Consider the following 115,343-nt stretch of genomic DNA (forward strand, 5'->3'; position numbering starts at 1 on the left):
TTGAGGTTTTTTTATGTCATAATTTTAAACGTGAGGAACTTAAATTGAATCAAGTGAAATAGTTGTGGGATCTTAAGAATGTATTAGTATAAAGGATATTTACATTTTTAGAAATATTGTTGTCCGCTAAAACCTAAAAAACATCAAAAGAGTTTTTATAGCCTAATCTTATGCTAATGCTGTTTTGAAATTATTGTGGTCATTTCAATGCAGAATTGGTATTAGTTAACCACCAACTTATAATATATAAAACCGAAGGTATCAGAAAAATATAAAGAGTATTCATAAAATGTACATCAGGATTTGGATTAATAGCAATAAGTAAGAAAAAAACAATAAAACTAATCAATGAAACAAATCCTCCTAAACCTTCTCTCCATAAAGCGAAAATGAGTCCTGCTAGACCAATGCCCCAAAATATAAATGTGATAATCATTAATGTATCAAATGAATTTGAAGCAGCGACGCCATGTTTTTTGTAGCTCTCCAGGGTTTCACCAATGCCTATCAATAAAGTTATGGTAACAATTATTGTTCCGATAATACGAGCCATCCATCGGATAATGCTGATTAAGGTTCTGTTTTTCATTTGTTTTATAATTTACACAAAACTAGTTTACATAACTAAATATATAAATGACCATCATCAATGCACATAAATGGTGTAAAATAGGGCTTGCTGATTTATCTTAAAACAGATTTTAAGAATTTGATTATTAAAAGATTATAATCAATTTTTGTTATAATTTTATTGTGTAAATACATTGTTTTTGGTGTCTTTCTATCATAAAACTTTGCACTTATGATTAATTACACACCTGCAAGTCAACTTACATTGTCCGGATTTGTTCATCCCTTTGATCAAAAATTATCTCCAGAAAACCGCTGGGTAAAGTTAGCTCAAATTATTCCTTGGGATGCTTTAGCCGCAGTCTATTCTTCAACATTAAGCAGTAACTCAGGCAGGCAAAGCGTTAATGTCCGTATGGTCATAGCAGCTCTTATTGTAAAACACAAGTTAGGTTTAGATGATAGAGGTACCGTGGCTATGATACGTGAGAATATCTATTTACAATACCTCTGTGGACTTATAAGTTTTCAAACCCAGGTGCCATTTCATCCTACTGTTTTCGTGGATATCCGTAAGCGTATGGGGGCAGCACGTTTTGACTCTTGGAATGCACTTATTATAGAGAAAGCAGATCAACTCAAACCTAAAAATAAGAAAACAATATCGCATCCGAAACAAGACAACGACTCAGCAGACCATGTATTGTCATCTCATAAAGGGACTTTAAAAATTGATGCCACAGTCGAAAATCACAAAATAGCCTATCCCACCGATGCAGGGCTGCTTAATGATGCTAGAAAACAAAGTGAGCGACTTATTGATGTGTTATACAAAAAAGCTGATACCGTTAAAAAGCCACGAGATTACCGGAGGATAGCAAGATCAGAGTTCTTAGTGTTTTCCAAAAAAAAAAAGAAACCAAAAAAGAAATTCGCAAGTTTATCCGCAAACAATTAGCCTACCTGAAACGTAACATCGCATACATTGAAACTTTATTCGATACCATAGAAATCCAAAGAACAAAACAGCAGTCTTTAGGACTATTCTCAGAGATAGAAACCGCTTATCCGAGTCTTTTTCCATTATCATGGCAAGATCAAAAACTATACTGGGTTCTCCAGAACATCTACCTCCAACAACGGTATATGTATGACAACAAAACCCCTAGGAAGACCGCCCAAGGAAAATCTTAATGCTTATCATAAAAGCAAACGAAAGAAAGAACGAAACCAAAGAAACTTGATAGAAGGCAAATTTGGACAAGCTAAAAATACTTAAGGATTAAGCAATATTAAAGCAAAAAGAGCAGACACCTCAGAGAGTTGGATTGGAGCCATATTCTTTATCATAAATCTCTTACCATTATCAAAAATAGCAGCTAAATATGCTATTTTTTGTGCCTTTTTGAAAATATGTTATCAGAAAATAAAAAGCATTTATAAAAACTCATTAAACCACATCTCATTTTTTAAACATCAGAGTTTTATCGTTACCAATAGACAAACTAAACGAGTTTTATTAAGTTAATGTTTTTGAAAATCAGCAAGCCCTAAAGTACTTATAAAACAACCTATCTAAATGGTAGTTACTCGACCATACATGGAGACTCATTTCTTTAAGGAATAAATGAAGTAATCAAGTTATATTTGAGGTTTATCTAAAGGATTTTTTCCATATACAATCCAAAGGAATATAAAATAATAGTGACTGATAATTCAGGATTTTATTTTATAAATAACATAGGGAGGGGGGGCAGAATATATATTTCTACCAAACATACCTCCATACAAGCCTGAGCTAAACCTATGCGAACAAATAAGACACTACATTAAAAATCGATTCAAAAAATCAAAGATTCGAATCAATGAAAAGTTTAAAAGATTGGCTACTCAAAATGGTCTATGAACTGAAACCTGAAAACAATTAAATTTTTAACTAAAAATCATCAATTTTTAAATGCCTTTAATACGTCATTTAATAACTAATCTAGTGTAAGGTGTTTTTAAAGATTAAATTATATAATTCATCAATAGAAAGAAAATTGTGTCATTATTATACTTTTCATCATATAAAATTAATGGTTCTTAAAAACCTTAATACCTGCTTTTACTTCAATATCTAGATGATTTTTCTTTGGTGTCAATGGACAAGAAAACATTTCATTATAAGCACAATAAGGATTGTATGTATTGTTGAAATTTAAGATAATTGTGCCATCTAGCTGTTCATCAGTTACTTTTAAATCCATATAGCGCCCAGCTCCATATGATTCATTTCCAGAAGTATTATCGGTAAAAGCCAAATATAAATCATCTTTATATTTTTCATCTTCCAATTCATCTTGACTTTTATAAACGGTCAACTCAAAATCTTTTCCTTTTAAACTGAATTTTAAAACGCCATATTCTTTATACATTGCTTTTCTATCCGTATTGGTGGCCATTTCAAAAGTTGGAGCATTTTCTGTTTTTATCAATTTTGCAGCTACGATAAAAGTGTCATCAACCGGAAAAAAATCCAATCCTTTAAAATTTTTTAAATCTTTCTTTTTTAAAGGTGATTTTGATGCATCTTTATAATTTGCATTTAATCTTTGTTGATATTCAGTTTTACCTAGTAATGGTCGTTTATCTCCAGAATTGCAAGAAATTAATAAAAAAAAGAAAAAATATTTTAAGAAAAACTTCATATTATTAAATTTTACTCAAAAATACAACATTCAGTTATTTTATGTAGATTTATCAAATCGATAGAAGCAGAAAAATATTAAAATTGTGTTGTCATATAGATTTAAAAAACCGTGGAAAAACTTTAAAAGTAAGGAGATACAGGTGGTTCAATAGTTGCCATATATTATAAAATTAGTAGAACAAGTCCAACTGATAAGTCGGACTTGTTGTTTTCGTGATACTCTCAGTGAATTATTGAATTGTCGAGTTAAAGGTATACTGAACGTTATTCAGTATCTTAAAAATAAACACAAATGAAAAACATATTTAGAAATTACATCCTTACTTTTAAAGACCTTTCTAAAGAAGTTTGGTGGCTTGCACTTATTACCCTAATTAATAGAGCAGGAACTATGGTGATTCCGTTTTTGTCATTATACCTGAATAAAAATCTAAATTTTTCGATACCTGATATTGGCTGGATTATGTCTTTCTTCGGATTAGGGTCTGTGGTAGGAACTTGGATTGGAGGAAAATTAACCGACAAAATTGGCTATTATAAGGTTATGTTAGTTAGCTTAGTTTTAACAGGAATTTTCTTTGTTCTGTTGCAATATGTTATTACTTTTCAAGGGTTTTGTGCGGGTATATTTTTAGTCATGTTAGTTGCAGATTCTTTTAGACCTGCCATGTTTGTGGCTTTAAGTGCGTATAGCAAACCAGAAAATAAAACACGTTCTGTGACCTTAATTCGTTTGGCAATTAATTTAGGATTTTCTACCGGACCAGCAGTGGGTGGATTAATTATTGCAGGAATTGGCTACCAAGGTTTGTTTTGGATTGATGGTGTAACATGTGCTTTGGCAGCTGTTTTATTATTGCAAGTTTTACATCCTAAGAAAGCAAAAACACAAGACGAAATAAAAGTAGAAAACCCTATTTCAGCATATAAAGACAAACCTTTTTGGATTTTTTTTATCGCTATGTTTATCTTTGGTTTTGTCTTTTTACAATATTTTTCTACGATGCCTTTGTATTATAAAGACGCTCATTTTTTATCAGAATTAGAGATTGGTTTATTGATGGGTTTTAACGGTTTTTTCATTTTCGTGTTTGAAATGCCCTTCATTAAATGGCTAGAGAATCCTAAGAATTCGAAAATAAAACTAGTGGCAATAGGCTTATTCTTAGTGGCAATAAGCTTTATAGTTTTAAATATGTCTTCTTGGATTGGTATTTTATTAGTAGGGATGTTATTGATGACGGTTGGAGAAATGATTGCTTTTCCTTTTTCGAATGCGTTTGCTGTAGAGCGTGCAAAAAAAGGAAATCAAGGAGAATATATGGCCTTATACTCAATTGCCTTTTCGTTAGCACATATTTTTAGTCATAACATAGGGATGCAACTAATTGATAAATTTGGGTTTGAATTTACGTGGAATGCCATCACAATTTTTGCGTTGATCGGAGTTGCTATATTACTTTTATTGATAAAGCTTCTTAAAAAAGAACAAGCCCTACAAGCCCTATAAAAAATGAGGTTTTTATAGAGTCATGTATATAAAAGTACCATAGGCTATTAGTAAAAAAGCGCCCGCTTTCCAGTTAAGATTATATTTTTTCGGCATTAAAACAAGAGGCAAAATAAGGAATGAAATTCCTAACATCCAATAAATATCATTCGTTAATAATCTTGAATCTAACAAAGAAATTGGAGTGATGATAGATGTGATGCCAATAACCGCTAAAATATTAAAAATATTAGAACCTATTAAATTCCCTAAAGATATTGCTTTTTCTTTTTTGATGATTGCAATGATAGAAGCTGCCAATTCTGGCACACTAGTTCCTATAGAAACCACCGTAACCCCAATAACACGCTGTCCAACTCCAAATTCGGTAGCCAAAGAGGTAGCACCGTTTATCAACAATTCTGAGCCTCCGTAAAGCCCACATCCTCCAATAACAAAAAAGAAAATAGTTTTAGGAACGCTTAACGGAACTGCACCCTCTTCTAATTCCTCTTCATTTTTATTTTTTTGAAAACGTAAAAGGTAAATTAAGAATATAATTAAAAAAGAGAATAAAATAAAGCCTTCATATTGCACCACTACACGGTCATTTGCTAAAAATATAAAAAGTAATGCAGAAGCAATCATCATTACAGGCCAATCAATTTTATAGAATGTTTTTTCAACTTCCATACCGCCTAAAATCAATGTAATTCCCAGTACCAATCCTAAATTTGCAACATTAGAACCAATGACGTTTCCAAGTGCTAAATCTGATGCGCCATTTAAAGCGGCATTAATACTTACAATAAGTTCAGGAGCCGATGTGGCAAAAGATACCACTGTCATCCCGATGACAACTTTAGAAATATTTAATTTTAAAGAAATCGCCACTGCCGATTTTAGCAACCAGTTTCCACCTAAAATCAATAAAATTAAACCACCTATTATCAGTAAAAAATTCATTTATTTCATTTTTTGCAAAGATACATGTTTAGGACTTTATCGAGAAGACTAATAAATGAAAAGCTTAAAAATAGACTTATGAATAATCAATTTTACATTACTTTTTTAAATCAGTACAATAAAGCCCTTTAAAACCTATCAAATTATTACTTATAAAGCTGTTTGACTAATAGAATATCACTGTCTTACTAGTATTTCAATTACAAATTAAAATTATATTTACATTATTAGTTACACATATAAAATCAATCTAAAAAATTTTTGTAAAAATATTTGGTACCAAGGACTTCAACCTATTACATTTAAAATATCGTTCAAAAATTGAACTGTTTTTACTAACTTTTATACCAAATATGATGATTATTATTGTGCTTAAATTTATTGAAACTCTTTCAGAATCTATTTTAAATATTTTTTTCTAACTTACATTCAAAACTATACTCATAAAAATGATTAAGATGTTTATTTTTGTTTAAATTTGAACAATAAGATTCTTACAATGAAAAAGCAATTTTTTAAAAAACTTGCAAAATTTAATAAATTAATTTTACCTTCTTTTACTAAGAGAGAATTAGATCTATCAAAAGCTTCTAAGTTTCAATTAGCAATTATAGGCTGGAGAGTTTTTGTAACTATGAATTCACTTGATTAAAACCACATTATTATGAATGATGAACATGTTAAACTATTTACAGAATCAAATATTATTATTAGTGGTTTAAAAAACTTGCTTGAAAACGAGAATATTTCATACCTTATTAAAGACAAATTCGAATCTGCCAGACTGGGAGGTTTTGGAGAACAGGCTGCTTCCGTAGAAATCCATGTATTAAAAAAAGATTTGAAGGAGGCCAAAAAAATTTTAGCGGCTTACAAAGAAAAAATTTCTTTATAAAAATAAACAAAAATCTTTCTAATTTAAAAAAATGCGATTATATTTGCACCCGCTTAATGGCCATGTGGCGCAACTGAATAGCGCACTTGATTACGGCTCAAGAGGTTATAGGTTTGAATCCTATCATGGTCACTTGAAAACCAGTACTTTACATCTATTTTGTAAAGACTGGTTTTTTTATTTGCAGAATATTTTCACACTTCTTAAGAGTTAAGCTCTGTTTATCCCACCCATTCAATAGGTAAAATATTTATTTCTTTACCCTTTGTAGTATGGTCGGTTTCTGTTCTTGAAAGTTTAGGTATTACAAAATCTGAAAATTTAATAATTATTTCTAAAGCCTTTTCAGGGTTTTCACTTGCTACTTCATTTAGCCATTTAGATAAATTAGGTAACTCATTACTTACTAGCATTTTAAATGCTTGTCGTATTTCGGTGGTTGATTTGTTTGGTATTCCTTTTCTACTTGACTTTTTGCCAAGTTCTCAAAGCAGAACGAATTTGTAAGATTGCCAATTATTATGATGCACACTCAAACCGCCGTTTTACCCCTTATCCTTAGCAATGGATCAGTCAACAAGGCATATAGCGTTGGCCTATCGGCACGGCTTATCTAAGTTATTGTAGGTAGTTACTTTATCCTTTCTTTAAATAATTCATATCTATCTAATGGTGCTAAATCGTTTTTTGTTAAAATTTTACTATTCATAGTTTCTTTATATTTTTCAATTATTTGCACATAATTTTTGTGAGATAAATATTTGGCAGTAATGGTTTCGAGAATCAGAGAACTAATCCAAACTATATTTTGTAATGATTTATGAAATTTTTCAGCATCTTCATCTGGGATACTTGAAAATATAAAAGTGTCAGCATTTTCATAATTTGCTCTTATTCTTAAACGATAAAGACAGTCATAAATTGAAGTTGGTGGTGTGTTTCCAATGATTGTTTTTTTCTGTTGTGGTGAAATTCGTTTCTTATTATTTTCCTTTTTCCATTCGCTGTATTTTCTTTCCAATTCTTTTTTTCTTGTAGTTTTTAAAAATTTAGAAAAATTGTCAATTGGATTTTCTTTCGCCTTGTTTGATAATTGGTGGTTATTTGTAAAATCAGAGTTTTTATTAATAAATAAATTATCATCAGGATTCTTTTCACACAATAAACTCCAAGGTGAAGGAAACAAATCTTTTCGTTTGTCAAGTTCTTGAGAAAAGTGTTTTAAAGTCGTTCTGTGCTTTGGATTAACTTCTTGTTTTTGGCTTATTAAATATGATCTTATTTGTAAGTAACAAGAGTAATAAGTATAAACTTGTGCCCAATGAAGAGAAAATCCTGCAAATTCAGTTGTTAATGTTAACTGATTCATTTGAAATTCAGTATACCAAGCATTTCTCAAAATTTTGGAAATCTTTTTTAAATCTAAATCTTTTTTTGTTTGAATTTTTTCAAATGCTCTATTCCCTGTTATTTGGTTAAGGAATGAATCTATTTCCTCAACATTATTTTCAGCACATTCAGAAATTGACTTTAAATAACTGAAATATGTGTCAAATGCGACTTGTTCTTTGTCGTCAAAACGATTAATAAATTGATTTGTATTGAGCATTTTTTTAATTACCTACAACAATCATATATCCTCATTGCTGTTATATCGCATATCGTTATAATTGTCACTATTTTTCTTTTTAAAATCTTTGCAGATCGTTGTAAAAATAGTAAAATCAATTTGATTTTTCCGCTGAATTTAAAAAGCCCGAAAAATACAGAAAACAGCTATTTACGAGTTTTAAATACTAGCAATCGTTTAAAAAGGTGTTTTCTAATGATAGAATACCCCAAGTAGAATGAATTTGTAAGATTGTGAATTATTAAGAGCCACACTCAAACGGTCCGTTTTCCCATATCTTTAGAAATGGATAAAGCAACAAGAGGCATATAGCGTTAGCCTATCGGCACGCTATATGCTTAGTTACTGGCAATTGGTTTTAATGTTGATAATTCAACTGGGTTTTTAATATCTGAAAGTTTCCTCGAATATCTTCTACCATTTAAGAAACGACCTATAAAAGTTCCTCTAACAAGATAATGATAGCTGCTAAAGCAAATGATTCCGGTGCTCACCGTAACGATTATAAATTTGACAGGGCTGGGTAATGCCCAATCAGCTATTAAAGCAGGAATAAATGCTGTTAAACCAAGGTGTATAAGGTAGACCCAGTAAGAGGAGTCTGATATATAGCGCATCAAAGATGAATGCTGACTTCCATAACGGATGAATAATCCGGTAATACCAAATATAAATGCCCAAGCCATAAATGCTTTTAGTAATACCTTTTCTACAATTTCTGGATCTTCATAATATACAAAAAAGTACAAACAGTATAAACCAAAACCAAAGATGGTCGTTGCCCAATCTAGCTTCATCAATGAATCTAATAAATGCTTAGATTTAAACAATACCCAGCCTACCATATAAAAGGTAAAATAGAAGAAAAAGATATTTAAATCGGGTAAGAAATCCGATTGATTCGTTTTGGCATCTCCTCTAATTGTAAGAACGGCAAATGTCATGCATGAAAATATTAAAATCCGCAGCACTGGTTTTTGTATCACCCAGCTAAAGGCCTTTGAAATCATGGCTGAAATTGTTGGGAGCTTTTTAAAGAGAAATCCCAATGCAACAGATACACACGTAATTATGATTAAATGGTATAGGAACCAAAGGTGGAATGTACGTTCGGGAATGAAAGTCGAAAAAGAAGAAAACTTGGCTAGAGCATCAGCCAAAGGTGCTTCATTTCCTGCAAATGTAGATTTTGAATAGGTCCAGCAAAAAACGAGAATAGGCCTAAGGAGCATCACAAACACCAAAAATGGAAGAAGAAGTCGAGCGACTCTATTTTTGATCATTTTTAATGGTGCTCTCTCATAAAATAACATAGAACCAAAAAAACCTGCAATCACGAAAAACAATTGCATTCTATATGTATGGATGAAACTAAAAATAAAATCATTAGAGGCATGCATGGCATTTACATCTTTTAATCCCCAACCATCAGTATTGTCCCATGTCACATAGTTAAGTGCGGAATGCAAGACGATTCCCAAAATCATCATGATGGCTCTCAAAGAATCAAGTGCATGTATTCTTTCAGTTTTACTAGGTTGTACTTTCATGTAATTATTTTATGTTCGTATTATTTTTTTTTGACTTTTTACGAACCCTCATGGACATACATGATCTGTTGCGTATTTAAGACGGGAAATATAATAAATAATAACCGACCAAGAAAGTAAGTCTGTGAGGATTTTTGCTGGTAGACAAGAAACTAGCAATAAATCATGCCATTGATGACTTGATTCTAGCTTTGAATTTAAAGTAAAGCAAAAATAAAATGATGATTTTTTTCTTTATTCTAATTTAAAACATCAAGCATAAACATAGCTAACGTTTATTTTTTTAATGATTAATAAAGGAAAAAAAGGCGTTTTATTTCGGTAAATGCAAGTTGCAGATGGTATTACTTTTTTTAGGCGCCTTTAGTGTTTATAAATACAACATAATATATGCAGTACTTTTTGAGCGAATTACCGATAAAGGAAAGAGTAAAAGGTGGGCATTAATAGCGGTTTCAAATAAACGTTTAAAACAATTTTTTGCGATTGTGAAATCTGGAATTCCATATAATGCGAACCGTGTTTCGGTTCTGAAAATAGGAAAATAATAGCTTATTGAATTGGAAATAAATCGACCAAAGAAGATGTGCTCTACTTCAACAATACCAGCATACTATTGATTAAATTTAATCAAGAAAAAGTTTGTTTTTTTACTCAAAAAAACATCATAAATAGTAAAACTCCAGCCTTTCCTCAGTCGCACTTCCTTTAAAAACCCAAACGATCGTTTTGCTCCCTATTCTTAGCAATGGATAAGGCAACAAGGCATATAGCGTTAGTCTATCGGCATACCATATGCTTAGTTATTGTAGCCGGTTATTTTATTCTCGAATATTCATAAAGTAAGAAAAAGTATTATTTAATTTTTTAGAAGGTTTTTTAGCAACATATTCTACTAAATTGGATGAATAATTGCCAACTACAGCTGAAATTCCACTTAAATAGGCGGTTGCCATAGGTGACAAATCTTGTTGTATGCCTATTGATGCACCTACGACTCCAGTTCCAAAAGGAATTGCTTGGTTCAAAAATTTATTTAAATTTTTTAGAAATTCACTTTGGTAATTTGATAGTAAAGGTTCAATTTCTTTGCTGATATAATTATCAACTTCCTTTATAAAATCATAATCAAATTCAGTTTCTTTTAGAAAGGAAATTGCCCGTAACAAATTACGCCTTAATTTTATACATATGTGAAATGAGTTTTCTCTGGTTATAATCAATTCCTTAACGGAAATATCAGAAAGAACTTCGTCGGGCAAAATTATTTGAGATATTTTGTGTAATAGATATTGTAACTTATCTATTTCTTTCCCGTATTGAGTTTTGAATTTATTATTAACTTCTTTTTCTGAGTTTGCTTTGGCAATTTCGTTTTTATAGCATATCCTTTAGCAATATGATTATCTATAAAAATTGGTGTTAAATTGAATTCGGTACAAACAGCCAAACATTTGTCAATCCTTGCAGTAATTGAATAGCGTTGATGGTCTAAAGTGAATTTCTTGTTTTCTTCTTCATCAAAAAAATTGACAATAGATGGAATATCAGGATAGATTTTAATTCCTGTTGGACTAATAAAACCTCCTCTAAATAGACCAGTCTCTCTTGTAAAATCTTCTTGTCTCTTTCATAAAGGTAGAAATGAATTTAAAAGTTCAGGGTTTGCGGTGTCAAAGTCGTACGCTAGACGCAAAGGAAGCCAGTTTTGGTTATAAAATTTTCTTAATCTCAAATCAATTACCCTTATAATCCCTTTGCTTATTGGATAGTCAAATTTATCTAATAACTCCTCCTCTTGATATTCAAAATTTTTTGCCGTTGTAAAGAATTCCATATTCATTGCCGGTAATTGTTACGTTGCCGTAATTGATTGTCGACACCTCTGAAGATATCAAAACATTATTTTCGATTGGTTCTAAAAAATAGATGGTATCAAAAATTAGTAACAACCTTTTTAGATATGATTCCGATACAGGTTCGTGATTTATGATAAGACCTTCTAATTTTTTATCCATTTATTAATTTTAAATATCCGATTAATTGCGGTACAACAGGTTGTATTGAGAACAAAAGTCCTTGTTATATCGTATTATTTCCGGCTAATAGGAACTTTTGTTCTTCTTTATTATTTTAGTTTAAAGTTAATAAAATAGTGTCTAACGGACTCGTAATATCCAATAAATCTTTCTTGGTAAAATGCATACAAATCATTATGGTTTCTGGTTTTGAATGCCCTAAAAGAAAGTATCTGTCAATAGCGTATTAAACCATTAAAAAAGAGAAAGGTAAATTTTTTCCACAAAGATATCTCTGTGGTTCAACACAAAAAAGACCTTTCTGAGATGTCAAAAATAACATTGTTTTCACAAATAATCTCTCAATTAGAGACTCTAGATTTCACAAATTGGTTAAAAACCATCAAAGCGATAAGCATCAAAAAGGTTTAATAATTGGTCTCACTTAGTTTTAATGCTCTTTTATCAATTTTAGAACAGCCAATTTTACTTGAGATAAGCAGCTGACTGCACTCTGTAACGGGTAATCTCAATCATTTAGGGATGCTTAAAGCACCTTCAAATCCCATATTAAGTTATCGCAACAAAACCCGTAAAATGGTCGAATTTGATGTACCTAAAATTTATTTAGGACAGGATTGACGTTTTAATTATTATTTGTTCTTTTTTCATATTTAAAGTTGTACCTTAAAAAAATACTTTCCAACACAAATCATTTTTCAACATTTCATTAACGTTCTAAAACAAAACGACTTTTGGGGCATCACTAAAACAATACATTATGAGAAATAGTAAAATTATCATTTCATTACTCATGCTAACAATTGTATTTAATCATTGTGCAAAACTAGAAAATCTAGTTGATCCAGATACAGAATCGTTAGACAGTTTTATCGTTCCTGCTAACTTTGATTGGAAGACTACGCAAACCTTGAATGTTTCTGTGGTTTTACCAAATAATGGAAATATTCAACCATTGATTATAAGTAATAGTTCAGGGTCAAAAATATTTTTTAAGGGATACCCAGATGACGGATCTAGAACGTTAAATACTATAATAACGATTCCCTCATACATTAGTGAACTGAGATTAATGTACAACGGTACGAATGAAGCAACTATAGATTTAGTAAGTAACTCTTCGTTGTCTTATAACTTCAATACAGGAAGTAAATTAGGAAACAAAAGTGATTTTTCTCCAATTACTCTTGGTTCAATTGCGAACTTTGCCATCTTTGCAAGTGCAGGAGCGGCATCAAGTGCAGGGGTTTCAGTGATTACAGGAAATGTAGGAGCAAATGTCGGGGCCATATCGGGTTTTGGCTTTCCTTCAGTTTTAAATGGGATTATTGAGAATGCCAATATTGTTACTACGCAAGCAGTCTCAGATTTAAATGATCTTGTTGTTCAAATAGTCAATACAGTAACTACAAATTCAAACCACTCGGCAGTTTTCGGCTCTGAAACACTAACTCCAGGTGTTTATGCGATAGGAGCTGCGGCATCTATAGCAGGTACGCTTACCTTAGATGCAGAAGGAGATAGGAATGCTCAATTTATTTTTAAAATCGGAGGTGCATTTACAACCGCTGCAAATGCAAAAGTATTGCTGATAAATGGCGCTTCACCGGATAATGTATTTTGGCTTGCTACAGGCGCATGTGCTATGGCGGCTTCAACTAGCATTAGTGGGAATGTAATTGCTAATCCTGGAGCGGTTTCTATGGGTGATAATGGCAAATTAAACGGTAGACTACTCTCTGTTACGGGTGCTGTTAGCATGCTTAATGGCAGTGCTTTAATTCCATATCCTTCGTATAGCGGAACCTTAGCTTTTGAAGATTTATGGCCTTCAACTGGAGATTATGACTTTAATGATTTAGTGGTTGATTATGATTTTAATATTATCAAGAACAATCAGGAGTTTGTACAGAGTATAAACGCTTCCTTCAAAATTCAAGCATTCGGAGCTGCTGCGCACAATGGATTTGGATTTACATTGCCAACAGTGAATCCCAACGATGTGGTTTCTGTTAGTGGGTATGATGTATTAAATAATGCTGTTTTTAATATTGGGAGCAACGGACTCGAGAATGGTCAAAGTAAATCTACGATCATTGTTTTTGATGATACTTACAGAGTGATGCCCACATCAACAGGAGGTACTGGTGCGAACACACAATTAGCTTACGGCTATAACGAACCTGTAACTATTGTTGTCAATATTATTTTAGCCGATAACGCTATTACATTTAGAGAATTAGACATTAATTCTTTTAATCCATTTATGATAGTGGGCACTTCAGTAAATGGAGGGTCTGGCTCAAGAGTTAAGGAAGTGCATCTGGCTAATTTCGAACCTTCAGATTTGTTTGACAGTAGTCTTTTTGGACAGTCTTCGGACGATTCTTCTCCGGTTGACGGACGGTACTTTTTAACCGCTGATAATCTGCCGTCAGCGATCAATATTGCTGAAAACTTCGATTGGGTATTTGAGTATCAAGACATTACTGAAGCTTATCTGTTGTTTAAGGATTGGGCAGAAAGCAGTGGAAACATACATAACGATTGGTACTTAGAGGGTGAAACCTACAGAGATATCAACTTGATTTATCCAAATCCTGCTGGTAATTAAAACAGGCATATTGTAAGTAACCACTGCTAATTTTAAATTCTTTTTTAAAATGTAAGAATAGATGCTGTACTGTATTTTCCTCCTTTTAGACTTTCTATAAAATAGACTTTTGGCTTATAGGGATTGGAATAATTTTTAATGAATGGACAAGCACTTTCGGTTATTGTCGCCATGTTTTCTTTTTCATCATTTTCTGTTTTCAGAAAAACCCTTATCTTGTTGAAAATTATTTTTATGAAAGCTATAGTATGCAATAAATTCGGAACTCCAAATACTTTACAGTTTCAAGAAATAGAAAGTCCATCACCTAAAAAAGATGAAATTTTAATTGCTGTAAAAGCATGTAGTGTAAATTTTCCTGATACTTTAATTATTCAAGGTAAATATCAATTTAGACCCGAATTCCCTTTTTCACCTGGAAGTGATGTTGCCGGCATTGTAGAAAAAATAGGTGAGGACGTACAACAATTTAAAGTGGGCGATAAGGTGGTTGGTTTTATCTCGTTTGGAGGTTTTGCAGAAAAAGCAATTGTAAAGGCAAAAGATTGTTTTCCGAAACCTAAAGGCATGTCTATGGTAAACGCATCTGCTTTTTTATTGGCATACGGAACTTCTTATCATGCTTTAAAGGATAGAGCGAATTTACAAAAAGGAGAAACTATTTTAATTTTAGGAGCTTCAGGAGGTGTTGGTTTAACCGCTTTGGAGTTGGCAAAATTAATGGGAGCAAAAGTAATTGCTGCAGCATCTACTAAAGAAAAATTAGATTTGTGTACACAATTCGGAGCAGATGAAGTCATCAATTATACCGAAGAAAGTTTAAAGGATAAAGTAAAGGAATTAACCAATGGCAGCGGGGTAGATGTTATTTACGATCCTGTTGGTGGGCATTTTTCTGAATTGGCGCTAAGAGCCATTGCTTGGAAAGGAAGACATTTAGTGATTGGATTTGCGAACGGCGAAATTCCTAAAATTCCTATTAATTTAACCTTGTTAAAAGGGGCAAGTATTGTGGGTGTTTTTTGGGGAGCATTTGCTCAAAAAGAACCTAAAAAGAGTTTAGAGAACATACATCAGCTATTAACCTGGTTTACAAAAGGATATTTAAAACCACATATTAACAAAACGTATGCGCTAAAAGAGGCACCAAAAGCGCTAGAAGATATGATACAAAGAAAAGTAAAAGGAAAAATTGTAATTGATATGGACTTGTAATTACTTAAAATTCCAGTTGTTGTAATTGCTTGAAGTTTCTAATTTATGTTCCAAATCATCTGGTAAATCATGAAAAAAGTCGATACCTGTTTTCTCTTCTAATGCATCAATAGAAACTACAAATTTTTGCAGTGGTTTTTCACTTTGTTCATGCGGCATCAAAAAAGCAATTGCTTTTACTTCTCGTTGAGAATACACTAATAAAAGTTTATAAAAATAGTTCGGTACAGAGACTTTTTCTGAACCAATAGTCTTTAAATTATCTTCTAAAATACCTCCAGTAATTACATATAATTTACCGTATTTCTTTGCCCAACTTCTTGTTTTCTGCTCTAATTTATTCCAAATACCAGCATTAAAGGCTTGTTTTTGGGGCGAAATATTAGAAGTGTAAAAAGTTTCATGATAGCTTTTTTTCGATAATCTTCTATCACCTGCCGGACATAAATGTCCGCGATCATAGCCCGATTTTTTATAGTTCCTCCAGTCCGCAGAAGTTGTTTTTACTTTTGGGTCTTCAATAAAATAAGGGCGCTCTCTATGGGTGTAAACAATATCTTTTTTATCCAAAGAATACGCAACCCATTCTGCTTGTTCGTGTTTTTCTGAATACGATAAACTATAACCATCATGCAAAACAATTGCGCCCGTTGTTGATGTTGGTAAATAATTAAACTCACTGATTTTATCTTCGGATATGGTATTTAAAGAATTAGAAATAGCATCATTCGTTTTGTTTTGATACAAAGAAAAAGACAACACAAGCACCAATATAATCGCAGAGATAATTCTTTTATTCATTTATTTCTTTAGAATAATTTCTTCAAAATTTTCGGTTTTTTCTGTATGCAAGAATAAATTTTTTGCTTCTTTTGGTGGCACAGTTAATTTTCTCTTTGTTAAATCTATCCAAGCCCCATAAACTTTTATGACTGCAGATAATTTTCCTGCTTCATTAAAAACTTCGTGGGTTATTTTCCAGCGCTCGCTGTTTGCAGAAAGTCCTGATAATTTTATGTTTACCGTTATATTTTCTCCCAAATGAATTTCTTTTCTAAAAGAGGTTTCTTCGGTAAATAAAATAGGACCAAGATTATGTTTGGTAAACTCGTTAATAGAGAAATTTTGTGCGGCAAAATAACGCACTCTAACTTCAGCAGCATATTCATTATATGCGGTATGGCGCATGTGTCTGTTTGGGTCAAAATCAGACCATTTTGTAGGAAATGTAACGTTGTAACTCATGGTGTAAAATTAAAAAAACCTGATACATTGTAAAGATATACCAGGCTTTGATGTTTAATTATGCTAATCTTCTAATTTTTTATAATTTTAGATGGTGCTCTTAACTTTAATTCACTTAAAACATTTAGCGCTTCTGAAACATACATATCTTTCGATAAATTTTTGTGCCAAGCGATTCTTTTGTCTTCTAAATCTTTATTATTTTTAAAAATAGATTGCTCATATTGAGGAGATACAAACGTTAAATTTGATTTGTAATCGAACACTGATTTAAATTTTTCAGCCTCTTTTTCTCTTGCCTCACTATCCTTTAAAAACTTTTTGTAGTTTAAAGAATAGGAAGTTTCATCTTGGTTTTTCTTTAACCATTTTGCATATTCATTCACCAGTTTAAAGTTTGTATCTTCTGCAATTCTTTCTTTACTCTTATATACAACATCATTAAAATTGGCGTATGAATTTGTTTGAGAATACTTGGCTTGTGGTACTTTATCCCATTCTAAAGCGCCTTCTAAATCACGTTCACCAAATTTCATATAGCTATATCTGCTTGGCATTGCAATATCGGAATACACGCCTTCTTTTTGAGTAGAACCACCGTTTACTCTATAAAATTTTTGAATGGTCATTTTTAAATATCCTAAATCTTCTTTATAATTTGGATAAAATTGATTGATCGGTAAAATATTCTGCACTGTTCCTTTTCCGTAAGTTTGGTTTCCTCCTAAAATTACTGCTCTTTTATAATCTTGCATTGCCGCAGCAAAAATTTCTGAAGCAGAAGCAGAAAATTCGTTTACTAAAACAACCACAGATCCTTCCCATTGAATTTGAGGATCAATATCACTTTTAACAATAGGGTTTTCTCCACGATATTTTACCTGTACAATCGGCCCTTGATTGATAAATAACCCTGATATTTCAATAGCTGTTTTTAAAGAACCACCTCCGTTATTTCTTAAATCTACAATTAAGCCAACAACACCTTCACTTTTTAATCGTTCGATTTCTTTTTCCATGTCCTTGGCAGAATCTCTATAATTATTATCTTTAAAATCGATATAAAAGCTTGGTAAATCTATAATTGCATATTTTTTACCATTCTTTTTAACAATACTAGATTTTACAAAAGTTTCATCTAATTGAACTACGTCTCTAATAATGGATATGATTTTTGTAGAACCATCTAATTTTTTCTTTACTGTTAATCTAACTTCAGTGCCTTTTTTTCCTTTTATAAATTTAATAGCATCCGATAAACGCATTCCTACGATATCTAAAGGTTCTTCATCGCCTTGCGCCACTCTTAAAATAATATCTCCAGGTTCTAATTCTCCTTGTTTAGATGCAGGGCCTCCAGCAACCAAATCAGAAACCTGAGTGTAAATTCCTTTTTCTTGCAAACGTGCGCCAATTCCTTCTACTTTTCCAGACATGGTTTGGTCAAAATTCTCTTTTTTTGTAGGATCCATGTACGTTGTATGTGGATCAAAAGCCCCTACAACAGAATTTAAGAAGGTAGAAAACCAATCATCATTTTCTAGTCTTTGTATTCTCATGTACAATTCATCCATGTTTTCTAAAACTTCTTTTCTTGCGGATACTTCAAGCGTTTCAAAAGATTCTATTGCATAGTTTTTGTCATCTTTAAGCTTTTCTTCTTGCAAATCAATTTGGTTTTGTATTCTGCCTAGTGTTTGTAATTTTAGTTGCTTTCTCCAGTAATCAATTAATTCATTATCGTTTTTCGCAAAAGGTACTTTCGTGTAGTCTAAATCTATGATTTCATTTTTATTAAACTGAAAGGGCTTTGCTAGTAAATCTGTATAATAAGATTTTGCATTTTTTGTTTTATCTAAAAAACGATTATAGACTAATTGGTAAAAAGAGATATCATCTTGCAACAGTTGGTTATCAATTTGATATTTATATTGTGAAAACTCTTTTAAATCTTCTTGCGTAAAATATCTTTTACTTGGGTCTAAACTATTAATAAAAGAATCGTAAACCAATTCAGAAAAATCATCATTTAGGTCTTTTGTAACAAAATGACCTCTCGTTAAAATGTTTTTTAAAACATATATTAAAACTCTATCTTTTTCGGCATCAGAATCTGAACTGCTATTTTGGTCTTGCGTATGGATAGAGAAACTAGTTAGCAATAAAAGGATTGCTAATAAAGTAGTACTAAATTTAGATGTCGTTTTCATAAATCTATTGTCGTTAATTTTATTTTTCAATGTACTAATTATCTAAAATTGTGCCATAATTACAGGCTTACAAGGTTACAAAAAATTAGTCTTTTTTATTCTTTAGGAAATGTTAAAAAGAAAATCATATAAATTAAATTATATTTGCTCTTACAGTAAAGATTCAATTTATACTTAAACCCTAAATTAATTTATGCAAGAAAGACCTTTAATTTTAGTAACCAATGATGATGGTATTACTGCTCCCGGAATTAGAGCACTTATTAAAATAATGAATAAAATTGGCGAAGTTGTGGTAGTGGCTCCCGATAGTCCACAGAGTGGAATGGGACATGCTATTACTGTTGATAATGTTCTGACTTGCAATCCGATAACGATTGATGATGGTCCTCAATTAGAATATACTTGTTCTGGAACGCCAGCAGATTGTATAAAAATGGCGATTAGCGAAATTTTAAATAAAAAACCAGATTTATGTGTTTCAGGGATTAACCATGGTGCAAATTCATCGATTAATGTTATTTATTCAGGAACTATGAGCGCAGCGATTGAAGCTGGTATAGAAGGAATTCCGGCAATTGGTTTCTCTTTATTAGATTATAAATGGCATGCAGATTTTAAGCCCGCTGAAGAGATTATAAAAAACATCACCTTAAATACGTTACTAAATGGTTTGCCAGACGGTATTGTGTTAAACGTAAACATTCCTAATTTAAAAAAGAATGAAATAAAAGGGAATAAAATTTGTAGACAAGCCATAGGTGTTTGGAAAGAAATTTTTGATAAGCGTAAAAGTCCGTTTGGCAAAGAATATTATTGGCTTTCTGGCGAATTTGTAAATAGAGATAAAGGGCAAGACACAGACGTATATGCTTTAGAAAACGGATATGTTTCTATAGTACCGGTTCAGTTTGATTTAACAGCACATCACATGATTCAAAAACTAAATTCTTGGGAACTGTAAAAAAAGATATTTTAATAGGCATTTTAACCTCCTTATTTGCAACTGCGGCAGGTTGTTTTTTATATGTAGAGTATTTTTCGAAATTCAACTTTAATGAAACGCTGCAAATGATTGAAGACGGCGATTTGTATGGTAAAATTTTATCAATTGCTGCAATTCCTAATTTATTTGTATTCTTTGTCTTTATTAAAAAGAAGCAAGATAATAGGGCTAAAGGTGTTTTATTAACCACCATTATCATTGCTTTAACCACCTTAATTTTAAAGTTTGTCTAATGAAATATTATATTATTGCAGGTGAAGCTTCTGGAGATTTACATGGTTCTAATTTAATGAAAGCCTTGTACCAAGAAGATGCAGGTGCAAGTATTCGTTTTTGGGGTGGAGACTTAATGCAAAAAGCTGGCGGAACCCTTGTAAGTCATTATAAGGACAGAGCCTTTATGGGCTTTTTTGAGGTTTTAAGAAACCTGAATAAGGTGTTGGTATTTATTAAATTTTGTAAAAAAGATATTGAGCAGTTTCAGCCTGATGTCATTATTTTTATAGACAATTCGGGCTTTAATTTACGCATTGCAAAATGGGCAAAACAAGCAGGATTTAAAACTAATTATTATATTTCTCCTCAAGTTTGGGCTAGCAGAGCAAGCAGAATAAAAGGGATTCAAAGAGATATTGATAAAATGTTTGTAATTCTCCCTTTTGAAAAAGAGTTTTATAAAAAATATGATTACGAAGTAACGTTTGTAGGGCATCCTTTAATAGATGGTATTGCTCATAGAAAGCAGGTAAGCGAACACAAATTTAGAGAAGAGCATCAATTAGGAAATTTACCTATAATAGCCTTATTGCCAGGAAGTAGAAAACAAGAAATTATAAAAATGTTGTCTGTTATGTTGTCTTTGGTTGATGATTTTTCAGACTATAAATTTGTAATCGCAGGAGCGCCAAGTCAAGATTTTTCTTTTTATAAACGTATTATTGGTGATCGAAAAGTGAGTTTTATTGATAACAAAACCTACGATTTATTGTCCGTTTCAACAGCAGCTTTGGTAACTTCTGGAACGGCAACTTTAGAAACAGCTTTGTTTAAAGTACCACAAGTAGTTTGTTATAAAGCAGGCGCAATTTCTTATCAAATAGCAAAGAGAATTATTACTTTAAAATTTATTTCTTTGGTTAATTTAATCATGGGTAAAGAAGTAGTTACAGAATTAATTCAGCAAGATTTTACAAAAACAAAATTAAAAAAAGAACTTCTAAAAATTTTAGAGGACGAACACCGTCAGAAGTTATTTTTAGAGTATTATGAGTTAGAGAAAAAGTTAGGCGGAAAAGGAGCATCTCAGAAAACAGCAAAGTTGATTGTAGACAGTTTATAAGTAAAAGTACTATGAAAAAGATTTTAATTTTATTAATAACCTCTTTGATTTTTGGTGCGTGTGGAGCATCAAAAAATGCTACAAAAAAAAATACGAAAACAGATAAAATTGTTTCAAACGCTTTAAAATACAAAGGTGTAAAATATAAGTATGGTGGAACGACCAAAAGAGGAATGGATTGTTCTGGAGTTGTTTATGTTGCTTTTGGAAAAGAGAATGTGCAATTGCCTAGAATTTCTAAGGATATGGCAAAAAGAGGAAAAAAGATCTCTTTAAGAAGAGCAAAAAAAGGAGATTTGTTATTCTTTAAAATTTCTAGAAGGAAAAAAAGAATCAATCATGTGGGCTTGGTTACTTCGGTTAAAAACGGACAAGTAATGTTTATTCATGCTACCAGTTCTAGAGGCGTGATTGTGTCTTCCATGTCCGAAAAATATTGGAAAAACTCTTTCGTAAAAGCCACAAGAGTGCTCTAAACTTTTTTTAGAAATAAAGTTGTAACTTTATTTCGCTATGAAAAGGTTAATTAATTATGTACCCATCCACTTTTTACTCTTCCTAATTTTAGGAATTTCTACGCAATTCTACACGAATTTTTGGCAATTTGGTTTCGTACAATTATTTCTTTTGTTGCTATTATTTTTGGGGTTGTTTTTTTTAATTCCGAATAAAATTGTTAGAACATTATGTTCTTTTTTAGTGTTCTTTCTGATAGGAGTTTCTGCTGTTTTTATCAATAATAAGGAGAATTATAAAAATTATTATAGCAGCTATTTGAATAGCAATGCTCAAGTCACCTTAAAAGTAACTAAAATTTTAAAATCAGGAATGTATGCGCATAAGTATGAAGCCGATGTTATTCAGGTTGATACTTTAAAAACAAAAGGTACAATCTTGTTAAATATCTTTAAAGATAGCTTTTCTAGCACTTTAAAAGTGGATGAAATTTTGGTTACGAAAGCATTATTCACAGAATTAAATCCACCTTTAAATCCGCATCAATTTAATTACAAATTGTATTTAGCCAAACAAGGCATTTATCAACAATTATTTTTAGAAAAAAGCGATTATATAAGCTTAGGTTTTAAGGGTTTGTCTTTGGTTGGTTTTTCTGCCAAATTTAGAGACTTAGTCCAAGAAGCACTTTCAAAGTATCACTTTAAACCTGATGAATTAGCGGTTATAAATGCACTATTATTAGGGCAGAGACAAGATATTTCTAAAGACTTAATAGCACAATATTCCAATGCAGGAGCCATTCATATTTTAGCGGTTTCAGGCTTACATGTCGGAATTATTTTACTAATTCTATCTGCACTCTTGAAACCCATAGAAAGATTTAAAAATGGAAAATTTTTAAAATCACTTCTTATAATCTGTATTCTTTGGATGTTTGCTTTTGTGGCAGGTCTTTCGGCATCCGTGGTAAGAGCTGTTACTATGTTTACTTTTTTGGCTATTGGAAATGCTTTTCAAAGAAAAAAAGTGACTGAATTTTCTTTGATTTCTTCCATGTTCTTTCTTTTGTTGGTAAAACCTTTATTTCTATTTGATGTTGGTTTTCAATTGAGTTATCTCGCTGTGTTTGGAATTATTTGGATACAACCAAAACTGTATAAAATATATACACCTACTTACAAAATCGAGCATAAAATATGGCAATTAATAACCGTTTCAATAGCTGCGCAAATAGGAGTTTTACCGTTGAGTTTGTATTATTTTCATCAGTTTCCGGGGTTGTTTATGCTTTCTAATTTAATTATAATTCCATGTTTAGGCGCAATTTTAATTGGCGGAATTCTTCTTATTTTTATGGCATTATTGGGGGTTCTTCCACAATTTTTGGCTTCGATTTATGGTTTTATTATTTCGCTAATGAACAGTTTTGTTAGTTGGATTTCTCAACAAGAATATTTTTTATTCAAAGATATTTCATTGTCATTTTTAATGATGATTGCTACTTATGTACTACTTATTTTGGGGATTCGATTTTTAATAAAAACAGCACCAAAAAAAGCAATTTATTTTTTAGTTTCAGTGTTGTTTTTTCAAAGTGTTATACTGTTTGAAAAGTATCAAAAGAACACTAAAATAGAATTGATTGTTTTTCATAAAACTAGAAAGTCGGCATTAGGTTTAAGGAATGGCGGTATGGTGAATATCTATCATACTATAGATTCTTTAGAAGTAAAAAAAATAAATATGATTCAGGGTTATACCGTTGGTGAAAATATAAAACCCATCTTTAGAAACCAATTTTCAGATGTTTTTCACTTTAAAAATAAGGATGTTTTAGTCATTGATAGTTTGGGTGTTTATAAAGTAAAAGGTTTAAAAAAACCATTTATTATAATACGGAATTCTCCTAAACTAAATATGGAACGCTTGATAAAAACAATGAATCCAAGCCATATTATTGCAGACGGTTCTAATTATAAAAGCGATGTAAAAAGATGGAAAAGTAGTGCTAAAAAATTAAAAATCCCTTTTCACGATACAGGCGAAAAGGGCGCTTTTAAATATTAAGTGTTTAAATATTAACCTTTAAACTTGGGTTCAAAAGCTTTATAATAAGCACCTAATGTTTCTTTAGTTTTTAGTTCAATATGTTTATTTGTAACAAATAATTTAAGAAAAAATTCTAATTGTTGTGGGTTGTGAAAGCCTCTTATTGGAGCTATAAAATCGCCCGTTTCATTTAAAAAAGCAATGGTTGGATACGCATTTACGCCCATATAATCTGCAAACTCATGAGCACTATTTCTGCTGTTTGCTTTGGATGCGTCGTAATTAGGGTTTCCAAAATTAGTATCTTTATAATTTATTGCTTCATTGCCTTCTCCATTAAATTTAACTGCATAATAATGTTCATTTACATAAGCCGCTACATCCTTATTTTTAAATGTTTTTTTGTCTAATAATTTGCAAGGTCCACACCAGTTTGTATAAATATCAATCATTATTTTTTTAGGATTTTCTTTCTGAAGTTCCAATGCTTTGTTTAAGGAAATCCAGTTAATTTCTTGTGCTTTTATGCTGATGCTAAAAAAAACAAAAGCTATGAATGTTAAAATTATTTTTTTCATGCTATATGATTTACAAATTATATGCCAAATTATAAAATTATCGAATGCCATGCATTAATTTTTTGATCAAAGGATTTAAAATCAAAAAAATAAGACCAACTCCTGCCGGAATTACCGTAAAAATTAAAAAGAAGAAAGACATGGAGTATTCTTCTACTATGGCATCAATAGAGCTACCTACCAAACCAGCTATTAGATTGCCGAGAAAGTTTACTAAATACCAAACTCCAAACATCATTCCTATTTTTTTAGGAGGAACCAATTTAGAAACATAAGATAAGCCAACAGGAGATACACATAACTCTCCCATAGTGTGGAATAAATAGGCTAAAACCAACCAAATTAAACTTACCGAAGCAGTTTTTGCTCCTTGTGGAATTCCGCTAGAACCATACGCCAAAGCGCCAAAACCAATCCCTAATAGAATCATTCCAATTCCGAATTTTATAGCAGCCGAAGGATTGAATTTGCTTTCCCACCATTTAGAAAATAAAGGTGCTAAAAAGATGATAAAAAGTGAGTTTAATATTAAAAACCAAGACGCTTCAATTTCTGCGGAATCTTTAGGGATAATTACAGAAAGTTTCCAGATGACCAATCCCCAAATACTTAAAAAACTGATTCCTAAAATACTATTTGATAAAGATATGATCTTAAAAGTCTGACGGAATAATTTTATTAAAACCCAAGAAATAATTAGCAAAGGCACTGTAGATACTAGAATATCTACTATTTTAAAAATAAAAGCAGCATTTCCAGACAATGTTCTTTGTGTATAATCTCTTGCAAAAATATTCATAGAACCACTAGCTTGTTCAAAAGCAGCCCAAAAGAAAACGGTAAAAAAAGCTAAAAGACCTACAACAATATAACGATCTCTTTGAATGTTTGGTGAAACTTCTTTTTCCGCAGTATCTAAAGTATCGACTGTTTTTGCTAGAACTTCTTTTTTATTAGGAGTGACGCCAACGTTTTCAAAGATTTCTCTACCAAACCAAAATTGCATAGTTCCTAAAAACATAAAAATTCCCGCTAACCCAAATCCCCAAGAATAACTTAAGTTACTAGCCAAAAAACCACAAAGTAATACCCCTAAAAAACCACCGGCATTTACACCCATATAGAAAATAGTATATGCCCCATCTTTGCGTTCTGGGTATTTGTCATACAAACCACTTACGATAGAAGTTACATTAGGTTTAAATAATCCGTTTCCGATTATTAGAAAAGTAATACCCATATACAAGGTGAATTCTGTTTCCATAGCCATGGAAGCATGCCCCAATGTCATCGCAAATGCGCCTAAAGCCACGGCTTTTTGGTATCCGAGTAATTTATCAGCAATAATACCACCAAGCAAAGGTGTTAAATAGACCGAACTTGTGTAAATTGTTAATAAACCGATGGCTCTTTCACGAGTCCATTCCCAGCCACCATCAGAAAAAGAAGCGGTTAAAAATAGCACAAAAATGGCACGCATTCCATAATAGGAAAAGCGTTCCCACATTTCGGTAAAGAACAGCACAAATAATGCGGGTTTATGGTTTAATAAACTAAATTCTTTTGATGTTGTTGCACTCATATAAATAAGTTTTTGAAAACAGAAAACCTCATAAAATTTGGTTTATGAGGTTTTGTGAATAATTATTTTAATGAACGGTGCCCATTAATTTTTTCATGAGTGGAGAGAATACTAACACGATGACTCCGGCTCCTATGGCATATAACGCTATTAAATGAAAGCCATCTGTATACACGGCCAACGTATCCATGCCGCCTACGTTTGCGTCTGTACTTTCAACAGCTAATTGTTTAGAGATAAAGCCTACAATTTGAAAAGCAAATGCAGAAGATAAAAACCAAACACCCATCATAAAAGCAACTATATTTTTTGGCGACAGATCGGTTATTTTTGATAAACCAACCGGAGACATGAATAGTTCACCAACGGAAATGATAAAGTACATTACTAATAAATAAGCAAATGGAACCATTCCGTTTTCGTCAGCACTAGCGCCACTAATAGACAGTATATAGAAACTTGCACCCGCTAAAAGAAGTCCTAAACCAAATTTATATGGAGTTCTTGGATTTAATTTATTTTTAGACAAATATCCCCAAAGTAAAGAAATTGGGATGGCCAAAATTATAATAAACATCGAGTTTAAAGCATTTGTTTGACTGGCTGACATAATTCCTTCTAAAGCAACATTTCTAGAGGCGAATAAAGTAATAACACTTCCTGATAATTCATGAAAACCCCAAAATAAGGTCATAAAAAATGTAATTAATACGGCCATAATCAACTTTTTACGAGCCACAGCCTCTAAACTATACATTATATAGCCTAAATAGGCTAGAACCGCGATGCCAATAAATTTAAAAATACCACTTACGTAATTTGCCTGCCATGAAGAAAGCAAATAAGCAATTACAGGAACAAATAATACAGAAATAATAGGAATTAATGTTTTTTGCGGAATTCCGATTATTTTCTTCTCATAGATTTCTTGGTTTGGGGGCATTCCTTTATCACCAAAGACATTTTTCTTAATACCACTCCAAAAGAAAATTAAACCAGCCATCATTCCTATTCCGGCTAAACCAAAACCATAGTGCCAACCATATTCTGCTGCCAACCATCCGCATAAAAGAGGTGCAACAAAGCCACCGATATTAATTCCCATATAGAAAATGGTAAAACCAGAATCTTTTCTAACATCTCCTTCTTTATACAAGGCACCCACAAAAGTGGATATATTAGGTTTAAAAAAACCATTACCCACAACAATGAGCGCTAGTGCTAGAAAGAAAGCAAGATCATTTTCAATGGCTAAAACAAAATGACCAATAGCCATTAAAATTCCTCCTAAAAATATCGAACTACGCATTCCTAATATTTTATCAGAAATTTGCCCCCCTATCACAGTAGAAGCATATACTAAAGAACCATACGAGGCATATACTACAGCAGTTGCTGCATCACGTTCTGCAATAGCTTTAAATATTTCATTAACCATGTAAAGCGTTAACAGCGCTCTCATTCCATAGAAACTAAAACGCTCCCATAATTCTGCAAAGAATAAATAAAATAACCCTTTTGGGTGTCCAAATAGTTGTGGGTCTTCTGCAGTTGTTGTAACTCCTTTGTCTAACATGATTATCCTTTTATTTTAGTTGATTATTTTGATGTATTAATTAAATGCTCTTCTATAAAATTAGTCATTTTGGTATATAGATTTAAGCGTGTATTTTTTCCTTTGTAAATACCGTGTGTACGATCTGGTACAATAAACATGTCAAACTGTTTGTTGGCTTCAATTAAAGCATTAATCATTCTGTAACTATTTTGTACATGCACATTATCATCACCAGTTCCATGGACCAATAAGTAGTTCCCTTCTAATTTATCAGCATAATTTATAGGCGAATTATCATCATAACCACTTGCATTTTCTTGAGGGGTTTGCATATACCGCTCTGTGTAAACAGAATCGTAAAAACGCCAAGAAGTAACAGGGGCTACAGCAATGGCAGTGCTAAAAATATCACTTCCTTTTAAAAGGCAATTAGTACTCATAAAACCGCCATAAGACCAACCCCAAATACCAATATTATTTTTGTCGACATAAGGACGTTCTGCTAATTTTTTTGCTGCGGCAATTTGATCTTCTACTTCATATTTACCTAATTCTTTTTGTGTGACTTTCTTAAAATCGGCACCTTTTAATCCAGTTCCACGTCCGTCAATACATACCACAATGATGCCCTTTTGAGCTAACATATTGTGCCAGTAATCATTAGAGGCATTCCATTTGTTACCAACTTGTTGCGATCCTGGACCTGAATATTGAAACATAAACATGGGGTATTTTTTATTTTCATCAAAATCAAGAGGTTTTAGCATCCACATATTTAAATCGTTCCCATTGATGTTGATGGTAGAAAACTCTTTAGGACTCATTTTATACGTTGATAATTCTTCTTTTAAGTTCGTATTATCTTTTATAACTTTTAACATTTTACCTTTTGCCGAGTATAAAGAATAAATTGGCGGAATTTCTGATGAAGAAAATGTGTTGATAAAGTAGTTAAGATTTTTGCTGAAAGCAGCACTATTTTGACCGTCTTTGTTGCTTAATAACTTTTTATTTTTACCTTTTAAATTGATGGCATAAACACCTCGGTTGATAGAACCATTTTCTACAGATTGATAGTAAATAGTTTTCTTTTTTTCGTTAAAACCATAATAGTTGGTTACTTCCCAATTTCCTTTTGTAATTTGATTAATGATCTCTCCATTAAAATCATAATGATAAATATGATTAAAACCATCCTTTTCGCTGGTCCAAATAAAGGAATTATCCGCTAAAAAGGTAAGATTATCGGTAATATCTATATAGGCTTTTGTTGTTTCGTTTAATAATAAAGATGCGTTGCTTTTTAATGCATTTACTTTGTGTAATTTTAGATCGTTTTGATGACGATTTAGGGTAGTTGCCACTAAAACAGTATCATTGTTAGACCATTGTATTCTAGGAATGTACTCATAATCGCCTAAAGTTATCTTTTGACTCGTATTAGAAGCTACATGATACATGTGAAGGGTAACATCAGCATTTTTTTCGCCAGCTTTTGGATATTTGAACACCTGCTGCTTAGGGTATAGTTGATTGCCAACAATATCCATAGAAAAAGTGGGTACATCCGTTTCGTCAAAACGTAAGAAGGCTAAATATTTACTGTCTTTGCTCCACTCAAAAGCGCGTACAAAACCAAATTCTTCTTCATAAACCCAATCTGTAATTCCGTTTATAATATGATTTATTTTTCCATCTTTTGTAATTTGTGTAGTTGTATTGCCAGAAAAATCTTTGATGTAAATGTTATTTTCTTTTGCGAATGCAACTTTTTTATTGTCTGGTGAGAATATAGGTTCTTGAATGTCTTTTCCTATTAAAGTAAGCTGTTTCGAGGCAATGTCAAAGGCATAAAATGTACCGCTAAAAGAACGTCTATAAATTTTCTTAAAATCAGTTCCTAAAATAATTTTAGTTTCATCATTGTTAAAGCTGTAAGACGAAAATGAGTTTAAATCTTGTAAATTTTCACTATTTACAATCGTTGCAACTTTTTCTAGGGTGGCATAACTGTATTTATCTACTGTGGTAGCTCCAGTTTTTTGATCTCTATTTAAAAGCGAATAGAAATCGCCATTCATAGAATTTAAAGCATTCATTCTTTCCGGAGAAAAAGTGCCATTCCAAATTTTTTCAAGAGTAATTTCTTTGGTTTTGGAAGTTGTGTTATTCAATGTTTGGGCAGTAATTTCTTGACCAATGGTAAAAAGAAATATGGTTGCAAGAATGATCTTGTTTTTCATTTGAGAATTGTTTTAAAAAAAGTTCTCCAAGATTACGAAATTATTGTCAAAAAGGAGCAATTTGGCATAAACTTTTAAATGTAGCTGCTAAAATTTAAGAATTATATCCATTTGGGTTTATCATGCTAGGTGTTTAAATTCAATTATTTTTAGATTCGTTGAAATTAAAAAAGAATTCTCATCGCCCTTAGTACCGTCAGTTTTCTTTATAAAAAGTAATCTGAAAAGGAACGATTTATAGGCTTATTTTGAGTTTAAAATGGAATTATTCTAAGGCTCATCATTTTTGACAAAAAAAATCTCGATACCTTTTTGAGGTTACCGAGATCTTCTTCTATGAAATTGAATTGTTATTTCTTTTCTTCTTCGTTATTGGTTTTTACATCATCTGCACCAATTATTAGTGGAGTTTTTCCGTCTGTAATAATTGTTTTTGCATTCGCAGATCTAGCCAATTCTCTAAATGCTTCAATTGCCTTTAATTTTAAAATTCCTGGAGTTAAGCCTTCTGCAATAATTAGTTGCGCATCTCTTTCTCCTTTTGCATTAATAATTTTTCTTTCTGCCTCTAATTTCTCTTGGTCTAAAACGAACTTTAATCGCATTGCATCTTGTTCAGCTTGTAATTTTCTTTCTATAGAACTTGCTAAACCTCTTGGTAATTGAATTCTTTTCATTAAAACAGCAATTAAATCGATACCATCCGCTTGATTTTCAATATTACTTTTCATCTTTTTTAAGATTTCACTCTCAATATTTGCTCTCATACCAGAATGCATGTCTTTTGCATAAAACTTGGCACAAACATCGGAAGCCGCAGATCTAAAAACACTAGTAATTACAGATTCATAATTCTGACCTAAGTTCTGCAAAATATTAGCCACTTTATTGCCTTCTAATCTGTATAGAATAGATATTTCAGAATTTACACTTAAACCTTCCTTACTTGGTAAACTAAGGACTAGTTTTATATTACTTGTTTTTGTAGATTCTTTTAAAACTTTACTTATTAGAGGATTGTAAAGGACAGTTCCTTGCGTTTGAACTTCGCTAGATAACTTTCCTAAAGTTTGTTTAATTCCTACCTCACCGGGTCTTACAACTGCACAACTAGAAAGTAAAAACATTCCTAAAATTGCTGCTAAACTTAAATTTTTCATATTTTATCTGGAGTTTAATTATTTTAATTCCTCAAAGGTAATTTATTGAATTCTTAAAAAAATGATATTATTATTAAATAATATTATGACAAGTATTAAATTATTTTATCATATATGTAATTTTTTTTGTTTTTTTTATATAAATTTTAATATTAATTTAAGAAGAAGTAAAATATTATTTATTAAAATCTTAGTGTAGAATTTCATTGGTTAGGATGTCAATACGTAAAATCAACCTTATAAATAAAGCTAATTTTTTATAGATTACTATATCTTTGTGTTTTACAGCAAATACATACGATAGATGTCTAAAATTATCTCCGGTTTTTCAAAGTTTACCAAAGAGGAAAAAATAAATTGGTTGGCAGAAAATTATTTTACCAATAATTTAAATGTAATCGAAATTATAAAGCAATATTGGAATGATGATAAAAAATTACAGCAACTTCACGATGATTTTATAGAGAATACGATTACCAATTTTTACATGCCTTTTGGCGTTGCGCCTAACTTTATGGTGAATCATAGAACTTATGCAATCCCCATGGTTATTGAAGAGAGTTCTGTGGTTGCTGCAGCCTCTTTAGTTGGTAAATTTTGGAGCACAAGAGGTGGTTTTAAAACCACCGTTCTTGGTACCACAAAAATTGGTCAAGTCCATTTTATATTTGCTGGTGATAAAGGAGCTTTAGAAGCTTATTTTAATCAAAATAAAACCGAATTATTTGCGGCAACTGCTTCCATTACAAAGAATATGGAAAAACGTGGCGGCGGAATTTTAGATATTAAATTAGTTGATAAGACCGATAAACTAGCAAACTATTATCAGTTGCATATAACTTTTGAAACAAAAGATTCAATGGGTGCAAACTTTATCAATTCTTGTTTAGAAGCAATTGCAAAAAAGTTTGAAAGAGAAGATATCGAAATTATTATGAGCATCTTGTCTAATTATGTTCCGGATTGTTTGGTTAGAGCAGAGGTGAGTTGTAAAATTGAAGATTTAGGAGGAGAAAATCCGCAGAAGTTTGCAGAGAAATTTTATCAAGCCGTAAAAATTGCAGAAATAGAACCCTACAGAGCCGTTACACATAATAAGGGAATTATGAACGGAATTGACGCTGTTGTATTGGCAACAGGCAACGATTTTAGAGCTATTGAAGCGGGTGCACATGCCTATGCGGCGCGTTCTGGAACTTACTCAAGTTTGTCGCATTGCTCTATTGACGATGGTATTTTTAAATTTTGGATAGAAATTCCTTTAGCTTTAGGAACGGTTGGCGGATTAACTGCTTTACATCCGATGGCAAAAATCTCTTTACAAATGTTGCAAAAACCATCCGCTAGCATGTTAATGCAAATTATGGCAGCGGCTGGCTTGGCGCAGAATTTCGCAGCTTTAAGAGCGCTGACGACCAAAGGAATTCAGCATGGACACATGAAAATGCATTTGCAAAACATTTTAAATCAGTTTGATGCCACTGAAGAAGAAAAAGAAATCGTTACCCTTTATTTTGATAAAAGAACAGTCATGCATTCAGCGGTTGTAGAGAAAATAAATAGTTTACGAACGCCAACAGTAAATTGGGTAGATTTTTTAAATTTTGATGCTATGAAAGCAAAACTATCTTCTTTAGATAAGAATTCTAAACCAATTTTTGGCAGCATGAATGCACAACAAATGATAGAACATTTAAGTGCAGTAACACAAATAGCCAACGGAATCTGGAATGTTGATGTTTATGTTTCTGATGAAAAAACAGCACGAAGAAAACCGTTTTTAAATACTGAAAATGAATTACAAACAGGTTTTAAAGCTTCTTTTTTATCGGATGAATCAAATGCACTTAAATTTAGTTCGATTCCTTTAGCAATCGAAGATTTAATCAATCAGTTAGAATTGTTTTTAAAAGTATTTACAGCCGATAAAAATAGAACGATAGTACATCCATTTTTTGGGGAGCTAAATTTTGAGGAATGGAAGAAATTTCAAGTAAAACATTTTACACATCATTTTAAGCAATTTGGTTTGGTTGATGTTACTCAATAGAAATCTCCTTTAGACTTGATGGTTAGATGTTTTGACTAAAGCCAATTTGAATGTTTATAATTACATCCTGCTAAAGCAGAATGCAAGTCAAAAAAATATAATTTAAGAATTCAATAGAAATGGGTTACAAACCATTTTCTATGTATCATTTGAAACAAATCATAAATTTATGCCATTTATAAAAGTCTACATACATATAGTTTGGAGTACAAAAAATAGATTTGCATTTTTGGAAACAAAGGAGCTTAGGCAAAAAGTTTGGAATCACATGAAACAGAATGCTATTAAAAAAGGAATTTTTATGGATTATGTAAATGGATATTCAGATCATTGCCATTGTTTGGTTTCTTTGGGATCTAATCAAACTATAGAAAAGGTAGTGCAATTGATTAAAGGAGAATCATCTTTTTGGATTAATCAACAGAAATTAACAAAAGTAAAATTTCAATGGCAATCAGAATATTTTGCGGTTTCAGTTTCAGAATCTATGGTTGATAAAGTTCGGAATTATATTAAGAATCAAGAAAATCATCATAGTAAAAAGACTTTTGGAGAAGAATACGAAGAGTTTATTTCTAAATATAATTTTGAAAAGCTTGATGGATAAATGGTTTGGCTAAAGCCAATTTGAATATTTATAATTACATCCTGCTAAAGCAGGATGCAATTCAAAAAGATAGAATCAAAAAAATCAATAGAAATGGGTTTGAACCCATTTTTTAAATGATAAATGTTTTGTTTAATTTCAATAGAAATGGGTTTTAACTCATTTTTTAAATAATAAATTGGTTGTTTAATTTCAATAGAAATGAGTTTTAACTCATTTTATAAATATTGAGAATAAAAAATTGGCTTTAGCCAAAACTTTAAAGAACCCATTTTATTTAAAAATTTAATAGAAATGGATTTCAATCAATTTTTTGATGGATACATGGTTTGGCTAAAGCCAATTTGAATGTTTATAATTACATCCTGCTAAAGCAGGATGCAATTCAAAAAAATAGAATTAAAAATTTAATAGAAATGGGGTTTATAATTATATCCTGTTGAAGTAGGATGAAATTCAAAAAAAAATCAATAGAAATGGGTTTCAAACCATTTTTTAAATAATAAATTGGTTGTTTAATTTCAATAGAAATGAGTTTTAACTCATTTTATAAATATTGAGAATAAAAAATTGGCTTTAGCCAAAACTTTAAAGAACCCATTTTATTTAAAAATTTAATAGAAATGGATTTCAATCAATTTTTTGATGGATACATGGTTTGGCTAAAGTCAATTTGAATGTTCATAATTACATCCTGCTAAAGCAGGATGCAATTCAAAAAGATAGAATCAAAAAAATCAATAGAAATGGGTTTCAAACCATTTTTTAAATAATAAATTGGTTGTTTAATTTCAATAGAAATGGGTTTGAATCCATTTTATTTAAAAATTTAATAGAAATGGATTTCAATCAATTTTTTTGATGGATACATGGTTTGGCTAAAGCCAATTTGAATGTTTATAATTACATCCTGCTAAAGCAGGATGCAATTCAAAAAGATAGAATTAAAAATTTCAATAGAAATGGGTTTCAAACCATTTTTTAAATGATAAATGTTTTGTTTAATTTCAATAGAAATGGGTTTTAACCCATTTTATAAATATTGAGAATAAAAAATTGGCTTTAGCCAAAACTTTAAAGCACCCCAATACAATAGGATTAAACTAAGAAATAAAATAACAATATTGAAAAACTATTATTCAAACGGAAAATTATTATTAACAGGAGAATATCTTGTTTTAGATGGCGCAAAATCTTTGGCTATCCCAACAAAATTTGGACAAGATTTAATTGTTGAAAACATACAAGAACCACAACTAATTTGGGGAAGTTTTACAGATACAGGAGAATGTTGGTTTGAGGCTGTTTTTGATTTGCCAAAATTACGCTTGGTAAATTGTTCTTTCAATTCTGATAAAGAAGGAAGTGCAGAAATGATTGGAGAAACATTGTTAGAGATTTTGATGGAAGCTAAAAATTTAAACCCTAATTTTTTAACTACTAAAAATGGGTTTTTAGTAAAAACAAGATTAACATTTCCAAGGAATTGGGGCTTAGGAAGTTCATCAACTTTAATAAATTCTATAGCCTCTTGGGCAAAAATAGATGCGTTTAAATTACTTTGGAACTCCTTTAAAGGAAGTGGTTATGATATTGCTTGCGCACAAAATGATGTGCCAATTTTTTATCAAATAAAAAATCAAAAACCTATGATGAAGCAAGTTGAGTTTAATCCGAATTTTAAGGAGAATTTATTTTTTGTGTTTCTGAATCAAAAGCAAGATTCTAAAGAAGGCATTGCGAAATTTAGAGAAAGCAATCAAAATTTTTCGAAGGAAATAGCAAGAATATCAGAAATATCAGACGAGTTTGTAAACTCAAAATCAATCATAAATTTTAATCAGTTGATTCTTGAACACGAACAAATTATTAGTTCGATCATCAAATTAAAACCAGTGAAAGAAAAATTATTTTCTGATTATACTTTAGGCGAAATAAAAAGTCTCGGAGCTTGGGGAGGTGATTTCGTAATGGTCACTGGAAACCAAGAAACACCAGAATATTTTAAAAAGAAAGGATTTGAAACCGTTTTAAAATATTCAGAAATAATTTTATAATGATATACAAGACCTCACAGGTTTTCAAAACTTGTGAGGTCTGAAAAACAAAATATGACTAAAATAATTATAATAGGAGGAGGAGCAGCAGGATATTTTACAGCAATAAACGCAAAAGAAAAGAACCAAGATTTGGAGGTTATAATTCTTGAAAAAGGCAAAGATGTTTTGCAAAAAGTAAAGATTTCTGGAGGTGGTCGGTGTAATGTTACACATGCTTGTTTTGAGCCTAAAGAATTGGTGAAATTTTATCCTAGAGGAGAAAAGGAATTGTTAGGACCTTTTCATCAGTTTATGACTGGTGATACTTTTGAGTGGTTTGATGATCGAGGAGTTCCGTTAAAAATTGAAAGTGATAATCGTGTTTTTCCAGAGGCAAACACAAGTCAAGCTATTATAGATTGCTTCCAAAATGCTGTTAATACTTTAGGAATAAAAGTGTTAACAAACTGTGGTGTGAATTCCATTTATCAACAAGAAAATAAATGGGTTATCAACACAAAAGAACAGGTTTTTGAAGCTGATAAAGTTGTGGTTGCTGCCGGCAGCTCTAAAAGAGTTTGGGAATTATGCGAGACGCTAGATCATTCAATAATTGAACCAGTTCCTTCATTATTTACCTTTAATATAAATGACAAACGATTGGTAGATTTGTTAGGGATTTCTGTGCCAAATGCAACCGTTAAGATTACAAATACAAAACTAGAAGCGTCAGGACCGTTGTTAATTACTCATTGGGGACTGAGCGGACCTGCAGTGTTAAAATTGTCGGCTTTTGGAGCAAGAATTTTAGCAGAAAAGAAATATCAATATAATGTAGAGGTAAATTGGTTATCAAGATCTACAGATAAGGTATTGAATGTTTTACTGAATTTAAAAAAGAAAGAACCTCGAAAAACAGTGATTTTAAAATCACCTTTTACGGAAATTTCAAAGCGTTTGTGGGAACGGTTTGTGTTGTTTTCAGATATTTCTAAAACTCAAAATTGGGCGGATTTGAATAATGTTCAATTAGAAAAATTGGCAAATCAACTCACTAAAGGAGTATACAATGCCAACGGAAGAACTACTTTTAAAGAAGAGTTTGTAACGGCTGGAGGCGTTGATTTAAAGGAAATTAACTTTAAAAATTTTGAAAGTAAAAAACATAAAAATCTCTTTTTTGTGGGTGAAGTGTTAAATATTGATGCGGTAACTGGCGGATTTAATTTTCAGAATGCATGGACAGGTGGTTATATTTGTGCGAAAGCTTTGGCAGAATAATAAAAAGAAGCATATTATTCTTAACGAAGAATGAGGAGCAATCTTAACTATTAAAATTTTTATATTAGTATCGAAAATATAATTTTACGGGTAAAAAGTTCTCGATACAATTTCGAAAAAAATCGAAATCACTCGAACTGACAAACTAATAACGAATAACCAAAAACCATTATTATGGCATTAACAGAGTCAAACGAATTTAAAATAGGCACAAAAGCACTCGATTTTAATTTAGTAAATGCAATTGACGATACATTATATTCTTTAGATCAATTAAAGGGAGAAAAAGGAACGGTTATGATGTTTATTTGTAATCATTGTCCGTTTGTAATTCATGTAAATGATGAATTAGTAAAAATGGCCAATGAGTATCAGCAAAAAGGGATCAATTTTATTGCAATAAGTTCTAATGAGATTGAAAATTATCCGCAGGATGCACCAAAATTTATGAAAGAAGTTGCGACAAAATTAAACTATCCTTTTCCTTATTTGTTTGATGAAACACAAGAAGTAGCTAAAAATTATGATGCGGCTTGTACTCCAGATTTTTATGTTTTTGATGCCAATTTAAAATCCGTTTATCACGGACAACTAGATGATTCTAGACCTGGAAACGGAAAACTAGTCACAGGAATCGATTTGCGAAAATCTTTGGATAATTTATTAAATAATAATCCTGTATTAGAAAATCAAAAGCCAAGTGTTGGTTGCGGTATTAAGTGGAAAAAATAGATGGTTGTTCGGTTATTTCAATGCAGAATTGGTGTTAGATTAACGTTAATGACTTTTCAATAATTTTTATAATTATTAGAGTTGGTTTCTATGGCTAGAATCAAACTAAACTATCCGATTTCGCCTCTATGCGGTTTTAAAGCATCTCTAAAAATTTTCATGTCGGCTTCATCTACAGTAATAAAGGCAGCCACTAACATGGGGTTTTTCTCTTGAATATCAATTTCATGAAAATTTAAGTTTTCAATGGTTGCAAAATCTTTTAAATGAATGGTGTGATGTTTTGCGGTTTCTTTAGCATCAGGGCCTCTAAAGTCCCATAATAATTTTATTTTTCTGGACATTTTTATGTTTTATGTTGGATGAAAATAAATAAATTTCCACGTTCAAAAGTAATGTTTATTTGGTTTTTTGTCGCTTTATTTCTTGTTCCAATTCTTTCTCCAAAGGTTAAACTTTCTTTGTTTAATTCATATTCTAATCCTTTTGTGAAAATATTTATGGCATTTGGGAACGGCACTAAAGAAATAATCTGATCTTTACAATTTGTAATTTCTGTGCTTTTATCAGCCAAAAAATAAGAACTATGGTTGTCAAAAAAGGTGAGTTCTAATTTGTTTTTCCATTGAATTGCGGAATGTAAATTACCTAAAAAATGATCTTGTTCTTTTCCGCTTGCTCCAAAAACATCAATACTGATGTAGCCTTTGTCAAAGAGAATTTGTAAAGCTTTGTCAAAATCTGTAAAATTTTGATTTGGTGTATGAATCACTTCAATATTTTTTAGAATTTCTTGTGAGGAATCTAAATCACCACAAACAAAATTTGGAATAATATTATTTTCCTCTAAAAAGTGATAGGCGCCATCTGTTGCGCAAATAATATCGTATTTCGAAACATCTGGAAGTTCTGTTGGAGGTTCTCCGTTGAGTAATAAGAAAACTTTTTTGTCTTTCATTTTTGCAAAAATACAAACAAAAAGCATCATTTCTAAGTTTAGAATTGATGCTTTTATAAACTATAAAAAATAGGTGGACTATTTTTTTATCCCGATTAATATCATACTGAAAAGTTTTCCTAAAAGAAAAATCACCATTCCAAAAGTTGGAGATAGAAGACTCACCTTAAGTCCGCCAGCCATCATTTCTGAAGAAATTTTTCCACTATCGGCAGAAATGATTTCTAACGCTCCTAAAAGACCGATTACAAAACCTAAAACTCCAAACACAAAAGAAAATAAAGCTAATGCGTTTATGAGTTTGTGTGTTTTTTCTAAATTGTCTTTTAAGCCTTTTACAAATAAAATTACAATAACAATTAATAAGATTAATAACGGAACCATAAATAGGGGTCCACCTTCTAAAATAAAATTCATACTATATGTTTTTAAGATTATGTTGCTAAAGTATTTATTATTGAGATTGCAAAATTATTTTAGCGACCAAATACCAATTTTGATCTGGTTTTAACAAATATCGTATTTTTAAGGCATTCCTTATAAAAACTGTTGAAACCCTTGTCAAATTGGTATTTCGTCTATTTTATCGTTGAATACATTAAAAAAATAGTTTATTTGTAAGATGAACAAAGCCGTTTTAAAAATTTTAAAGAAACTTCCTTTTCACTTTCTTTTTTGGACAGTGGTTTGGTTTTTCTTTTCTAGTTTTTTTAGTGTAGGCTCTACAAACGAAAATTTTATATTTTGGTTTTCTACCATTTTAAGTGCCATTGCAATCGTTGCTTCGTATGTTTTTGGATACTATTTAATTCCTGTTTTTTTAATCACTAAAAAGTATAAACGGTTTATTTTATATTCGTTTTATGCAGGCGTTTTTATTGTTTGTGCTGTGTTAATGACGGTTGTTTTTGGGTTTGTATTTTTTTATCATTTAGAGTTTCAAAGAATGCCCGCTTTAACTAAAAATTCGGCTGTTATATTGGTTTGTGTGTTATTGATTATTGCGCTAACAAGCGCATTTAAAATTTTAAAAGACACATATAAATCTTTGGATGAAAAGAAAACGTTAGAGAATAAGGTTCTACAAACACAATTGCAATTAAAAGAACAAGAATTAAAGTTTTTAAAAATGCAAATTCATCCTCATTTTTTGTTTAATACATTAAACACACTGTACGGATTCGCGTTGAAAAAATCAGAAAAAGCACCAGAGATGATTTTAAAATTATCAAACTTGTTAGATTATATTTTATATCAAGTTGATAAGCCATTAGTGCTTTTACAAGATGAAATTAATCATATTGAAGATTATGTTTCTTTAGAGAAATCTAGGTTTCAAGAAAGTTTACAAATTACTTTTTATAAAAATCTAATTCCTGAAAACCTTGAAATTGCACCCATGCTATTATTACCTTTTGTAGAAAACGCATTTAAACATGGAATACAAATTGATGGAGTTGTACATGTAAAAATGAATTTAAAATTGGACGAAAATAATTTGAATTTTACCATTGAAAACTCCGCTAAAAACAAAGAGAGTCCTAAAAAAGGAATCGGATTAGAAAACATTAAAAAAAGGTTGGAAATGTTGTATTCAAAAAAATATTTTTTAGAAATTTTACAAGAAGAAAATTTGTTTAAAGTCCATTTAAAAATCCCCATAAAAAATGAGGAGTAAACTAAAATGTGTTGTTGTTGATGATGAACCAATGGCAAGAGAAATCATAGAAACCTATATTACCAAAACTCCTAATTTAGAAGTTTTAGCAAGTTGTAAAGATGCTGCAGAGGCTATTTTGTTTGCCCAAGAAAATGAGGTTGATTTGTTTTTTTTGGATATAAATATGCCAGAGATTTCAGGTTTGAGTTTCGCGAAAATCATCAAAAATAAATCACAAATTATTTTTACAACGGCTTATAGAGAGTATGCAATTGAAGGATTTAATTTAAATGTGGTCGATTATTTGTTAAAACCCATTTCATTTGATCGGTTTTTACAAGCGGTTCAAAAGGTTTCTCAATCAGAAATTGCAAAGAATAATAACGATTTTATGTTTGTTAGATCAGACAGAAAAATGGTAAAAATCGATTTTAAATCCATTTTATATATTGAAAGTTTAAGCGACTATCTGAAGATTTTTACGACTGATAAAATCATTGTAATTAGAGAAACCATTACTAGTTTAGAAGAAAAACTACCTTCAAAAAAGTTTATCAGAATTCATCGATCTTTTATCGTTTCGTTCAAAAACATTAGTTCTTACACAAATGAGTTTATAGAAATTAATCAAAAAGCATTGCCAATCAGCAGAAGTTATAAAGAATCCGTTTTACAAAAATTAGCAAAAGTGTAGGGTAAACCTTATTTTTGTTTTAAAATTTTTAAACCTTGAATACAGATCAGTTTTTAGTAAAATCACAATTAGAATCTATAGATTCAGCTAGTTTTACATGGCAAACTCCGAGTAATATCGCACTTGTAAAATATTGGGGAAAGAGCAATCCTCAAATTCCAAAAAACGCTTCTATCAGTTTTACTTTAAATAATTGTCATACAATTACTACCATAGATTTTATTAGAAAAGAAAAATCTAAAAATGTTACTTTCAAGATGTTTTTTGAAGGCGAACAAAAGGACGAATTCAAACCTAAAATTGCAGAATTTTTTAAGAGAGTGCAGCGATATTGTCCTTATATTTTTGATTATGAAATGACCATCAATTCAGAAAATTCTTTTCCGCATTCAAGCGGAATTGCTTCTTCGGCAAGTGGTTTAAGTGCCATTGCCATGTGTTTAATGAGTTTAGAAAAAGAATTGTCTTCAGAAATTTCTACGGAATTCATGGATAAAAAAGCGTCTTTTTTAGCAAGATTAGGTTCAGGAAGTGCTAGTAGAAGCATTCAAGGGCCTTTGGTCGTTTGGGGAAAACATCTTGAAATTGAAGGAAGTTCAGATTTATTTGGAGTACAATTTCCATATAAAGTACATTCAGTTTTTGAGAACTATCAAGATGTAATTTTGCTTGTAGATAAAGGTGAAAAACAAGTTTCAAGTACCCTTGGTCATAATTTAATGATCGATCATCCGTATGCAGAAAATCGTTTTAAGCAAGCGAATGAAAACTTAGGCAAAATGTCTAAAATTCTACAAGAAGGCGACATGAAAAATTTCATCAATTTAGTGGAAAGTGAGGCATTAACTTTACATGCCATGATGATGACTAGCGATCCTTATTTTATTTTGATGAAGCCTAACACGTTAGAAATTATCAATAAAATTTGGGAATACCGTCAAGAAAATAAGAGCAATATTTGTTTTACTTTAGATGCTGGTGCAAATGTACATGTGTTGTTCCCAGAAAATGAGAAGGAAGCCATTCATCAATTTATAAAGCAAGAGTTGTCTTTATATTGTGATAATAATCAGTATATTAGCGACCGAGTTGGTTTGGGAGCAAAAATACTCTCAAACTAACAAATTAAAAAAAGTATGAAAAAATCAGCTTTTCTTCTTATTGCGGTTGCTTTTTTAACCATTTCATCTACAAAACAAAAGGTTGTTTGGCTAGACAAAGATTTAAAAGAAACCAAACAATCTGAAGCTCTTTATTACAGGAATGTTTCTAATTTAAAAGGCGAAGTCACTTTTTATTTTAAGAGTAGAAATGTATATAGAAAAGTTTTTTATGCTTCTCAGAAGCTATCAGGTAATTTCTATGAGTACTATGCTTCTGGAGAATTAAAAGAAGTGGGTACATACGAAAACGGTGTTCGAGAGGGCAATTGGAAGTTGTATTATAAAAACGGAAAGATTAGACAAAAAGGGAGGTATTCAAATGGCGAAAAAGTAGGTGTTTGGAAAACTTTTTATAAAAATAATTAATAAATACGTATTCAGTTATTATTCGTATTTTTGTGTCATAAATGTAAAAAAATGAAAGGACCACTTTTTTATGCTAAAATTTTGCTTTTTGGTGAATATGGAATTATTAAAGACTCAAAAGGTTTAGCAATTCCGTTTAATGCTTACAGAGGGGCTTTAAAAACTTCCAATAATTTAGAAGGAAAACAAAAAGAATCCAACGAAAATCTGCATAAATTTTACAATTATATTTCAGCATTAAAATCAGATTTAATCTCTTTTGATTTAGCTAGTTTTAATTCAGATTTAGAGAAAGGAATGTACTTTGATTCTTCAATTCCGCAAGGGTATGGAGTGGGTAGTTCTGGAGCTTTAGTAGCTTCTATTTATGATGAATATGCCAACGATAAAATTACAGTTCTAGAAAATTTAACAAGAGATAAATTGTTGAAACTAAAAGCAATTTTTTCTTTAATGGAGTCTTTTTTCCATGGTAAAAGTTCGGGTTTAGATCCTTTAAACAGTTATTTAAGTTTACCAATTTTAATCAATTCTAAAGAAAATATAGAAGCAGCGGGAATTCCGTCTCAAAAAGAAGGAAAAGGAGCTGTGTTCTTATTAGATTCAGAACAAATTGGTGAAACAGAACCTATGGTGAACATTTTTATGAATAAAATGAAGAATGAAGGTTTTAGAAATATGTTGAGTGGGGAGTTTTCGAAACATACAGATGCATGTATCGAAAATTTTTTACAAGGTGATGCTACTTCTTTGTTTAAAAATGTAAAGAGTCTAAGCAAGGTGGTTTTAAAGAATTTTAAACCAATGATTCCTGATGCTTTTCATAAAGTTTGGGAAAAAGGTTTAAGAACAAACGATTACTATTTAAAGCTTTGTGGGTCAGGTGGTGGAGGTTATATCTTAGGATTCACCGAAGACTACGAAAAAGCTCAAAAAAGTTTGAAAGACTATAAATTAGAATTAGTTTATAGATTCTAAAACAACCTTTACTTAATGAATATCTCTAAAGCGAAAACTTTTTTTTATAAAATATTTAGCTTGTTATCGGTCGTTAGAGGATATAATATTTTGGTGCTCATTGTAGCACAATATTTAGCATCTATTTTTATATTTTCTCCAGAAAAGTCAATAAGCCACGTTGTTTTTGACATTCATTTATTTTATATTGTATTCGCTTCTGTTTGTGTTGTCGCTGCCGGTTATATCATCAATAATTTTTATGATGATAAAGTAGATAAAATTAATAGACCTTTAAAAACAGGTTTAGATAATTTTGTGAAACAAGAAACAAAGTTTAGGCTTTATTTTTTTCTAAATTTTTTGGGTTTTGTATTTGGTTTTTTTGTTTCATGGCGTGCTGCATTGTTTTTTGCCGTGTATATCTTTGGCATTTGGTTTTATTCTCATAAACTTAAGAAGTATCCTTTTACCGGGTTGTTCTCAGCAACTATTTTAACACTGATGCCTTTTTTTGTTATTTTTATCTACTATAAAAACTTCTCTGAAATCATTTTTATTCATGCTATTTTCTTGTTTTTGGTGATTATGGTGAGAGAATTAATTAAAGATTTACAAAACATGAAAGGAGCAATTGCCAATAATTATGCTACTTTTCCGGTAGTTTATGGCGAAATAAAAACAAAGAAATTATCTATTTTATTATTAGCTTTAACTTTAGTTCCGGCTGTTTATTTATTCAGTTATCCAGAATTAAGCGATATGAAATACTATTTTTATTTGGCTCTGGTCATACTTGTATTCGTAGCTTTTTATCTTTGGAAATCAACTGAAAGAAATCAATATCGATTTTTGCACAACGTTTTAAAGTTACTTCTTTTAATTGGTGTTTTTAGTTTGGTTTTTATTGATACTTCTCTTATATTAGAAAAAGTAATTGATAGATTGAATTAATTTTCAATTTAAGTACCTTTGCAAAAATTTTAATAATGAATTCAAAAAATAACTCGTCGCGAAGACGACAAGAAGGTAAAAAAAGTACACCTCTAAGCAGAAAACCAGCAAACAAAAAATCTGTAAAAAAGGAATTTAAAAAAATTACACCCACAAAGCCCTCTGATGTAACATCAGGAATCCGTCTAAACAAATACATTGCCAATTCAGGTGTCTGCTCAAGAAGAGAAGCAGATACGTATATAGAGCATGGTAGTGTTGAGGTAAACGGAAAATTAGTCACAGAAATGGGGTACAAAGTGCAGCCCGATGATGTTGTTCGTTTTGACGGAACTTCTATTTCTCCAGAGCAAAAGAAATACGTTCTTTTAAATAAACCTAAAAACTACATCACCACTATGGATGATGATCGTGGAAGAAAAACAGTGATGGAGTTGATTGCAAATTCGACTAAAGAAAGAATTTACCCTGTTGGTAGGTTAGATAGAAATACAACTGGATTATTATTGTTTACAAATGATGGTGATTTAGCAAAAAAACTAACACACCCGAAACATAATGTACGTAAACTATATCATGCCTCATTAGATAAAAAATTAGATTTAAAAGATTTAGAAAAACTTCGAGGAGAAGTGATTATTGAAGGAAGAAAAGTTTTTATTGATGCGGTTTCTTATGTTAATAACGAACCTAAATCTGAAGTGGGTATCGAAATTCATTCAGGAAGAAATAGAATTGTGCGTAAAATATTCGAAAGTTTAGGATATAAAGTAAACAAGCTAGATCGGGTAGTTTTTGCGGAGTTAACCAAAAAAAATCTACCAAGAGGAAGATGGAGAGAATTAACGAATCTCGAGGTTACCAATTTGAAAATGATGAAATAAGAATAGAATCCAGCTTTTTAGCTGGATTTTTTGATTCCTTAAATTTGTGTATCTTGAGGCAATAAAACGATGAAAATGTTAGACAAAGAATTTAGTGCTATTCAGCATTATATTAGTTTAAAAGACAAAGAGAATACAAGCGTTTCAAAAGGTAATGTTGCTTGGCATTTAGATCATTCCTTAAAAGTGATTAATAGCGTGTGCACTACTTTTAAAGCTTCAAAAGAATCGGAATATAAAAGGCAATTTAATGCTACACGTCTCCTTATATTTGCCTTGGGTTTTTTCCCTAGAGGTAAAGTAAAAGCTCCTAAACAGGTTACGCCACCAACAATAATTGAAAAAAAAGATCTAAAAAATCAGTTAAACGAAGCTATTAAAAATATAGAAGTGATTAAAAATCTTCATCCACATCAAAATTTTGTGCATCCTATTTTTAAACAATTAGATAGAAACCAAACCTTAAAGTTCTTAAAATTGCACACTACACATCACCTAAAAATTATTAAGGATATATTAAATTAAAGTTGTGAGTTTTATCATATTCATTATTTTGTTAGTTTTTTAAAACGGAATGCAGGGTGTCTGAAACTTGTTTTTGAAAATAGTTTCAGATGGCAGCTTTTAAATGTATAAAATAAAAAGAACAGCGTTTGACCCCTTAAAAATCATCAACCGTCTCCCTATAACTGTTTTAAAATTTGGTAATTTGAGCATTGGAGAAAAGTTTTTCCCAAAATTTATGTTCTTAATCGAATCCCTTTATGAGTCATTTGTGTAAGCAATTTTTAATTATTTTATTTTTAAGTTCAATTGGTTGTAAATTTTACAGCCAAACCCAGCCTATATTTAAAAAAATAGATCAGTCTCAAGGACTTTCAAGTTCTAAAATTACGGGTATTGTAAAAGAGAAAAATGGTTTTATTTGGATAAGTACACAAAACGGATTGAATAGATACGACGGTTTTAGTATCAAGGTTTATAATCAGCAAAACAGTACTATACAATCGAATGATATTTCAAGTCTTTATTTAGATCTAAAAAATAGAATTTGGTTAACGACTTATGGAAGTGGTTTAAATCTGTATGATAAAAAAAACGATCAGTTTATCTCCTTTAAAAATTCGCCAGAAGATTCTACGACTATAATTTCTAACAGAGTCAGTGCTATTCTAGAAGATTCACAAGGTCTTTTTTGGGTAGGAACTGAAAAAGGTTTAAGCTTATTTGATTACAAGTCGAATAAATTCTATTCCTACAGGGATACCCAGCAACTAAATATCATGAGTATTTGGGCAGATAAAAAGGGAAATCTGTGGCTTGGTACATTTGCCAATGGTCTTGTTTTTTTTAATACTAAAACCCGGAAAGTTGAAAGTTTACATGCAAAAAGCAATAAAATAACCAACTCCATTAACGCAATTACCCCGTTAAATTCCGATAAAATTTTATTGGGAACTTCAGGAAGTGGATTACTTGTTTTTGATCTAAAAACCCATCAATTAGCTAACTTTATGGATGATAATTTATCATTCATGAACAAAGTTAAAATTGTTCGTTCTATCAAAAAAGATCGGAAAGATCATTTATGGATTGGTACTGATGGTTATGGTTTGTTTGAAGTGCAATATCCAAATAGTAAAAAGCCCATTGTACATAATTATATGAATAACCCACAACTACCATTTTCGCTTTCAGGCAATGCGGTATATGTTATTTGTGAGGATGCTGATGAGAATATTTGGATAGGAACTGCTTGGAATGCCATTAGTGTTTTAGATACTAAAAATCAAACAGAAATCATGTTAAGTGATATTGATGGGTTAAACCTAAATCCGGTTTTGGCTATTTTTCAAAATGATTCTAACATTTATTTAGGGTTAGACGGCAATGGGTTTAATGTTTTTAATAAGAAAAATAAACAAGTAGATTTTTACGATTATGACAAAATTAAAGCAAAATATATTCAGAAAATTACCCAAACAAGAGATAAAAATATTTGGTTAGGAACTTTTGGTAATGGATTACTAAAATTCAATCCGAAGAATAAAAAGATAATCAAGTATAGTAATATTTATAAGGATACAACATCATTAAGTTTTAATGATGTAAGAGATATTGTGGAAGATGAAAAAGGTAATTTGTGGATTGCAACTTGGGGTGGTGGCTTAAATTATTTTGATACAAAAAAAGAAAAATTTACAAGATTTAAGATCTCTAATAACAACATAATTTCAATTTTAAAAGACCAAGAGAAGATTTGGATTACTTCTTATGGTGGCGGTTTAAGTTTGTTTGATGTGAAAACAAAAGAAGTAAAAAACTTTCGTTATCAAGAAAACGATTCCACCACAATTAGCAGTAATAATCTTTTTTCTATGCTTAAAGATAGTCGGGGCTATTTATGGATTGGTACTTCTGGAGCAGGAGTGAATAGAATACATATTGAAACGAATAAAGTTGAGCGGTTTCAAGATTTTGAGAATATCAAATACAAAACCATCACCTCTATTATTGAAGATGATGAGCACAATATATGGTTTGGTAGTAAACAAGGAATTGTAAAGTACAGTTATTCCAATAAAATCTTTACAACTTTTAACGAGTTATCAGGAGATTTTCATATCAATTCTGCCTTTAAAGATCAACAGGGTTTTCTGTATTTTGGTGGTATTGATGGTGTCGTAAAATTTGATCCGAAAACCATCAGTAATACTAATTTACAGCCATCAGTAAAGATTCGAAATTTCAAAATATTTAATAGAGACGTTGGTATTGGAGAAGATGAAATTTTAAAGAAAAATATTGAGCTTACCAAAGAAATTACACTAGAGCATTTTCACAATGTGCTCACATTCGAATTTTCTGCCCTTAAATTTCCTATTGCTAAGAACTGCGAATACGCCATAAAAATGGAGAATTTTGATGATGATTGGAGAAATATTGGAAAAGACAGAACGGCTACTTATACAAATTTATCACCCGGAAATTATATTTTTAAAGTAAAAAGTAGAGAAAATGGAGCTACTTGGTCAACCGATTATACGTCAATAAAATTAAAAATTTTAAAACCATATTGGCTCACTTGGTGGGCTTTTGGTTTTTATTTTATGGTATTTTTAGTGATGTTGCATTTCATTAGAAAATATATAATGGCTTGGGGCGCATTAAAATCTAGTTTCGAACTAGAGAAACTTAGGCATGAAAAAGACAATGAGTTATACAATTCTAAACAGCAATTTTTTACGAACATTTCTCATGAAATAAGAACTCCTTTAACGCTTATTTTAAGTTCTATCAATCGGCTGTTTGATGCTGATAAAAAGGATAACAAACAAATGAAGGCAGCGCATACCATTAGACGAAATAGCAATCTATTACTAAGATTAGTGAACGAGCTTTTGGATGTTCGGAAATTAGAGACAAATGACATTCATTTACAGGTTTCTAAAAATGAATTTGTCTCTTTTGCGAAAGAAATTTTTGGGTCGTTCGTAGATATTGCTTCAGATAGAACTATTGAGTATAATTTTAAAACAGAACAAACCGCCTTATTTATCTGGTTTGATAAGAATCAACTCGAAAAAGTGATTTTTAATTTATTATCAAATGCTTTTAAATTTACCAATAATCAGGGCAAGATTGAATTTGAAATAGTGGCTACTGATAAAGAAGTTGTTTTTTATGTCCATGATAATGGAATTGGTTTGTCTTCAGAGGAACAAAAAAAAATATTTCAAAGATTTTACCAAGTGAAATACACGCACACTGAAAAAAATAAAGGTTTTGGTTTAGGATTATCTATTGTAAAGGATATTGTAAAATTGCATAAGGGAGCAATAAATGTGAGCAGTGAATATAAAAAAGGAAGTTCTTTTGAAGTCAAATTATTAAAAGGGAATGATCATTTTAGAGATAGTACAGCATCGATTTCTGAAGATTTACAGGAAAATAATACAATGGATGCCTTACAAAAGAAGATTTCAAATAGAAAAAAAACATTAGGAACTATTTTAATTGCAGAAGACAACCTTGATATACAAGATTCGCTAAAGGAAATATTAGAACAAGAAAACTATCATATTTTACAGGCTTTTGATGGTGTTCAGGCCTTAAAAATAGCCTCTACATCCTTGCCAGATTTAATTATTAGTGATGTAATGATGCCAAATATGGATGGTTTTGAGTTGGCAAAAAAAATAAAAAGTAGTGGAATTACAAGTCATATTCCAATAATTATTTTAACAGCAAAAACAGCTTCAAAAGATAAGGCAGAAGGTTACGAAACTGGCGCTGATGCCTATATTGAAAAACCTTATGACGAAGATATTTTAAAAAGCAGAATTAAAAATATTTTAAAGAACAGAAAATTATTAAAGCAAAAATTTTTGGGTTCTGATTTATTGAATCCTAAAGAAATAGCCATCAATTCTAAAGACCAACTATTTTTGGAAAATTTATACAAAATCTTGGAAGAAAATTTGCAAGCTAATAATTTGAAATCCCAGGTCATTGCTCAGCAATTAAACATGAGTTATTCTTCTTTATATAAAAAAATTAAGTCCTTAACCGGTCTCACTTATATGGAATTTATAAGAGATTATAGATTATCTATCGCGAAGCAACTGATCTCAGAAATGGGGTATTCAGTCTCTGAAGCCTGCTACAAAGTTGGCTATTCAGATAGAAAATATTTTAGTAAATTATTCAAAAATAAGTTCAAAGAGAATCCTTCTTACTATTTAAAATCAAGATAAAAACAAGCATACCTCAAGAGTATTACCCCATTTCTATGTTATTTGTATCGGTTTTATGAGTTCTTAATACTCATTTACCGATTTTGACCCCTCTCATTATTTATAAATTCATCTTACTTGCACTGGTGTAAACGCACTGAGAAATCATGCTGTTCATCAATCAGTCAATTAATCTAAAATTAAATTTAAGTATGATGATTTTCCTTAAGAAAGAGCCAACATTCTATATCACAAAAAAATGGATGTTTCTAATGCTATTTTGTTGGGTTCCTCTGGTTTTATTTTCACAACAATTAAAAGTTAGTGGAACGATAAAAGATGCTAAAACCAATGATGTATTGCCAGGTGTTAGTATTGTAATAAAAGGAACCACCACAGGAACTTCCTCTGGTATGGATGGAGATTATAGTATCCAGGCAAAAATAAACGATATTTTAATTTTTTCTTACTTAGGATATGAAGCTAAGGAAGTAAAAATAACTACTCAAAATTTAAATATTAGCTTAGAGGAGTCTGCACAGAGTTTGGATGAAATTGTTTTAATTGGATATGGTTCCTCAAAGAAAAAAGATTTAACAGGCGCCGTAACGACAGTTACAGAAAAAGACTTTCAACAAGGCTTTGTAACCAATGCAGAGCAATTGATTGCCAATAAGATTCCAGGTGTTCAAATTACGCCTGTAAGCGGTCAACCAGGTGCAGGGAGTTCTTTTTTAATTCGAGGAGGAGCCTCTTTAGGTGCTTCAAATAATCCTTTGTTTGTGATCGATGGCAACCCAATAGGATTGGCAGATGGACCCGGAATTTTGAGTGCTTTAAATCCAGAAGACATTGCTTCATTTAGTGTTTTAAAAGATGCCGCTGCGGCAGCAATTTATGGTTCAAGAGGTTCTAATGGTGTTATTTTAATTACGACTAAAAAAGGAAGAAGTAATGAATTAAAGTTTTCGCTTTCTACAAAAGCCTCTATTTCTCAAAATTTTTTAACACAGTCCGTATTGTCAGGTGATCAGTTTAGAGAAGTTGCACAAAGAGCAGAAGCAGTCTCGGGCACAAACATATTAAATAATCTAGGTAATGAAAATACAGATTGGCAAGACGAAATTTTTCAAAATGCATTAACCACCGAGGCTTCAATGAGTGTTTCTGGCGGAATTAAAAATTTACCTTATCGATTGTCTTTAGGATATTTAGATCAAGAAGGAACCTTAAGAACGGGTAATTTTCAAAGAACCACGGCTACGCTCAATGTAAATCCTGTTTTGTTTGATGGTCATTTAAAAGTAAATGTAAATGTAAAAGCAATATTACAAGACCAAAGAATAGCAGATCAAGGAGCTATTTTTACAGCCACAACTTTTGATCCAACGCAACCCGTATTGGACCCAAACTCACCTTTTGGTGGTTATTGGCAATACACAGAGTTTGCTTCTAACCCGGCAGTTTTAAGACACTACAATCCTGTATCGATGTTAGAGCAAGTTGAAAATAAAAACAAGAACCTAAGAAGTATCGGAAATATTCAGTTAGATTATAAACTTCACTTTTTTCCTGATTTAAAAGTGAATTTAAATACGGGCTATGATATTGCAGAAAGTAGTTGGAGTTATTTTACACCCGCAGATTATTTTCCTGCGAATATTTCTAACGGGAACAATTCTTCTGGAGACCCTGGTTCTAAAACCGAAAATGTATTTTTAGAGGCTACTTTAAACTATGCTAAAGAAATAAAAAGTATAAAAAGTAGGGTTGAAGCTTTAGCGGGATATTCTTATAACGATTTTAAAACAACCAACTATTTTTATCCAAGTTTTGATGTTGATGGAGTTTTACAACCAGGTTCAGAACCAAATTTCGATTTTGATATTCCGCAAAACACGCTAATATCTTACTTCGGAAGGTTAATTTATGCGCTTCATGACAAATATATTCTAACAGGAACGATAAGAACAGATGGTTCTTCACGTTTTTCACAAAACAACAGATGGGGTGTTTTTCCATCGGTTTCAGGAGCTTGGAAAATTAGTGATGAGAAATTTTTAGAGAATTCAAAGACCATTTCTAACTTAAAGTTAAGATTAGGTTATGGAATTACAGGCCAGCAAGAAGGCATTGGAAATTACGGTTACATTCCTATTTATAATTTGGGTGAAGCTTTTATTCAATATCCCATTGGTAATGGTTTTGTGCAAGGAGTCAACCCGACAGCGACAGATAGAAATAGAAAATGGGAACAATCTACCACCTATAATATTGGTTTGGATTGGGGACTTTTTAACAACAGAGTTTCAGGCAGTTTTGAGGTGTATTTAAGAGAAACGGAGGATTTACTAAACAATGTTTCTATTCCTTCTGGTACAGATTTCGCTAATAATATCACTAAAAATATTGGGAGTTTAGAAAACAGAGGTTTCGAGTTAAAAATTGATGCAAATCCTATTCAATCGAAAGATTTTAATTGGTATTTAGGCTTTAATTATGGCTATAATGAAAACAAAATTACAAGTCTCTCAGAAGATAATGATAGTTCCGTAGGACTTTTTAATGGGAGTATTTTGGTAAATACGGTTGGTTTTCAGAGAAATACATTTTATCTGTATCGACAGGTTTATGATGCCAATGGCAATCCGATAGAAGATCAAATGGTAGATATCAATCAAGACGGAACCATCAATGAACAAGATAGATATCGAAGTGAAAGTTCTGTGCCCAGACATAACCTTGGTTTTAACACAAGCTTTAATTATAAAAAAGTATCGTTGAATATGGCTTTTCACGCCAATTTAGGACATTATATTTTCTTCAGGCCGAATGATAATTTAGCCTCTATTTATGATGGTATTTTTAGAGGAAACGTTCACACAGATTATTTTGACACACAATTTACGCAGAATGGTAATGCAAATCAAGGGTTTAGTGATCATTACTTGCAAAATGCATCCTTCCTTAAAATGGATAATATTAGCTTGAATTATGATTTAGGGAACATTCTAAATTCAGAGAAAAACTCCAATTTAGCTTTATCTGCCTCTGTGCAAAATGTATTTATACTCACTGATTTTGAAGGTGGTGATCCTGAATCTCCATTCAATTTTGGGTCTAATTTCGGTGGTAATTATACAGCACCAAGAACTTTTTCGCTAGCGCTTAATTTTAATTTTTAATCCATAAAAAATGAAAACAATACAGTATTTTAAAAAACCTTTAATAACGTTGCTAATTCTTATTGTATTCACTTCTTGTACAGAAGATTTAGACCGTTTTCCTACAAATGCATTAACCAACGAAAAACAGTTTAGTACTGTTGATGGTTATAAACAAGCAATGGTTTCTGCATACATTCAGTTTGCAGGCGCTAACAATTTTTTCTATCGAGATTTTTTCGAACTCCAAGAAGTAACTACAGATGAAATCGTAAACACTTGGGGAGATCATCAGGAAACAACTTTAAGCTGGTCTTCAGAACACGATCAATCTACCGGGGTTTATCAAAGCGGATTGTATCTAATTACGTTGTGCAACAATTTTATTATTGAATCAGAAGCATCTTTAGTGGCTAGTAGAGGTTTCAATCAAACAGAACAGCAAGAGGTAGAAATTTTTAAAAGTGAAGTTCGGTTTATAAGAGCTTATGCCTATTGGATGCTCATGGATTTATTTGGCAATCCGACCTTTGCAACGGAAGAAACCTTAAGAAACGGAGAGGTTCCTGGTCAAATAATGAGGGCTGATCTTTTCAATTTTATCGAATCAGAATTAAAAGAAATTGAACCTTTAATGATGGATGCCAGAGCAAATGAGTACGGTAGAGCAGACAAAGCTGCTGTTTGGTCTTTGCTAGCAAGATTATATATAAATGCAGAAACCTATACTGATTCTCAAAAATATTCAGAAGCAATTGCATACAGTAAAAAAGTGATTGATGCAGGGTATTCATTAGAGCAAAATCACCAATGGTTAATGCTGGGAGACAACGATCAAAACACGAATGAATTTATTTACACCTTTAATTATGATAACGAAAAGGTAAGAACCTGGGGAGGAACCAATACTTATTCACTGGGTGCCGCAGGAGTTACTGCCTCTGTAAACGGAATGAGTTCTAGTTGGAACCTGTATAGAGTTACACCTTCAATTCCTGCATTATTTCCTACAAATGATCCAAGTATTGATCATAGAGCGGTTTTTTGGACAGAGAATGACGAGTCTAGTAGAACCTTAGAAATTGAGTCTTTACCCAATTCTTTAAACGGGTATTCTCTTTATAAATATAGAAATGTACATAGAGACGGATCTCCTATTAGTCAAGAAAATACGTTTAATAATTTAAGTGACATTGATTTTCCGGTATTTAGATTGGCAGAAATGTATTTGATTTATGCAGAAGCTGTTTTAAGAGGTGGTTCTGGAGGCGATAGTGCTTCCGCTTTAGCATATATCAACAAAATTAGAGGAAGAGCTTATGACAACAATCCAAGTAGCAGCGCCGGTAATATCACTTTAAATGAAATGGATTTAGATTTTATTTTAGACGAAAGAGCAAGAGAACTCATGTGGGAAGGTTTTAGGAGAACAGATTTAATTCGATATAAAAGATTTACAACCTCAGATTATTTGTGGGCTTGGAAAGGTGGTGTAAAAAGTGGCGCTGCTGTAAATGCTAAATTTAGATTATTTCCAATACCAATTACTGATTTGTTGGCAAACCCTAAGTTAGAACAAAATCCAGGATATTAAAATTTTATCATATTATGAAAACACTTAAAAAAATATCGTTACTCTTTGTCTTTATGGCTGTTTTATTCGGTTGTACAGAGGGAGAAAGTCAACTATTTATTGCGGATTTAAGTTCGGATGAAATCGCATTTCAAAACACCTTTGCAGCAACCTATTTATTATCCGAAGAAACGAAAGATAATATTGCAGATCGATTTATTTGGAATGAAGTAACTACAATTACCAATAATAATTATGAATTGGAAGCTTCGGCATTTTCAGATTTCCTCACATACACCTCAATCGGAAGAACAAATACGAACAACCATATTGTTTTAGTGGGGCAATTATTGGATTTGGCAGGACAACTAAATCTAGATAATGATCCAACAACAACGTATACTAATGGAGACCCAAACAATAGCGGTGTCGTTTATTTTAGAATCAGGGCTTCCATTGGAAATGGTGGAGCAGGTTCGGAAGAAATTGTATCAGAAATACAGCCTATAAATATTAGCATCTTAGAACAAGTGCTTGATTCAGGTGAATGTAATTCTATATACGTTTTAGGCGATGCAACGAGTGATATTGGATGGAATTTTCCAGGAGCAGAAGTTACTTGTAATCAAGATATATTGCAGGTAAAGCTAAAACTTGACAGCGGTTTTATGAACTTTTTCACCATACCTGGTGACTGGGATTCAGTTCTTGACTATAATTATTTTGAAAATGATGGTTATGCAATAGATGCCAATTTTGAAAATACGGGTAATAGTTTCAAATTTATTGGAACTCCAGGTATCTATACCATAACGATAGACCAAATAGCAAAAACAATAGATTTAATGGAATCTAGCGCTCTTTGGGCAGTTGGCGGCGCAGTTCCTGGAGGTTGGGGTTTCAATGCGGATACGGTAGAATTTATTGAAAATACTCCGAATATTTGGTCGGCTTCTATCACTTTATCCAACGATATTTTTAGATTTTTTGATACGTTTAATACTTGGGATACAAATAATAATATGACTTATTATGAAGAGGAAGGCTATACAATTGACAGCAATTTCGAAAATGATGGAACAGGTGATGGTAATTTTAATTTTGTTGGAACCCCAGGTACTTATACACTTACCATAAACGCCATTGATAAAACAATAACTTTAAATTAATTTCTTATGAAAAAATGTACTATAAAATTTTTAAGCTTTTTTTTAACGATACTCTCTTTTACTTCTTGCAGTCAAAATAATGAAGAAATTTTAGTCGAAGAAGAAATCATAATAATTCCTGATAATTTATATCCTTCAGAAGATGTTACAATCGCGAATCACAGCGATTGGACAAAAACGCATTATCCTAAAAGGATTGCAGAATTTAAAGCGAATGCTTTGAATTTTAATGAGATTGTTTTTATTGGCAACAGTATTACCGAACAAGGAGAAGATTGGGCGCAGAAAGTCAATAATCCGAAGGCAAGAAATAGAGGTATTGCAGGAGATACTTCCGATGGGATTATTGTAAGATTAAATGAAATCACTTTTTACAAACCAGAAAAATTATTCCTTTTAATCGGTATTAATGATTTATTTCATAATCCTAATGCTGGTCAAAAAATTCATGAAAATATTCTACATATTATCGATGAAATACACAATAAAAGTCCGGATACAGAAATTTTTGTACATACGGTTTTGCCAACAACAACAGATAATTTAATACCTAAAATAACGAGTTTAAATGCTCTTTTAGAGAATTCAGCATCCTTAAAATCATACACATTCATTAATCTTCATCAACGTTTTGTGCTTCTAAACGGCAAAATGAACATGGAATATTCTACGGATGGCGTTCATCTAAATGAAAAAGGATATGCAATATGGTCGGAAATAATTAAGAATATTATTTAAAGATCTATATATTTTATTTGAATCAGTGTACTAAAAGGGAGATCTAAAAGAATCCCTATTTCAAAAAAAACGTAAACACAAATTACTAAAAACCATACATCATGAAAACAAAATTACTTTTTATTGCATTATTTATCTCAACTTTTTTGAGCGCACAATCTATTGAATTTACATCCGCAGAGCTAACCACCGCAGAAATCGGAAGCACAATAACTATTAATTATAAATATACGATAGCCAATGATGGGAATATTTATTGTGCTATCAATTTGTATAACGATTGGACTTGGGCCGCTAATGTTGTAGATGGTTCTTTAAGTCCTGCTCCCGCAGGAACAGATATGACAGGGTCCTTTTCATTCTCCATTCCAGAGGGCACCACACCAGCAGCAGATTTAACAAGTCCGTTTAACTATAAAATGGCAATTGAGTTAAGTGATAGTGCTTGGACTTGGTTAGCAGGTGCATACCCAGCAGCGGAAATTAATATAGTTCCACAAGGCGCATTGAGTGTAGATTCATTTACAGAGATGCTAGATAAAATAAGTGTATATCCAAATCCGTCAAGCAATATGCTGCACATTAAAGGGATGCAGAATCTGGAAAGTTCAAGGATTAGAATTACAAATTTGTTAGGCAAAGAATTATATACATCAAATTTAAATAACAGTAAAATTGATATTTCAAATTTCAATGCTGGAATTTATATTTTAACGATTCAATCAGAAAAAAAATCTAAAAGTATAAAATTTGTGAAGCAATAAATGTTCTCTTAAATAAAGTTTACGAATGAAATTAAAATGTATATCTTTCTTCTTCTTAGTGGCTACTTTGCATGCTCAGAAACCCATCTTGCCAGATTTTCATGCAGATCCATCCATTCATGTTTGGGATCATCGGTATTGGATTTATCCATCAACAGATGAGCCCGGAAGTAAGGATTGGACTGAAATGAAAAAATGGCATACATATTCTTCTAAAGATTTAGTACATTGGAAGCATGAAGGTGAAATTTTCAATTTAGAGGAAGTTTCTTGGGCTAAAAACTCGGCATTTGCTCCTGATGCTATGAAGTGGAAAGGTATATATTATTTCTTTTTTCCTGCGGAATTTCAAATTGGAGTAGCTATTAGTACAAAACCTAATGGTCTTTTTAAAGATGCTTTGGGTAAACCTCTAATCGGTACAGAAGAAGTAAAAGGTGTTTTGTCTTTTGATCCTCATATTTTTATTGATGATGATAACACGCCCTATTTATTTTATGGCGGTGGTAATGGAGTCGCAGTAGCAAAATTAAAAGACAATTTAACAGAAATTGATGGTGAAATTAAAAAACTAGATTTAAAAAATTATCATGAAGGAATTTGGGTGCATAAAAAAAATAATATTTATTATTTTACGTATCCAACCATGATTACCAGAAACGGAAAAGACAAACAGTTGTTAGTGTATTCAACAGCGCCAACACCTTTAGGACCTTTTACATACAAAGGTGCGTTTTTTGATAATGACTCAAGGAATTCTCATCATTCTATCATAAAAATAAAAGAAAAGTGGTATTTATTTTATCACATACAAGGTCCGAGCCCTTATGAAAGAAGAGTATGTGCAGACTATTTAGAGTATGATGAAAATGGAGATATTAAAGAAGTAAAAATGACTAAAACAGGAATAAAAGCACTTCGTTAAATGAAAATAAAATATTGTATTCTGTTAGTTTATATGTTTAATTACATGTTTTTACATGCACAAAAATCTACCTATGTAGATGAGAATGGCGTTTTTAAATATATTAAAACAAACAAAGAAGTCAGATTATTCGGTGTCAATTACACTTTGCCTTTTGCACACGGTTTTAGAGCAATAAATTATCTAGATAAGAATCATAAAGAAGCCATTGATAAAGATGTTTATCACATGGCAAGGTTAGGTTTGGATGGTTATAGAGTGCATATTTGGGATATGGAAATTACCGATAGTATTGGTAACTTAATAAAAACACCTCAACTGGATTTACTAGATTATTTGTTTTCAAAATTAAAAGAGAGAGGCATAAAATCCATTGTAACTCCTTTTAAAGTTGGCGGAAATGGGTATCCTGAAAAAGATTTCCTGACTGAAGGTTTTAGTTCTAAATTAGGAAAATGGCAAACCTATGCTGGAGATATTATTCTTGATAAGCAAGAACGCTATTTTACACAATTATTGAATCACGTAAATCCGTATACAAACATTGCTTACAAGAATGATCCTGATATTATCGCGCTAGAAATTAATAATGAACCACAGCACGATAACGGTAAAGTAGCTACAGCCTACATCAATACAATGGTAAAAGTGGTCCGAAAAGCTGGATTTCAAAATCCTATTTTTTATAATGTGTCAGAACGGTCGGAATTTGTAGATGATTATTTAAAAGCTGATATTCAGGGGTGTACTTTTCAATGGTATCCTACAGGTTTGGTGCATAACAGCTTGTTAAAAGGCAATTATTTGCCAAATGTGGATGAATATAAAATTCCGTTTCAAGAGAAAAAGGCCTTTGAAAATAAAGCAAGAATTATTTATGAATTTGATTCAGGAGACACCAATTCGTCTGTTATTTTTCCTGCAATGGCAAGAAGTTTCAGGGAAGCAAAATTTCAATTTGCAACACAATTTGCCTATGAACCCATAGAATTAGCATTTGCAAATACCGAATATCAGACGCATTATTTAAATTTGGCATATACGCCTTCAAAAGCGATTTCTTTAAAAATTGCGGGTGAAGTTTTTCGCGAAATTACGAATGGGAAAAGTTTTGGTAGATATCCAAAAAATAACACATTTTTAAATACAAAATTAGCGTATGAAACGGATGTAGCAGTTTATAATTCAGAAAGCAAATTTTTCTATACAAATACAACAAATGCGAATCCAAAGAACAGCATAAAATTGACTCAAATTGCGGGAATTGGAAATTCAGAAATTGTTAAGTATTCAGGAAATGGCGCTTATTTTTTAGATAAAATAGAAAAAGGAATTTGGCGGTTAGAAGTTTTGCCGGATGTACTTTGGGTAAAAGATCCTTATGAAAAAGCAAGTTTAAAAAAAACAGTGGCTGTTTTACAACCTCATAAAAACAAGATTACAATCAATTTAAAAGATTTGGGAGAGCTTTTTTTTATAAAAGGAGTTAATGCTGATAATTCTTTTAATGATCAGTCTGAAAATAAAACGTTTCTAATATCACCAGGAACTTATATTATTTCTGCGGATACATTAACGAATGATTTTAAAATGAATCAAAAATTCGGAAATATTTATCTCAATGAATTTGCAACAACACATCAAAAAATAGCTGAAACGTACGTGGTTCATCAACCTGTAAAAGAAATTGAAAAAGGTGAAAATTTAGTAATTAAAGCGAACATAGTAAGTCCGAATACCATTAAAAAGGTTGAGGTTGTGTTGCCTTCGGGATATCAGAAAACAGATAATTATAAAATGATTAAAAACAGTAATTTTGATTATCAGGTAGAAATACCAAGAGAAAAAATTTACAATGACTCTTTTAATTATTTTATAGTGGTTACAACGGATAGTGGAAAAGTTACTTTTCCTGATAATGTTTTAGGAACTCCAGAAAACTGGGATTTTATTGTGCAACAAAGCTACCGTACAAAAATTGTAAAAAAAGAACCGATTGTAGTTTTGTTTGATGCGTTAAAAGAGAATTCAAAAAATTTTTTATGGCCAAGACAATGGAATGCCCTTCCTTATAAAATTGAAAAATCGACTCATAAAGTTACAACAGAAAATTATCTAAGTATCTATGTCGATAATATCAATGCTAAAACACCTGACTTAACGTTTAAGGTTTTAGTGGATGAGGTGGTGCAAAGAGAACAAAATAATTTAAATAAAGTCTCATCTATTTTGGTAACAGCCTCCTCTGGAGATAAAAAAAATCAAAAAGTTCAAGTGGCATTGCAATTAAAAAATGGACAAGTTTTTGGAAAAATTATAGAGATAAGCTCAGATAAGAAAGACATCACCATTCCTTTTGAGGAACTACAGCAAGTTCCTTCGGTTTTATTGCCAAGACCTTTTCCACCATTTCAATCATATTTTTTGAAATCATCTGAAAATTCAAGTTTTGATGCGAGTACTATTGAAGCGATACAAATTTCAATAGGACCTGGAATTCAAAAGGAAAACTATAAAAATATACAGCAACTATTCATCTACAAAATACTTTTAAAATAAATGAGGGCAATCTACATCGTATTTTTTCTAATTGTGGCTTTGAGTGCTTCAAGGTGTTCTAAAAAGAAAGATTTTATAGGGATAAAAGAAAAATTCAATTCAAATTGGCATTTTAAAAAATTAGATACTGAATCTTTTTCAGATGATCAATTTCTATTGGATACCGATTTTCAAAAGTGGGATTCGATAACCTTGCCTCATACTCCAAAAATAGAGCCCAAAATAGTCAATAATCAATGGCAAGGTATTTCTTGGTATTCAAAAAGATTTACACTTGGCGATGAAATGCAGGGTAAAAAGTTGTTCTTAAAATTTGAAGCTGCCATGAATATTGCTGAAGTTTGGGTAAATGGTAAAAAAATGATCAGACATCAAGGTGGTTATTTACCCTTTGTAATTGATTTTACAAAGGTTGCTAATTTTGATAAAGAGAACATCGTAAAAGTAAAGCTGAATAACAAAGACAACCTTATTACGGGTCCAAAGCCATTGAAAACCTTAGATTTTAATACATATGGTGGTATTTATCGAAATGTATGGTTGATTGCCAAAAATCCGCTGTATATCACAGATCCAATTTTTGAAAATAAAGTGGCTAGTGGCGGTGTTTTTGTGACCTATCCTGAAGTATCCCAAGAAGAAGCAACCATCAATATTAAAACACATATAAAAAATGAAAATGATGCCAAGCAATCATTTTTAATCAAAAATACCTTGCTTAAAAATGACGTTGAAATAGTTTTTTCTGAAAGTGAAATACATCAGCTTGAAAAAAATAAAGACCAACAATTTTCATCAAATTTAGTGGTGGCAAATCCAGAATTGTGGTCGCCAAAAGCACCCAATTTATATCATTTAAAAACAGAAATTTTTCAAAATGAAAAGTTAGTAGCTACAGAAACGATAAGAATCGGAATTAAAACCATCAAGTTTGTGGGGCAAGATTTTTATCTGAATGAAGAAAAAACTTTTTTACGAGGCGTAAATCGTCATCAGGAATACCCTTTTGTTGGCTATGCACTTTCGGACAATGCAAATTACCGAGATGCAAAAAAAATTAAAGAAGCCGGTTTCGATTATGTAAGATTATCTCATTACCCACAAAGTAACTCTTTTATGGATGCTTGTGATGAATTAGGTTTAGTTACTATAGATGCAATTTTAGGATGGCAATATTTTAGTGAAGACAAACAATTTCAAAAGCACGTATTCCAAACTGCAAAAGATTTAATTAGAAGAGATAGAAATCACGCTTCTGTAATTGCCTGGGAAGTTTCTTTAAACGAATCTTGGATGCCTGAATCTTTTATTGATTCGTTAACAAATATTGCTAAAAAAGAATATCCAGGAAACCAGAATTTTACTGCAGGTTGGCAATCTTATGGATATGATATTTATTTACAAGCACGCCAACATCGATTAAAACACTATGATGATAAATTAAAAAAACCGTATAATGTTTCTGAATATGGAGATTGGGAATATTATGCGATGAATGCTGGTTTAAATCAAGATTCTTGGGGTAATTTATTACAATCAGAACGCTCTAGTCGTCAATTAAGAAGTGCAGGAGAAAATGCATTGTTGCAGCAAGCGACTAATTTACAAGAGGCACATAATGACAATTTAAACACGCCCGCGTTTGCAGATGGTTATTGGGTAATGTTCGATTACAATCGAGGGTATGCTGATGATTTAGAAGCTTCTGGAATCATGGATCTTTTTAGAATCCCAAAACCATCGTATTACTTTTATCAAAGTCAAAGAGATTATGATGATCCTTTTGGTAAACCAATGATTCACATCGCTAATCAATGGAAAGAGAATAGTCCTTTAGATGTTCGGATTTTTAGTAATTGCGAGGAAGTAGAATTGTTTTTAAATGGAAAAAGTTTGGGTCGCCAAAAACCGAATCAAGACAAAATGTCTATGAACTTGAAACATCCTCCGTTTACATTTAAAATTCCAAAATATGTTGTCGGTACATTAGAGGCAAAAGGATTTATGAATAATTCTGAAGTTGTAAGTCATAGTGTGCAGAGTCCTAAAAAACCATCACAAGTAAAAATTGAGATGGATTTAAGTGGAAAAGAAATCGATACCCAAAATGATGATCTCATTTTTGTTTATGCGAGTATTTTGGATGAAAACGGAACAGTTCTGACCAATATTGATGATAAAATTGAATTCAATTTAGAGGGAAATGCAGAGTTCATTGGCGAGAATCCTGCACAATTAGAAGCGGGTGTTGCTACAATTTTACTAAAAACAAATCCGCAAACGAAAGATGTAGAAGTTTTTACAAAAGCCATCAACTTAAACTTTACAACTTCTTTCAACCTAAAAAACCGCAAATAAAATGAAAAAAGGGAAGGCTTTATTATTTTTACTCTTATGGATTCCAGGTGTTTTACTTTCTCAAAGTATAGAAATTGTTTCTTATGGAGAAAATCCTTTCATAGTAAATCCATTAACAGGAAGTAATTTAACTGTAAATTATAAATTCACAAGTGAAGCTGGCTCTTCTGGCAATCATCTTTTTATTGGTTTAGAAATATTAGATGAAAACGATACTTATGTTAGTTACATAAACGGAGCAACTTTAGAAAATCAAACTGCCGGAACAGATAAAACTGGCAGTGTTTCTTTTTTTGTAGGAAGCAGTAATAAAACATCAGCAGATTTACCTTCTGGTCATTATTACCAAGTGAAGGCTGTTTTATTTGCCAGTGGTGGTTGGACTGAAAATGCTTGGGCGGGTTATTGGAACACACCTGTTTTAACTTTACAAGATACAAATGGATATGATTTTAGCACAAATAAAATTGCAAAAGGTGCAGATATTAGTTGGATGACTGAAATGGAATCTAAAGGTTACGCTTGGAAAGATAATCAAGGAACCGCTAAAGAATTAATGCCCCTTTTAAAAGAGTACGATTTAGATGCTGTACGATTAAGAGTGTGGGTAAATCCAGAAAATTCTGGCGCCAATGGTTGGTGTGATATTGACGATTTAGTCACAAAAGCAGAAAAAGCCAAAGCAAATAATTTGGATATTATGATTTGTGTTCACTACAGTGATTGGTGGGCAGATCCGGGGCAACAAACAAAACCTGCTGCGTGGACAAATTATTCAGTTTCACAATTAGAAAATGCGGTGGCGAATCATACAACCGCGATTTTAACAGCTTTAGAAACAAAAGGAATTACACCAAAATGGGTGCAAATTGGTAATGAAACTAATAATGGAATGTTATGGACAACAGGAAAGGCATCAACTGGAGGTTTTGCCAATTATGCCAAATTTTTAAATGCAGGTGCAAATGCAGCAAAATCATTTAACAACAGTATTAAAACCATTTTACATCTGGCAAGTGGCAATGATAATAATTTATTTCAATGGAATATTGGCGGATTGTTAAATAATGGTTTTCAGATTGATACATTTGATATTATAGGAATGTCTTTATATCCAGATGAAAATAATTGGAAGTCTTATGTAGATGCTACTTATGATAATATGTTGGATATGAAATCACGTTACGATAAGGAGGTAATGATGGTAGAAGTTGGTTTTTCTAACAATAACCCAGATGTTGCTCATCAGTTTTTAACATATATGATAGAAAAAACGAAACAAGCGCAAGGTTTAGGAGTTTTTTACTGGGAGCCCATAGCGCATGGAAATTTCACTTCGTACTCCAAAGGAGCTTGGGATGATGACGGAAGTCCTTCTATAGTGATGGATGCTTTTATTGAGAAATCTGTGTTAGATACAAGTAGTTTTGAATTTAAAAACAATTCGCTATTTCAGATATATCCAAATCCAAGTGCGCATAGCATCACCATTAAAACTTTAGATACCAACCTAGATATCAACCCAGAAACCATCCATATTTTTGATGTTACAGGTAAGAAAATTAGAACTGTGAAGGCATCGGGAACTGCAATCACCATAAATATTTCAAGTTTAAAATCAGGAATTTACATTATAAAAATTAACAATGCACAAGCTCTCAGGTTCTTAAAAAAATAAATTATTTTTGATGTTAGGGCTTTTTTATATTGTAATCGATGCATGATAAAATATCTAAAAATGAAAACACTTTTTACCTTAATTATTATTCTTTGTTCTACGATGATGAATTATGCGCAATCAAGGGATACAATATATTTGTGGCCAGATGAAGTACCTGGAGAAATTAAACCCAAAAGCAAACCGATAGAAAGTGATAATAAAAGCGGTAACGTACTTCGAATAAGTGAAGTTACAAATCCTGCAATTATTATTTATGAACCAAAAGAACATTTAAATAATGGAGTGGGTATCATTGTGTGTCCCGGAGGTGGATATCAGATTCTTGCCATAGATTTAGAAGGCTACGAAATAGCGGCATGGTTAAATAAACTAGGTTTTACAGCATATGTTTTACCATACCGAGTGCCCAATAAACGAAAAGAGGCGTTATATGATCTTCAGAGAGCTTTCAGGGTAATTCGCAGTAAAAAATCGAAATCAGGTTTTAATGTGAAGAAATTAGGAGTTTTAGGTTTTTCTGCTGGCGGGAGTTTGAGTGCTCGCGCAAGCACGCGCTTTCATGCAGATAGTTATCCTAAAACCGATGCGATAGACGCGCTTTCAAGTCGACCTGATTTTACTTTACTCATATACCCTGCCTATTTGGATGAAGGAAAAAATAGAAAGCTAACGCCAGAATTGTTAGTGGATGCTCAAACTCCGCCAATGTTTATTTTTGCAACAGCAGATGATCAATATGCCAATAGTGCGCTCGTAATGGCAACTGCATTGAGAGATTATAAAGCGTCAGTAGAATTACATTTGTTACCAAAAGGCGGTCATGGATATGGCATTAGGCCAGGCAATATTGCTGCAGAAACTTGGCCTTCTTTAGCCGAAACTTGGTTGCGGAGGCACGTTTTAGAATAGTTTTTTGTTTAAATTGAATAGAATAATGCTACAATTACCATGTTTTTAGTGACTTAATAATAAGCATAAGTTAACATAAAAATACAGATAATTTTATATCTTTCGGCCTTTATGTCATCACCTATTTAATGCTATTTCTTTATGAAACTCATGAAAATATTTTTAAGTTTATTTTTAGTTGTTTTAGTTTCTTGTAAAACAAAAAACACTGAAATTATAGTAAAGAACGAAACACCAAAAAATGTAATTCTGCTAATTGCAGATGGCACAGGGTTATCGCAAGTATCAGCTGCTTTTTATTTTAAGGAAACTACTCCAAATTATGAGCGTTTTAAACATATTGGTTTAATTAAAACATCTTCATCAAGACAAGATATTACAGATTCTGCAGCGGGTGCCACCGCTTTTGCGAGTGGCGTAAAAACATATAATGGCGCCATTGGTGTAGCTAATGACTCAACAGAAGTGTCAACTATGATAGAGATTGCAGCGCAAAATAAAATTAAAAGTGGCGTTGTTGCTACATCATCTATAGTGCATGCAACTCCAGCTAGTTTTTATGCGCACGCTTTTAAAAGAAGTTATTATGAGGAAATTGCTGCAGACTTGGTGGCTTCTGAAGTTGATTTTTTTGCAGGCGGTGGTATAAAATTTTTTAACAAACGTGCAGATGGTTTGGATTTAATCGAAAATTTAGAAGCTAAAAAATTTAATATTGATACCACTGCTTTAGGCAATTTTAACAATATTAAGGATTATAATAAAGTGGGTTATTTATTAGCAGCCGATGGAATGCCTAAAGTTTTAGAAGGTAGAGGAGATTATCTTACAAAAGCGACTGATTTAGGTATTCAATTTTTAAACAAAGACAAGCAAAATTTCTTTTTAATGGTAGAGGGTTCTCAAGTAGATTGGGGAGGACATGATAATGATGCAGATTATCTGATTTCTGAATTAATTGATTTTGATGATGCTGTTGGTAAGGCATTAGATTTTGCAGAAAAAGACGGTAATACTTTGGTCGTTGTAACTGCAGATCATGAAACAGGTGGTTTTACATTAGCATCCACTATAAAAAAGAGGGAAAATGGTACTTCATATACCGATTATAGTGAGATTACTCCAACTTTTTCAACAGGAGGACATTCTGCAACTTTAATTCCGGTTTTTGCATATGGTCCTGGGGCAGCCGAGTTTTCTGGTATCTATGAGAATACAGAAATATTTCATAAGATCGTGGCGTTAACAGGTTGGAGACAATAGTAAGTTTTTGAAGATTATTTTTGAGAAATCTAATGGTATGGTTTTTAGGACTTAAAAGATTATTTTTAATACTCTATGTAGCGACCTAAAAATAAAGGCAGAGGTCAGTAAAGTTCCTTAGAATTACATGTACATATTTCACGAATTTTAGGAAAAGCGTAGTAGAAATCTATGAAGAGCATGCGAATAGTTTTCGACTATACTACCATTGACGTTTTTATTAAATAATTGTTTTTCAGTGATTTAAAGGTCGGTTAAAGTTACTTGTATTTTTACGATTATTTTGCAATTCAGTATATTTAAAACCAATTTACGTCATCTTCTACGCTTGTAAAAATTTTTTTCTTGGGTCTCGAACTGACAGGGTGTGTAATCAGTCTTAATAAACCTATTGTCACTTCGAGTGAAATTTCTTCCAATTCGAGTGATTTATTCGATTAAAATGAGTTCTCGATACAATTTCAATGAAAAATTGAAATCACTCGAACTGACAGGGTGTGTAATCAGTCTTAATAAACCTGTTGTCACTTCGAGTGAAATTTCTTTTTCAGAAATTTTGTATCGAGAAGCTTTTACCTATTTAAACTTCTTCTTTGCTAAATTTGGGAGTTTTTCATACGCATCATTAATTAATGCCTCCTTTTTTGCTTTTGACCATTTTTTTATTTGTTTTTCCGTATCAATTGCAAACCCTACATCAGAAAACTCTGCATAGAACATCAACTCTAAAGGTCTTCTTTTGTAAGTGTAACTATCTTTATGTTTTCCTTGTTGATGCTCAAAAAATCGTTTTTCAAGATTTGATGTAAAACCTGTATAATATGTTTTATCAGAACATTTTAGAATATAAACGTAGTAGATTTTCATAATTTTATTTCAATGAGTTGTCGATACAATTTCCATGAGTTCTTGATACAATTTCAACGAGTTCTCGATACAATTTGAATGAAAAATTGAAATCACTCGAACTGACAGGGTGTGTAATCAGTCTTAATAAACCTATTGTCACTTCGAGTGAAATTTCTTTTTCAGAAATTTTGTATCGAGAAGCTTTTAATTTCTATTTACTTCTTTACTTCTAAAATGTTCTCAATACAATTTCAACAAGTTCTCGATACAATTTCAATGAAAAATTGAAATCACTCGAACTGACATCTGGATTTACTTTAAAAATCAGAATCTAAAACCTAAATACTTTTGTTTTTAGAAGGAATTTAAAAGATTGCAATCATACCTCTGTCGTAATGATGTTTAGGTTTTTTTGACGTTCCAAGCCTAGCACTGTTATTAAAAGAAAGGGTAATTAAACTCTAAACTCGACCTATTTTATTTTTCGTAGGAATTCAAAAGAGATGCAACGGCTAAGTGTCCAAAGCTTGTCCTCAACTTGATTGGGGAACTCAATAATAAGTCTGGACACGATAGTGAAATCACTTGTAGAATTCAAGAAAAATAAAAGTAAGTCTTGACTTTTTGTTACTTTTTGGTCAAGCAAAAAGTAAAAACATAAAAAAAGAACGCTATGTCTTAGTGTATAACAGAGCAATCAATTTAAAGAACTTTTTTGATGAATATGAAATTGCTGCCCGTATTTCCCTTCAATAAATTAGAAAATTAAACTCCAATTTTCGACCTACCATTGACGTTTTTATTAAATAATTGTTTTTCAGTGATTTAAAGGTCGGTTAAAGTTACTTGTATTTATACGATTATTTTGCAATTCAGTATATTTAAAACCAATTTACGTCATCTTCTACGCTTGTAAAAATTTTTTTCTTGGATCTCGAACTGATAACCAATGTGGTATTCAGTAATTGATGTCATTTTAGACATAGAATGTCATAGTAAATTGTTTCTTTTTTTTTCTTTTTTTAATTATTAGGAATCAAAAAATAATTCAATGTAATTACAAAGCATCATAGCGCTTAAATTGTGTAACATCTAGTTTTATTTTTCTTTTTAATGAATCGAAAAAACTTGTAAAATCAGTATTGATTGTAACAGATTTTTAACGAACTTCATAGAGATCGATGCTGTTTTTTAGGTCTCTTATTTTTATGTTTTTCATCAATTATTTTTGAATCAAATGTTTCAAATTAATAAATTATAAAATTTTCTTACTGGTTCACAATTTTGTTTTGGTCTAAAAGAGCTATTGAAAATAAATATATGTTTGTCTGTACTAATAAAAAATTGTAATTTTATGTAATCAATCAATCAATCAATCAATCAATTATTTTAATATGAATTTTAACGTAGATCAAGCCTTTCAGGCATTAGAATCCATGGATCAAGAAGCTATGGATCAGTTAGATTTTGGGGTCGTCCGAATGGATCACAAAAATAAAATTAAGGCTTATAATCGTTACGAATTAGATTTATCTGGAAATCAATTAAAGGACGTTATAGACAAGGATTTTTTTAAACAAGTAGCGCCTTGCACCAATAACTTTATGGTAGCTGAAAAATTTCAGTTAGATGAAGTTTTAGATGAAAAGTTAGATTATGTGTTTACATATCGAATGCAACCAACCAAAGTTCAATTAAGATTATTGCACAATCCTAATGAAGAATTTCAATATTTATTGGTTAAAAAGTCTTGAGGTATAGCCTATGCGAAATCAAAATGAACAAGAAATTTACGACTTAGTTGAATTTCTAAATCAATGTCCGTTAGGTATTATAAAAGCCGACCATAAGGGGCAAATAGTCATGCAAAACGCTATGGCTAGTCAAATTTTAATGCCGTTTTGTTTGTTTAAAGGATGCTCTAATATAGACATTTTTGCAATCCTAAAAGAAATGAAACCCGAATGGTTGCATCGAATTAAGGATTTTAAAGATAGTTTTGGTGATATTATCAATAATGAAAGAGTGGCGATAAATTTTCCTAACCAAAAGGATGCAGTTTATTTAAATTTTAATGTAATTCGTATTAATGAGACGACATACCAATATGCTTTTAATGATATAAGCGCTAGGGTAAAAACAGAGGAAGAATTGAATTCTTTATCTAAAGAAAAGGCCATAGAATCTGGGAAACTCGAGATGGCTGTTGGGGTATTGCATGACATTGGTAATGCCGCTACTGCTTTTGGTACTGATGTTGCTCGCCTGCAAAATAAATTAGAAGGAAAAGAGAAAGATGAACTATTAAAGTTAGAAGGACTTTTTGAAAAGCAAAGTAAATCATTAGATGCAGCCCTAGGAGCTGGAAAAGGTGCTGCGCTAAAAAATTTCATTTCCGTGTTGCGTAAAAGTTTGATACATCGTGAAACAGAAAGTTCAGAGTTGGTTAAAAAACTTTATTTTACAACAAGTCATATTCAGGAAATTCTAAATATCCAGCGAAGCTATGTAAAAGGAAAAACAAAGGGAGAGCGAGCGCCCTTTAAATTAAGCTCAATTATAGATGATGCTCTTCGGATTCAAGAGCGAGGTCTCCTTAAAAGAGATGTTAAAATTACCAAGTACATTCCTCTTGATACACCTCCTATTAAAGGAGATAAAACAAAACTTGTTCAAGTATTAATTAATGCATTTAAAAATTGTGCGGAAGCTTTTGATGAGGTTAAAGATCATCGAGAAAAAAAATTACATATTGAGTTACGTACTGAAAGTAGCAACCATATGGTAGTATTGTTAATAAAAGATAATGCAAATGGTTTTGACCCTAATCTTTCTGAGGAACTGTTAGAAAAAGGAAATTCTCATAAAAAAACAGGAACAGGATTCGGGCTTTATAATAGCAAGCAAATTATAGAAACACATCAAGGCGCTATAAGCATTACAAGTAAAGGCATTGGCACTGGTGCCGAATTTTTAATCAAACTACCTTACATAAACTAAAAGACACATGAGTCATAAAAACCGATTATTAATCATAGATGATGAAGAAATAGTAAGAGATAGTATAAGAGAAATTTTATCTCCCCAAAAAGAAGAACTTTTTTCTGTTGAACTCGGAGAGGCTTCTGCTGATCTTTTTGGAGAAACTCAAGAAGTGGTAGAGCGAAATCCTTCAAGCTTACGGTCTGAATTTTACATTACGGAGGCTAAAAATGGTGAAGAAGGACTTCAAAAAGTAAAAGAGAGCCTAGAACAAGGAGCGCCATTTAATGTTATTTTTATTGATATGAGAATGCCAGGTTGGGATGGATTAACTACCTGCGTTGAAATTAGAAAACTAGATTCTAAAGCACAGATTCATTTCATTACTGCTTATACCGATAGAAGCATTGACGAGATCATTAGTAAGGCAGGAGGGGATGTTGGATATTTAAGCAAACCTTTTATTCCTGAAGAAATTATTCAGTTAGCCTCTAAAAGTCTTCACGATTGGGCTAGGCTAAATAGTCTCGAAAAATTATTAAAAATTATAGGAGAAATAGGTTTAGGCACCACACAATTAAAAACGTTACTTACAAATATACTGCATCAAATAGCGGATTATATAGGAGCCGACTATGCTGTTTTAGGAAAGTTAAATAAAGATGTATTTGAAGAAATTTCTGCGATGGGTGTTGGGAAACACAGCATTCGAATAGATCTATTGTCTGAGAAGGTAGATTTGAAGTCTATAAATGACATTACATATACTGAAGGTGTTTTAATTTGTCCTTTAGAACAATATTTTATTCTAACAGTGCCGTCAAAACCAGAGTTATTTAATCAAGAGAAGGTTTATTTATTGCGTCTGTTTGTAGAAAATGCCGTCAGAGCAATTCATAACTCAGAGTTAAGTGAGGAGTTGTTAAAACGTGAAAAGCTATCTGCCGTGGGGCAAGCTATTAGTATGGTAATGCATGATATTAGAAACCCAATAGGCAGTCTTACGGGCATTGCTCATTTAATTAAAAGGGATCCAGGTAACAAAGATCAAAATGAACAGCTAGCTGATTTTATTACGGTTTCTACAAAAAATGCATTGAACATTATTTCCGATGTTTTAGATTTTACAAAAAATGCCTCCATCCAAAAAGATCATGTAAATTTAAATGAATGGTTAAAATTAAGCGTTGCACAAGTTGTGATGCCAGAGGGATTTGAAGCTGAAAATATTATAATATCAGGAATTGAAAACGCAGCGATTGCAATAGATGTTAAAAAAATGGATCGAGTTTTAATAAACTTAGTCAATAATGCAATCGAGGCCTTGATTGAAAGTAAAACAGCATCTCCTGAGGTACACATTATATGTGAAGAAAATTCTGAAAAACTTATTTTGAAAATTAAGGATAATGGACCAGGAATTCCAGAAGAAATTAAAGCAAAGTTATTTGATGCTTTTGTAACAAAAAATAAGGCAAACGGTACAGGGTTGGGCTTAGCAATTGTAAAACAAATTATTGATGCTCATAAAGGATACATTAAAGTGAATGAACCTGAAATTGGTTCAGAATTTGAAATTGGTCTGCCAAAATAAATGGAAGAAATACTTGATTTTAGTAGATTAGAAATACTAGTCAATGAGGTGTTTTGGAAAACGATACCAAGTAGTCGAAATGTCGCATTTAAAGGTAATTTAGCAAATGATTTAGGGATTGATTCTCTAGATGCTTTAGATTTAGCATCAGAATTTCACTTTAGATTTGACATGCTATCGGGTGCTAAAGAAGCCTACCTTTTGCAGTATAAAACTGCAGAACTTTGGATGGAGCAAATATATATGGCCGCAAATGACCCAACGAAAAGATTTGGCTTTTTTTCTTCAGGTAGTATGGGTAAACCAAAAGAAATCTGGCACTCTAAAGAAATGCTTCTTAAAGAAAGAGATTTTTGGCTTGAATTTACTGGTGCGAAAGGCGTTATCTGTTTGGCGCCTGTAATACATATCTACGGATTTATTTGGGGTTTACTAATAGGCTCAAAATTAAAGCGTGCACAATTCTTAAAAATAAACCAATGGCACCAATTAGCGGAACGTGCCGATGCTGGTGATCTAATTATTGGGCATCCTTCGGCTTGGCAGCAAATTAGGGCACCATTTCCTCATCGATTAGCACTTAGTTCAACGGCTCCCATAGAAAGGGAGCTAACAGATCAATTACAAAAAGAAGGAGTAAAAGGTTTGAATGTGTATGGCAGTACCGAAACTGGTGCGATTGCTTGGCAAGCTTGGGGTGAAGATTATTTTCAATTATTACCTTATTGGAAGAGGAATAAAAAAGGATTCACGCGCAGTAGTCTAGATTTCGAGATTCCAGACCAATTAAAATGGATCAATGAGAAACAGTTTCAAATTATCGGAAGAAAGGATGCAGTAATTCAAATTGGCGGTCAAAATGTCTCTTTAGCTGAGGTGCGCAATCAATTAAAAAAAATATCAGGAGTGCAAGAAGTTTGGGTACAACCATTTTATGGTAATTTGGGATTGCGCCTTTATAGTTACTTTCAGTTAAAACCAGCGCTAGAAAAAGATGAATTCGAAAGAAATTTACCGAATGCGCTTAAAAAATTGCCAACAATACTAAGACCTCGAAAATGGGATATTAGTCATGCTCCTATGAATAAATTAAAGATATAATGCAACACCGAGATCTTGATATTTTAGTTTCAAAAACTTGGACAAATGAGGATTTTATAGCTGTAGGTCGTCAAAGAAAAAAACCTGTAGTTACAACTTCAAATATAGAAAAAGTAGCTGCTGCGCATAAAACGCTTCAAGAGCTTTTGCAAAAAGGACATTGGATTTACGGAGTAAGTAGCGGCTTTGGGCCATTAGCAAATGAAGATGCTTCTAAAAACACACAAAGACAAGAACGCCTAATTTATCATTTAGCTACAGGTGTGGGGCCAAAATTAGGAATAGAAATTACTCGAATGATTTTTGCCTTGCGTTTAAAGCAATTAGCCCAAGGATATTCAGGGATAAACCCTAAAAGCTTTCAAACCTTATACGATGCTTTTCTTAAAGATTTTTTACCAGAAATTCCAGCTTTAGGCTCTGTTGGGGCAAGTGGAGATTTAACTCCATTAGCGCATTTAGCGTTGGGTTTAAGTGGCAAAACTAACTTTTATTGGAAACGAAAAAAATACGCTGCTTCAGATTTTTATAAAATTAAACCTATTTCGGTTGTAAAATGGTCAGATAAGGATGCACTCGCTTTTGTAAATGGCACTGCTGCTATGACGGCCATAGCCTCTATGAATTTATATGAAACCAACATTTTATTCCGATTAAGTTGTCAGTTAGCCTTTTCATACGGTGAGTGTCTTGGAGCGTATTCAGAAGCTTGGCATCCAAAATTAGCAGACTTACATCCACAAGTAGGGCATAAAGAACTCGCCAAATGGCTTTTTCACCAAAGTGTTGAGGGATGGTTTCAAAAAGGTCCAAAAGAACTTGACGCTGGTTTTAATGGCAAATGGCCACAAGATCCCTATTCTATTCGTTGTGTACCTCAGTTATTGGGAGCTGTAAAAGATCAATTAAAACAAATAGAAGATTGTTTGCAAATTGAAATAAATAGTGTGAGCGACAATCCTAATTTTTTCAGTGATGAAAAAACTGTGCTTCATGGCGGAAATTTTAATGGACAACATGTGTCCTTTTCATCAGACCAGTTAAACTTACAAATAGCTTACTTGGGTGTTTATGCTGAAAAACGTATCAGCACGCTGTGTGATTCAAAACTTAATTTGGGATTATCTCCTTTTTTAAAGTCTGGTAGTGCGGGAGAAAATAGTGGATTTATGGGGGCTCAAGTAACGGCTACAGCATTATGTGCAGAATTAAAAAGCCTATATAAACCGTTAAGTCTCGAAACTTTAAGCACTAATGGACAAAACCAAGATATGGTTAGTATGGGAACCGCATCCGCATGGCGAGGACAACAAATGTTGACCATTTTAAAAGCCTTGATTAGTATTGAAACCATGGTAAACACAGAAGCTCTTAGACACCGCAAGGCTCAACTAGAAAGCGAACCTTCAAAACAAAGTAAAGATTGGTTAGATTATTTCTCTCCAAATTTCTCCCCGCTTACACAAGATCGTCCGTTGGGTTCAGAAATTGAGTCATTATCGGAAAGATTAATTGATATCGCTGAGCAATTTAAATTACTTCCTTTTAGGGATTTAAAAAGTAAGTGATAGAGGTGAATTTTAAAAGTTAATTTTTCTGTGAAACTATAAGATTGGTTTTAAGAATTTTGAAAGAGGTTTACTTCTATTTTACAAAACTCAATCGTTTTTGAAAATTTATAAATAGAGGCTGGATTTGAGCGTGGCGTTTATCAATCTATAAAAATGTTAGCTCAATGGCGATTGAATGATATAATTATGAAAAAAAAACCTTGTATTACGGAAATACGTAAAATTCTTTAAAACATTGATTGTAAGTTTGTGTAAAAAAACTTATGATAGAAGATGCGATAGCACAAATCACTGGAATTATGAATATTTTTCCTAATATTAAAGAAATTAAAATAACAAGTAAAGACTGTATTACTATTTTCTGGGATGATCAAGAACTACAAGCTAAAACCTTTACAGACTCTATTGATTTATTGGAGTGGTGTCAAATAAACCTAAAATCTAACCTTGATGATGTAAGACCTAAGAGTATTATAAAAGCCTTTTTTAACCGTTTTAAAAAAAATAGAAACATACTAGATATAGAATAAAAAATGAGATTATGAAATATAGATTGACAAGAATAAATATAAAAAGCTCTTTGGATAGGTTACTGGAAAAGGCTAAATTTAAACCTTAGAACATATATTTGATATATCAACAATGTTTGTGCACAATTGTTGTGCCTAATTATAAAAAAACTGAATGATAACATCAATATTTTTACGACATTTTAAAATTTATAAAGGAATTACTTTCATTCCTATTTCTGAAGGAGTTGGATTTTCTAGTTTAATTGGTGAAAATGGTGTCGGAAAAAGTTCTGTTTTAGAAGCAATTGATTGTGTTTTAAATCAAAAAAATAACAATTGGCCAATAAATAACGAAGCTAAAAATGAAGGTGTTGGTGGAGATAACTTTCCATATATAGCTCCAGTTTTCTTAATTAAAAAAGAAAAATTAAGAAACACAAAATTAGCTGACCAAGAACTATTTCAAAAAGCTGAAAAATTATCCAATTTTATTTGGAACAAAAATCTTAAAGCTCCGACAAAAAGTTCATCTGCATTTAATGAGCATATAGGTGAATTAAAAAAGTCATATAAAAAAGACGATTATTTCATACTTATTGTTGGTAAAAAACACAATGATAATTCTATATATTTTGGTGGCTATCAAAACTATCTAGACTTTATCGGAGAAAAACCCTTAGTAAAACCCTCTGAAAAAGAAATACAAGAGTATTTTAAAGGTTTTTATGATTACATCATCTCACATTATTCTTACTTATATATTCCCGTAGAAACTGATGTTTTTACCTATACAAAATTAGAAACTGTAGAAATGCAGAAACTAATGGATAAAAACATTCAAGATGAAATCATTAAAGCAATTAAACCAGGAACATTAAAACAAATTAATAAAGATTTAAATTTTTTCGTTAAAGATGTTGAAAGTATATTAGAGGAATATGAGTATAAAGGCTATCATAAGAACAGCTTAACAATGCCTGATTTAGTTTCTAAAATAATTGAAGCATACTTTTCAATTAAAGTTTTAAATAAAAAGCCAAAAAATGCTTCTAAACTGATACCTGTCAGTGAATTAAGTTCAGGAGAAAAAAGAAAAGCACTTATAGATGTCGCATACTCATTTCTCTTAAAAAACAAAAACACAAATTCAAATATAATTCTAGCAGTAGATGAGCCAGAAGCTTCGTTACATATTTCTGCTTGTTACGACCAATTTGAAAAACTTTTTAGTTTAACAAAAAATAAACATCAAATAATTATATCTACTCATTGGTATGGATTTCTTCCGATTGTATTAAATGGTAGTGCAACTTCAATACGTAAGAAATCATCAAATGAAAACTCTGCCGATTTTTTTAATCTTTATAATTATAGAGAAACAATCACGCAAGCAAGAAAAAAAGCTAAGGGAAAATTACCCATTGACTATAATATAAAAAGCTATAATGATTTAGTTCAATCTATTTTATTTTCAATTTTAAAAGATGAACCTTATAACTGGATAGTTTGTGAAGGTCTTTCAGAAAAAATATATTTTGAAATTATGTTCAAAAATGAAATTGAAAATAATAAATTAAGAATACTTCCTTTAGGTTCTTTTAAAGAAGTTCGAAAATTATATAATAATTTATTATCTCCAATTAAAGACCCAGATTATACTATAAAGGGAAAAGTAATTTGTCTTATTGATACAGATTCTGAAAGGGTTGAAGTTGATTATGAAAACAATAATAAAAATCTGTTTTTTTATAGACTATGGAACAATAAAAAAGAGAATTTAAAAACAGAGCTTATAGATGTAAATAGAAACTCAATGAATCCTCCAACGGAAATTGAAGATTGTTTGAGTCCATACGTTTATAAACAAACACTAATTGAATTTACAGAAGAATATGAGAGTATTAAAAACATTATAAGTAACTGTGAAGTTAGAGATAATGCAACTAACTCCTATTCTACTTTTGATTTAAGAGATAGCGAAAAAGACGACATTAAAGACTTTTTCGATGACAACCAAGGTTATAATAAAATAAGATTTGCGGAAAAATATATTGAAATTTTGCAAAAACCATTATTTAAAGAAGAAACTGAAATGGAATGGATTACAAAAATAAAGAAGTTAATAAACTAGGCACAACAACGGTAAACCTTGCACAACCATCTAAAAAGTCGAAAACTCATCTTTTTAAAGCCGTTTTTTAAGGGCTTTTTAAATTTTTATAAAGGGCATTATTTAGTCCTAAATTTTAGTTTTATAATGTGTTGAATTAATTAAAAAATGTCACTAAATTAATATACTGCTATTTTTTTATAAAGATTATTTAGAATTTAATAAGAAGTTTTTTTAACTTTGGAAGAGGTCGCTGAGTGAAAATAAAAATTGCTAATTTTTTGAAATTTTCATTGCCATAAACAAATAGAATCCAAATGGACAGTAATTTTTATTATGAAAATATGCAAAAACTTTTGTTTATGGTAAAAGAGTTACATAAATGTGGTTATGGTAATTTAAGAGTAATTCCATCAATTTCACCTAATGGATTAGCTTGGCGTTGCGAATTTATTGACCAAAAAAAGCAAAATGATTTTATAGCTTCTACATGGATTGAATCTAAAATGGTAGAGAATTATAAAGTAGAAATGAAATTATCACCACAAGAATTGGCTGATTTATTTATTAAGGAAAACATCAACTTTCTTGAACACTGCAAGGAAAAAAACGAGGAATATGAACATTGGTATGGGCAAATGGTTGACAGTTTAACTGAAAAGGAACTACCTTATGCATTTGACTATGGTGAATATTTTTATCCTACAGATTATTGGTTAACAACAAAAAATAAAAAAATAGTTAAATTACTAAATGGAAATTGAAATTAATTTAACTAGAACTAAAAAATAACGAAAGTCCAAAACTAGAAACCGTTTGACAATCCTCTAAAAAGTTGAAATAAAATCTTGGGCTTTTTAATTTTATAACTGCTATTTTTCTGAATGTAAAATGGCTTACAATGAATAATAATAATAATAATAATAATAATAATAATAATAATAATAATAATTAGGGCTTTGATAATGTGGTACACGCTTAGAGAGCTGCAATAAATTTATACAACGAAATAAGGTTACACTTATCTTTAGATTATAAAACACCTAATATGGTATATTTAGAACCAGCGTAAATCAATTTTAACCTATAGCCATATTTAAGGACTAGACATAAAAAAAATCTACAAACTATGATTGAAATAGATAAAAATACATTTGATATTGTTAATTTAGGGTTCAATAAATTATTGCCTGAAAAGAAAAATGATATAATAGCTGATTTTAAAAATCATCCTTTAGCAATAAAACACGAAAATTATAAATATGAAATACTAGAAGATGCAAAAAATCAATTATTATTGAAAACTTGGAAAGAAAATGATATTGGTTCTGGGAGAATTTTAGGGAATATAAAAAATGCAATAAATGTAAAATCAAATAATTTAATAGATTGGAGAAAAAAAGATGATTTTAAGAAATTAAAAGCAAATAGAGAAAATGAAAAATTTCTTTTTGACTTCTTTAAATCTAAAATTCAAGATGAAATTGCATTTAAAAATTTCATTGAAATTGGATTTTCATATCAATTGATTGCATATATTTTTTTCATAAAAAATCATCAAAAATATATGCCTATTTCGCAAGAAAAATTTGACGAAATATTTAGTTCTATAAATATAGGTTTTAAAACAAGTCATAATTGTTCTTGGGAAAACTATTTAGATTACAATTTAATAATAAAATCCTTTAAAAAACAACTATCAACAAAACACCAAATAGTTTCTCTGCTGGACGCTCATTCTTTTTTATGGATTTATGGTCTTCAACTAGAAGAATTAATAAAAAAAATCAAGGATATAAAAGAAACTGAAGGAGAAACACTTGAAAAGCATTTTAAAAGCTACTTTAATGACTCAAATTTTAAATTAACTACAAAAAAATATAATGATAAAGTAAGTACCAAATTTGAATTACAGTCAGAAAAAATAAGAAGTAGATTTCAACTTTCAAAAAAAGTAAAAAATATATTTTCATTTATAACTGGAGATTCTCATTTGTTATTTTATTTTAGAATTGATAGGGAAAAATTCATCACTAAAGAAATAGAAGAAAAATTTAAGAATCAAATTAATCCAAAGACTGATGGTGAAACAACAATAACTTTGAGAGACACAGAAGAAATCGATGAGTTATTTAAACTATTATTTATTAACGTTATATATCTAGAAAATAAGAAAAAAGTAGTTCTTAGTCAAGGAGAAACTACTGAAAGCTCAAAACAGCTGTCAGATGAATTAAAGATATATCATCCTAAAAAAAATATTGATATAGATTCACTTGATGATTCAAAAATAGGGATAGACTATATTGAAATTCATCGAAAACAATTGGAAATTGGAGATTTAGCAGAAAAAATTGTTTTAAAAAGTGAGATAGATTTTTTAAAGCCTAATTTTCCTAAACTTGCTGAAAAAGTGCGACTTGTTTCAAACGATTCACATCTTGGTTGTGATGTATTATCATTTGAAACAGGTGGGGAACAAAAACAAATTGAAGTAAAAGCTATTTCTACAAGTAATAATTCAAAGAGTTTTATTATTACACAAAACGAATTATCAAAATCAAAAACATATTCAAATTATTATGTTTATTGTGTAACTAAAGTAAATTCTGAAAAACCAGAAATATTAAGAATTAAAAATCCAGATTTTGAAAAAAATGATGAATTTTTAATAAAACCATTAACATATAAAATAACATTTGAATAAAAACAACGAAAGCCCAATAAAGTACTGTGGTGAAAAATAAGTAAAATCTCATTAATTTTTTACTAAAGCACTTCTATAGGTATAATCATATATCAATCCTGATTTAGCTATTGCTAAAGCTTGTTTTAATAGTTTATTGCAAACCGCTATTAGTGCTAATTTTTTACTCTTTGCTTTGGCCACTATTCGTTCATAAATTTCCCTACAGGCTTTGTTATATTTAAAAGCATTAAAGCTGCACATAAATAATAAATTACGAAGCTTTTGATTTCCTAATTTAATTATTGGGGGCTAAAATAATAAAAACGCAAAAATAACCACAGATAAGTGGAGAGGTTATCGTCCTTTAATTGAAGAGTATAATATTACTCAAATAGAAAGTAATCAAGGAAAGAATTTTATGGCAATACACACTATGATTCATCCGGTAAAATCATGGATAAGAACTGCCTATTCATCAGTAAGCGATTTTAACATCGAAAGATATCTTGATGAGTTTTGTTATCGAATTAATCGCTCAAATAGCAAAAAGAACATTTTTAATAATTTGATAATAAGAATGGTGAAAGCTGAAAAAATATATCAAAGTAAAATTATATGTTCCTAACTACTGACCTCAAATTTTATAATTTACAGCATAAAAAAGGAGTTTAATTCATTTTTTTTTTGAGTAAAATGACCATTAATACAACTTATTTCCATATTTATATCTACAAACAAAGGAGTTTCAAAAAGACAACAAAATATGAGTAAATACGGAGACATACAATACCTAATAGATAGACCTGAGCCAACTGAAATATTTTTGAAGGCCATACAAAAAACAGGCTTTCAATTACAAGAACAGTTTAAAGCTTTTAATAAAGAACAGGTTGATTCAAGTTTTGATGGTTTTAAATGGGTAAAGTCAGAATTAACCTATCCATCATTTGACAACTTATCGTTTTCATTTAAAAGTTCAATTTATTCAGTTGTTATTGAGCTTATAGATGAAACAGGGAGTTCTTTTAGTTTTAAACAAAGGGAAAGATTGTTAAAAGCATGTGATGACAACAATTTAATTCCTTGTCTGTTCAAAATCAAACTGCAAGAAAAATCAAAAAATCTTATAGATTTTATGGCATCCACTAATGTTGAAGAACCATATGAATTGCTTCCATTACAAAATGGTTGGAATTTATTTGATGCAAGAAACAATGAAAAAATTAATCCTTTGACATTATCTTCTGAGGAACCTACGGAGATGTCAAAATGGGAGTTAAGCAATTTTGCTATACAAATAGTTCGAACCGACATTGAAAATAATGGAAATGAAGTTCTTTCATTTTGTGACCTTCCAGACATGAACCCCCAAATTTGGTTCAAGGATAAAAAAGGAAATTTAGGGTGGGTAGTGGTAAAACATATAACCGAAGAAAATGATTTGGATTACAGGAAATGGGTTGGACTTGAAAAAAATAACGAACAACTTTTACCATATGATGGATATTATGCGGCTGTTCAGTTCCATTCTTTGAACACTGATTCAATGGCTAATTTAAATCGAGGTGATGCTTTTGCTGTGAACTACAAAGGACTTGAGCGAATTTATGTATGCTAAACTAAATTCATTTTGAATTCAAAAGGCCAATTTACTAAAACGAATCGATGTTCATCGAAAGTAAATTCTACTTTTCGTACCTATTAATTGGTTCACTTAGTAATAAGCTTAATATAAAAAAATTAATTTTGTAACTGCTTAAATAACCATTTTCAAAATATAAATAAGTACAATCATAAAACCCATCGCTCATGAGCACCCGAAGTACCAACTGACCTATTTTTATTTTTTAGATAATCTCTTTCTTTACTTATACCAATCCATATAGAGCCTTCTTTAGGTTTTGTATTTACTTTTGCACCAAACATTTTTAAATAGTTACTCTCTTATTTAGGTTATTTTTTTTCTCAACTATAACTTGTTACTCAATCTTTAAAATTCTTAGATTTTCTTCTTCTTGTTTTTTTGTCGAAATTATTTATTTAAAAAAAAACAAAAAAAAAGTTGTTTTTTAGAGATGAAATGGGCTAACTTGTAATCAGAACGATATAAGGATTAATTGGTTGGGTGGATTTACTCTATAATTTGTGTGTCGATGTGCGGGCAACAACGCTTAAAATAATATTTGGCAGTTTTTTATTTTAAAAAAACAAAAGATACCTGTTGATGTATAAAAGTCCACGAAGCTTAAAAAATATATATTATGGAAGGTCTACTTAACAGTAGCCAAGTCAGAAAATTGCTCGGAATTAAAAGCGATACAACTTTAATAAAATACGAAAGAGAAGGGATTATTAAAGTAACAAGAAGATTTGGTAACCAAAAAAGGTATAGTGCTAAACATATAAAGGCACTATTAAATTAATAAAAATGAGGGGACACTATTTGTTTCCTCTTTTTTTATGCTTAATAAAAACGCTGTAAAAAACACAGTGCAATAAAAAACCCTCAGTAATCAATTGATTATTAAGGGTTTAATAAAATTTGAGTGGTACCTCCAGGAATCGAAATATTAAGACGTTTTAAATTACATTACACTTATAAAAGCATTGTTTATAAAGGGTTTGTGTTGATTGGATGTTTAAAATAATGTAATAAGATGTAATAAGATTTAAAATTATGGGTACAAATATGGGTACATTTTTTTATCTTTGCTTTGTTCAAATTTCAAAAAACATGGCAACAATTAATTTTTATTACAGGGGAAAAAATAAAACAGGTAGTTTAACAGTAAGATTAAAGCATAGTACAAATATTGATTATAGGCTTACAACAAAAATATCTTCTCAAAAATCTTATTGGTTTAAGGCAAAAGGTAAGCATAGAAAATTAGAAGAACTTTCTTATTTAGGTGGTGATGCTAAAAACCACAAAACCTATTTAGAAGATGTAAAAAATAATTTGTTGCTACATTTTGAACAGGACAATAATAAAGGAATCGCAATATCAAAAACTTGGTTTTCTAAAAAGTTAGATGAACTTACAAACATACTTTCAAGTAAAAAGGAAATAGTAAAAGAAGAACTCAGACTTTTAGACAAAGAAAAAGAAGAAAAAAAAGAAGCCGAAGATATTAAAAGCAAAAATTTAGTAACCTCAGCAATAAATGAAGTAATAGAAAAAGAGTATTTTAATAATAAAACTCAAAAGAAAATCTACAAACAATTACTTAATAAAATTAAAAGCTACCAAGCAGACAAAAAGAAAATTGTTAACACAAAAGATGTAAACCAAAATTTTATAAATGGCTTTACAGCCTATTTAATGGAGGATTTAAAGCATCAACCCAGTACAGCAAGAAAGCACTGTAAAAGTTTAATACACGCCGTTAAATATCAAAAAAATGCTTATTCAGATAAAGTTTTAATATCTGAAAATATAAGAGATATTAAATATCCTAAGGTAAGCACAACCGACAAAAAGAAAATACGATCTGAAATTGTTGTAACCCTTAATTTTGATGAACTAGAAAAAATACATAGAAAAGAAGTACCAAACAGACTTTTAAATGCAAAGAAAGTTATTTTATTTGGGTGTGAAATAGGTTTGCGTGTTTCAGATTACAATAAACTAACTGAAGATAATATTCATAAAACTGGCAGTTTAAAGTTTTGGAGTTTTTACAATCAAAAAACAGGTGCTGATGTTGTAATTCCAATAACTAAAAGAATACAATCTCTAATTGACATTTACGGAATGCCAAAAACAGAATACAGTAAGTCCGCTGATGTTATAATAAACAAAGAAATAAAAGAAGTTTGTGCACTGGCAGAAATAAACCAACTTGTAGATGCAAGAAAAAGCAAAAGTGTAATTGTAAAAGGTAAAAAAGTTAGAAGATCTGTTTCAATGCAATACCCAAAACATGAAGTAATAGGGACCCACAGTTTAAGAAGATCCTTTGCAACTCTTTACAAAGATGTTCTTACTCTTTTTGAAATAAGACAAATAACAGGACACGCTTCAGATGCTCAGCTAATGGAATACATTAATGAAACCGAAGATAAAACAGATTTATTAAAAGCAATGAATAAGAAAATGAACGCTCATGAAGTTAAACTATCTGAAAAAAAAGCAACTTTAAAGCTAGTAAAAAAAGCAAATTAATATTTCTGTAAACTTTATCAAAAACGCTTCAAACCAAAGCTAAAAACCCAATTTTAGCGACGTCAATGAAATTGGTGGTTGTAGCGTTTTGTTAATTTTAATTATCTGATAATTAGTTATTTAAAAAAAAATCGTTTTCAGTGTAGAAAACTTATAAATCACCTCTTTGTTGAAAACTTCGGGGGTTTTGTGAATAGAATTGAAACTTAATTCTATTGAATACTATCTATCTTTGAAAAGAAGAGCAAACTACCAACTGACGCCGAATAGAATGCCCTTTTTGTAACTAGGAAATACAAAGATACATTTTTTTTTTGCGTCAGTTGATTTGCTAAATATTAATTTAACATATCAATAAAGATGCAAAAAAATGCACAAAGTATTCAGTTCGTACAAGTAACACCCGAACAACTACAACACGCAATTATTCAAGGCGTAAAACTTCAATTAGATAGTTTAAAAGAACATTTTCAACCCAAAGAGCCAAACACCTACTTAACAAGGTCAGATGTCGCAAAGATGCTTAAAATCGATTTGTCGAGCGTTCATAATTGGACAAAAAAAGGAACTTTAAAATCTTATCAAATTTCAGGGCGGGTTTACTACAAACTTGCAGAGGTTGAAAATTCTATTGTAGAACTTAAAAAATAAAGGGCTATGAAGAAAGGAAATCACAGCCCTAATGGACAAGGCAAAAATAATGATTTTAAAACTCAAACTAAAATCATATTTAACTATTTACTAGAACACACCGCTACCAATACAATGGCTAGTATAATTACTGGAGTACCGCAAAAAAATATTTGCCGTATAAAACGTAATTTAGAAAAAGAGGGTTTACTTCAAGAAGTAGAACGCAAACTTTGCAAGTTTACAGGTCATAGAGCTTCATATCTAACAACAAATAAAAAGCTATTTAAAAATAAATAGATGCTATGAGCGACTTAAAAGAAGTCGTTTCAATAGCAGATTTTAAAGTAAGTGTACAGCATCATTTTAATAGTTTAAAAATGGTGCTAAGTGCACCGCTATTTAGTGAAGTTAACGCTTACTATTCTAATACTAAAGAAATAGGTTTACCAGTTAAAAAGCATCATACTTTAAACACTTTATTAGAACGATTAAACGGTATAAAAACAAAGCCCACAAAAAGCAATAGTATTGCAATTCTTAAAGGCTTATACAAGGGCGGTACAAATGGCGTTTTCTGTTATGAGGGTGCACCTTATTTATTCTTTGATATTGATGTAAAGGAAAACGAAAACAAACATTTATTAGTTAAATTAAACAATGCAAATGTATTCGAGCACCTCAAAAAAATAGCGGTTTTGGTTTGGCGTTCAAATAGTGGTTTTGGTATTGCTGGAATCTTATTTGTGCCACAATTAGCCGAGGTTTTAAATAGTGATAGAAAAAAGCATTTATCTATTGGTAAAGCAATTACAAAATACTTAAAAGAGGTTTTAAATGTAGATGCAGACTTTGACAATGCACAAAATAAATTTAGGCAAATCCGTTTTTTAGCAATGCAAAAAGAAAAGCGTTTTATCAATACAAACCCGATCCGTTTTTCTTATGATGTAAAAGAAGTACAAAGGGTTTCACAAACTGGCGTAAAACAATATAGGCGTTCAGATAATAGGGCGGTTATTGGCTCAATAGAGCATCAATTTAACAATGATACTTCAATACATAACGCTTTGTTAGATAATGGCTTTAAATGGCTAAATGATACAAGATATTTACACACCAGTACTACAAGTAAAAGCACCGGAACTACTGGAGGGAATAATGTATTTTTTAATTACAGTCAAAGTTTTTCTAATTACAAGGTTTTTACGCCTTTTTCACTTTACTTAACACAACATTATTCGAATGATTTAAACCGTTTTTTAAGTGATTTAAAAAAGAAAGGCTACAATACTAGCAAACCTCAACAAACAACGTTAAAACAAAGCGAAAACGTACTAAAACAACAAGTAAAAGACCGAGAAAAGCAAATATTTACAGCGTGTTATGATTTAATTAATCTACCATACAAAGAGAAATTAAGTTTTATAAAAAAGAATGCAAAAAATGATGCTGAAAAAATGTTGTTTTTTGATTACTTAAAAATAAAGCCCTTAAATATTTCTTATAATAAAACGCTAAAAATTCAAAACTATGTTAGTGAACAATTAGAAACAGTTTTAGAGTATGCAGACGCCAATACTAAAACAATTTTAACAGCAGAAACAGGGACAGGAAAAACAACGGCTTTTTTGCGTGATTTTGCAAAGCATAGACCAGGAAAAAGAATTTTAATTTTAGCACCCTTAACGGCAATAGTAGAACAAAACAAAGCCGAATATCAAAATATTATTTCACTTACTGGCAATAGCGAACCCAAAGAACATACAAAAGCAAAAACAAGCCTTTTTGTGATGGCCACATACGAACAAGGCTACAAACATTTATCTACTGGCAATACTTTTGACTATGTTGTAATTGATGAGGTGCATAATTTAATAACAGCACACGAATACAAGCGGGAAACTATTAAGAATCTAACAAGGGTTTTAAAATCTTGCAAAGTAATAGGGCTTACAGGAACTACAAACCTTTTATTTAAGTCTATTGGCTACAAGTTAATAAACGTTCAAAAAGAAGCTCAAAACAAGGTTAATATCAATCTTATTACAGATAATAGAGCACCTTTAAAAATAGCCTTACAGCACTTGCAAAATGTAAAAGGCAAATGTATTATTCGTGTTAATAGTAGAAATGTTGCAAAAGATTTAAAAACCGAACTTTTAAGACTTAAACAATATAAAAAAGATGAGGTTTTAATATTAAATTCAGATGCTCATATTAAAAAAGGAAATGATTTTAAACAGCTTACAGATCATAGTAATTTTAATGAAAGTATAAAACTTGTTTTAACAACATCTATAATTGATGAGGGTTTAAGTATAAAACAAAGCGGGTTTACAGATGTTGTTTTTATTGAAACCGATTACAAGCCAATGCCTGAAGCCGTAAAACAATTTTTTGCACGTTTTAGAAATGAAGATGCAGACCGAAAAAACTATTTTTATTTTAGAGAAACCAAAGAACAAAAAATAATTAGTTGGAATCCGCTTTTTGATTTTAAGAATACACAAAAGAAATTAAAAGAAGATGCAGAAACCTTTTCTGTTAATGATACCGATAAAAAAGATAGTACAAACACTAAATATTTATACTATGAAGATACAAGCGTAAACGATTTTGCACTGGCTTATGATGTTGCAAAGCGGTTTTTTCTGTTAATGACAAAACAGGAATACATACATTTTTTAGAGTTGAATTATAATATCAATATCATAGAAAATAAAACGCATATTTCTATTGATTTTGATACAACCGAAAGTAAAAGCCAATCTGAAGAAAATAAAATACAAGTGGCAAAAAAATGGCTAAATAATAAAGATGAGGTTTTGAATGCTTTGTTTGTAATAACAGATAATTTACAGATAAAAAAATCAATAGACTACATAGGTTTACAGCCCGAAAATGAGATTTATAATTTAGTAAGCGACAATTTAAAAGCGTTCGAACATTTGCAAAAAAATTGCAACCGATTGGAAAATTTAGGAGTTAATGATGTAGATACTTTTCTTATTGATACGACAAAAATAAAGCCCTTTGATTTAAGAAACATCAATAGAAAAATTAAGTTATTAGAAAATATAGATACTATAAAGAACCCTAAAACAAAAACAGATGAAAAGAACAAAACAAAACTTTTAACCTTTCTTTCTGAAGCTGAAAAACTAAAAACAGTAAATAAAAATACTTTGTTTGTGGTTTGGAATAAATTAAGATGTAACAGTAAAAAACCAAGTTATTACAATTTAATAGATTTGTTAGAATGGCACGAAAACGAGAATGCTTTTATAAGTTAAAACATCTTTACTTTATTAAGGAAAATAAAAAGATGTTAGAATCTGTTAAGCCCTATGAATAAAGGCGTACAAAGAATTTCACTACAAAATTTTTAACATGCTAAATTTTGTAAAAAACACACACAAAAAAGGAAAAAAAAGCCCTTTATAAAAATATAAAATAGTTCAAGTTCGCTAAGGATTTAGGTTATACAGATTTGACAATATGCCAAAACCAAGTACATACCCAATAATAATAAACCAAGAAAAAACACTTACAACTGGTTATTTATCAAAATGCGGTTATTTTGAAAAAGATTACAAAGTGACTGGCTCAACTGGATGGATTTCTAACAAATCAAAAGATTTAGATATTAATATTACTTCAATAATGGAGAAAGATAAAGAGCGTATTATTCTTAATTATATTGATTTTGATAATAAACCAGTAAAGCAAATAATTTATTTAACTTCAAAAAAATCTAATTTAGGTACTGGCTTAATATGGTTTTTTATTTGTCCTTATTCGGGTGCAATTTGCAGAAACTTAATATTTGTATTCAATAGATTTATGCATCGAAGCAATTTGAAAAATGCAATGTATGGCACTCAATTAGAAAGCAAGTACTGGCGTAAATTATTTCAATTAATACCAAACATACCAACTGTAAAGAACGTATTAAACGAGCCTTATAAACCAAATTACAAAAAGCATTATAAAGGAATAAAAACAAAGCGTTATCAAAAATATTTATCAACTGTAAAAAGATGGAATGATAATTTAAAAGAACGAACTAATTAATAAGAACCTAAAAATAAAACAATGGCGTACATTATAGATGAAGCAAAAGATATTAGTATTATCAATCTAAGAAAGTGGAAATACTTAAAACCTTATACATACAAAACAGGAACAGTAAGCTGGAATAGGAACGGAATGAAAACCTCAACAATGAGTATAATTGTACAGATGCAAAAAGATAAAGGAGTCTTAATTTTGGATTATAAATGTAATGGAACTAAATACAATTACAATATTCAAATAATTAGTAAGCCTTCAAATTTAGGAAAAGGAAATGTTTTTTATTTTATTTGTCCTTTTACATTTAAAACCTGCAGAAAGCTAAACCTTTACAATGAGCGTTTTATTCATAGAAGTGCAATAAAAGACGGTATGTATTCAAAGCAAATAGAATCTAAAAAATATAGACACATAGATCGTGTGTATGGCAGTTATTTTAAAAGTGCAAAATATTTTGAAATTCTTTACAGTAAAAATTTTAAACGTTCTTATGATGGCAAACCTACAAAGAAGTATTTAAAACTAATGGCAAAGATAAATGAGGGTAAAAGTTTTTCAGCTGAAGATATTGAAAGTCTTTTACTTTTTGGAGTATAAATGTTTTCTGTATTTCTGAATACAGAAATAAGAAAACACCGATATTATAGATACTTATTATACAATACGTAAATAAAATAGTTAAATTCTATTGTATTTTTTATAAAAGTATGGAGGTATTAAAATTGTGGGTACAAATATGGGTACATTTTCACAGTTTTAAGGGAAATAAAAAACCTAACAAACTAATAATTAGAGTGTTAGGTTTATTTTTAAGTGGTACCTCCAGGAATCGAACCAGGGACACAAGGATTTTCAGTCCTTTGCTCTACCAACTGAGCTAAGGTACCAATGCCTTAGCGGATGCAAATATAATATGTTTTTTGACATTTACTAACTAAAATTTAAAAAAATCTGTTGTATTTTTGAAATTATTCAAAATAACAGAATGAACTTAATTATAGATGTCGGAAATACAAGGGTCAAAGCTGCTCTTTTTGAGGAGTATAGACTTGTACAGGTTATAGTTTTTAACAAAACAAGGATAATATCCGAAGTAAAAAAAATAATTAAAAATTATAGAATTACTTCCACAATCTTATCAAGCGTTGCTTTGATGCCTTTAAAGATGTTAGAAAAACTCAAAACGTTAACAGATTTCACGGTTGTTTCATCAAAAATTAGAACTCCTTTTAAAAATTTATATGCAACTCCCAATACTTTAGGTGTAGATAGAATTGCATTAGTATTTGGTGCGGTGGTTAAATTTTCTAAGCAAAATGTTCTTATCATAGATGCTGGTACTTGTATAACTTTCGATTTTGTAAATAAAGAAGCTGAATATTTAGGAGGCGCAATTTCTCCTGGCATAGAAATGAGATATAAATCACTTCATGCATTTACATCAAAATTACCACTTTTAGAAACTCATAAACCCAATTATTTTATTGGGAATAATACAAATGAAAGTATACATTCTGGTATTGTAAATGGTGTAATTCAAGAAATTGAAGGGGTAATCAATCAATATAAAAAAGAATATTTACATTTAACAGTGGTTTTAACAGGAGGGAATACAAATTTCTTGTCAAAACAATTAAAAAGTAGCATATTTGCCAATCAAAATTTTCTCCTTGAAGGATTAAATGAAATATTGATTTTTAATAAAAACAAATGATTAGAAATATTGTAGTAATTATTTTACTATTTACTTCTGTGACTTTTACAGCACAAAGAACAAGTTCTTCACCGTATTCTTATTTTGGTATTGGAGACCAATTTAATACAGCTACAGTAGAGCAGAGTGCAATGGGTGGAATAGGTGTTGCCTTTAGCCATTATAAATATTTAAACTTTACAAATCCGGCGGCTTATGCTAATTTGAGATACACAACCTATGGTTTTGGTGTGTTAAATAATGATTTAACCATAAAAAGCGCATCGACAGAGCAAAACAGTATCTCTACAAGTTTGTCTTATGTTGCCTTGGCTTTTCCTCTTGGAGAAAATGCAGGTTTCTCTTTCGGAATGCAGCCAATATCTTCAGTGGGGTATTCTTTATCTAACGCAATTTTAGATGTTGATGGCAATACTTCTGAAATATCCTTGTATGAAGGTAGGGGAGGTGTCAATAGATTTTATGGTAGTTTTGGAATTAAAGTTTTTAAGGAATTTTCTCTAGGGATAGAAGCAGATTTTAGTTTTGGTAACGTAGAGAATAGCATTATTAATCAAAGAGGTGAAGTTGCACTCGCAACGAAATACGAAGAAATAAATAATGTAAGAGGAGGGTCTGTAAAATTAGGTGCGCAATATCAAAAAGAATTAAAAAATAAATTAATTTTAAATGCAGGTGCCACTGTAAAACTCGGAAACGACCTAAATGTAACAGGAAATGATTATTTATATTCAGTAACTTTTTCAGGAATTGGTTCTGAATTTCCAAGAGATACCATTTCTGCCACAGAAATTGATGGTAAATTTAATTTGCCACTGAAATCTACCTTTGGTGCAGGTATTGGAAAACTTGATAAATGGTATGCAGGTTTAGAATATGAAAGTCAAGATGCCATCTCTACAACAGGTTTATTAGCAAATACCAATGGAGCCTTTAGGTATGGTAAATCCAATAGGGTAGCTTTAGGGGGTTTTTATTTGCCTAAGGTAAATTCTATTTCAAGTTATTGGCAGAGAGTTACTTATAGGGCTGGTGTGCGTATGGAGAACACGGGTTTACTGGTTGATGGCGTTGGGAATAGTGCAAATTTCACAGAAATTAATGACTTTGGCATATCTTTTGGTCTAGGGTTACCACTAAAGAGATTGTCCACGATTAATATGGGGCTCGAATTTGGTAAAAGAGGAACCATAGAAAATAATTTAATAGAAGAAAATTATTTTAATTTTAGATTAAGTTTATCTTTGACGGATACGAATTGGTTTATAAAGAGAAAAATTGATTAGAAACATTAAAACTAACAACATGAAGAAAATTACGTTTTTAATAGCAGCAGCGATATTTTTGGTTATTCCCAAAACGAATGCACAAGAAGACGCAAAGAGAGAATGTCTTATTAAATACAACTTATTTACAGGAGATTTTAAATCAAAAAAATATGACGACGCTTATGAAAAGTGGACCTATTTGATGGAAAATTGTCAGGATTTATCGGTAAACATCTATAAATATGGAGCTGATTTAGCGCAAGACTTTAAAAAAGATCCAACATTAGCTAAAAAGGTTTATGAGCAAAGGTTGCAATATTTTCCTGAACATGATGATTCTAAAAATAACCTCTCTAAAATGCATAGTGATTATGCGACCTATTTAATAAAAGGAAAATTAGCTTCGGATAAAGAGATTTTTGATATCTTAGAAAAAGCATATAAAATTTCTCCGCGAGATATGAGTGTAAAAAATATCTATAGATATTTTCAAGGAGTAACAGATAAGTATAAAGATGCTAATCCGCAAAGAGTATTTGATACCTACGATGATGTAATTGAATCTGTTGGAGAAAAATTGGCAGATTATCAAAAAAAAATAAACGAATTAACAAAAGATTCTACCAAGGTATTAGATGCTAAAGAGAAAAGATACTTAAGAGCATATACCATTAATTCAAAAGCTTTAGGACAAATTGAAGGAGGTTTGGATAATATAATTTCTGAATTGGCAACTTGTGAGCGTTTAATACCCCTATACAAAAGAGATTTCGAAGAAAATAAAAATAACGAAGTTTGGTTAAAAAGAGCGGTTTCTAGAATGTTTTATAAAGGATGTCAAGAAGATCCTTTATACGCAGAGTTAGCAAAAGCATATGCTGAGGCTTCACCTTCACCAGAAGCTTATGCCTTTCTTGCCAATGTATTAGAGGATAATGGAGATAGTTCTGGGGCAGCAGAAATGAGACAAAAATCATTTGATCTTGAAACTGACCCAATAAAAAAAGCAAATTATAAATTAAAGTTTGCACAAGCAGCGCAATCTAGAGGTCAATTATCAAAGGCTAGAGCTTTAGCAAGAGAAGCCTTAAGATATAATCCTAATTTTGGAAAAGCATATTTATTAATTGGAAGATTATATCAATCTAGCGTAAATGATTGTGGAAAAGATGAGTTTGAAAAGAGAATGGTATATGCAGCAGCATTAAGACAAGCTCAAAGAGCCGCTTCTGTAGATCCAAGTATTTCCTCAACAGCCAGAAAGTATATAAGATCTTACGAAGCTAATTTACCAAGTAAAAAAGTAATTTTTACAGCAGGTAAGGCTGTAGGAGAAACGTACTCGATTAAATGTTGGATTGGAGAAACAGTAAAGATTCAGTCTAGCGGCAAATAATGAATATAACGACTAATAAAATAATAAAAAGCATTGCTCTTCTTTTAGGAATAGCAATGCTTTTTTCTTGTGACAACAATACTCAAAAGGCAAGAGATTTTTTGGCAGATAAAAATTTACCAATAGGCATTACAACGAATGCTTTTCATGTATATAAAGATTCAGGTAGAATCACATCTAAATTAATCACTGCCAAAATGTTAGATTATAGCAATAGAACGCTACATCCTTATAGCAAATTTCCAGAGGGAATTAAAATAGTGAATTTCGAAAACAAAGGACTAGACTCAATTACGATTACAGGAGATTTTGCGCTTTCTTATACCAAAACATCGATATCAGAAATTAAAGGAAATGTGGTGGTAATAAATCATTCGGATAAATCGAGACTAGAAACAGAGCAATTATTTTGGGATGAAAAAACAAAATATTTTGTTTCTGAAAAAGCATTTAAACTTACCAAAGAAAATGATACGATCTTTGGCATCGGTTTTGAGTCTAAAGATGATTTATCAAAGCATTTATCAAAAAAGACAATAGGTAAATTAGAAACTTCAGAAAATTAAATTATGAATAGATTTTGGAAATTTTTTCAGTACGGATATTTAATGGTTGCTTTTATATGTTTGATAGAAGTCGTAGTTCGTTGGAATGCTGACCGACAAAAAGCTTATTTTTTTCTAGCCTTCTCAATTTTGATTACTTTAGTGTTTTTCTTTAAAAGGCATTTCAGAAAAAAAATTGAAAAAAGGAATCATCAAAATAAATAGAACTTTAAGTCCATAATGGAGGTTGAACTCATTATTATAGGTATCACAATATTACTATCTGCATTTTTTTCAGGTATGGAAATTGCATTTGTTTCAGCAAACAAAATGCATATTGAATTAGAGAAGAAAAGAGAAGGTTTTGTTCCAAAAATATTGACGATCATTACCCAAAAATCATCAAAATTTATCACCACGATGTTGGTGGGAAATAATATTTCGTTGGTAATTTATAGTTATTATATGGGGGAATTTTTAGTTAGATTTATTTCTAAAAATACCTTTAACGATTTCTCTATTTTATTAATACAAACCATTATCTCTACCATTGTAATTCTGGTAACCGCTGAATTTTTGCCAAAGACAATTTTTAGAATTTATGCTAATGAAGTTTTAAAAATATTTGCAGTTCCGGCTTATATTTTTTATTATTTATTTCATTTCTTTTCTGAATTTATTACTGCTATTTCTGATTTTTTTCTTCGAGTTTTCTTTAAAACGAATGCAGATGAGCAACAAACCGAATTTAGTAAAGAAGAGTTAGGTCATTATATTAATGAACAATTAGAAACGGGTAATGATGATGATGAAATGGATTCAGAAATTCAGATATTTCAAAATGCTTTACAATTTCAGAATGTAAAAGCAAGAGAAGTAATGGTGCCTAGAACAGAAATTGTATCGGTAGAAATGCATGAAACAGTTGCTAACTTAAAGCATTTATTTATACAAACAGGGCTTTCTAAAATACTAGTTTATAAAACTTCTTTAGATGATGTGGTTGGTTATGTAAACGCTTTCGAATTATTTAAAAGACCAAAAACTATTAAATCAATTCTATTGCCATTAGAACTTGTGCCAGAGTCTATGATGATTAATGACATCTTAAATACACTCATGAAAAAGCGCAAAAGTGTTGCTGTTGTGGTCGATGAATATGGTGGGACGTCTGGAATGATTACAGTAGAAGATATTGTAGAAGAATTGTTTGGGGAGATAGAGGATGAACACGATTCACAAGAGTTTTTAGAAGAAAAAATTAACGATTTTCAATTCAATTTTTCAGGAAGATTAGAAATTGATTATTTAAATGAAGAATATGATTTAAATATACCCAAATCAGAATCTTATGAAACTTTAGGTGGGTTTATTATAGAACATACAGAAAATATTCCTGAAGAGAAAGAAGTAATTGATATTGAATATTTTGAAATTAAAATATTAAAAATGAGTGGAGCAAAAATTGATGAAGTTTCTTTTAAAATTTCGAATCAAGAAATGTAAAATTTATTTGGATTGATTAGGATATACCAATAGGACTTAACATACTACTAATAAGTGAAAAATGGGTTGCAATATTAAAACCAAAAACCTTATATTCGCAAACTGAAAATAAATTAATATAACATGGCAGTTTTATCGAAAATTAGAGAACGATCGATGTTCTTAATCATCATTATTGGATTAGCACTTTTTGCTTTTGTATTAGATCCCTCTACACTTGGAGATTTTTTTAATTCAAGCAAAGTAAATGAAATTGGTGAGATTGATGGAGAAGCAATTTCTAGACAAGAATTTGCCAATGAATTAGAAGCATATAAGCAACAAACCGGTGGTAGAGTTTCTGAAATGCAAGCAGCAAAAACAGTTTGGGACAATATTGTCAGAAAAAAAATATATAAAAGCCAATTAGATCAAGCTGGAATAAGAATTGGTGAGTCAGATATTTGGAATGAATTGGTAAACGCTTCATTTGTGCAAAATAATCCTGAATATCAAAACGAAGCAGGCTTATTTGACGAAACAAAATTTAAGCAATTTTTAGCAACTGAAAAAGAAAACGGAACTCAATTGTGGTCTCAGTGGTCTTCTTACATGAATCAAATTAGAGATAATGCTGAAACGTCTACCTTTAATAATTTGGTAAGTGCTGGGTTAGGTGCATCTTTAAAAGAAGGAGAAACTGCTTACATGATAGAGAATACAAAATTAAATGCACAGTTTGTATTTATTCCTTATTCTTCAATTGCAGATAGTTTAATAAAAATGAAAACATCAGAAGTACAAGCATATATAGACAATCATGAAAGTGATTTTAAAGTGGAAGCTTCGAGAGATATTTCTTATGTACAGTTTGATATTAAAGCTACTTTAGAAGACGAAGAAATTATTAAAAATGAGTTAATTGGCTTATCAGAAGATTTTAAAAATGCTACAGACGACAATCTATTTTTGTTAGAAAATGATTCGGATACGAATTTGAATCCAAATTATCAATTTAAAAATTTTGTAAACCAAGTCGTTGCAGATAAAATCTTTGCAGGAAATAAAGGAGATGTAGTAGGGCCATACAAAGACAAAGGATTCTTTAAAATTTCTAAAATTACGGAAGTAGTTCAAATGCCAGATTCGGTAAGAGCAAGCCATATCTTAATTCCTTTTGCAGGTGCTCAAAGAGTTGCACCAGAGGAAACAAGAACAAAAGAAGCTGCAAAAAAATTGGCAGACAGTCTTTTATCAGTAATAGAAAAAAGAAAAAGTAAATTTGGAGAGTTAGCCAAAGAATTTTCATCAGATAAAGGTTCAGGAGCAAAAGAAGGAGATTTGGATTGGTTTAATTATCAAAGAATGACTCCTGCTTTCAGAGATTATTCATTTACTGCAAAAAAAGGAGACATGTCTGTGGTAGAATCACCTTTTGGTTTTCATATAATCAAAATTGATGATCAAAAAAACATGCAGAAAGTCTTAAAACTATCAACGTTTGGTAGAAAAATAATTCCATCAGAAAATACTGAAAATACTGTGTTTAGACAAGCAGAAGAATTTGCTTTAGCAGTTTCTAAAGAAAATAAATTCTTTGATGCAGCAAAAGAAAAAAATTATAAACCAAAACCCGTCGTAGGTTTAAAAGCGTTAGATGAAAATGTTCCTGGTTTAGGAAATCAAAGAGCAATTGTTAGCTGGGCATTTAGCGCAGATACAGATGTTAATTCTTTTAAGCGTTTTGATTTAGAGGGGAGTCATGTGGTAGCTTTTGTTACGGGCTCTGAAAAAAAGGGTTTAATGTCAGTAACGAAGGCAATAGGTAGAGTAAGACCTATTCTAAAGGATGAAAAGAAAGCTGCAATGCTTATTGATAAATTAAAAGGTACTGATTTAGAGGAAATTGCTAAAGCTAATAACACGAATGTTAGGACCTCTAATAATATTACCTTAAAAAGTCCCGCACTTTCTGGAGTGGGGGTAGAGCCAAAAATAGTTGGAGCTATGTACAATGCTGCTTTAAATAAAGTGTACACTCCAGTTATAGGTAACAGAGGTGTGTATGCATTTAAAGTTACGAACAGAGAGTTGCCAGTTCCATTACCTAATTATGATGCGAATAGAAAAAGAATTGCAGAAGCAAGAAAAGGACAGACTTTTAAAATGTATGAAGCGATTAAAAAATCGGCAGATATAGAGGATAACAGAGCTGTTATGTACAGTAATTAAAGTTTTTTAGTTTAAATAAATAGGAGAATCCGTTCAAAATTTTTGAACGGATTTTTTATTTTTTAAAGGTTAATGAGCCTCAAACAACTTGGATATAAAATAGTTTTTGAGCACATAAATAATAGAAATTCCAGGCTATTCAAAAGTTGAATTGTAACCAATGTGAATAGTCAATATAAATTGAATGGTTTTCGGTGCAGAGAAATTAGAAATAGGCAACACGTTTTCTCTACGTTTTTTTATAAAAAATAAGCGAAATAAAGACGATTTATTATAAGATGATATCGTTAAAAGGCTCCAAGTAAAATGAAAAAAATAGGTCAAAAATAAAACCTTTTTGAAATCTCAAAAAGGTTTTATTTTATATTTATAAAAAGTTTGAATATGATTAGCCTTTCATAGAGACTAAAAACTCTTCATTACTTTTAGAAAACTTAATTCTATCATTGATAAATTCCATCGCTTCTATTGGGTTCATGTCTGCTAAATACTTTCTTAAAACCCACATTCTCTGTACAGTTTTAGGGTTTAGTAGTAAATCATCACGACGTGTAGAAGATTTTATCAAATCAATTGCAGGATAAATTCTTCTATTAGATATATTTCTATCTAGCTGTAGCTCCATATTTCCTGTACCTTTAAATTCTTCGAAGATTACTTCATCCATTTTAGATCCAGTGTCCGTAAGTGCAGTAGCAATAATGGTTAAAGAACCACCATTTTCAATATTTCTTGCCGCACCAAAGAAACGTTTTGGTTTGTGTAATGCATTTGCATCGATACCACCAGAAAGTATTTTTCCAGATGCTGGTGCTACAGTATTGTAGGCTCTTGCCAAACGCGTAATAGAATCTAAAAGAATCACAACATCATGACCGCATTCTACCAATCTTTTCGCTTTTTCTAAAACAATATTAGCCACACGCACATGTTTGTCTGCGGGTTCGTCAAAAGTAGATGCAACCACTTCTCCACGAACGCTGCGCTGCATATCAGTAACTTCTTCAGGTCTTTCATCAATTAATAAAACAATTTGATACACTTCTGGATGATTCATTGCAATGGCTTTTGCAATATCCTTTAGCAACATTGTTTTACCTGTTTTGGGTTGTGCTACAATCATACCACGTTGCCCTTTTCCTAAAGGAGAAAATAAATCGATTATTCTTGTAGATAAAGAACTTCCTTTTTCAGCTAAATTGAATTTTTCTTCTGGAAATAAAGGTGTTAAATGCTCAAAAGAAACGCGGTCTCTAACAATATTAGGATTTAATCCATTTATTTTTGAAACCCTTATTAAAGGGAAATATTTTTCACCTTCTTTAGGAGGTCTTACATTTCCACGAACGGTATCTCCCGTTTTTAAGCCAAATAGTTTAATTTGAGATTGAGATACATAAATATCATCGGGTGACGATAAGTAATTATAATCAGAAGAACGTAAAAAACCATACCCATCGGGCATCATTTCTAAAACACCTTCACTTTCAATAATTCCATCAAATTCAAAATCAGGATCTCTATATCGATTGGTAGATTTATTTCCGTTGCTTCTACTATTATTTTTATTTTGTTGATTTGTGTTTTTCGCCTTTGCATGATTTGGACTGCGCTGTTGCGTATTGCCATTAGTTCTTGGTTGATTTTTAACAGCAGGCTTTTGTTCTTTGTTATCTGTTGCTTCAGTTTTTACTTCACTGGCCTTGGTAGTCTTAACTGCAAGAGTTTTATTTTCACGAACGTCTGCAGGTTTACTATCTGTATCGTTAGATTTTTCCTCACTGATGGCTTCTTTTTTTGCAACCTTTTTAACAGGAGTCCTCTTTATAGCAGGTGTTTTTTCTTTCCGCGCTTTCACAGCATCTGATTGATTTTCTGATGCTACTTCATCGGCAGGCTCTTTAGTGGGTGCTTTTTTTACAAGTCTTTTTCTTTTAGGCTTTGCTGTAGCAGGTTTACTAGAAGCAGCGGTAACCTCTTTTGTTGCAGAAGGATTTGTAGCTTGTGTATCTAATATTTGATAAACTAAATCTAATTTTTTTAATTGACTCGTCTTGGTAAGACCTATTGACTTTGCTATAACTTGCAAGTCAGCAAGGGTTTTTGCTTTTAGTTCAGAAATTTCGAACATTTATATATTTATTAAGTTATGATAAATCTTAAAATTTTAATATTTTTAAAATTGATTCTTTTGATTTTTTTTTATTGTATATAGCACTATACAACTTTCTTTGGGTGGTAATAATAATACAAATATATACTTTTTTTTTTACTTTCAAGTTTTCTTTTTTTAAAAAAGAAATTCTACTTTTGTGCTACAATAATTATTTATGATTCAAAGAATACAAACCATATATTTAATGCTAGCTTCTATCGTATCAGGAGGTTTAATTTTTATATTTAGCTTATGGAATACGATAAAACAGAAAATTTTTGTTGTAGATTTGTTTTCGAGAGAGTTAATTACTTTAAAAATAATTCCTTTGATGTTCATTTCGTCGGCCATTCTATCCTTAATAGCAATATTTTTATTTAAGAATAGAAAATTACAGTTTGTAATAGGACGAATTATAATTTTGATCAATCTTTTTTTATTAGTATTATTGATTTATCTATCACTAACATTATCTGGAGAAACTTCAGTTTCGGAGAAAGGTATTGGGATGTTCTTACCAATTTTGGCTATTTTGTTTATTGTTTTGGCAAATAAAGCTATTAAAAAGGATGAAGATCTCGTAAAATCTGTAGATAGATTGCGATAAAACTAACAATTAGTATATTTAGTGCGAAATAAAACCGAGAACATATTCTCGGTTTTTTTACTTTTCAGGAATATTTGAAATATCTATGATTTTATTGCTGGAAAAAAAACATAAAAAAATGGGCGATTTAAATGATTAAATATCAGTTATTTGTGTTTTTGTTCTCCCCGTAAACAGGGAGGAGTCTCTCCCTGTAAACAAGGAGGAGAAATATCCCTGATTACGGGGATTGTGTAATGAAAATAAGTGTGTTAAGTTTGTAATGTAATAATGAAGAGAAAGATATACGTTCACGTAGCAGATGACCATAAAATTGTAATTGAAGGCATCATGGCTGTAATAGATACTGATAACGACATAAAAGTTAGAGGATATTCTTTAACAGGAAAAGAGGTCGTCGATTGGTTTGAAGCTAAAGAAAACAAAGCAGATGTTTTAATTTTAGATATTACGATGCCCATCATAGACGGAATTGGAGTTTTAAGATATTTTAAAGCAAATAAAATTAAACAAAAGGTTATTATTCTTTCTTCTTATGATGATATAAATATTGTGCAAGAAATGCTAGCGTTAGGTTGTAAAGGATATATCACAAAGAATAATGCAGGAGAGCATATTATAAAAGCTATCAAGGCGGTTGCTAAAGGAGAGCAATATTTTAGTGATGATATTCAAAGAGAACTTTTTAAATCGTTTTCAGGACAAGGAGCATTTAAAAATGGTTCGTCTGATGAGGATTTAATAGAAGAGCTAACAGAAAGAGAATTAATTGTTTTAAAGTTGATTGTAAAACAATACAGTTCTCCAGAAATCGCTCATATTTTAAAAGTAAGTAATAGTACAGTAGAAACACATAGAAAAAATTTATTTAAAAAAATAAAAGTTAAAAATTCAGTAGGTCTAGCAATGTTTGCGGTAAAAAATAAGATAGTATTAATAAATAATATGTCAGATCTTTAAGTATGTGAGGTGATTCCCTCTAAAAGATGTAATATTAGTCCCCCAACACCATTAAAATCCCCCAATGGCTATCTTTTTATCGCTTGCATTGCAAAGCTTGCTAGAATTCACAATTAATAATTAAATATAAAACAATGAAAAAAATTAAATTCTTGTCCGTTATGGCGGTAGTTGCTTTGGGTATTGCTTCTTGCTCCAATGAAGATGCAGTGCTAACAACTGATCAAAATGCTAAATTATTAAAAACCTTTAAAGTTCAAAGAGATGCTACAGGCGCTTACTCTGTGGATTTTAATGTTTCTGACAATACGGAGGTAAACAAGGTTTTAAATAAAAATGACAATACAAGACAATATTTTTTGTTTTCGTCCGACAAAGCCACAGAAAGTAATATTTCTCATGATTTATCAATAAAAAACGACCAAGTAAAAATAGGGTTTGTAGATACACAAGCATCAAAATCAAACAGTGTTACTATTTTTGATGACATAAGTTTTGCAAGAAAATCTGGCAATTCACTTAGATTGCTTAGCTATAGTGTTGTTAAAAATGAAGATGGTTTGTATGATTTAGATTTTACGGTAGAGGAAAACACCAATGTAAGCTTTGTATATAATGAAGAACTTAAGATTCATGAAGTGCATTTAAGAGGAGGTAAAAGAGGTGAAGTTGATTTTTCTAGAAGCTTAGAAAAATTAGAGGGAGAACCGTTGAAGATTGATTTTGTCAATCATATGGGTAACCCAAATGCAAAATCTTATAAAGAGCTTTTGGTTAGAAAGCCAAGAGTTATAATTATTAATGACTAATGGCATAAGCATCAAAATGACTAACTAAATGTATTTCCATTTCTTATACATTTCAATATAGCATACAGCTGCAATGAATGCTATGCTATTCTTTTATTTTCTTTATTATAGACAGAAAATAAAGTTCAAATTTAGAATCAATCACTTGGAAATTCAAGTAGCATAATACTAAAATCAATTTTTGAAAAATAGGTTATTTTTTTATCTTCTTTGTTTTAGTATATTGAGAATATGCGCTAATAACGATAATAAGAATACAGAAAACATCTTTCTAACAAAGATGTCTTCTGTATTTTTAATTAAAAATGATTCATTAATTGAACTTAAATACGGTAAAGCTTTGCAGCTTTTTAAAACCGAAAAGTTTGGGGAAGCTTTAGAGAAATCTTTAGATTATATAGATGAGTGTAAAGAGGCAGGAAATGAATATTGGATTTATAAGTTTACTTTACTTTTAGCAGATATTTATGATAAATCAAACAAATTTGAAAAATCTATTCAGTACTATAGGGAATCATTAAGTAAAATTAGTGCGCCCTTGACCGAGAAGAATAATGCAAAAATTAATGAGGTTGTATTTGCTGAAATTTTTTTAAAAATAGGTAGTGCATATCATAAACTTTCACAAGCGGAGCAAGAAAACAATAAATATTTTTATCTAGATAGTGCAAAAGTATACTATGAAAAGTTAGAGAGGTTCCCTCAATTAAATCCAGAGATCAAAAATATTATAGCAAAAGCCTACAGCAATTTATCTGGTATTTATGAACAAGATTCAATTTACGATAAAGCAGAAAATTATGTTAGGAAAGCTATTGAAGTGCATAGAGAAAGTAAGAATAGCATAAATAGAGCTGCTGCTTTAAATAATTTAGGGAATATCTTTTTGTCGCAAAAAAAATATAAGAAATCTAAGGAAATTTATAAAGAAGCTATCCATCTTATTAAGAATGATAGTAGTTCAAAAGCTAATAGAGTGAAATCTGGTTTGTATTTTAATTTGGCTTGGGCCATGAGAAATTTAAAAGATTATAAAGCATATGACCTTCAAGAACAGTCTCATGAGTTACAAGGAGATATTAGAGAAAAAGAAATCAGTGGAATTATAGAACAAATTACGCAAGAATATAATTTTGAAGCTCAAAAAGAACTATTTCAAGAGCAAGAAGAAGTGAAACGACTAAGAGATCAAAGAATTTTTTGGAGTTTTGCAATATTAGGCCTCTTGATTATAATTTCTCTAGTGTATTTCTTAAATCTATACAAATTAAAACAAAAGAATTTAGCTTTAAAGTTAAAACAAGTAGCGCTTATTCAAAATCAAAATTTAGAGAAATTAAAATCTGAAACGCAAGTCAGAATTTTAAATGCAACGATAGATGGTAAAGAGTCAGAAAGAAAGGAAATTGCAGAAACGTTGCATGATAGTGTAAGTGCCTTACTTTCTTCTGCGAATCTGCACTTACAGGCTGCAAGAAAACAGTTTAATGGTAGTACAATTATTGAAATAGATAAAACGCAAAAAATAATTGTAGAAGCTTCTCAAAAAATTAGAGACTTATCGCATAATTTGGTTTCTTCAGTTTTATTAAAATTCGGTTTAAATTTTGCAGTTAGAGACATTGCAGAAAAGTATTCTAATTCTGAATTACATATAAATACCGATATTAAAAATACTAAAAGATATCATCAAAGCTTTGAAATTAAGGTGTATCATATTATTCAAGAGTTTGTCAATAATATTTTAAAGCATAGTAAAGCAGATAATGCGCTCATCGAATTAAAAGAAAAAAATAATAAGTTAATTCTTGTCATTTCAGATGACGGTATTGGTTTTGATAGAACGAAAATAAACATGAAAAAGGGGATAGGAATCAGTCAGATAGAAGCTAGAATTCAAATGATGAAAGGGAAATTTGAGATAGAATCTTCCTTAAATAATGGAACTAAGATTTTTATAGAACTTCCTGTTTTATAGAAAGAAAAGCCTAACCTCGTTTTGCCAATTCTATAATTTCTAAGTTTTTTATGGCTGCTTCATCTATTTCAAAACGAAGCATGGTTCTAATCTTATGAAATCCATGATTTCCGGCAGCGCCGGGGTTTAAATGTAATAAATTCAACTTTTTATCATATTGAACTTTTAAGATATGAGAATGACCCGAAATAAAAATTTTTGGTGGATTCATAGTAATCTCTTCTCTAATTCTTTGATTGTATCTATGTGGGTAACCACCAATATGAGTCATCCAAACGGAAACATCTTCAATCGAAAATTTGGCATCTAACGAGAATTCCGCTCTAGCATCTTTATCATCAATGTTACCAAAAACAGCACGTAATGGTTTCAGTTTTTTAATAGCATCTGTAACTTCTAGATGACCAATATCACCAGCATGCCATACCTCATCAGCCTGTTTTATGAATTTTAAAATTTGATCATCCATATAACTATGAGTATCCGATAATAACAATATTTTTTTCATAAAAAAAGGGTAGGAAAATTTTAACGTCTCTTAAGGAATCAAAAATAAGGATTCCTAAATAAATTTCGTAATTTTGAGCTCTTCAAAAAAAGATTTTCTTGAGATATTTTATAGAACTTTCATACAATGGGAAAAATTATCATGGTTGGCAAATTCAACCAGATGTTATTTCTGTGCAAGAAAAATTAAATAATGCGGTAAGTACAGTTCTTCAAGAAGAAATTCAGGTTGTGGGAGCAGGAAGAACGGATACGGGTGTGCATGCATCGCAAATGTTTGCCCATTTTGATACCACAAAAGAGTTGAAAGAAGAGATTCTTTTTAGGCTAAATTCAATTTTACCCAATGATATTTCTGTTGCTCAAGTTTTTTTAGTAGATGACGACAAACATGTTCGTTTTGATGCCATTTCGAGGAGTTATGAATATAAAATTTGGTTGGGTAGAAATCCGTTTTTGTTAGATTTTTCATGGCAAATACATTCGCAAAAACCCAATATAGCTTTGATGAACGATGCAGCAAAACTATTATTAGAATACGAAGATTTTCAGTGTTTTTCTAAAGTAAAAACAGATGTCTATACTTTTAATTGCAATATTACGGAAGCGTTTTGGGAACAAAAAGAAAATGAGTTAACCTTCTATATTTCTGCAAATCGTTTTTTAAGAAACATGGTAAGAGCAATCGTTGGTACTTTAAAAGATGTTGGTTTGGGAAAAATATCAAAAGAAGATTTTAGAAAAATTATAGAGAGCAAAAATAGGAGCAATGCAGGATTGTCAGTTCCGGCAAAAGGCTTATTTTTAACACAAATTAAATATTAAATTTTGGGAGAAAAATCTGGAAATGCTTTTGATATGCAAATTTTTTCAAGACTGATGTCTTTTGCAAAACGCTATCGCTTGTATTTTTTTATTGCATCATCATCTACCATATTGTTGGCTTTATTTTCTGTCTTATCACCGTATATTTTAATCAATACGGTAGATGAGTATATTTTATCTAAAGATAAAGTAGGTTTGTTAAATTACACCCTTTTAATGCTCGGTGTTTTAATGGTTGAAGTGCTTTTACAGTTCATCTTTATCTACTTTGCCAATTGGGTAGGACAACATATTATTAGAGATATTAGAGCAAAAATTTTCAGGCACATTTTACAATTTAAGATGTCTTATTTTGATACGAATTCTGTCGGTAGATTGGTAACAAGAGTAGTTTCTGATATAGAAACAATCGCAGCTTTCTTTAGCAATGGTGTATTTACGATTTTAAGTGATATTCTAAAAATGTTTGCTGTCACTGTTGTTATGCTTATTTTAAATTGGAAATTAGCATTGATTACTTTAGCTATTTTACCAATTCTAGTGTATGCAACGAAATTGTTTCAGGTGGCTATTAAAGAAACTTTTCAAGAAGTTAGAAATCAAGTGGCTAATTTAAATGGTTTTGTACAAGAGCGCGTTACGGGGATGAAAATTGTGCAACTCTTTAATAGAGAAGAAATTGAATATGAGAATTTTAAAGAAATAAACAGCAAGCATAAACAAGCTCATATAAAAACTATTTGGTATTATTCTGTTTTCTTCCCGATTGCAGAAATTTTATCTTCTATCGGTATTGGGCTAATTGTTTGGTTTGGTGGCGGACAGGTAGTGCAAAATTCAGGGATTTCTGTAGGTATGATTATGGGGTTTATTCAATATGCACAAATGCTTTTTAGACCTTTGCGCCAAATTGCAGATAAATTTAATCAATTACAAATGGGCATTGTGGCAGGTGAACGGGTTTTTAAAGTGATTGATACAAAAAGTAGTATTGTTAAAAACGGAACAGTTTTAGCAAATAATCTAAAAGGAGATATCAATTTTAAAAATGTTAGATTTAGTTATTTAAAAAATGAGGAGGTTTTAAAAGGAATTTCTTTGGATGTAAAAAGTGGACAAACCATTGCTATTGTTGGTGCTACAGGTGCAGGAAAATCTACCATTATTAATTTAATAAATCGTTTTTACGAGATAGACAGTGGCACCATTTCTATTGATGATGTTTCTCTTGACGACTATACTTTAGAGAGCCTTCGAAATCAAGTAGCGATTGTGTTGCAAGATGTATTTTTATTTTCAGATTCTATTCTAAATAATATTACTTTAAAAGATGAGAATATCACCATAAAAGAAGTTGAAGAAGCCGCGAAACAGATTGGTATTCATGATTTTATTTTAACACTTCCAGGTGGGTATCATTATAATGTAAAAGAAAGAGGGGCGATGTTATCTTCAGGTCAAAGACAACTTATTGCTTTTTTACGAGCATATGTAAGCAAACCTAGTATTTTAATTTTAGATGAAGCCACCTCTTCTGTAGATGCCAATGCCGAGCAGATGATTCAATTTGCGACAGAAACCATTACAAAAGATAGGACATCAATTATCATTGCACATCGATTAGCCACTATTAAAAAAGCGGATAAAATTATTGTAATGGATAATGGTCTTATTGTTGAAGAAGGCTCTCATCAAAAATTGTTAGAAAAGGAAAACGGGTATTATAAAAATTTGTTCGATAAACAATTTAGTTTAGATGTTGCCTCTTAACGGGTTACATTAAATCATTCTTAAGTTTTTCGTTGAGTTCATCTAAAGTAGAATATAAAACAAATTCACCATCTTTTATATAAGAAATTTCGCCAGTTTCTTCGGAAACTAATAAGCAAACGGCATCGGTTTTTTCACTAGCACCAATAGCTGCTCTGTGTCTTAAGCCAAATCTTGCAGGTATTTTTGTGCTGTCAGAAATGGGTAATACAACTCGTGTAGCTACTACATAATTATCTCTGATAATCGTTGCTCCGTCGTGTAAAGGGCTGTTTTTAAAGAAAATACTTTGTAGTAGTGCTTCGTTTACAAGTGCATTCATAGTATCTCCTGTATTGATTAAAAAGTCTAAACTGTTGGTGCGTTCAATTACAATTAAAGCGCCCGTTTTACTTTTAGACATGTTGCTACAGGCCTTTAAAATTTTATCGGTATCTACTTCAGACGTAATTTCTGATTGTAAAAATTTTAATTGCTTTAAAAAACTTTTTTTGTTAGAAAAATTGGTGGTGCCAATCATCAATAAAAACTTTCTTATTTCTTGTTGAAAAACAATGATCAAAGCAATCACCCCTCCTGATAGTAAATAGCCTAAAATACCACTTAACATTTCCATTTTTAGTGCTTGCGTTATTTTCCAAATTAGAAATATAAGTGCAATTCCGATAAAAATATTAATAGCTACTGTGCCTTTTAATAATTTATAAATATAGTAGAGTAGCAGCGCGACTAGTAAAATATCTAGCACATCTAAAAAAGAAAAAGGTACAAAATCTAACATATAAATAGAATGATTTGGGTAAAAGTACTAATAAAATTTTTGAGTGCACTATCCGTTTTTTCTTAATGAATCTCAATTTTGAAAAATAGAAAAGTTATGCATTTAAAATTATTAGCGAAACAGTTCTAGCTGTTAATTATGTTTATCTGGTCTGTTATCAATTTAATTCTAGAATGTTGTGTTTATAAATTCAATTATTCGTTGAATTCATCTCCGTATGTAGCGAAATCTCAATTTATTTGAAAATAATTCTTAAAAACAGATCCTCAAATTTTTGTTTTATAATGTCATTTTAAAAAGTATGTAAAACAGTTTAGCTGAACTGGCAGCGTCAAAAGACACTTTAACAAAAGTATTTTTTAATAACTCTTTTTTGTTTTGTAGCTTTAGCAAATAAATTAAACTAATCTATACATGAAAAAATATTTTATACTGTACGTCTTTAGTCTTTTTGTTTTTGCTGCCTGTAATTCATCGAAAGAAACAGAAGAAAAAAAAGACACTTATGTTGTCGATAATTATACAAAGCAAGAAGTTGATATTGTTATGAGAGATGGCGTTAAACTTCATACAACAATTTATGCTCCGAAAAATACAAGTAAAGAATACCCAATTTTAATGCAAAGAACTCCCTACAGTTCTAGACCGTATGGCGATGATATGAGAACAAGGATTGGCCCGAATGTACATTTAATGAAAGAAGGAAATATTGTTGTGTACCAAGATGTTCGCGGACGTTGGATGAGTGAAGGCGTTTATGATAATATGCGTGCTTACATTCCGAATAAAGCCGAGAATCAATCTGATGAAGTGTCAGATACCTATGATACCATTGACTGGCTGGTAAAAAATGTTGAAAACAATAATGGAAACGTGGGTACTTGGGGAATTTCATATCCTGGTCATTATGCAACAATTTCTGCAATAGATGCACATCCTGCGTTAAAGGCAGCTTCTCCGCAAGCCTGTATTGGAGATTTCTTTTTTGATGATTTTCATCATAATGGTGCTTTTTTATTGAGTTATTTTAGAGCTATTCCTTTGTTCGGTACTTATAAAGATACACCTACAGATTCTGCTTGGTATTCTTTACCAAAAATGAATTCACAAGACCAATATCAGTTTTTCTTAGACAAAGGTCCTTTAAAAAATTTGAACGAATATTTTCAATATGATCAATTAGATGTTAGTACAACAGCTTCTAAAGATAGAATTGATGACTTTTTCTGGAAAGAAATTGTAGAGCACCCGAATTACGATTCTGTATGGAAAAGCAAAGGAATTATTCAGCATATGGATAAAGTACCGAGTTCTGTAGCCACAATGATTGTTGGAGGTTGGTTTGATGCAGAAGACTTATACGGACCTTTAGAAACCTATAAAGGCATCGAAAAAAACGGAAAAGATAATTACAATACCCTAGTTTTTGGCCCTTGGGATCATGGAAAATGGGCTAGTAGAGGTGTTAAAAATACTGTTGGTAATTATTATTTTGGAGATTCTATTTCACTAAAATTTCAAAAAGAGATTGAAACTAAGTTTTTTAACCATTTCTTAAAAGGAACAGGGGATAAAAATTCTGGTTTACCAGAAGCATATGTTTTTGATTCGGGTAAATTAGAATGGAAATCGTATGATGCTTGGCCTCCAAAAAATGTAGTAAAGCAAGATTGGTTTTTATCAGAAAATCAGGAATTAACGAGTGCTAAAAAATCAACTTCGCCGATACAATTTATCAGTGATATTAAAAGGCCTGTTCCGTATTCAGAAGATATTAAGACGGTTTTTACGCCAAGAAAATACATGACAGATGATCAGCGTTTTGCGGCAAGAAGACCGGATGTTTTGGTTTTTGAGACGGATGTTTTATCAGAAGATTTTACATTAGCTGGCGATATCTTGGCAAAATTAAAAGTGGCAACAACAGGAACTGCTGCAGATTGGATTGTGAAGGTAATTGATGTACATCCTTCTGATGCTCCAGAAAATAATAAAAACTTACAAGATCATTTAAAAATGAGTAATTATCATTTAATGGTAAGAAGTGAAGTATTGCGAGGTCGTTTTAGAAATAGCTTTGAAAATCCAGAACCTTTTAAACCGAATCAAAAAACAGATGTAAATATAAAACTACAAGATGTTTTTCATACCTTCAAGAAAGGGCATAAAGTACAGATTCAAGTGCAAAGTACTTGGTTTCCTTTAATTGATCTGAATCCACAAACGTATGTAGATAATATTTATAAAGCGAGTGCAGAGGACTTTAAAACACAAACGCATACCGTATTCACAGATTCATCTATTGAGTTTTCTGTATTAAAATAAAAATCCATAAACATGAAAAAATCAATTTTAATTTTATTTTTACTCGTTGTAAATCAATTTAATGCACAAGAAAAAGCCGTGCCTTTTTTTAAAGATGGCGAAGCACAAATTGTGGCCGCTTTTGAAGATGATAGTCAGTGGATACGTCATGATTTATGGGTAGAAACAACTTTTGACTCCGACGGAGATGGAAAAATGGATCGAGTTCACGTAGATGTAACAAGACCAGAACAAACGGAAACAGCAGGTTTAAAATTACCGGTAGTATATGAGTCTAGCCCCTATTATGCAGGAACGGCCGGTAACGCTCCAATTTTTTGGGAAGTGAAACACGAAATTGGCGAAAAACCTAAAGAAAGAAACCATACAGAGGTTGAAAGAAGAGGAAAGCGTCCAATAATTTCAAGCTCTCAAATTAAAACTTGGGTGCCAAGAGGATACATTGTTGTGCATTCATCATCACCTGGAACAGGGTTGTCTGATGGAGCTCCAACTGTTGGTGGAGATAATGAATCACTGGCACCAAAAGCAGTAATCGATTGGTTAAATGGACGAGCAAAAGGTTTTTCATCAAGAGAAGGAAACGAAGAAGTGAAAGCGTTTTGGTCTACAGGAAAAGTAGGAATGACAGGGACTTCTTATAACGGAACCATTCCTTTAGCAGCGGCGACAACTGGTGTTGAGGGCTTAGAGGCAATTATCCCTGTTGCTCCGAATACTTCTTATTATCATTATTATCGTTCAAATGGTTTAGTAAGATCACCTGGAGGATATTTAGGAGAAGATATTGATGTATTATATGATTTTATCCACAGTGGAAAAGAAGAGAATCGAGCCAGAAATAATAAAGTAATTAGAGATACAGAAATGGCCAATGGATTGGATAGAATTTCTGGAGATTACAATGATTTTTGGGCAGGACGTGATTATTTAAATGACATGAAACCAATGAAAGCGGCATTATTAATGTCTCATGGTTTTAATGACTGGAATGTAATGCCAGAACATAGTTACAGAATTTACAAAAAGGCAACCGAAATGGGCTTGCCAACTCAAATTTATTATCATCAAAATGGTCATGGAGGACCGCCACCAATGAAAATGATGAATCGTTGGTTTACTCGTTACTTATTCGGAATTCAGAATGGTGTTGAAAACGATTCAAAAGCATGGATTGTTAGAGAAAATGATGAAAGAAGCAATCCTACTGCTTATGGTGCCTATCCAAATCCGGCAGCAAAATCGGTTACTTTTTATTTAAAAGGAGGAGCGCCAGAGGCCGGTAGTTTATCAACAAATAGATCTTCTTCAAAAGGAACAGAAACTTTAGTAGACAATTACTCATTTTCTTCAGAAGCTTTGGCGCAAGCAGATTATACAAATCATCGTTTAATGTATGTTTCGCCTACTTTAAAAGAAGATGTTCATATTTCAGGCATATCAACAATTACCATTAAAGCAGCAAGTTCTAAAGCTGCTGTAAATTTATCGGTGTACTTAGTCTCACTGCCTTGGAACGAAGGTAGAAGAACCAAAATTACAGATAATATAATTACACGCGGTTGGGCAGATTTACAAAACCATAAATCACTTTCTAAAAGCGCACCTTTAAAGCCAGGTAAATTTTATGAAATGACTTTTGATTTGCAACCTGATGATCAAATTATTAAGAAAGGTCAACAAATTGGTTTGATGATTTTTTCTAGTGATAATAATTATACGCTATTACCAAAACCAGGAACCGAGTTAACCATCGATTTACAAGGAACCTCAATAACAATTCCTGTTGTTGGCGGAGAAAATGCATTTAAGAAGTCTGTAGAGTAATTTAAAATTTTAGAAAAGGTCTTGTTATGTGTTCGATATCAGTAATTTAAAATATTAATATATAGTAAGACCTTTGCGCTATATGAGAATTCTTTCAACAATTTTCTTATTTTTTACCTTTATTTCTTTCAGTCAAAATATTGAATCTCATCAATGGGAAAATAGAATTTTAGTAATTTATACTGCGGATAAAAATTCGAAGGAATTAGAAAATCAATTATTTATTTTATCAAAAAATAAGGAAGAGTTGTTAGACAGAAAATTAATGATCTATTCTTTTACAAAAAATGAATTTCGGTTTCAGTTTGAAGAGTATTGGCAGAAATCAACAATAATGGATAAGAGGTATATCGACAAAAAACAAGCGTTTAAAATATTCTTACTAGGTTTGGATGGAGAGGTTAAATTGAAACAAACATCCGTTGTGTCGTCTGAAAAGTTATTGGCAATTATTGATGGTATGCCGATGAGAAAAAGAGAAGTTAGCAATAAAAATTAGACTTTAAGTTGGTTTGTTTTAACTCGAAACTACTATTTTTGCAATATGTGTAAACCAAGAATGGTGCTAGATAAAGACGATTTTTACTTAACGAAAGAAGGTTATAAAGTTTTTACTGAAAAATATCACCTAAAAAGAGGATATTGTTGTAAAAATGGCTGTAAACATTGCCCTTACGGATATGATAAAAAGACAGATACTTTTAAAAATAAGTGACTTTTCTGTTAAAAATGTTTCATAACAATAACAATATATAGAAAATGATAAAAAGAATTTTAATTTTAGCAATCGCTATTCAATTTGCAGGTTGTGCGGAATTACAAAAAGTAGTGAGTCAATTACCGAATGGAGTTGGTTTGTCCCAAGAACAAATAGGCAATGGTTTAAGGCAAGCACTAGATAACGGGATTAAAAATCAAGTTACCAAGCTAACATCAAAAGATGGGTTTTATAGAAATGAAATGGTGAAAATTTTATTGCCAGAAGAATTGCAAGCGGTAGATAAAGGTTTGCGCACCATAGGTTTGGGTAATTTAGCAGATGAAGGTATTAAGGTCTTAAATAGGGCTGCAGAAGATGCTGTAAAAACGGCGACACCAATTTTTGTAAATGCGGTGAAAGAAATTTCTTTTAACGATGCAAAAAATATTTTATTGGGCGATAAAAATGCGGCAACCATGTATTTAAAATCCAAAACAAATGAGCGTTTGTACAATAGTTTTACACCAGTAATTAGTAACTCTTTTTCAAAAGTGGGTGCAGATAAAGTTTGGAGTAATTTAATTACAAAGTATAATGCTATTCCTTTTGTAAAAAGTGTTAATCCAGATTTAACAAAATATGTAACAGATCAAGCGCTAAAAGGTGTCTTTACAATGATTGAAGTTGAAGAAAAAGGAATTAGAGAAAAAGTGGCTTTAAGAAATACTTCTTTATTAAAACAAGTTTTTGCATTGCAAGATAACGGATAAAACAAGCTTTTTTAACACCTTGTATAGTTTTTGTATTGGTGAATTTTGAAATCTAAAATTTAGGAATCCCTATTTTTGTTTTGAACTTTAAAACGATAAAATGCAAAAAATATATACGCTCTTTTTATGTTTAGCAACTTTAGGTTTACACGCTCAAACAACCGTTGAGGATGACTTTGAAGGAAATGGAACCATCGCTTCTTGGCAACAAGATGGTGCTGCTGTAAACGCTGCTTTTTCAAATCCTGTGAAAGAGGGTATCAATACATCGAACACCGTTTTGCGTTATGATGATAACGGAGGCCAATATGCAAACGTCTTTTTTGATATTCCAGAAAAATATGATTTATCAGAAAACCATACTTTTTCTTTAAAAATTTATATTCCACAAGCAAGTTTAACAGGCAACCAGAATAATCAAGTTTCTTTAAAATTGCAAAACAATACTATGGGTGCTCCATGGTCTTCACAATCAGAAATTATTAAAGATGTTACTTTAGATGCGTGGCAAACCGTAACCTTTAATTTTAAGGATGATAATTTCACTAATTATGATGCTAACGCTGAAGATCCTATAAATCGGTCTGATTTTAACAGAGTTTTGATACAAATAAACGGAGAAGATAATACAGATAAAGTAATCGCTTATATAGATGATTTTTTATATGATGGCACGGTAACGCCTACGAATAATAATACCGAGCCAGATCCTGTTTATGATAATTTAGTTTGGTCTGATGAATTTGATGGAGAATCAGGTCAAATAGTACCGGTGGATGATAGTAAGTGGTTTCATCAAACGCAGTTGCCAGCGGGTGGAAATTGGTACAATAATGAAGTACAGCATTACACCAATAGAATAGAAAATACGTTTGTTGAGGATGGCGTTTTAAGCATTGTTGCCATTAAAGAAAATTTTACAGATCAAGGTCATACAAAATCATATACTTCAGCAAGGCTAAATTCTAAATATGCATTTACTTATGGTAAAGTAGAGGTTAGAGCTAAAATGCCCACGGGTGTAGGTACATGGCCGGCAATTTGGATGTTAGGTAAAAATATTATAGAAGCAGGAGGATATTGGACAGACACTTACGGAACTACTCATTGGCCAGCATGTGGTGAGATTGATATTA

General features: G+C 31.0%; 91 protein-coding genes, 2 tRNA genes and 4 pseudogenes (1 of these 97 only partly in view). 71 read left to right on the plus strand and 26 right to left on the minus strand.

The window, feature by feature from the left end:
- Positions 1-199: 199 nt before the first annotated feature.
- Positions 200-589, minus strand: a complete 390-nt coding sequence (locus K8354_RS02335) for a DUF7670 domain-containing protein (protein ID WP_223445095.1) — start codon at positions 587-589, stop codon at positions 200-202.
- 213 nt (positions 590-802) lie between these two features.
- On the opposite strand from K8354_RS02335, the pseudogene K8354_RS02340 reads away from it, so the two are divergent.
- Positions 803-2,098, plus strand: a pseudogene (locus tag K8354_RS02340) (transposase).
- Between the two features lie 547 nt (positions 2,099-2,645).
- Here K8354_RS02340 and K8354_RS02345 read toward each other — a convergent pair.
- Complete coding sequence (locus tag K8354_RS02345) at positions 2,646-3,260, minus strand: DUF1684 domain-containing protein (protein ID WP_223445096.1); 615 nt, start codon at positions 3,258-3,260, stop codon at positions 2,646-2,648.
- Positions 3,261-3,554: 294 nt separating this feature from the next.
- Here K8354_RS02345 and K8354_RS02350 point away from each other — a divergent pair, with 294 nt between their 5' ends.
- On the plus strand, positions 3,555-4,772 hold the full coding sequence (locus K8354_RS02350; RefSeq protein ID WP_223445098.1) for an MDR family MFS transporter: 1,218 nt from the start codon (positions 3,555-3,557) through the stop codon (positions 4,770-4,772).
- Positions 4,773-4,784: 12 nt separating this feature from the next.
- Here the strand turns inward: K8354_RS02350 and K8354_RS02355 are convergent, their stop codons facing one another.
- Entirely contained in the window at positions 4,785-5,717 is a 933-nt protein-coding gene (locus tag K8354_RS02355; protein WP_223445100.1) for a calcium/sodium antiporter, read from the minus strand.
- A gap of 664 nt (positions 5,718-6,381) precedes the next feature.
- Between K8354_RS02355 and K8354_RS02365 the strand changes: the two genes are divergently transcribed.
- Complete coding sequence (locus K8354_RS02365) at positions 6,382-6,612, plus strand: putative signal transducing protein (protein ID WP_223445103.1); 231 nt, start codon at positions 6,382-6,384, stop codon at positions 6,610-6,612.
- A gap of 58 nt (positions 6,613-6,670) precedes the next feature.
- Positions 6,671-6,744, plus strand: a tRNA-Arg gene (locus tag K8354_RS02370).
- Between the two features lie 89 nt (positions 6,745-6,833).
- Here the strand turns inward: K8354_RS02370 and K8354_RS02375 are convergent.
- The 4 genes from K8354_RS02375 to K8354_RS02390 form a co-directional block, all read right to left on the minus strand.
- Positions 6,834-7,025, minus strand: a complete 192-nt coding sequence (locus tag K8354_RS02375; RefSeq protein ID WP_223445105.1) for a hypothetical protein — start codon at positions 7,023-7,025, stop codon at positions 6,834-6,836.
- Between the two features lie 218 nt (positions 7,026-7,243).
- Positions 7,244-8,221, minus strand: a complete 978-nt coding sequence (locus K8354_RS02380) for a hypothetical protein (protein WP_223445107.1) — start codon at positions 8,219-8,221, stop codon at positions 7,244-7,246.
- A 359-nt stretch (positions 8,222-8,580) separates the two neighbouring features.
- Entirely contained in the window at positions 8,581-9,792 is a 1,212-nt protein-coding gene (locus K8354_RS02385) for an acyltransferase family protein (protein ID WP_223445109.1), read from the minus strand.
- Between the two features lie 821 nt (positions 9,793-10,613).
- Positions 10,614-11,054 carry a hypothetical protein gene (locus K8354_RS02390; RefSeq protein WP_223445111.1) on the minus strand — a complete coding sequence of 147 codons (441 nt, stop codon included), beginning with the start codon at positions 11,052-11,054 and terminating at the stop codon, positions 10,614-10,616.
- A gap of 1,537 nt (positions 11,055-12,591) precedes the next feature.
- Here K8354_RS02390 and K8354_RS02395 point away from each other — a divergent pair.
- Complete coding sequence (locus K8354_RS02395; protein ID WP_223445113.1) at positions 12,592-14,445, plus strand: LruC domain-containing protein; 1,854 nt, start codon at positions 12,592-12,594, stop codon at positions 14,443-14,445.
- A 44-nt stretch (positions 14,446-14,489) separates the two neighbouring features.
- On the opposite strand, the gene K8354_RS18645 is transcribed toward K8354_RS02395, so the two are convergent.
- The gene (locus K8354_RS18645; RefSeq protein WP_302850522.1) at positions 14,490-14,618 is read right to left on the minus strand and encodes a hypothetical protein; all 129 of its coding nucleotides are present in this window, start codon (positions 14,616-14,618) and stop codon (positions 14,490-14,492) included.
- A 61-nt stretch (positions 14,619-14,679) separates the two neighbouring features.
- On the opposite strand from K8354_RS18645, the gene K8354_RS02400 reads away from it, so the two are divergent.
- Entirely contained in the window at positions 14,680-15,660 is a 981-nt protein-coding gene (locus K8354_RS02400) for an NADPH:quinone oxidoreductase family protein (RefSeq protein WP_223445115.1), read from the plus strand.
- On the opposite strand, the gene K8354_RS02405 is transcribed toward K8354_RS02400, so the two are convergent.
- The 3 genes from K8354_RS02405 to K8354_RS02415 form a co-directional block, all read right to left on the minus strand.
- Entirely contained in the window at positions 15,661-16,461 is an 801-nt protein-coding gene (locus K8354_RS02405) for a DNA/RNA non-specific endonuclease (protein ID WP_223445117.1), read from the minus strand.
- Positions 16,462-16,905, minus strand: a complete 444-nt coding sequence (locus tag K8354_RS02410; RefSeq protein WP_223445119.1) for an acyl-CoA thioesterase — start codon at positions 16,903-16,905, stop codon at positions 16,462-16,464.
- Between the two features lie 71 nt (positions 16,906-16,976).
- Positions 16,977-19,115: a carboxy terminal-processing peptidase gene (locus K8354_RS02415; RefSeq protein WP_223445121.1), complete on the minus strand. Its 2,139-nt coding sequence runs from the start codon at positions 19,113-19,115 to the stop codon at positions 16,977-16,979.
- 193 nt (positions 19,116-19,308) lie between these two features.
- Here K8354_RS02415 and surE point away from each other — a divergent pair, with 193 nt between their 5' ends.
- From surE to K8354_RS02440, 5 genes are read left to right on the plus strand one after another with little or no spacing between them, the layout of a single operon-like run.
- Positions 19,309-20,079, plus strand: a complete 771-nt coding sequence (surE, locus tag K8354_RS02420; protein WP_223445122.1) for a 5'/3'-nucleotidase SurE — start codon at positions 19,309-19,311, stop codon at positions 20,077-20,079.
- Positions 20,067-20,354 carry a hypothetical protein gene (locus K8354_RS02425; RefSeq protein ID WP_223445123.1) on the plus strand — a complete coding sequence of 96 codons (288 nt, stop codon included), beginning with the start codon at positions 20,067-20,069 and terminating at the stop codon, positions 20,352-20,354. The genes surE and K8354_RS02425 overlap by 13 nt, the downstream gene beginning before the upstream one ends.
- Positions 20,354-21,460, plus strand: a complete 1,107-nt coding sequence (gene lpxB / locus K8354_RS02430) for a lipid-A-disaccharide synthase (protein WP_223445124.1) — start codon at positions 20,354-20,356, stop codon at positions 21,458-21,460. The genes K8354_RS02425 and lpxB overlap by 1 nt, the downstream gene beginning before the upstream one ends.
- 11 nt (positions 21,461-21,471) lie before the next feature.
- Positions 21,472-21,936, plus strand: a complete 465-nt coding sequence (locus tag K8354_RS02435; protein WP_223445125.1) for a C40 family peptidase — start codon at positions 21,472-21,474, stop codon at positions 21,934-21,936.
- A 37-nt stretch (positions 21,937-21,973) separates the two neighbouring features.
- Positions 21,974-23,986, plus strand: a complete 2,013-nt coding sequence (locus tag K8354_RS02440) for a ComEC/Rec2 family competence protein (RefSeq protein WP_223445126.1) — start codon at positions 21,974-21,976, stop codon at positions 23,984-23,986.
- A gap of 11 nt (positions 23,987-23,997) precedes the next feature.
- Here K8354_RS02440 and K8354_RS02445 read toward each other — a convergent pair whose 3' ends face one another.
- The 5 genes from K8354_RS02445 to K8354_RS02465 all read right to left on the minus strand — a co-directional run bounded on the left by K8354_RS02445 (position 23,998) and on the right by K8354_RS02465 (position 31,089).
- Entirely contained in the window at positions 23,998-24,546 is a 549-nt protein-coding gene (locus K8354_RS02445) for a thioredoxin family protein (protein ID WP_223445127.1), read from the minus strand.
- A gap of 37 nt (positions 24,547-24,583) precedes the next feature.
- Positions 24,584-26,128, minus strand: a complete 1,545-nt coding sequence (locus tag K8354_RS02450) for a peptide MFS transporter (RefSeq protein ID WP_223445128.1) — start codon at positions 26,126-26,128, stop codon at positions 24,584-24,586.
- A gap of 67 nt (positions 26,129-26,195) precedes the next feature.
- On the minus strand, positions 26,196-27,704 hold the full coding sequence (locus K8354_RS02455; RefSeq protein WP_223445129.1) for a peptide MFS transporter: 1,509 nt from the start codon (positions 27,702-27,704) through the stop codon (positions 26,196-26,198).
- A gap of 23 nt (positions 27,705-27,727) precedes the next feature.
- Entirely contained in the window at positions 27,728-29,929 is a 2,202-nt protein-coding gene (locus K8354_RS02460; protein WP_223445131.1) for a S9 family peptidase, read from the minus strand.
- 350 nt (positions 29,930-30,279) lie between these two features.
- Complete coding sequence (locus tag K8354_RS02465) at positions 30,280-31,089, minus strand: prohibitin family protein (RefSeq protein WP_223445133.1); 810 nt, start codon at positions 31,087-31,089, stop codon at positions 30,280-30,282.
- A 304-nt stretch (positions 31,090-31,393) separates the two neighbouring features.
- Between K8354_RS02465 and K8354_RS02470 the strand changes: the two are divergent.
- The 5 genes and pseudogenes from K8354_RS02470 to K8354_RS02490 all read left to right on the plus strand — a co-directional run.
- Positions 31,394-32,659: pseudogene (locus K8354_RS02470) on the plus strand (hydroxymethylglutaryl-CoA reductase, degradative); the annotation flags it as partial.
- 649 nt (positions 32,660-33,308) lie between these two features.
- Positions 33,309-33,746: an IS200/IS605 family transposase gene (tnpA, locus tag K8354_RS02475; protein WP_223445138.1), complete on the plus strand. Its 438-nt coding sequence runs from the start codon at positions 33,309-33,311 to the stop codon at positions 33,744-33,746.
- A gap of 1,124 nt (positions 33,747-34,870) precedes the next feature.
- Complete coding sequence (locus tag K8354_RS02480; protein WP_223445139.1) at positions 34,871-35,803, plus strand: GYDIA family GHMP kinase; 933 nt, start codon at positions 34,871-34,873, stop codon at positions 35,801-35,803.
- 54 nt (positions 35,804-35,857) lie between these two features.
- The gene (locus tag K8354_RS02485; protein ID WP_223445140.1) at positions 35,858-37,066 is read left to right on the plus strand and encodes a BaiN/RdsA family NAD(P)/FAD-dependent oxidoreductase; all 1,209 of its coding nucleotides are present in this window, start codon (positions 35,858-35,860) and stop codon (positions 37,064-37,066) included.
- A gap of 174 nt (positions 37,067-37,240) precedes the next feature.
- A complete protein-coding gene (locus K8354_RS02490) occupies positions 37,241-37,798 on the plus strand; it encodes a thioredoxin family protein (RefSeq protein WP_223445141.1) in 558 nt (185 codons plus the stop codon).
- A 110-nt stretch (positions 37,799-37,908) separates the two neighbouring features.
- Here the strand turns inward: K8354_RS02490 and K8354_RS02495 are convergent, their stop codons facing one another.
- From K8354_RS02495 to K8354_RS02505, 3 genes are all read right to left on the minus strand, one after another.
- Entirely contained in the window at positions 37,909-38,142 is a 234-nt protein-coding gene (locus K8354_RS02495) for a hypothetical protein (protein WP_223445142.1), read from the minus strand.
- Between the two features lie 2 nt (positions 38,143-38,144).
- Positions 38,145-38,756: a thiamine diphosphokinase gene (locus K8354_RS02500; RefSeq protein ID WP_223445143.1), complete on the minus strand. Its 612-nt coding sequence runs from the start codon at positions 38,754-38,756 to the stop codon at positions 38,145-38,147.
- 78 nt (positions 38,757-38,834) lie between these two features.
- Positions 38,835-39,173 carry a MotA/TolQ/ExbB proton channel family protein gene (locus K8354_RS02505; protein WP_223445144.1) on the minus strand — a complete coding sequence of 113 codons (339 nt, stop codon included), beginning with the start codon at positions 39,171-39,173 and terminating at the stop codon, positions 38,835-38,837.
- A gap of 205 nt (positions 39,174-39,378) precedes the next feature.
- On the opposite strand from K8354_RS02505, the gene K8354_RS02510 reads away from it, so the two are divergent.
- The 20 genes from K8354_RS02510 to K8354_RS02605 all read left to right on the plus strand — a co-directional run bounded on the left by K8354_RS02510 (position 39,379) and on the right by K8354_RS02605 (position 67,273).
- The gene (locus K8354_RS02510) at positions 39,379-40,434 is read left to right on the plus strand and encodes a sensor histidine kinase (RefSeq protein ID WP_223445145.1); all 1,056 of its coding nucleotides are present in this window, start codon (positions 39,379-39,381) and stop codon (positions 40,432-40,434) included.
- Entirely contained in the window at positions 40,424-41,110 is a 687-nt protein-coding gene (locus tag K8354_RS02515) for a LytR/AlgR family response regulator transcription factor (RefSeq protein WP_223445146.1), read from the plus strand. Before K8354_RS02510 ends, K8354_RS02515 begins: the two co-directional genes overlap by 11 nt.
- A 35-nt stretch (positions 41,111-41,145) precedes the next feature.
- Positions 41,146-42,231, plus strand: a complete 1,086-nt coding sequence (locus K8354_RS02520) for a diphosphomevalonate decarboxylase (protein WP_223445148.1) — start codon at positions 41,146-41,148, stop codon at positions 42,229-42,231.
- A 15-nt stretch (positions 42,232-42,246) separates the two neighbouring features.
- Entirely contained in the window at positions 42,247-42,639 is a 393-nt protein-coding gene (locus K8354_RS02525) for a toxin-antitoxin system YwqK family antitoxin (protein WP_223445151.1), read from the plus strand.
- 51 nt (positions 42,640-42,690) lie between these two features.
- Entirely contained in the window at positions 42,691-43,617 is a 927-nt protein-coding gene (locus tag K8354_RS02530) for a mevalonate kinase family protein (protein ID WP_223445152.1), read from the plus strand.
- Between the two features lie 15 nt (positions 43,618-43,632).
- Positions 43,633-44,550, plus strand: coding sequence for a geranylgeranylglycerol-phosphate geranylgeranyltransferase (locus K8354_RS02535; protein WP_223445154.1), 918 nt, complete (start codon positions 43,633-43,635; stop codon positions 44,548-44,550).
- Positions 44,551-44,585: 35 nt separating this feature from the next.
- On the plus strand, positions 44,586-45,434 hold the full coding sequence (locus K8354_RS02540; RefSeq protein WP_223445156.1) for a pseudouridine synthase: 849 nt from the start codon (positions 44,586-44,588) through the stop codon (positions 45,432-45,434).
- A 75-nt stretch (positions 45,435-45,509) separates the two neighbouring features.
- Positions 45,510-45,959, plus strand: coding sequence for a DUF1569 domain-containing protein (locus K8354_RS02545; RefSeq protein WP_223445158.1), 450 nt, complete (start codon positions 45,510-45,512; stop codon positions 45,957-45,959).
- 239 nt (positions 45,960-46,198) lie between these two features.
- Positions 46,199-50,191 carry a hybrid sensor histidine kinase/response regulator transcription factor gene (locus K8354_RS02550; protein ID WP_223445159.1) on the plus strand — a complete coding sequence of 1,331 codons (3,993 nt, stop codon included), beginning with the start codon at positions 46,199-46,201 and terminating at the stop codon, positions 50,189-50,191.
- Between the two features lie 191 nt (positions 50,192-50,382).
- Entirely contained in the window at positions 50,383-53,355 is a 2,973-nt protein-coding gene (locus tag K8354_RS02555) for a SusC/RagA family TonB-linked outer membrane protein (protein WP_223445161.1), read from the plus strand.
- Positions 53,356-53,365: 10 nt separating this feature from the next.
- The gene (locus K8354_RS02560; RefSeq protein ID WP_223445163.1) at positions 53,366-54,928 is read left to right on the plus strand and encodes a RagB/SusD family nutrient uptake outer membrane protein; all 1,563 of its coding nucleotides are present in this window, start codon (positions 53,366-53,368) and stop codon (positions 54,926-54,928) included.
- Between the two features lie 14 nt (positions 54,929-54,942).
- Complete coding sequence (locus K8354_RS02565; protein ID WP_223445164.1) at positions 54,943-56,076, plus strand: hypothetical protein; 1,134 nt, start codon at positions 54,943-54,945, stop codon at positions 56,074-56,076.
- A 6-nt stretch (positions 56,077-56,082) separates the two neighbouring features.
- Entirely contained in the window at positions 56,083-56,814 is a 732-nt protein-coding gene (locus K8354_RS02570) for a GDSL-type esterase/lipase family protein (RefSeq protein WP_223445165.1), read from the plus strand.
- A 101-nt stretch (positions 56,815-56,915) separates the two neighbouring features.
- Positions 56,916-57,578 (plus strand): T9SS type A sorting domain-containing protein, encoded by a 663-nt coding sequence (locus K8354_RS02575; protein WP_223445166.1) that lies wholly within the window; start codon positions 56,916-56,918, stop codon positions 57,576-57,578.
- A gap of 25 nt (positions 57,579-57,603) precedes the next feature.
- The gene (locus K8354_RS02580; RefSeq protein ID WP_223445167.1) at positions 57,604-58,503 is read left to right on the plus strand and encodes a family 43 glycosylhydrolase; all 900 of its coding nucleotides are present in this window, start codon (positions 57,604-57,606) and stop codon (positions 58,501-58,503) included.
- Entirely contained in the window at positions 58,504-61,062 is a 2,559-nt protein-coding gene (locus K8354_RS02585; RefSeq protein WP_223445168.1) for a glycoside hydrolase family 5 protein, read from the plus strand.
- A complete protein-coding gene (locus tag K8354_RS02590; protein WP_223445169.1) occupies positions 61,063-63,420 on the plus strand; it encodes a glycoside hydrolase family 2 TIM barrel-domain containing protein in 2,358 nt (785 codons plus the stop codon).
- A gap of 1 nt (position 63,421) precedes the next feature.
- Positions 63,422-65,098 (plus strand): T9SS type A sorting domain-containing protein, encoded by a 1,677-nt coding sequence (locus K8354_RS02595; protein ID WP_223445170.1) that lies wholly within the window; start codon positions 63,422-63,424, stop codon positions 65,096-65,098.
- 60 nt (positions 65,099-65,158) lie between these two features.
- Positions 65,159-66,010 carry an alpha/beta hydrolase gene (locus K8354_RS02600; protein WP_223445171.1) on the plus strand — a complete coding sequence of 284 codons (852 nt, stop codon included), beginning with the start codon at positions 65,159-65,161 and terminating at the stop codon, positions 66,008-66,010.
- A gap of 150 nt (positions 66,011-66,160) precedes the next feature.
- Positions 66,161-67,273, plus strand: coding sequence for an alkaline phosphatase (locus K8354_RS02605; RefSeq protein WP_367890418.1), 1,113 nt, complete (start codon positions 66,161-66,163; stop codon positions 67,271-67,273).
- Positions 67,274-67,849: 576 nt separating this feature from the next.
- Here the strand turns inward: K8354_RS02605 and K8354_RS02610 are convergent.
- Positions 67,850-68,140 (minus strand): GIY-YIG nuclease family protein, encoded by a 291-nt coding sequence (locus K8354_RS02610; protein WP_223445173.1) that lies wholly within the window; start codon positions 68,138-68,140, stop codon positions 67,850-67,852.
- 1,376 nt (positions 68,141-69,516) lie between these two features.
- Here K8354_RS02610 and K8354_RS02615 point away from each other — a divergent pair.
- The 9 genes from K8354_RS02615 (at position 69,517) to K8354_RS02655 (ending at position 80,699) form a co-directional block, all read left to right on the plus strand.
- Positions 69,517-69,876, plus strand: a complete 360-nt coding sequence (locus K8354_RS02615; protein ID WP_223445174.1) for a hypothetical protein — start codon at positions 69,517-69,519, stop codon at positions 69,874-69,876.
- Between the two features lie 10 nt (positions 69,877-69,886).
- Positions 69,887-71,122, plus strand: a complete 1,236-nt coding sequence (locus tag K8354_RS02620) for a sensor histidine kinase (protein WP_223445175.1) — start codon at positions 69,887-69,889, stop codon at positions 71,120-71,122.
- A 7-nt stretch (positions 71,123-71,129) separates the two neighbouring features.
- On the plus strand, positions 71,130-72,698 hold the full coding sequence (locus tag K8354_RS02625; protein WP_223445176.1) for a hybrid sensor histidine kinase/response regulator: 1,569 nt from the start codon (positions 71,130-71,132) through the stop codon (positions 72,696-72,698).
- Positions 72,699-73,799, plus strand: coding sequence for an AMP-binding protein (locus tag K8354_RS02630; RefSeq protein WP_223445177.1), 1,101 nt, complete (start codon positions 72,699-72,701; stop codon positions 73,797-73,799).
- Complete coding sequence (locus K8354_RS02635; protein ID WP_223445179.1) at positions 73,799-75,367, plus strand: HAL/PAL/TAL family ammonia-lyase; 1,569 nt, start codon at positions 73,799-73,801, stop codon at positions 75,365-75,367. The genes K8354_RS02630 and K8354_RS02635 overlap by 1 nt, the downstream gene beginning before the upstream one ends.
- A 266-nt stretch (positions 75,368-75,633) precedes the next feature.
- Positions 75,634-75,900 carry a hypothetical protein gene (locus tag K8354_RS02640; RefSeq protein WP_223445181.1) on the plus strand — a complete coding sequence of 89 codons (267 nt, stop codon included), beginning with the start codon at positions 75,634-75,636 and terminating at the stop codon, positions 75,898-75,900.
- A gap of 154 nt (positions 75,901-76,054) precedes the next feature.
- Entirely contained in the window at positions 76,055-78,013 is a 1,959-nt protein-coding gene (locus K8354_RS02645) for an AAA family ATPase (protein WP_223445182.1), read from the plus strand.
- A gap of 341 nt (positions 78,014-78,354) precedes the next feature.
- On the plus strand, positions 78,355-78,756 hold the full coding sequence (locus K8354_RS02650; RefSeq protein ID WP_223445184.1) for a hypothetical protein: 402 nt from the start codon (positions 78,355-78,357) through the stop codon (positions 78,754-78,756).
- Positions 78,757-79,121: 365 nt separating this feature from the next.
- A complete protein-coding gene (locus K8354_RS02655) occupies positions 79,122-80,699 on the plus strand; it encodes a protein NO VEIN domain-containing protein (RefSeq protein ID WP_223445186.1) in 1,578 nt (525 codons plus the stop codon).
- Between the two features lie 51 nt (positions 80,700-80,750).
- Here the strand turns inward: K8354_RS02655 and K8354_RS02660 are convergent.
- Positions 80,751-80,984: pseudogene (locus K8354_RS02660) on the minus strand (IS110 family transposase); the annotation flags it as partial.
- Between the two features lie 13 nt (positions 80,985-80,997).
- Between K8354_RS02660 and K8354_RS02665 the strand changes: the two are divergent.
- Both K8354_RS02665 and K8354_RS02670 read left to right on the plus strand, forming a co-directional pair.
- Positions 80,998-81,306, plus strand: a pseudogene (locus tag K8354_RS02665) (transposase); the annotation flags it as partial.
- Between the two features lie 138 nt (positions 81,307-81,444).
- A complete protein-coding gene (locus tag K8354_RS02670; protein WP_223445187.1) occupies positions 81,445-82,299 on the plus strand; it encodes a DUF8840 domain-containing protein in 855 nt (284 codons plus the stop codon).
- Positions 82,300-82,472: 173 nt separating this feature from the next.
- Here K8354_RS02670 and K8354_RS18650 read toward each other — a convergent pair whose 3' ends face one another.
- On the minus strand, positions 82,473-82,607 hold the full coding sequence (locus K8354_RS18650) for a hypothetical protein (RefSeq protein WP_302850523.1): 135 nt from the start codon (positions 82,605-82,607) through the stop codon (positions 82,473-82,475).
- 808 nt (positions 82,608-83,415) lie between these two features.
- Between K8354_RS18650 and K8354_RS02680 the strand changes: the two genes are divergently transcribed.
- From K8354_RS02680 to K8354_RS02705, 6 genes are all read left to right on the plus strand, one after another.
- Positions 83,416-84,846, plus strand: coding sequence for a phage integrase SAM-like domain-containing protein (locus tag K8354_RS02680; RefSeq protein ID WP_223445191.1), 1,431 nt, complete (start codon positions 83,416-83,418; stop codon positions 84,844-84,846).
- A gap of 360 nt (positions 84,847-85,206) precedes the next feature.
- A complete protein-coding gene (locus tag K8354_RS02685) occupies positions 85,207-85,497 on the plus strand; it encodes a helix-turn-helix domain-containing protein (protein WP_223445193.1) in 291 nt (96 codons plus the stop codon).
- A 6-nt stretch (positions 85,498-85,503) separates the two neighbouring features.
- Positions 85,504-85,776 (plus strand): hypothetical protein, encoded by a 273-nt coding sequence (locus K8354_RS02690; RefSeq protein WP_223445195.1) that lies wholly within the window; start codon positions 85,504-85,506, stop codon positions 85,774-85,776.
- A 5-nt stretch (positions 85,777-85,781) separates the two neighbouring features.
- On the plus strand, positions 85,782-88,772 hold the full coding sequence (locus K8354_RS02695) for a DEAD/DEAH box helicase (protein WP_223445197.1): 2,991 nt from the start codon (positions 85,782-85,784) through the stop codon (positions 88,770-88,772).
- Between the two features lie 205 nt (positions 88,773-88,977).
- On the plus strand, positions 88,978-89,553 hold the full coding sequence (locus tag K8354_RS02700; protein WP_223445198.1) for a hypothetical protein: 576 nt from the start codon (positions 88,978-88,980) through the stop codon (positions 89,551-89,553).
- A 21-nt stretch (positions 89,554-89,574) separates the two neighbouring features.
- Entirely contained in the window at positions 89,575-90,150 is a 576-nt protein-coding gene (locus K8354_RS02705) for a hypothetical protein (RefSeq protein WP_223445199.1), read from the plus strand.
- Positions 90,151-90,367: 217 nt separating this feature from the next.
- On the opposite strand, the gene K8354_RS02710 is transcribed toward K8354_RS02705, so the two are convergent.
- A tRNA-Phe gene (locus tag K8354_RS02710) sits at positions 90,368-90,440 on the minus strand.
- Positions 90,441-90,538: 98 nt separating this feature from the next.
- Between K8354_RS02710 and K8354_RS02715 the strand changes: the two genes are divergently transcribed.
- The 6 genes from K8354_RS02715 to K8354_RS02740 all read left to right on the plus strand — a co-directional run bounded on the left by K8354_RS02715 (position 90,539) and on the right by K8354_RS02740 (position 98,193).
- Positions 90,539-91,267, plus strand: a complete 729-nt coding sequence (locus tag K8354_RS02715; protein WP_223445200.1) for a type III pantothenate kinase — start codon at positions 90,539-90,541, stop codon at positions 91,265-91,267.
- Positions 91,264-92,553 (plus strand): BamG family beta-barrel-assembly machinery protein, encoded by a 1,290-nt coding sequence (gene bamG / locus K8354_RS02720; RefSeq protein ID WP_223445201.1) that lies wholly within the window; start codon positions 91,264-91,266, stop codon positions 92,551-92,553. Before K8354_RS02715 ends, bamG begins: the two co-directional genes overlap by 4 nt.
- Positions 92,554-92,572: 19 nt before the next feature.
- Positions 92,573-93,931 (plus strand): tetratricopeptide repeat protein, encoded by a 1,359-nt coding sequence (locus tag K8354_RS02725; protein ID WP_223445202.1) that lies wholly within the window; start codon positions 92,573-92,575, stop codon positions 93,929-93,931.
- Positions 93,931-94,497: an LPS export ABC transporter periplasmic protein LptC gene (gene lptC / locus K8354_RS02730; RefSeq protein WP_223445203.1), complete on the plus strand. Its 567-nt coding sequence runs from the start codon at positions 93,931-93,933 to the stop codon at positions 94,495-94,497. Before K8354_RS02725 ends, lptC begins: the two co-directional genes overlap by 1 nt.
- Before the next feature lie 219 nt (positions 94,498-94,716).
- Positions 94,717-95,982 carry a hemolysin family protein gene (locus K8354_RS02735; RefSeq protein WP_223445204.1) on the plus strand — a complete coding sequence of 422 codons (1,266 nt, stop codon included), beginning with the start codon at positions 94,717-94,719 and terminating at the stop codon, positions 95,980-95,982.
- A 123-nt stretch (positions 95,983-96,105) separates the two neighbouring features.
- Entirely contained in the window at positions 96,106-98,193 is a 2,088-nt protein-coding gene (locus K8354_RS02740) for a peptidylprolyl isomerase (protein ID WP_223445206.1), read from the plus strand.
- Between the two features lie 388 nt (positions 98,194-98,581).
- Here the strand turns inward: K8354_RS02740 and rho are convergent, their stop codons facing one another.
- Positions 98,582-100,324 (minus strand): transcription termination factor Rho, encoded by a 1,743-nt coding sequence (gene rho, locus K8354_RS02745; RefSeq protein WP_223445208.1) that lies wholly within the window; start codon positions 100,322-100,324, stop codon positions 98,582-98,584.
- A gap of 199 nt (positions 100,325-100,523) precedes the next feature.
- Between rho and K8354_RS02750 the strand changes: the two genes are divergently transcribed.
- The 4 genes from K8354_RS02750 (at position 100,524) to K8354_RS02765 (ending at position 104,702) form a co-directional block, all read left to right on the plus strand.
- Entirely contained in the window at positions 100,524-100,955 is a 432-nt protein-coding gene (locus K8354_RS02750) for a DUF4293 domain-containing protein (protein ID WP_223445209.1), read from the plus strand.
- A gap of 270 nt (positions 100,956-101,225) precedes the next feature.
- Entirely contained in the window at positions 101,226-101,915 is a 690-nt protein-coding gene (locus K8354_RS02755; protein ID WP_223445210.1) for a response regulator, read from the plus strand.
- A 134-nt stretch (positions 101,916-102,049) separates the two neighbouring features.
- Complete coding sequence (locus K8354_RS02760) at positions 102,050-102,724, plus strand: hypothetical protein (RefSeq protein ID WP_223445211.1); 675 nt, start codon at positions 102,050-102,052, stop codon at positions 102,722-102,724.
- Between the two features lie 280 nt (positions 102,725-103,004).
- Complete coding sequence (locus K8354_RS02765) at positions 103,005-104,702, plus strand: tetratricopeptide repeat-containing sensor histidine kinase (protein WP_223445212.1); 1,698 nt, start codon at positions 103,005-103,007, stop codon at positions 104,700-104,702.
- 10 nt (positions 104,703-104,712) lie between these two features.
- Here the strand turns inward: K8354_RS02765 and K8354_RS02770 are convergent, their stop codons facing one another.
- The gene (locus tag K8354_RS02770; RefSeq protein WP_223445213.1) at positions 104,713-105,210 is read right to left on the minus strand and encodes a metallophosphoesterase family protein; all 498 of its coding nucleotides are present in this window, start codon (positions 105,208-105,210) and stop codon (positions 104,713-104,715) included.
- A gap of 98 nt (positions 105,211-105,308) precedes the next feature.
- Here K8354_RS02770 and truA point away from each other — a divergent pair, with 98 nt between their 5' ends.
- Together truA and K8354_RS02780 are read left to right on the plus strand one after the other, a co-directional pair.
- Positions 105,309-106,034, plus strand: coding sequence for a tRNA pseudouridine(38-40) synthase TruA (gene truA, locus K8354_RS02775; RefSeq protein ID WP_223445214.1), 726 nt, complete (start codon positions 105,309-105,311; stop codon positions 106,032-106,034).
- Positions 106,035-106,037: 3 nt separating this feature from the next.
- Positions 106,038-107,804: an ABC transporter ATP-binding protein gene (locus K8354_RS02780; protein ID WP_223445215.1), complete on the plus strand. Its 1,767-nt coding sequence runs from the start codon at positions 106,038-106,040 to the stop codon at positions 107,802-107,804.
- Between the two features lie 4 nt (positions 107,805-107,808).
- Here K8354_RS02780 and cdaA read toward each other — a convergent pair whose 3' ends face one another.
- Positions 107,809-108,585 (minus strand): diadenylate cyclase CdaA, encoded by a 777-nt coding sequence (cdaA, locus tag K8354_RS02785; RefSeq protein WP_223445216.1) that lies wholly within the window; start codon positions 108,583-108,585, stop codon positions 107,809-107,811.
- Positions 108,586-108,999: 414 nt separating this feature from the next.
- On the opposite strand from cdaA, the gene K8354_RS02790 reads away from it, so the two are divergent.
- From K8354_RS02790 to K8354_RS02815, 6 genes are all read left to right on the plus strand, one after another.
- Complete coding sequence (locus K8354_RS02790) at positions 109,000-110,910, plus strand: CocE/NonD family hydrolase (protein ID WP_223445217.1); 1,911 nt, start codon at positions 109,000-109,002, stop codon at positions 110,908-110,910.
- A 12-nt stretch (positions 110,911-110,922) separates the two neighbouring features.
- Positions 110,923-112,737, plus strand: a complete 1,815-nt coding sequence (locus tag K8354_RS02795; protein ID WP_223445218.1) for a Xaa-Pro dipeptidyl-peptidase — start codon at positions 110,923-110,925, stop codon at positions 112,735-112,737.
- Between the two features lie 82 nt (positions 112,738-112,819).
- Positions 112,820-113,236 carry a DUF4174 domain-containing protein gene (locus tag K8354_RS02800; protein WP_223445219.1) on the plus strand — a complete coding sequence of 139 codons (417 nt, stop codon included), beginning with the start codon at positions 112,820-112,822 and terminating at the stop codon, positions 113,234-113,236.
- A gap of 60 nt (positions 113,237-113,296) precedes the next feature.
- Positions 113,297-113,452 (plus strand): C1orf53 family protein, encoded by a 156-nt coding sequence (locus K8354_RS02805; protein ID WP_437440123.1) that lies wholly within the window; start codon positions 113,297-113,299, stop codon positions 113,450-113,452.
- Between the two features lie 44 nt (positions 113,453-113,496).
- Complete coding sequence (locus K8354_RS02810) at positions 113,497-114,207, plus strand: DUF4197 domain-containing protein (protein WP_223445222.1); 711 nt, start codon at positions 113,497-113,499, stop codon at positions 114,205-114,207.
- A 100-nt stretch (positions 114,208-114,307) separates the two neighbouring features.
- Positions 114,308-115,343, plus strand: the 5' portion of a protein-coding gene (locus K8354_RS02815) for a family 16 glycosylhydrolase (protein ID WP_223445223.1). It continues 599 nt past the right edge of the window; only the first 1,036 of its 1,635 coding nucleotides appear in the window; its start codon is at positions 114,308-114,310; the stop codon falls past the right edge of the window.

Origin of the sequence: Polaribacter litorisediminis (assembly GCF_019968605.1) — a bacterium.
Lineage (GTDB): Bacteria > Bacteroidota > Bacteroidia > Flavobacteriales > Flavobacteriaceae > Polaribacter > Polaribacter litorisediminis.

Excerpts from the sequence above, each read along its gene's own strand:
- K8354_RS02505 (WP_223445144.1), bottom strand. The coding sequence starts at position 39,173 with ATGAATTTTATTTTAGAAGGTGGACCCCTATTTATGGTTCCGTTATTA.
- lptC (WP_223445203.1), top strand. The coding sequence starts at position 93,931 with ATGAATATAACGACTAATAAAATAATAAAAAGCATTGCTCTTCTTTTA.
- K8354_RS02685 (WP_223445193.1), top strand. The coding sequence starts at position 85,207 with ATGCAAAAAAATGCACAAAGTATTCAGTTCGTACAAGTAACACCCGAA.
- K8354_RS02510 (WP_223445145.1), top strand. The coding sequence starts at position 39,379 with ATGAACAAAGCCGTTTTAAAAATTTTAAAGAAACTTCCTTTTCACTTT.
- rho (WP_223445208.1), bottom strand. The coding sequence starts at position 100,324 with ATGTTCGAAATTTCTGAACTAAAAGCAAAAACCCTTGCTGACTTGCAA.
- K8354_RS02535 (WP_223445154.1), top strand. The coding sequence starts at position 43,633 with ATGAATATCTCTAAAGCGAAAACTTTTTTTTATAAAATATTTAGCTTG.
- K8354_RS02600 (WP_223445171.1), top strand. The coding sequence starts at position 65,159 with ATGAAAACACTTTTTACCTTAATTATTATTCTTTGTTCTACGATGATG.
- K8354_RS02500 (WP_223445143.1), bottom strand. The coding sequence starts at position 38,756 with ATGAAAGACAAAAAAGTTTTCTTATTACTCAACGGAGAACCTCCAACA.
- K8354_RS02335 (WP_223445095.1), bottom strand. The coding sequence starts at position 589 with ATGAAAAACAGAACCTTAATCAGCATTATCCGATGGATGGCTCGTATT.
- K8354_RS02560 (WP_223445163.1), top strand. The coding sequence starts at position 53,366 with ATGAAAACAATACAGTATTTTAAAAAACCTTTAATAACGTTGCTAATT.
- K8354_RS02670 (WP_223445187.1), top strand. The coding sequence starts at position 81,445 with ATGAGTAAATACGGAGACATACAATACCTAATAGATAGACCTGAGCCA.
- K8354_RS02650 (WP_223445184.1), top strand. The coding sequence starts at position 78,355 with ATGGTAAAAGAGTTACATAAATGTGGTTATGGTAATTTAAGAGTAATT.
- K8354_RS02585 (WP_223445168.1), top strand. The coding sequence starts at position 58,504 with ATGAAAATAAAATATTGTATTCTGTTAGTTTATATGTTTAATTACATG.
- K8354_RS18650 (WP_302850523.1), bottom strand. The coding sequence starts at position 82,607 with ATGTTTGGTGCAAAAGTAAATACAAAACCTAAAGAAGGCTCTATATGG.
- K8354_RS02640 (WP_223445181.1), top strand. The coding sequence starts at position 75,634 with ATGATAGAAGATGCGATAGCACAAATCACTGGAATTATGAATATTTTT.
- K8354_RS02345 (WP_223445096.1), bottom strand. The coding sequence starts at position 3,260 with ATGAAGTTTTTCTTAAAATATTTTTTCTTTTTTTTATTAATTTCTTGC.
- K8354_RS02750 (WP_223445209.1), top strand. The coding sequence starts at position 100,524 with ATGATTCAAAGAATACAAACCATATATTTAATGCTAGCTTCTATCGTA.
- K8354_RS02715 (WP_223445200.1), top strand. The coding sequence starts at position 90,539 with ATGAACTTAATTATAGATGTCGGAAATACAAGGGTCAAAGCTGCTCTT.
- K8354_RS02540 (WP_223445156.1), top strand. The coding sequence starts at position 44,586 with ATGAATTCAAAAAATAACTCGTCGCGAAGACGACAAGAAGGTAAAAAA.
- K8354_RS02445 (WP_223445127.1), bottom strand. The coding sequence starts at position 24,546 with ATGAAAAAAATAATTTTAACATTCATAGCTTTTGTTTTTTTTAGCATC.
- K8354_RS02810 (WP_223445222.1), top strand. The coding sequence starts at position 113,497 with ATGATAAAAAGAATTTTAATTTTAGCAATCGCTATTCAATTTGCAGGT.
- K8354_RS02645 (WP_223445182.1), top strand. The coding sequence starts at position 76,055 with ATGATAACATCAATATTTTTACGACATTTTAAAATTTATAAAGGAATT.
- K8354_RS02415 (WP_223445121.1), bottom strand. The coding sequence starts at position 19,115 with ATGAAAACGACATCTAAATTTAGTACTACTTTATTAGCAATCCTTTTA.
- K8354_RS02605 (WP_367890418.1), top strand. The coding sequence starts at position 66,161 with ATGAAAATATTTTTAAGTTTATTTTTAGTTGTTTTAGTTTCTTGTAAA.
- K8354_RS02700 (WP_223445198.1), top strand. The coding sequence starts at position 88,978 with ATGCCAAAACCAAGTACATACCCAATAATAATAAACCAAGAAAAAACA.
- K8354_RS02705 (WP_223445199.1), top strand. The coding sequence starts at position 89,575 with ATGGCGTACATTATAGATGAAGCAAAAGATATTAGTATTATCAATCTA.
- tnpA (WP_223445138.1), top strand. The coding sequence starts at position 33,309 with ATGCCATTTATAAAAGTCTACATACATATAGTTTGGAGTACAAAAAAT.
- K8354_RS02365 (WP_223445103.1), top strand. The coding sequence starts at position 6,382 with ATGAATGATGAACATGTTAAACTATTTACAGAATCAAATATTATTATT.
- lpxB (WP_223445124.1), top strand. The coding sequence starts at position 20,354 with ATGAAATATTATATTATTGCAGGTGAAGCTTCTGGAGATTTACATGGT.
- K8354_RS02805 (WP_437440123.1), top strand. The coding sequence starts at position 113,297 with ATGGTGCTAGATAAAGACGATTTTTACTTAACGAAAGAAGGTTATAAA.
- surE (WP_223445122.1), top strand. The coding sequence starts at position 19,309 with ATGCAAGAAAGACCTTTAATTTTAGTAACCAATGATGATGGTATTACT.
- K8354_RS02465 (WP_223445133.1), bottom strand. The coding sequence starts at position 31,089 with ATGAAAAATTTAAGTTTAGCAGCAATTTTAGGAATGTTTTTACTTTCT.
- K8354_RS02545 (WP_223445158.1), top strand. The coding sequence starts at position 45,510 with ATGTTAGACAAAGAATTTAGTGCTATTCAGCATTATATTAGTTTAAAA.
- K8354_RS02680 (WP_223445191.1), top strand. The coding sequence starts at position 83,416 with ATGGCAACAATTAATTTTTATTACAGGGGAAAAAATAAAACAGGTAGT.
- K8354_RS02450 (WP_223445128.1), bottom strand. The coding sequence starts at position 26,128 with ATGAGTGCAACAACATCAAAAGAATTTAGTTTATTAAACCATAAACCC.
- K8354_RS02725 (WP_223445202.1), top strand. The coding sequence starts at position 92,573 with ATGAAGAAAATTACGTTTTTAATAGCAGCAGCGATATTTTTGGTTATT.
- K8354_RS02555 (WP_223445161.1), top strand. The coding sequence starts at position 50,383 with ATGATGATTTTCCTTAAGAAAGAGCCAACATTCTATATCACAAAAAAA.
- K8354_RS02565 (WP_223445164.1), top strand. The coding sequence starts at position 54,943 with ATGAAAACACTTAAAAAAATATCGTTACTCTTTGTCTTTATGGCTGTT.
- K8354_RS02570 (WP_223445165.1), top strand. The coding sequence starts at position 56,083 with ATGAAAAAATGTACTATAAAATTTTTAAGCTTTTTTTTAACGATACTC.
- K8354_RS02575 (WP_223445166.1), top strand. The coding sequence starts at position 56,916 with ATGAAAACAAAATTACTTTTTATTGCATTATTTATCTCAACTTTTTTG.
- K8354_RS02405 (WP_223445117.1), bottom strand. The coding sequence starts at position 16,461 with ATGAATAAAAGAATTATCTCTGCGATTATATTGGTGCTTGTGTTGTCT.
- K8354_RS02515 (WP_223445146.1), top strand. The coding sequence starts at position 40,424 with ATGAGGAGTAAACTAAAATGTGTTGTTGTTGATGATGAACCAATGGCA.
- K8354_RS02410 (WP_223445119.1), bottom strand. The coding sequence starts at position 16,905 with ATGAGTTACAACGTTACATTTCCTACAAAATGGTCTGATTTTGACCCA.
- K8354_RS02435 (WP_223445125.1), top strand. The coding sequence starts at position 21,472 with ATGAAAAAGATTTTAATTTTATTAATAACCTCTTTGATTTTTGGTGCG.
- K8354_RS02400 (WP_223445115.1), top strand. The coding sequence starts at position 14,680 with ATGAAAGCTATAGTATGCAATAAATTCGGAACTCCAAATACTTTACAG.
- K8354_RS02385 (WP_223445109.1), bottom strand. The coding sequence starts at position 9,792 with ATGAAAGTACAACCTAGTAAAACTGAAAGAATACATGCACTTGATTCT.
- K8354_RS02755 (WP_223445210.1), top strand. The coding sequence starts at position 101,226 with ATGAAGAGAAAGATATACGTTCACGTAGCAGATGACCATAAAATTGTA.
- K8354_RS02495 (WP_223445142.1), bottom strand. The coding sequence starts at position 38,142 with ATGTCCAGAAAAATAAAATTATTATGGGACTTTAGAGGCCCTGATGCT.
- K8354_RS02620 (WP_223445175.1), top strand. The coding sequence starts at position 69,887 with ATGCGAAATCAAAATGAACAAGAAATTTACGACTTAGTTGAATTTCTA.
- K8354_RS02375 (WP_223445105.1), bottom strand. The coding sequence starts at position 7,025 with ATGCTAGTAAGTAATGAGTTACCTAATTTATCTAAATGGCTAAATGAA.
- K8354_RS02635 (WP_223445179.1), top strand. The coding sequence starts at position 73,799 with ATGCAACACCGAGATCTTGATATTTTAGTTTCAAAAACTTGGACAAAT.
- K8354_RS02530 (WP_223445152.1), top strand. The coding sequence starts at position 42,691 with ATGAAAGGACCACTTTTTTATGCTAAAATTTTGCTTTTTGGTGAATAT.
- K8354_RS02355 (WP_223445100.1), bottom strand. The coding sequence starts at position 5,717 with ATGAATTTTTTACTGATAATAGGTGGTTTAATTTTATTGATTTTAGGT.
- K8354_RS02595 (WP_223445170.1), top strand. The coding sequence starts at position 63,422 with ATGAAAAAAGGGAAGGCTTTATTATTTTTACTCTTATGGATTCCAGGT.
- K8354_RS02440 (WP_223445126.1), top strand. The coding sequence starts at position 21,974 with ATGAAAAGGTTAATTAATTATGTACCCATCCACTTTTTACTCTTCCTA.
- K8354_RS02580 (WP_223445167.1), top strand. The coding sequence starts at position 57,604 with ATGAAATTAAAATGTATATCTTTCTTCTTCTTAGTGGCTACTTTGCAT.
- K8354_RS02690 (WP_223445195.1), top strand. The coding sequence starts at position 85,504 with ATGAAGAAAGGAAATCACAGCCCTAATGGACAAGGCAAAAATAATGAT.
- K8354_RS02770 (WP_223445213.1), bottom strand. The coding sequence starts at position 105,210 with ATGAAAAAAATATTGTTATTATCGGATACTCATAGTTATATGGATGAT.
- K8354_RS02740 (WP_223445206.1), top strand. The coding sequence starts at position 96,106 with ATGGCAGTTTTATCGAAAATTAGAGAACGATCGATGTTCTTAATCATC.
- K8354_RS02590 (WP_223445169.1), top strand. The coding sequence starts at position 61,063 with ATGAGGGCAATCTACATCGTATTTTTTCTAATTGTGGCTTTGAGTGCT.
- K8354_RS02630 (WP_223445177.1), top strand. The coding sequence starts at position 72,699 with ATGGAAGAAATACTTGATTTTAGTAGATTAGAAATACTAGTCAATGAG.
- K8354_RS18645 (WP_302850522.1), bottom strand. The coding sequence starts at position 14,618 with ATGGCGACAATAACCGAAAGTGCTTGTCCATTCATTAAAAATTATTCC.
- K8354_RS02795 (WP_223445218.1), top strand. The coding sequence starts at position 110,923 with ATGAAAAAATCAATTTTAATTTTATTTTTACTCGTTGTAAATCAATTT.
- K8354_RS02765 (WP_223445212.1), top strand. The coding sequence starts at position 103,005 with ATGTCTTCTGTATTTTTAATTAAAAATGATTCATTAATTGAACTTAAA.
- K8354_RS02395 (WP_223445113.1), top strand. The coding sequence starts at position 12,592 with ATGAGAAATAGTAAAATTATCATTTCATTACTCATGCTAACAATTGTA.
- K8354_RS02625 (WP_223445176.1), top strand. The coding sequence starts at position 71,130 with ATGAGTCATAAAAACCGATTATTAATCATAGATGATGAAGAAATAGTA.
- K8354_RS02760 (WP_223445211.1), top strand. The coding sequence starts at position 102,050 with ATGAAAAAAATTAAATTCTTGTCCGTTATGGCGGTAGTTGCTTTGGGT.
- bamG (WP_223445201.1), top strand. The coding sequence starts at position 91,264 with ATGATTAGAAATATTGTAGTAATTATTTTACTATTTACTTCTGTGACT.
- K8354_RS02490 (WP_223445141.1), top strand. The coding sequence starts at position 37,241 with ATGGCATTAACAGAGTCAAACGAATTTAAAATAGGCACAAAAGCACTC.
- K8354_RS02695 (WP_223445197.1), top strand. The coding sequence starts at position 85,782 with ATGAGCGACTTAAAAGAAGTCGTTTCAATAGCAGATTTTAAAGTAAGT.
- K8354_RS02655 (WP_223445186.1), top strand. The coding sequence starts at position 79,122 with ATGATTGAAATAGATAAAAATACATTTGATATTGTTAATTTAGGGTTC.
- K8354_RS02615 (WP_223445174.1), top strand. The coding sequence starts at position 69,517 with ATGAATTTTAACGTAGATCAAGCCTTTCAGGCATTAGAATCCATGGAT.
- K8354_RS02735 (WP_223445204.1), top strand. The coding sequence starts at position 94,717 with ATGGAGGTTGAACTCATTATTATAGGTATCACAATATTACTATCTGCA.
- K8354_RS02525 (WP_223445151.1), top strand. The coding sequence starts at position 42,247 with ATGAAAAAATCAGCTTTTCTTCTTATTGCGGTTGCTTTTTTAACCATT.
- K8354_RS02485 (WP_223445140.1), top strand. The coding sequence starts at position 35,858 with ATGACTAAAATAATTATAATAGGAGGAGGAGCAGCAGGATATTTTACA.
- K8354_RS02550 (WP_223445159.1), top strand. The coding sequence starts at position 46,199 with ATGAGTCATTTGTGTAAGCAATTTTTAATTATTTTATTTTTAAGTTCA.
- K8354_RS02455 (WP_223445129.1), bottom strand. The coding sequence starts at position 27,704 with ATGTTAGACAAAGGAGTTACAACAACTGCAGAAGACCCACAACTATTT.
- K8354_RS02800 (WP_223445219.1), top strand. The coding sequence starts at position 112,820 with ATGAGAATTCTTTCAACAATTTTCTTATTTTTTACCTTTATTTCTTTC.
- K8354_RS02350 (WP_223445098.1), top strand. The coding sequence starts at position 3,555 with ATGAAAAACATATTTAGAAATTACATCCTTACTTTTAAAGACCTTTCT.
- K8354_RS02610 (WP_223445173.1), bottom strand. The coding sequence starts at position 68,140 with ATGAAAATCTACTACGTTTATATTCTAAAATGTTCTGATAAAACATAT.
- cdaA (WP_223445216.1), bottom strand. The coding sequence starts at position 108,585 with ATGTTAGATTTTGTACCTTTTTCTTTTTTAGATGTGCTAGATATTTTA.
- K8354_RS02460 (WP_223445131.1), bottom strand. The coding sequence starts at position 29,929 with ATGAAAAACAAGATCATTCTTGCAACCATATTTCTTTTTACCATTGGT.
- K8354_RS02790 (WP_223445217.1), top strand. The coding sequence starts at position 109,000 with ATGAAAAAATATTTTATACTGTACGTCTTTAGTCTTTTTGTTTTTGCT.
- K8354_RS02380 (WP_223445107.1), bottom strand. The coding sequence starts at position 8,221 with ATGCTCAATACAAATCAATTTATTAATCGTTTTGACGACAAAGAACAA.